The 112,407-nt window shown below is 73.8% G+C and carries 103 protein-coding genes, 1 tRNA gene and 1 pseudogene (2 of these 105 cut by a window edge); 51 read left to right on the top strand and 54 right to left on the bottom strand.

What is annotated here, in order from left to right:
* The 3 genes from ABZW10_RS01230 to ABZW10_RS01220 all read left to right on the top strand — a co-directional run.
* Nucleotides 1-276, top strand: the end of a protein-coding gene (locus ABZW10_RS01230; protein WP_355357958.1) for an HAD-IB family hydrolase. 822 nt of this gene lie to the left of the window's left edge; only the last 276 of its 1,098 coding nucleotides appear in the window; its start codon lies off the left edge, out of view; it ends in the stop codon at nt 274-276.
* Nucleotides 277-898: 622 nt separating this feature from the next.
* Entirely contained in the window at nt 899-1,672 is a 774-nt protein-coding gene (locus tag ABZW10_RS01225) for an ECF subfamily RNA polymerase sigma factor, BldN family (RefSeq protein WP_355358890.1), read from the top strand.
* A gap of 280 nt (nt 1,673-1,952) precedes the next feature.
* Nucleotides 1,953-3,302, top strand: coding sequence for a DUF5667 domain-containing protein (locus tag ABZW10_RS01220; RefSeq protein WP_355357956.1), 1,350 nt, complete (start codon nt 1,953-1,955; stop codon nt 3,300-3,302).
* A 110-nt stretch (nt 3,303-3,412) separates the two neighbouring features.
* On the opposite strand, the gene ABZW10_RS01215 is transcribed toward ABZW10_RS01220, so the two are convergent.
* From ABZW10_RS01215 to proC, 8 genes are all read right to left on the bottom strand, one after another.
* Nucleotides 3,413-4,426: a lysophospholipid acyltransferase family protein gene (locus ABZW10_RS01215; RefSeq protein ID WP_355357953.1), complete on the bottom strand. Its 1,014-nt coding sequence runs from the start codon at nt 4,424-4,426 to the stop codon at nt 3,413-3,415.
* Nucleotides 4,427-4,453: 27 nt separating this feature from the next.
* Complete coding sequence (locus ABZW10_RS01210; RefSeq protein WP_355357950.1) at nt 4,454-5,545, bottom strand: NAD-dependent epimerase/dehydratase family protein; 1,092 nt, start codon at nt 5,543-5,545, stop codon at nt 4,454-4,456.
* 150 nt (nt 5,546-5,695) lie between these two features.
* Nucleotides 5,696-5,794 (bottom strand): AURKAIP1/COX24 domain-containing protein, encoded by a 99-nt coding sequence (locus ABZW10_RS01205; protein ID WP_003948845.1) that lies wholly within the window; start codon nt 5,792-5,794, stop codon nt 5,696-5,698.
* Between the two features lie 189 nt (nt 5,795-5,983).
* Nucleotides 5,984-6,193 (bottom strand): helix-turn-helix domain-containing protein, encoded by a 210-nt coding sequence (locus tag ABZW10_RS01200; RefSeq protein WP_045937940.1) that lies wholly within the window; start codon nt 6,191-6,193, stop codon nt 5,984-5,986.
* 317 nt (nt 6,194-6,510) lie between these two features.
* Nucleotides 6,511-7,707 (bottom strand): acetoin utilization protein AcuC, encoded by a 1,197-nt coding sequence (locus ABZW10_RS01195; protein ID WP_355357947.1) that lies wholly within the window; start codon nt 7,705-7,707, stop codon nt 6,511-6,513.
* Nucleotides 7,708-7,778: 71 nt separating this feature from the next.
* Entirely contained in the window at nt 7,779-9,002 is a 1,224-nt protein-coding gene (locus ABZW10_RS01190; protein WP_355358887.1) for an MFS transporter, read from the bottom strand.
* Nucleotides 9,003-9,167: 165 nt separating this feature from the next.
* Nucleotides 9,168-9,821, bottom strand: a complete 654-nt coding sequence (locus ABZW10_RS01185; protein WP_355357944.1) for an HAD family hydrolase — start codon at nt 9,819-9,821, stop codon at nt 9,168-9,170.
* A 39-nt stretch (nt 9,822-9,860) separates the two neighbouring features.
* Nucleotides 9,861-10,688, bottom strand: a complete 828-nt coding sequence (gene proC, locus ABZW10_RS01180) for a pyrroline-5-carboxylate reductase (protein ID WP_355357941.1) — start codon at nt 10,686-10,688, stop codon at nt 9,861-9,863.
* A gap of 189 nt (nt 10,689-10,877) precedes the next feature.
* Here proC and ABZW10_RS01175 point away from each other — a divergent pair, with 189 nt between their 5' ends.
* A complete protein-coding gene (locus ABZW10_RS01175) occupies nt 10,878-11,312 on the top strand; it encodes a hypothetical protein (protein WP_355357938.1) in 435 nt (144 codons plus the stop codon).
* Between the two features lie 126 nt (nt 11,313-11,438).
* The gene (locus ABZW10_RS01170) at nt 11,439-12,836 is read left to right on the top strand and encodes a hypothetical protein (protein ID WP_355357935.1); all 1,398 of its coding nucleotides are present in this window, start codon (nt 11,439-11,441) and stop codon (nt 12,834-12,836) included.
* 6 nt (nt 12,837-12,842) lie between these two features.
* Here the strand turns inward: ABZW10_RS01170 and ABZW10_RS01165 are convergent, their stop codons facing one another.
* The 7 genes from ABZW10_RS01165 to ABZW10_RS01135 all read right to left on the bottom strand — a co-directional run bounded on the left by ABZW10_RS01165 (nt 12,843) and on the right by ABZW10_RS01135 (nt 20,919).
* The gene (locus tag ABZW10_RS01165; RefSeq protein WP_355357932.1) at nt 12,843-13,370 is read right to left on the bottom strand and encodes a hypothetical protein; all 528 of its coding nucleotides are present in this window, start codon (nt 13,368-13,370) and stop codon (nt 12,843-12,845) included.
* Nucleotides 13,371-13,461: 91 nt separating this feature from the next.
* Nucleotides 13,462-15,306: a dihydroxy-acid dehydratase gene (ilvD, locus tag ABZW10_RS01160; protein ID WP_355357929.1), complete on the bottom strand. Its 1,845-nt coding sequence runs from the start codon at nt 15,304-15,306 to the stop codon at nt 13,462-13,464.
* Between the two features lie 118 nt (nt 15,307-15,424).
* Nucleotides 15,425-16,195 (bottom strand): methyltransferase domain-containing protein, encoded by a 771-nt coding sequence (locus ABZW10_RS01155; protein WP_355357926.1) that lies wholly within the window; start codon nt 16,193-16,195, stop codon nt 15,425-15,427.
* A gap of 51 nt (nt 16,196-16,246) precedes the next feature.
* Nucleotides 16,247-17,041, bottom strand: coding sequence for a class I SAM-dependent methyltransferase (locus ABZW10_RS01150; RefSeq protein ID WP_355357923.1), 795 nt, complete (start codon nt 17,039-17,041; stop codon nt 16,247-16,249).
* A gap of 32 nt (nt 17,042-17,073) precedes the next feature.
* Entirely contained in the window at nt 17,074-17,877 is an 804-nt protein-coding gene (locus tag ABZW10_RS01145; protein WP_355358885.1) for a sugar phosphate isomerase/epimerase, read from the bottom strand.
* Between the two features lie 543 nt (nt 17,878-18,420).
* Complete coding sequence (locus ABZW10_RS01140) at nt 18,421-19,383, bottom strand: Ppx/GppA phosphatase family protein (RefSeq protein WP_355357920.1); 963 nt, start codon at nt 19,381-19,383, stop codon at nt 18,421-18,423.
* A gap of 237 nt (nt 19,384-19,620) precedes the next feature.
* Entirely contained in the window at nt 19,621-20,919 is a 1,299-nt protein-coding gene (locus ABZW10_RS01135; RefSeq protein WP_355357917.1) for an SUKH-4 family immunity protein, read from the bottom strand.
* Nucleotides 20,920-21,176: 257 nt separating this feature from the next.
* Here ABZW10_RS01135 and ABZW10_RS01130 point away from each other — a divergent pair, with 257 nt between their 5' ends.
* Nucleotides 21,177-21,692, top strand: a complete 516-nt coding sequence (locus ABZW10_RS01130; protein WP_355357914.1) for a GNAT family N-acetyltransferase — start codon at nt 21,177-21,179, stop codon at nt 21,690-21,692.
* 48 nt (nt 21,693-21,740) lie between these two features.
* On the opposite strand, the gene alaS is transcribed toward ABZW10_RS01130, so the two are convergent.
* A complete protein-coding gene (gene alaS / locus ABZW10_RS01125; RefSeq protein WP_355357911.1) occupies nt 21,741-24,401 on the bottom strand; it encodes an alanine--tRNA ligase in 2,661 nt (886 codons plus the stop codon).
* A gap of 162 nt (nt 24,402-24,563) precedes the next feature.
* Between alaS and ABZW10_RS01120 the strand changes: the two genes are divergently transcribed.
* Nucleotides 24,564-24,731, top strand: a complete 168-nt coding sequence (locus ABZW10_RS01120) for a GNAT family protein (protein WP_355357908.1) — start codon at nt 24,564-24,566, stop codon at nt 24,729-24,731.
* Between the two features lie 72 nt (nt 24,732-24,803).
* Here ABZW10_RS01120 and ABZW10_RS01115 read toward each other — a convergent pair whose 3' ends face one another.
* Nucleotides 24,804-27,731, bottom strand: a complete 2,928-nt coding sequence (locus ABZW10_RS01115) for a toxin glutamine deamidase domain-containing protein (RefSeq protein WP_355357905.1) — start codon at nt 27,729-27,731, stop codon at nt 24,804-24,806.
* A 105-nt stretch (nt 27,732-27,836) separates the two neighbouring features.
* Nucleotides 27,837-28,193 (bottom strand): hypothetical protein, encoded by a 357-nt coding sequence (locus ABZW10_RS01110; protein ID WP_355357902.1) that lies wholly within the window; start codon nt 28,191-28,193, stop codon nt 27,837-27,839.
* Nucleotides 28,194-28,507: 314 nt separating this feature from the next.
* Between ABZW10_RS01110 and ABZW10_RS01105 the strand changes: the two genes are divergently transcribed.
* Entirely contained in the window at nt 28,508-29,335 is an 828-nt protein-coding gene (locus ABZW10_RS01105) for a hypothetical protein (protein ID WP_355358882.1), read from the top strand.
* Nucleotides 29,336-29,381: 46 nt separating this feature from the next.
* Here the strand turns inward: ABZW10_RS01105 and ABZW10_RS01100 are convergent, their stop codons facing one another.
* Nucleotides 29,382-30,551, bottom strand: a complete 1,170-nt coding sequence (locus tag ABZW10_RS01100) for an NADH-quinone oxidoreductase subunit D (protein ID WP_355357899.1) — start codon at nt 30,549-30,551, stop codon at nt 29,382-29,384.
* Complete coding sequence (locus ABZW10_RS01095) at nt 30,548-31,603, bottom strand: SAM-dependent methyltransferase (RefSeq protein WP_355357896.1); 1,056 nt, start codon at nt 31,601-31,603, stop codon at nt 30,548-30,550. The genes ABZW10_RS01100 and ABZW10_RS01095 overlap by 4 nt, the downstream gene beginning before the upstream one ends.
* A gap of 139 nt (nt 31,604-31,742) precedes the next feature.
* Here ABZW10_RS01095 and ABZW10_RS01090 point away from each other — a divergent pair, with 139 nt between their 5' ends.
* The 24 genes and pseudogenes from ABZW10_RS01090 (at nt 31,743) to ABZW10_RS00975 (ending at nt 58,011) form a co-directional block, all read left to right on the top strand.
* On the top strand, nt 31,743-32,975 hold the full coding sequence (locus tag ABZW10_RS01090; protein ID WP_355357893.1) for a sensor histidine kinase: 1,233 nt from the start codon (nt 31,743-31,745) through the stop codon (nt 32,973-32,975).
* A 59-nt stretch (nt 32,976-33,034) separates the two neighbouring features.
* The gene (locus ABZW10_RS01085) at nt 33,035-33,727 is read left to right on the top strand and encodes a response regulator transcription factor (protein ID WP_355357890.1); all 693 of its coding nucleotides are present in this window, start codon (nt 33,035-33,037) and stop codon (nt 33,725-33,727) included.
* 96 nt (nt 33,728-33,823) lie between these two features.
* Nucleotides 33,824-34,780 carry a DUF2520 domain-containing protein gene (locus ABZW10_RS01080; RefSeq protein WP_355357887.1) on the top strand — a complete coding sequence of 319 codons (957 nt, stop codon included), beginning with the start codon at nt 33,824-33,826 and terminating at the stop codon, nt 34,778-34,780.
* Nucleotides 34,780-35,685, top strand: coding sequence for a pantoate--beta-alanine ligase (gene panC / locus ABZW10_RS01075; protein ID WP_355357884.1), 906 nt, complete (start codon nt 34,780-34,782; stop codon nt 35,683-35,685). The genes ABZW10_RS01080 and panC overlap by 1 nt, the downstream gene beginning before the upstream one ends.
* Nucleotides 35,686-35,742: 57 nt before the next feature.
* A complete protein-coding gene (gene panD, locus ABZW10_RS01070) occupies nt 35,743-36,192 on the top strand; it encodes an aspartate 1-decarboxylase (RefSeq protein WP_355357881.1) in 450 nt (149 codons plus the stop codon).
* A gap of 15 nt (nt 36,193-36,207) precedes the next feature.
* Nucleotides 36,208-37,884 carry an L-aspartate oxidase gene (locus tag ABZW10_RS01065; protein WP_355357878.1) on the top strand — a complete coding sequence of 559 codons (1,677 nt, stop codon included), beginning with the start codon at nt 36,208-36,210 and terminating at the stop codon, nt 37,882-37,884.
* A 4-nt stretch (nt 37,885-37,888) separates the two neighbouring features.
* Nucleotides 37,889-38,881, top strand: coding sequence for a carboxylating nicotinate-nucleotide diphosphorylase (gene nadC / locus ABZW10_RS01060; protein WP_355357875.1), 993 nt, complete (start codon nt 37,889-37,891; stop codon nt 38,879-38,881).
* Nucleotides 38,882-38,962: 81 nt separating this feature from the next.
* Nucleotides 38,963-39,757 (top strand): type III pantothenate kinase, encoded by a 795-nt coding sequence (locus ABZW10_RS01055; protein ID WP_355357872.1) that lies wholly within the window; start codon nt 38,963-38,965, stop codon nt 39,755-39,757.
* Nucleotides 39,758-39,936: 179 nt separating this feature from the next.
* On the top strand, nt 39,937-40,218 hold the full coding sequence (locus tag ABZW10_RS01050) for a LuxR C-terminal-related transcriptional regulator (RefSeq protein WP_355357869.1): 282 nt from the start codon (nt 39,937-39,939) through the stop codon (nt 40,216-40,218).
* Between the two features lie 145 nt (nt 40,219-40,363).
* Nucleotides 40,364-40,786, top strand: a complete 423-nt coding sequence (locus ABZW10_RS01045) for a hypothetical protein (protein WP_355357866.1) — start codon at nt 40,364-40,366, stop codon at nt 40,784-40,786.
* Between the two features lie 84 nt (nt 40,787-40,870).
* A complete protein-coding gene (locus ABZW10_RS01040) occupies nt 40,871-41,845 on the top strand; it encodes a hypothetical protein (protein ID WP_355357863.1) in 975 nt (324 codons plus the stop codon).
* Nucleotides 41,846-41,954: 109 nt separating this feature from the next.
* Nucleotides 41,955-42,902 (top strand): hypothetical protein, encoded by a 948-nt coding sequence (locus ABZW10_RS01035; RefSeq protein WP_355357860.1) that lies wholly within the window; start codon nt 41,955-41,957, stop codon nt 42,900-42,902.
* 90 nt (nt 42,903-42,992) lie between these two features.
* Nucleotides 42,993-44,636 (top strand): peptidoglycan-binding protein, encoded by a 1,644-nt coding sequence (locus ABZW10_RS01030; RefSeq protein WP_355357857.1) that lies wholly within the window; start codon nt 42,993-42,995, stop codon nt 44,634-44,636.
* A gap of 32 nt (nt 44,637-44,668) precedes the next feature.
* The gene (locus tag ABZW10_RS01025) at nt 44,669-45,385 is read left to right on the top strand and encodes an ABC transporter ATP-binding protein (protein ID WP_355358879.1); all 717 of its coding nucleotides are present in this window, start codon (nt 44,669-44,671) and stop codon (nt 45,383-45,385) included.
* Nucleotides 45,382-46,617, top strand: coding sequence for an ABC transporter permease (locus tag ABZW10_RS01020; RefSeq protein WP_355357854.1), 1,236 nt, complete (start codon nt 45,382-45,384; stop codon nt 46,615-46,617). The genes ABZW10_RS01025 and ABZW10_RS01020 overlap by 4 nt, the downstream gene beginning before the upstream one ends.
* Nucleotides 46,618-46,703: 86 nt before the next feature.
* Nucleotides 46,704-47,456, top strand: coding sequence for a hypothetical protein (locus ABZW10_RS01015; RefSeq protein WP_355357851.1), 753 nt, complete (start codon nt 46,704-46,706; stop codon nt 47,454-47,456).
* A 210-nt stretch (nt 47,457-47,666) separates the two neighbouring features.
* Nucleotides 47,667-49,193, top strand: a pseudogene (lysX, locus tag ABZW10_RS01010) (bifunctional lysylphosphatidylglycerol synthetase/lysine--tRNA ligase LysX); the annotation flags it as partial.
* Nucleotides 49,194-49,197: 4 nt separating this feature from the next.
* Nucleotides 49,198-49,320 carry a hypothetical protein gene (locus ABZW10_RS01005; protein ID WP_355357848.1) on the top strand — a complete coding sequence of 41 codons (123 nt, stop codon included), beginning with the start codon at nt 49,198-49,200 and terminating at the stop codon, nt 49,318-49,320.
* A 118-nt stretch (nt 49,321-49,438) separates the two neighbouring features.
* Complete coding sequence (locus ABZW10_RS01000; RefSeq protein WP_355357845.1) at nt 49,439-49,900, top strand: BlaI/MecI/CopY family transcriptional regulator; 462 nt, start codon at nt 49,439-49,441, stop codon at nt 49,898-49,900.
* Nucleotides 49,901-49,909: 9 nt separating this feature from the next.
* Entirely contained in the window at nt 49,910-50,446 is a 537-nt protein-coding gene (locus ABZW10_RS00995; protein WP_355357842.1) for an amino-acid N-acetyltransferase, read from the top strand.
* 91 nt (nt 50,447-50,537) lie between these two features.
* On the top strand, nt 50,538-50,888 hold the full coding sequence (locus tag ABZW10_RS00990) for an Lsr2 family protein (protein ID WP_355357839.1): 351 nt from the start codon (nt 50,538-50,540) through the stop codon (nt 50,886-50,888).
* 591 nt (nt 50,889-51,479) lie between these two features.
* On the top strand, nt 51,480-53,999 hold the full coding sequence (locus ABZW10_RS00985) for an ATP-dependent Clp protease ATP-binding subunit (RefSeq protein WP_355357836.1): 2,520 nt from the start codon (nt 51,480-51,482) through the stop codon (nt 53,997-53,999).
* A 351-nt stretch (nt 54,000-54,350) separates the two neighbouring features.
* Nucleotides 54,351-56,699, top strand: coding sequence for an immune inhibitor A domain-containing protein (locus tag ABZW10_RS00980; RefSeq protein ID WP_355358876.1), 2,349 nt, complete (start codon nt 54,351-54,353; stop codon nt 56,697-56,699).
* Nucleotides 56,700-57,135: 436 nt separating this feature from the next.
* Entirely contained in the window at nt 57,136-58,011 is an 876-nt protein-coding gene (locus ABZW10_RS00975) for a M23 family metallopeptidase (RefSeq protein ID WP_355357833.1), read from the top strand.
* A gap of 17 nt (nt 58,012-58,028) precedes the next feature.
* Here ABZW10_RS00975 and ABZW10_RS00970 read toward each other — a convergent pair whose 3' ends face one another.
* Nucleotides 58,029-58,655, bottom strand: coding sequence for a helix-turn-helix domain-containing protein (locus ABZW10_RS00970; protein ID WP_355357830.1), 627 nt, complete (start codon nt 58,653-58,655; stop codon nt 58,029-58,031).
* A 254-nt stretch (nt 58,656-58,909) separates the two neighbouring features.
* Between ABZW10_RS00970 and ABZW10_RS00965 the strand changes: the two genes are divergently transcribed.
* The gene (locus tag ABZW10_RS00965; RefSeq protein ID WP_355357827.1) at nt 58,910-60,538 is read left to right on the top strand and encodes an MDR family MFS transporter; all 1,629 of its coding nucleotides are present in this window, start codon (nt 58,910-58,912) and stop codon (nt 60,536-60,538) included.
* 89 nt (nt 60,539-60,627) lie between these two features.
* Here the strand turns inward: ABZW10_RS00965 and ABZW10_RS00960 are convergent, their stop codons facing one another.
* Complete coding sequence (locus ABZW10_RS00960) at nt 60,628-61,581, bottom strand: A/G-specific adenine glycosylase (protein WP_355357824.1); 954 nt, start codon at nt 61,579-61,581, stop codon at nt 60,628-60,630.
* 182 nt (nt 61,582-61,763) lie between these two features.
* Here ABZW10_RS00960 and ABZW10_RS00955 point away from each other — a divergent pair, with 182 nt between their 5' ends.
* The gene (locus ABZW10_RS00955; protein WP_355357821.1) at nt 61,764-62,642 is read left to right on the top strand and encodes a hypothetical protein; all 879 of its coding nucleotides are present in this window, start codon (nt 61,764-61,766) and stop codon (nt 62,640-62,642) included.
* A 138-nt stretch (nt 62,643-62,780) separates the two neighbouring features.
* Here the strand turns inward: ABZW10_RS00955 and disA are convergent, their stop codons facing one another.
* A complete protein-coding gene (gene disA / locus ABZW10_RS00950) occupies nt 62,781-63,887 on the bottom strand; it encodes a DNA integrity scanning diadenylate cyclase DisA (protein WP_355357818.1) in 1,107 nt (368 codons plus the stop codon).
* Nucleotides 63,888-64,027: 140 nt separating this feature from the next.
* Nucleotides 64,028-65,527 (bottom strand): DNA repair protein RadA, encoded by a 1,500-nt coding sequence (radA, locus tag ABZW10_RS00945; RefSeq protein WP_355357815.1) that lies wholly within the window; start codon nt 65,525-65,527, stop codon nt 64,028-64,030.
* Between the two features lie 159 nt (nt 65,528-65,686).
* On the opposite strand from radA, the gene ABZW10_RS00940 reads away from it, so the two are divergent.
* A complete protein-coding gene (locus tag ABZW10_RS00940; RefSeq protein ID WP_355357812.1) occupies nt 65,687-67,525 on the top strand; it encodes a hypothetical protein in 1,839 nt (612 codons plus the stop codon).
* A gap of 154 nt (nt 67,526-67,679) precedes the next feature.
* Here the strand turns inward: ABZW10_RS00940 and ABZW10_RS00935 are convergent, their stop codons facing one another.
* The 3 genes from ABZW10_RS00935 to ABZW10_RS00925 form a co-directional block, all read right to left on the bottom strand.
* Entirely contained in the window at nt 67,680-68,351 is a 672-nt protein-coding gene (locus ABZW10_RS00935; RefSeq protein WP_355357809.1) for a GAP family protein, read from the bottom strand.
* Between the two features lie 56 nt (nt 68,352-68,407).
* Nucleotides 68,408-69,748 carry a DUF1254 domain-containing protein gene (locus ABZW10_RS00930; protein WP_355357806.1) on the bottom strand — a complete coding sequence of 447 codons (1,341 nt, stop codon included), beginning with the start codon at nt 69,746-69,748 and terminating at the stop codon, nt 68,408-68,410.
* A 70-nt stretch (nt 69,749-69,818) separates the two neighbouring features.
* On the bottom strand, nt 69,819-71,153 hold the full coding sequence (locus tag ABZW10_RS00925; RefSeq protein ID WP_355357803.1) for a DUF1254 domain-containing protein: 1,335 nt from the start codon (nt 71,151-71,153) through the stop codon (nt 69,819-69,821).
* A gap of 219 nt (nt 71,154-71,372) precedes the next feature.
* Here ABZW10_RS00925 and ABZW10_RS00920 point away from each other — a divergent pair, with 219 nt between their 5' ends.
* Complete coding sequence (locus tag ABZW10_RS00920) at nt 71,373-72,413, top strand: NAD-dependent epimerase/dehydratase family protein (RefSeq protein WP_355357800.1); 1,041 nt, start codon at nt 71,373-71,375, stop codon at nt 72,411-72,413.
* A gap of 106 nt (nt 72,414-72,519) precedes the next feature.
* Here ABZW10_RS00920 and ABZW10_RS00915 read toward each other — a convergent pair whose 3' ends face one another.
* Together ABZW10_RS00915 and ABZW10_RS00910 are read right to left on the bottom strand one after the other, a co-directional pair.
* The gene (locus ABZW10_RS00915) at nt 72,520-73,569 is read right to left on the bottom strand and encodes a family 2 encapsulin nanocompartment cargo protein polyprenyl transferase (RefSeq protein WP_355357797.1); all 1,050 of its coding nucleotides are present in this window, start codon (nt 73,567-73,569) and stop codon (nt 72,520-72,522) included.
* 65 nt (nt 73,570-73,634) lie between these two features.
* Nucleotides 73,635-75,056: a family 2B encapsulin nanocompartment shell protein gene (locus ABZW10_RS00910; RefSeq protein ID WP_355357794.1), complete on the bottom strand. Its 1,422-nt coding sequence runs from the start codon at nt 75,054-75,056 to the stop codon at nt 73,635-73,637.
* A 349-nt stretch (nt 75,057-75,405) separates the two neighbouring features.
* Here ABZW10_RS00910 and ABZW10_RS00905 point away from each other — a divergent pair, with 349 nt between their 5' ends.
* On the top strand, nt 75,406-76,536 hold the full coding sequence (locus ABZW10_RS00905; RefSeq protein WP_355357791.1) for an ATP-grasp domain-containing protein: 1,131 nt from the start codon (nt 75,406-75,408) through the stop codon (nt 76,534-76,536).
* Between the two features lie 19 nt (nt 76,537-76,555).
* Here the strand turns inward: ABZW10_RS00905 and ABZW10_RS00900 are convergent, their stop codons facing one another.
* The 3 genes from ABZW10_RS00900 to ABZW10_RS00890 form a co-directional block, all read right to left on the bottom strand.
* Nucleotides 76,556-77,107 (bottom strand): methylated-DNA--[protein]-cysteine S-methyltransferase, encoded by a 552-nt coding sequence (locus tag ABZW10_RS00900; RefSeq protein ID WP_355357788.1) that lies wholly within the window; start codon nt 77,105-77,107, stop codon nt 76,556-76,558.
* 100 nt (nt 77,108-77,207) lie between these two features.
* Nucleotides 77,208-77,441 carry a hypothetical protein gene (locus ABZW10_RS00895; RefSeq protein ID WP_355357785.1) on the bottom strand — a complete coding sequence of 78 codons (234 nt, stop codon included), beginning with the start codon at nt 77,439-77,441 and terminating at the stop codon, nt 77,208-77,210.
* A gap of 52 nt (nt 77,442-77,493) precedes the next feature.
* Nucleotides 77,494-78,816 carry an MFS transporter gene (locus ABZW10_RS00890; protein ID WP_355357782.1) on the bottom strand — a complete coding sequence of 441 codons (1,323 nt, stop codon included), beginning with the start codon at nt 78,814-78,816 and terminating at the stop codon, nt 77,494-77,496.
* 204 nt (nt 78,817-79,020) lie between these two features.
* Between ABZW10_RS00890 and ABZW10_RS00885 the strand changes: the two genes are divergently transcribed.
* Nucleotides 79,021-79,821 (top strand): hypothetical protein, encoded by an 801-nt coding sequence (locus tag ABZW10_RS00885; protein WP_355357779.1) that lies wholly within the window; start codon nt 79,021-79,023, stop codon nt 79,819-79,821.
* Between the two features lie 54 nt (nt 79,822-79,875).
* Here the strand turns inward: ABZW10_RS00885 and ABZW10_RS00880 are convergent.
* Nucleotides 79,876-79,952 (bottom strand) — tRNA-Thr (locus tag ABZW10_RS00880).
* Between the two features lie 288 nt (nt 79,953-80,240).
* On the opposite strand from ABZW10_RS00880, the gene ugpC reads away from it, so the two are divergent.
* The 3 genes from ugpC (at nt 80,241) to ABZW10_RS00865 (ending at nt 82,884) form a co-directional block, all read left to right on the top strand.
* Nucleotides 80,241-81,332, top strand: coding sequence for a sn-glycerol-3-phosphate ABC transporter ATP-binding protein UgpC (gene ugpC, locus ABZW10_RS00875; RefSeq protein ID WP_355357776.1), 1,092 nt, complete (start codon nt 80,241-80,243; stop codon nt 81,330-81,332).
* A gap of 184 nt (nt 81,333-81,516) precedes the next feature.
* Nucleotides 81,517-81,960, top strand: coding sequence for a hypothetical protein (locus tag ABZW10_RS00870; RefSeq protein ID WP_355357773.1), 444 nt, complete (start codon nt 81,517-81,519; stop codon nt 81,958-81,960).
* Nucleotides 81,961-82,080: 120 nt separating this feature from the next.
* The gene (locus ABZW10_RS00865) at nt 82,081-82,884 is read left to right on the top strand and encodes a nucleotidyltransferase family protein (protein WP_355357770.1); all 804 of its coding nucleotides are present in this window, start codon (nt 82,081-82,083) and stop codon (nt 82,882-82,884) included.
* A 100-nt stretch (nt 82,885-82,984) separates the two neighbouring features.
* Here the strand turns inward: ABZW10_RS00865 and ABZW10_RS00860 are convergent, their stop codons facing one another.
* The 7 genes from ABZW10_RS00860 to ABZW10_RS00830 all read right to left on the bottom strand — a co-directional run bounded on the left by ABZW10_RS00860 (nt 82,985) and on the right by ABZW10_RS00830 (nt 90,269).
* Entirely contained in the window at nt 82,985-84,781 is a 1,797-nt protein-coding gene (locus ABZW10_RS00860; protein WP_355357767.1) for a DoxX family membrane protein, read from the bottom strand.
* Nucleotides 84,782-85,040: 259 nt separating this feature from the next.
* Nucleotides 85,041-86,036, bottom strand: coding sequence for a 23S rRNA (guanosine(2251)-2'-O)-methyltransferase RlmB (gene rlmB / locus ABZW10_RS00855; RefSeq protein WP_355357764.1), 996 nt, complete (start codon nt 86,034-86,036; stop codon nt 85,041-85,043).
* A gap of 138 nt (nt 86,037-86,174) precedes the next feature.
* A complete protein-coding gene (cysS, locus tag ABZW10_RS00850) occupies nt 86,175-87,569 on the bottom strand; it encodes a cysteine--tRNA ligase (RefSeq protein ID WP_355357761.1) in 1,395 nt (464 codons plus the stop codon).
* Between the two features lie 117 nt (nt 87,570-87,686).
* Nucleotides 87,687-88,082, bottom strand: a complete 396-nt coding sequence (locus ABZW10_RS00845) for a PPOX class F420-dependent oxidoreductase (RefSeq protein ID WP_355357758.1) — start codon at nt 88,080-88,082, stop codon at nt 87,687-87,689.
* A 146-nt stretch (nt 88,083-88,228) separates the two neighbouring features.
* Nucleotides 88,229-88,744: a 2-C-methyl-D-erythritol 2,4-cyclodiphosphate synthase gene (gene ispF, locus ABZW10_RS00840; protein WP_355358873.1), complete on the bottom strand. Its 516-nt coding sequence runs from the start codon at nt 88,742-88,744 to the stop codon at nt 88,229-88,231.
* 16 nt (nt 88,745-88,760) lie between these two features.
* The gene (ispD, locus tag ABZW10_RS00835) at nt 88,761-89,528 is read right to left on the bottom strand and encodes a 2-C-methyl-D-erythritol 4-phosphate cytidylyltransferase (RefSeq protein WP_355358870.1); all 768 of its coding nucleotides are present in this window, start codon (nt 89,526-89,528) and stop codon (nt 88,761-88,763) included.
* Nucleotides 89,529-89,786: 258 nt separating this feature from the next.
* A complete protein-coding gene (locus ABZW10_RS00830) occupies nt 89,787-90,269 on the bottom strand; it encodes a CarD family transcriptional regulator (RefSeq protein ID WP_030244332.1) in 483 nt (160 codons plus the stop codon).
* 416 nt (nt 90,270-90,685) lie between these two features.
* Between ABZW10_RS00830 and ABZW10_RS00825 the strand changes: the two genes are divergently transcribed.
* Nucleotides 90,686-91,354 carry a hypothetical protein gene (locus ABZW10_RS00825; RefSeq protein ID WP_355357755.1) on the top strand — a complete coding sequence of 223 codons (669 nt, stop codon included), beginning with the start codon at nt 90,686-90,688 and terminating at the stop codon, nt 91,352-91,354.
* Nucleotides 91,355-91,444: 90 nt separating this feature from the next.
* Here ABZW10_RS00825 and ABZW10_RS00820 read toward each other — a convergent pair whose 3' ends face one another.
* On the bottom strand, nt 91,445-92,137 hold the full coding sequence (locus ABZW10_RS00820) for a response regulator transcription factor (RefSeq protein ID WP_030305055.1): 693 nt from the start codon (nt 92,135-92,137) through the stop codon (nt 91,445-91,447).
* 2 nt (nt 92,138-92,139) lie between these two features.
* Complete coding sequence (locus tag ABZW10_RS00815; protein ID WP_355357751.1) at nt 92,140-93,423, bottom strand: ATP-binding protein; 1,284 nt, start codon at nt 93,421-93,423, stop codon at nt 92,140-92,142.
* A gap of 307 nt (nt 93,424-93,730) precedes the next feature.
* On the opposite strand from ABZW10_RS00815, the gene phoU reads away from it, so the two are divergent.
* On the top strand, nt 93,731-94,414 hold the full coding sequence (phoU, locus tag ABZW10_RS00810) for a phosphate signaling complex protein PhoU (protein WP_355357748.1): 684 nt from the start codon (nt 93,731-93,733) through the stop codon (nt 94,412-94,414).
* Between the two features lie 191 nt (nt 94,415-94,605).
* Nucleotides 94,606-94,782, top strand: coding sequence for a hypothetical protein (locus ABZW10_RS00805; RefSeq protein ID WP_355357745.1), 177 nt, complete (start codon nt 94,606-94,608; stop codon nt 94,780-94,782).
* Nucleotides 94,783-94,943: 161 nt separating this feature from the next.
* Here ABZW10_RS00805 and ABZW10_RS00800 read toward each other — a convergent pair whose 3' ends face one another.
* Nucleotides 94,944-95,531, bottom strand: a complete 588-nt coding sequence (locus ABZW10_RS00800; RefSeq protein WP_355357742.1) for a lytic polysaccharide monooxygenase — start codon at nt 95,529-95,531, stop codon at nt 94,944-94,946.
* A gap of 233 nt (nt 95,532-95,764) precedes the next feature.
* Nucleotides 95,765-96,523, bottom strand: coding sequence for a phosphoglyceromutase (locus tag ABZW10_RS00795; protein WP_355357739.1), 759 nt, complete (start codon nt 96,521-96,523; stop codon nt 95,765-95,767).
* A gap of 149 nt (nt 96,524-96,672) precedes the next feature.
* Here ABZW10_RS00795 and ABZW10_RS00790 point away from each other — a divergent pair, with 149 nt between their 5' ends.
* On the top strand, nt 96,673-98,007 hold the full coding sequence (locus ABZW10_RS00790; protein ID WP_355357736.1) for an MFS transporter: 1,335 nt from the start codon (nt 96,673-96,675) through the stop codon (nt 98,005-98,007).
* Between the two features lie 13 nt (nt 98,008-98,020).
* Here ABZW10_RS00790 and ABZW10_RS00785 read toward each other — a convergent pair whose 3' ends face one another.
* Nucleotides 98,021-98,593 carry a YbjN domain-containing protein gene (locus tag ABZW10_RS00785; protein ID WP_355357733.1) on the bottom strand — a complete coding sequence of 191 codons (573 nt, stop codon included), beginning with the start codon at nt 98,591-98,593 and terminating at the stop codon, nt 98,021-98,023.
* Between the two features lie 85 nt (nt 98,594-98,678).
* Nucleotides 98,679-100,064: a D-inositol-3-phosphate glycosyltransferase gene (gene mshA / locus ABZW10_RS00780; protein ID WP_355357731.1), complete on the bottom strand. Its 1,386-nt coding sequence runs from the start codon at nt 100,062-100,064 to the stop codon at nt 98,679-98,681.
* 201 nt (nt 100,065-100,265) lie between these two features.
* Here mshA and ABZW10_RS00775 point away from each other — a divergent pair, with 201 nt between their 5' ends.
* Entirely contained in the window at nt 100,266-101,099 is an 834-nt protein-coding gene (locus tag ABZW10_RS00775; RefSeq protein WP_355357728.1) for a class I SAM-dependent methyltransferase, read from the top strand.
* Nucleotides 101,100-101,217: 118 nt separating this feature from the next.
* Here the strand turns inward: ABZW10_RS00775 and ABZW10_RS00770 are convergent, their stop codons facing one another.
* Nucleotides 101,218-101,769: an O-acetyl-ADP-ribose deacetylase gene (locus ABZW10_RS00770; protein WP_355358867.1), complete on the bottom strand. Its 552-nt coding sequence runs from the start codon at nt 101,767-101,769 to the stop codon at nt 101,218-101,220.
* A 240-nt stretch (nt 101,770-102,009) separates the two neighbouring features.
* Here ABZW10_RS00770 and ABZW10_RS00765 point away from each other — a divergent pair, with 240 nt between their 5' ends.
* Complete coding sequence (locus tag ABZW10_RS00765) at nt 102,010-103,515, top strand: fused response regulator/phosphatase (RefSeq protein WP_355357725.1); 1,506 nt, start codon at nt 102,010-102,012, stop codon at nt 103,513-103,515.
* A gap of 100 nt (nt 103,516-103,615) precedes the next feature.
* On the opposite strand, the gene ABZW10_RS00760 is transcribed toward ABZW10_RS00765, so the two are convergent.
* The 4 genes from ABZW10_RS00760 to ABZW10_RS00745 all read right to left on the bottom strand — a co-directional run bounded on the left by ABZW10_RS00760 (nt 103,616) and on the right by ABZW10_RS00745 (nt 106,242).
* The gene (locus tag ABZW10_RS00760; protein WP_355358864.1) at nt 103,616-103,969 is read right to left on the bottom strand and encodes a DUF2516 family protein; all 354 of its coding nucleotides are present in this window, start codon (nt 103,967-103,969) and stop codon (nt 103,616-103,618) included.
* A 113-nt stretch (nt 103,970-104,082) separates the two neighbouring features.
* Complete coding sequence (locus ABZW10_RS00755) at nt 104,083-104,619, bottom strand: hypothetical protein (RefSeq protein ID WP_355357722.1); 537 nt, start codon at nt 104,617-104,619, stop codon at nt 104,083-104,085.
* 20 nt (nt 104,620-104,639) lie between these two features.
* Nucleotides 104,640-105,053, bottom strand: a complete 414-nt coding sequence (locus tag ABZW10_RS00750) for a helix-turn-helix transcriptional regulator (protein WP_355357719.1) — start codon at nt 105,051-105,053, stop codon at nt 104,640-104,642.
* An 88-nt stretch (nt 105,054-105,141) separates the two neighbouring features.
* Nucleotides 105,142-106,242 (bottom strand): MerR family transcriptional regulator, encoded by a 1,101-nt coding sequence (locus tag ABZW10_RS00745; protein WP_355357716.1) that lies wholly within the window; start codon nt 106,240-106,242, stop codon nt 105,142-105,144.
* A 171-nt stretch (nt 106,243-106,413) separates the two neighbouring features.
* Between ABZW10_RS00745 and ABZW10_RS00740 the strand changes: the two genes are divergently transcribed.
* A complete protein-coding gene (locus ABZW10_RS00740; protein WP_355357713.1) occupies nt 106,414-107,028 on the top strand; it encodes a YceI family protein in 615 nt (204 codons plus the stop codon).
* A 268-nt stretch (nt 107,029-107,296) separates the two neighbouring features.
* Here ABZW10_RS00740 and ABZW10_RS00735 read toward each other — a convergent pair whose 3' ends face one another.
* Nucleotides 107,297-108,262: a LysR family transcriptional regulator gene (locus tag ABZW10_RS00735; protein ID WP_355357710.1), complete on the bottom strand. Its 966-nt coding sequence runs from the start codon at nt 108,260-108,262 to the stop codon at nt 107,297-107,299.
* Between the two features lie 160 nt (nt 108,263-108,422).
* Between ABZW10_RS00735 and ABZW10_RS00730 the strand changes: the two genes are divergently transcribed.
* Together ABZW10_RS00730 and ABZW10_RS00725 are read left to right on the top strand one after the other, a co-directional pair.
* Nucleotides 108,423-109,655, top strand: a complete 1,233-nt coding sequence (locus tag ABZW10_RS00730) for an MFS transporter (RefSeq protein ID WP_355357707.1) — start codon at nt 108,423-108,425, stop codon at nt 109,653-109,655.
* Nucleotides 109,656-109,665: 10 nt separating this feature from the next.
* The gene (locus ABZW10_RS00725; protein WP_355357704.1) at nt 109,666-110,154 is read left to right on the top strand and encodes a macro domain-containing protein; all 489 of its coding nucleotides are present in this window, start codon (nt 109,666-109,668) and stop codon (nt 110,152-110,154) included.
* Here ABZW10_RS00725 and ABZW10_RS00720 read toward each other — a convergent pair.
* Nucleotides 110,139-110,681, bottom strand: coding sequence for a GNAT family N-acetyltransferase (locus tag ABZW10_RS00720; RefSeq protein ID WP_355357701.1), 543 nt, complete (start codon nt 110,679-110,681; stop codon nt 110,139-110,141). The two genes, ABZW10_RS00725 and ABZW10_RS00720, sit on opposite strands and share 16 nt — an antisense overlap.
* 180 nt (nt 110,682-110,861) lie before the next feature.
* On the opposite strand from ABZW10_RS00720, the gene ABZW10_RS00715 reads away from it, so the two are divergent.
* Complete coding sequence (locus ABZW10_RS00715) at nt 110,862-111,659, top strand: TetR family transcriptional regulator (protein WP_355357698.1); 798 nt, start codon at nt 110,862-110,864, stop codon at nt 111,657-111,659.
* A 61-nt stretch (nt 111,660-111,720) separates the two neighbouring features.
* Here ABZW10_RS00715 and ABZW10_RS00710 read toward each other — a convergent pair whose 3' ends face one another.
* Nucleotides 111,721-112,407, bottom strand: the 3' portion of a protein-coding gene (locus tag ABZW10_RS00710) for a GNAT family N-acetyltransferase (RefSeq protein ID WP_355357696.1). 642 nt of this gene lie beyond the right edge of the window; only the last 687 of its 1,329 coding nucleotides appear in the window; its start codon lies beyond the right edge, outside the window — the gene reads right to left on this strand; the stop codon is at nt 111,721-111,723.

The following is a 112,407-nucleotide window of genomic DNA, read 5'->3' as shown; positions in this document are numbered from 1 at the left end:
TCGCTGGCCCGGCGCGAGCGGCTGGACCTCGACCGCTGCGCCGCCTACAGCGACTCGGCCAACGACATCCCGATGCTCTCGCTGGTCGGCCATCCGTACGTGGTGAACCCGGACGGCGCGCTGCGGCGGCACGCCCGGGCGCAGGGCTGGCGGGTGCGGGACTTCCGGACCGGGCGGAAGGCGGCCCGGGTGGGCCTGCCGGCCGCCGCCGCGCTCGGCGTGGCGGCCGGCGCCGCCGCGGCCGGCGTCGCGCTGCACCGTCGCCGCCGGGCCTGAGCCGCCGCCCCCGGCGCCCGGTCCGGCGCGGGTCGCGGGCCCGCTCCGCGCCCCCCGTCCGGGCGCCCCTCGCCGGGGTGAGCGCGGTCAATCCGCACGCCGACCAGGCCGCTCGTACGGGCGAACTCCCGCGCGCCGCAGGGCCGTCCGACCCTGCCGACCGAACCCGCCACCCGGTGACCGGATCTGATCGTTCGCCACCTTGCGAAAGTCGGGGATTATCTGACCTCCAGGCCGGGAAACCGCCCGCCACGCCGCCGAATCTGTCACCCGACGCACTCGTTCTGTCACGTTGAGCCAGCCGATCGCCGAGGCGTTCGGTCAGTATCGGCCGGATTTGCACCCCGCGCGGATCCCAAACGACCACTTCGACCACACGGTGTAGCTGTCATTGCACAAAGCGTTATTCTCTCCTGGATGCACGTCACCCACCCGCCCCAAGCAGGACCGGGCGGGACGGGCGTGCTCTCCGCGCAGGCGGAGGTGATCCGTCCACAGTTCTGCCTCTGGGAGTCCCGTGTACCCACCCGTCCGGAACGACGCGCCTGCACCCTCCCGCCCGTCGTCCGCGCCCCTGCGCTCCCGCACCGGCCTCCGCGTCCGCCCCGTCCCGCCCCGGCAGATCTCCACCGGCCTGGAGCTGCTGCGCAGCCTGCTCCGCAGCCAGCTCGCCGCCGTTCCCCAACCGGCGCCCGCCGGAGCCCCGTTCGGCCCCGGACCCGCCCTCGGCGGCCCGCTGCTGCGCACCACCGCCGCCGGATCGGCCGGCACCGGCGCGCGCGGCCGCACCGGCACCACCGGCGGCCGCAGCCGCGCCCGCACCACCACCGGCCCCGGTTACGAGACCGAGCACAACCCGATCATGGAGCTGGTCGAGCGGGCCCAGGCCGGCGAGAGCGACGCCTTCGGCCGGCTCTACGACCACTACGCGGACACCGTCTACCGCTACATCTACTACCGGGTCGGCAGCCGGGCCACCGCCGAGGACCTCACCAGCGAGACGTTCCTGCGCGCACTGCGCAGAATCGGCACCTTCACCTGGCAGGGCCGGGACTTCGGCGCCTGGCTGGTGACCATCGCCCGCAACCTGGTCGCCGACCACTTCAAGTCCAGCCGCTTCCGGCTGGAGGTCACCACCGGCGAGATGCTCGACTCCAACGAGTGCGAGCGCAGCCCCGAGGAGTCGGTGCTGGAGTCGCTCTCCAACGCCGCCCTGCTGGAGGCCGTCCGGCGGCTGAACCCGCAGCAGCAGGAGTGCGTCACCCTCCGCTTCCTGCAGGGGCTCTCGGTCGCCGAGACCGCCCGGATCATGGGCAAGAACGAGGGCGCCATCAAGACCCTGCAGTACCGCGCCGTGCGCACGCTGGCCCGGCTGCTCCCGCCCGACGCGCGATGAGCCGGCGGTGTTCCGGGAAGGGCTCCGGGCAAGCGGCAGGAGAGATAGGAAGCGGGCCGTCACCTTCCGGGGCGGCCCGACACATCCGGGTGAACGGTCGGTCCGATGATCAGCCGTCCGTAACCGACCGCCCGCACCGCTCGTTGGCCAGCGTGCAAGCCTCCACCAGGCGTACGGTCAAGTCGAATTGCGACCTCTCACCCGATGGAGTGGCTTTGGCTTGTCGGAGCAACCGTCCGGCGAGCCGGGGTGTCGACAACGACGAAGGGAGGTGTGGCCCGTGACGGCAAACGTGCTGGAGCACCGGCGGGCGAAGGCCTTCGCCGAGGCGCTGGAGGCCCACCAGGCGGAGCACCGCGCTGCCGACGGCGACGGAACGGCCACCACCACCGGCGGGAACGCCGGTTCGGCCGCGATGACGGAACTCATCGACACGGTCGGCGCGCTCCGCGCGCTGCCGGTCCCGGAACTCGACCAGGAGGTCCGGACCGTCCAACGCGCCCAGCTGATGGCCGCGTTCGAGCAGGCCTTCGCGGGCGGCCCGGGCGCGACCGTGCCACGGCAGCGCCGCCACCGGGCCGTCCGCACCGCGCCGCGCGGACGCTGGAGCCGCCGGTTCGCGATCGGCGGACTGGTCGCCGGCCTCGCCGTCGGCAGCTTCGCCGGCGCCGCGGCCGCCAGCGGCAACGCGCTCCCCGGCGACCCGCTGTACGGCATGAAGCGCGGGCTGGAGGGTCTACGGCTCAACCTCGCGGGCTCCGACAGCGAGCGCGGCGAACTGCTCCTGGACAACGCGGCCACCCGCCTCGGCGAGGCGAAGTCCCTGGTCGGCCGGACCGACCCGGCCGGCGCGCTCAGTCCGGGCACCGTCGAGCAGGTCCGCAAGGCCCTCGACGCCATGCACGCCGACGCCCTCAAGGGGCGCGACCTGCTGCGCGCCGTCTACCGCAACAACGGCTCGCTCGACCCGATGCGCACCCTGGCCGGCTTCGCCCAGGACGAGGACGGCACCTGGTCGGAGATCCAGTCCCGGCTCCCGGTCCAGCTCACCCCGCAGGCCCACCTGGTGGACCAGCTCTTCGACGCCATAAGCCAGGACGTCGCGCCCCTGCGCCTGGTCCAGCCGCCCGCCCCCGGCGGCGCTCCGGCCGGCGGCGGGGCGAGCGGCGCAACGCACGGCCCCGTCGGCGGCGGCGCCGGCACGCCGGCCACCGGGACGGCGCCCGGCGGCAACCCGGCGGCCGGCACCGCACCCGCCCAGGGCGGCGCCACCGGCGGCCCGGCGGGCGGTTCGGCCGGCGACCGGCCCGGCGGCGCCCCGCAGGCCCCGGCCCAGGGCGGCGTCCCCGCCCCGGCGGCGCCCGCCGTACCGGTCCTCCCGCTGCCGAGCGGCCCGGCCAACGTCGTACCGGCCCCGGTCGGCGGACTGGTCGACAACCTCACCAGCGGGCTCACCGGGGCGAAGCCCTCGCCCAGTGCGGACGCGCCCGCCCCGGCGCCGACGCCGGACCAGCCCCCGGCCGCGCCGACCGAGGCGGCGCCCAGTGCGAGCGGCGCGGCCCAGCAGGGCGTCGAGGTGCCCCCGCTGATCCCGGGCCTGCTGCCCGGTCTGCGGATCCTCGGCGGCTGACCGGACAGCACCGGACGGCATCGGCCGGCACCGGCCGGACGGCGGGAGAACGGAGCGGGCCCCGGCGGACACCTCGTCCGCCGGGGCCCGCCCTGTCGGCCCGCCGACCGTCAGAAGAACACCGACCGCCGCTGCACCAGCAGCTGGTAGAGCGTGTGCTGGATGGTCTCCCGCACCTCGTCGGCCAGGTCGAAGACCAGCATCGGATCGTCCGCCGCGTCCGCCGGGTGCCGGTCGGTCGCGATCGGCTCGCCGAACTCGATGATCCACTTGGTCGGCAGCGGCACCGCCCCGAGCGGCCCCAGCCAGGGGAAGGTCGGCGTGATCGGCACGTACGGCAGGCCCAGCAGCCGGGCCAGCGTCCGGAAGTTCCCGATCATCGGATAGGTCTCCTCCGCCCCGACGATCGAGCACGGCACGATCGGCACCCCCGCCCGCAGCGCCGAGGAGACGAACCCGCCCCGGCCGAACCGCTGCAGCTTGTACCGCTCGCCGAACGGCTTGCCGATCCCCTTGAACCCCTCCGGCCAGACGCCGACCAGCTCGCCGCGCTCCAGCAGCGCCTGGGCGTCCTCGTTGCAGGCCAGGGTGTGCCCGGCCTTGCGGGCCAGCTCGTTGACGCCCGGCAGCACGAACACCAGGTCGGCGGCGAGCATCCGCAGGTGCCGGTGGCGCGGGTGGTGGTCGTGTATCACCACCTGGGTCATCAGGGCGTCCAGCGGGACCGTCCCGGAGTGGTTGGCGACGATCAGCGCGCCGCCCTCGGCCGGGATGTTCTCGATCCCGCGCACCTCCACCCGGAAGTACTTCTCCGCCAGCGGCCGCAGCAGCCCGAGCAGCACCTCCTCGGTGAGCTCCCGGTCGAAGCCGAACTCGTCGACCTCGTAGTCGCCGGTGATCCGGCGGCGCAGGAAGGACAGGCCGTCGGCGGCCCGCTCCTCCCAGCCCTTGCCGAACGCCCGGGTCGCGGCGGCGCCGAGCCGCCCGGCCAGCGCGCCGCCGACCGCGTCGGCGACCCGGTCGGCCAGGCCCGGACCGCCGGCCGGCGGCTCGGTCCAGCTGGGGGCGGACTCGATCGGGATGACCTTCGCCTCGCCCGGCGCGTTCTCGGCGGCGGCACTCATGCGGGTTCAGCTCCTGGGTCGGTGCGGTCAGTGCGGTCGGTGCGGCCGGGCGGCGGTGCCGGACCCGGCGAGCAGCGCGGCCAGGCCGTCGGTGACGGCGGTCAGCCGGCCCGGCGGCAGCAGCCCGGGCGACAACGCGGCGGCGAAGTCCGCGAACGCCTCCGGGGTGGTGAACGACGGGCGGTAACCGAACGCCTCGCGCAGCCGCGCGGTGTCCACCACCCGGCCGTGGGTCAGCAGCCGCAGCTGCTCGGGCGAGACGTCGACCAGCCGGGTCTGCCGAGCCAGCCCGGCCATCCAGCTGACGGCGGGCAGCAGCAGCGGCAGGGTCGGCCGGCCCAGCCGGCGGGCGCACTGGGAGAGCAGCAGCACGCCCTCCCCCGCGACGTTGAAGGTGCCGGTGTTCACGGTGCCCGGCTCGGCCGGGAAGGAGGCCCGGCAGAGCACCTCGACCACGTCGTCCTCGTGCGCGAACTGCAACCGGGGGTCGTAGCCGAGCACGGTCGGCAGCACCGGCAGCGCGAAGTACTCGCTCAGCGGGGTGTCGGCGCCCGGGCCGACGATGTTGGCGAACCGCAGCACGGTGACCGCGACGTCCGGGCGGCGCCGGGCGAAGCCGCGGACGTAGCCCTCCACCTCGACGGCGTCCTTGGCGAAGCCGCCGACCGGCAGCACCTTCGGCTGGGTCCGCTCGGTGAACACCGCCGGGTCGCGCGGCGCCGAGCCGTAGACGCCGGTGGTCGACTTCACCACCAGACGCCGCACCCCCGGGGCCTTCTGGCAGGCGCCGAGCAGCTGCATGGTGCCGATCACATTGGACTCCTTCACCGCGGAGCGGTGGGTGGAGCCCAGACCGGTGGCGCTGACCGCGAGGTGCACGACCGTGTCGACGCCGTGCTCGGCGATCACCCGCGCCACGGCGGGGCGGCGCAGGTCGAGCTGGTGGAAGCGGTACGGGGCGGCGGGCCCGTCCGGCTCCGCGAGCGCGCGCAGCGCCGGTCGCGGCGGCTGCACGTCCACCCCGACCACCAGGTCCACCCCGGGGCGGCGGCGCAGCTCAGCGGTGAAGCGGGCCCCGAGGTTGCGGGCCACGCCGGTGACGAGCACGACCGTTCCCACAGCGCTGCACCCCATTCCTCGGCCCGGGAGGCCTGCGTGCACCGTACCGCGCCGCCTCGACGGGCCGGGAAACGACACCGCCCGCCCAGGCCACGAGGGCCGGGGCGGGCGGTGCGAAGCGCTCGGCGCGCGAGGCGCGGCCGGGGGCGCTTACTTCTTGTTGCGACGCTGGACGCGGGTCCTCTTCAGAAGCTTGCGGTGCTTCTTCTTGGCCATACGCTTGCGACGCTTCTTGATGACAGAGCCCACGGAACAACCCTCGCTCACTGAGACTCTCGCCCGTGAGAGACGGAGTCCATACGACTGACGGAGGGCCTAGCCTACATTCCGCACGCCCAGGGCCGTAATCGCGCTCCCCGAGGCGGGCGAACTCAAGGCGAATCCGGGGCGAACGGATACGGGGTCCACCGTGGCGGACCCCGTACCGGACCGGCCTGCCTACGCGCTCTCGAGCCGCACGTAGGACTCCTTGAGGTACTCGTGCACTGCCTGCTGGGGCACCCGGAACGAGCGGCCGACCCGGATGGCGGGCAGCTCACCGCTGTGCACCAACCGGTAGACCGTCATCTTGGAGACCCGCATGACCGCGGCCACCTCGGCCACGGTCAGGAAGACGACGTCCTGCAAGGGGCGTTCGCCGGAACTCATGACCATCACCCGACCCTTACCCGTGTGCAAGGCACCGGCTTCCCCTCCGGTGACTCCACCGGCACACGTGTATCCCCAGAGTAGTTATGGGTGGTACCAGTGGGAAGAGGGAGAAGCGCAGTCCTCGTACGGTGAGGGATAAGCCGGTTGCAGTACGTAGCCGATCGGCGGTCTGCACTAGTCGGCGTGCGCACTCAACGCGACGGGGCACCAGGTCTTCACAAGCGGTGGCACCGGTTCAGCCGTCCGGGGCGCCGTCCGGGGCGGGCAAGGGGCCGGGGAACGGGCCGGGCACGGGCCGGGAAACGGCCGCCCGGTCAGGGCATCAGGCCGTGGTGCGGCAGGACGGCGCGGCGGGTGGCCAGGATCGCCTGATCGAGGCGGTCCGCCGGATCGTAACCCGCGTCGAAGTCGCGCCAGACCGGACGGGCGCCGTCGGTCATCCGCAGCGGGGCCGGGCGGCGGGTGCGCCGGTAGACCTCGGCGCGCCAGGACTCCGGGGTCTCGGTGGCCGGGTCGACGGGGCGGCCGGCCGCGGTGGCGACCAGGTGGGTCCAGGTCCGCGGGACGACGTCGACGACGGCGTAGCCGCCGCCGCCGAGGCCGATCCAGCGACCGCCGGCGTGCTCGTGGGCCAGCTCGTGCAGTTCCTGGGCGATCACCCGCTGGGCGTCCACGGTGACCGCGAGGTGGGCCAGCGGGTCCTCCAGGTGGGTGTCGGCACCGTGCTGGGTGACCAGGACCTGCGGGCGGAAGGCGGTCAGCAGCTCGGGCACCAGGGCGTGGAAGGCGCGCAGCCAGCCGGTGTCGCCGGTGCCGGCGGGCAGCGGGAGGTTGACGGCGGAGCCCTCGGCGCCGGGACCGCCGGTCTCGGTGGCCCAGCCGGTCTGCGGGAAGAGGGTGGCGGGGTGCTCGTGCAGGGAGACGGTGAGCACCCGGGGGTCGTCCCAGAAGGTCTGCTGGACGCCGTCGCCGTGGTGGACGTCGACGTCGATGTAGGCGATCCGCTCGGCGCCGAGTTCGAGCAGCCGGGCGATGGCGAGGGCCGGGTCGTTGTAGACGCAGAAACCGGAGGCGCGGTCGGGCATGGCGTGGTGCAGGCCGCCGGCGAAGTTGACGGCGTGCGGGGTCTCGCCGCGCCAGACGGCCTCGGCGGCGGCGACGGACTGGCCGGCGATCAGCGCGGAGGCGGAGTGGACGGCCGGGAAGGACCAGTTGTCGTCGGTGCCGAGGCCGTGCCGGACGTCCTGCCGCTCGGGGTGCGCGGCCGCGTACTTGACCGCCTCGACGTACTCGGCGGTGTGCACCAGGCGCAGCGTGGACTCACCGGCGGGCGGGGCGGAGCGGAGGGTGACACCCGGTCCGGCGGCCAGGCCGAGGTCCTCCACCAGGCGCATGGTGAGCGCCAGCCGGGTCGGGTCCATCGGGTGGCCTGGGCCGAAGTCGTAGGCGGTGACCGCCTCGTCCCAGAAGAGGTGCAGGCCGCAGGAGGTGTCACGCTCGGCTTCGGGCATGCCGTCCACCGTAGTGGGTGGGGGCGGCCGGGCCCGCCAACGGGTCCTTGAACGCTGGTCGTACGGGCGGGTCAGACCTGGTCCCGGACGACGGCCCGGGCGGGGGCGGGCGCCGCCGGGGCCGGGGCGAAGCGGTCGGCGAGCGGCAGGACGGCCAGCACCAGCAGCATCGGCGCGAGCAGCGCCCAGCGGTACGAGCTCGCGTCCGCCAGCGCGCCGACCAGGGGCGAACCGACGAGGAAGCCCACGTAGTTGAACAGGTTGAGCCGGGCCACCGCGGCGTCCGAGTCCGCCGGGAAGAGCCGCCCGCCGGCCGCGAAGACCTGCGGGATGATCGCGCAGATGCCGAGGCCCAGCACGGTGAACCCGGCGATCCCGGCCCAGGCGCCCGGCGCGGCGGCGGCCACCGCGAAGCCGAGCGCGGCCAGGGCGGCGCCGCCGCGCACCACCGGGACGGCGCCCCAGCGCTGCACGGCGCGGTCGCCGAGCGCCCGGCCGAACAGCATCGCCACCATGTAGCCGAGGTAGGAGAGCTTGGCGATGTCCTCGGGGCTGTCCAGCCCGTCGGTCAGGTACTTGACGCTGTAGTTGGAGACCGAGGCGTCGGCGATGTACGCGAAGGCCATCGCCAGGCAGAGCGGCAGCAGCGGGCGCCAGGGGATCGTCCGGGCGGCGGCCTCGGCGGCCTCCCGGACGGCGTCGCCGAGTTCGGCGGTCCCGGCGTCGGGGGTCCCCCCGGCCGGGGGCCGGGGGAAGCCGCCGGCCAGCAGCACGAGCGGGGCGATCACCGCGGCGGCCGTCCCGAACAGCACCGGCAGGCCGAGGTCGTCGTGCGCACCGAGGCCGGCGACGGCCGCACCGAGGATGCCGCCGAGGCTGAACGCGGCGTGGAAGCCGAGCATCACCGAGCGGCCGTAGCGGTGCTGGAGGCCGACCCCGAGCATGTTCATGCTCGCGTCCAGCGCGCCGACCAGCAGCCCGAAGGCGCCCAGGGCGAGCGCCAGTTGCCAGAGCGTGTCGCCGAGGCCGGTGGCGGCCAGGGTGGCGCAGACCGCCGGCTGGACCACCCGCAGCACGGCCCGCGCGCCGGTCCGGCGGACCAGCCGCTCGGAGGCGATCGACCCCACCCCGGCCAGCACCGGAACGGCGGCCAGGAACAGCGGCAGCAGCGCGTCGCTCAGCCCGTAGCGGTCCTGGATCTCCGGGATGCAGGTGACCAGCAGGGCGAAGGTGACGCCCTGGAGCAGGAAGCTCGCGGCCAGCGCGGCCCGGCCGGCCCGGAGCCCGGGCGTGATCGGGGCCGTGGCCGGGGGCGTGATCGGGAGCCCCCCGGAGCTCTCGGCAGGGTCGGCGTTCTCGGCGTCCTCGGTACGCACATGCACCTCGCTACTGGCCGGTAAGGCGGTCGGTGGCGAGAGCGTAGGGGCAGACAGCCGTTTTCGGGAGGGGGTGCGCGCGCCTCAGCCGAGCAGGGCGGGGACCTCGGACAGGTCGGCGATCAGGCCGGTGGCGCCGGCCGCGGTCAGCTTCGCCGGGTCGGTCAGCGCGGTGTAGCCGTAGACGTCCATGCCGGCCGCGCGGGCGGCGAGCACGCCGTTGGGGCTGTCCTCCAGCACCAGGCAGGCCGCCGGGTCGACGCCCAGGGTGCGGGCCGCGTGCAGGAACAGGTCCGGGGCGGGCTTGCCCACGCCGACGTCCTGGGCGCTGAAGATCCGCTCCTCCGCGATGTGCCCGCGCAGGCCGGTGACGTCCAGGGCGGCGCGGATCCAGCTGTGGTGGGCGGAGGAGGCCAGGCAGTAGGGCACGGCGCGCCGCTGGAGCTCCTTCAGCAGCGCGTCCGCGCCCCGGACGGCGGCGAGCTCGGTGGCGAAGGCGTCGAAGACCCGGCCGTGGAAGGCCTCGTCGAAGCCCTCCGGGAGCCGGGCGCCGTCGTGGCGCTCGGCGATCACGTCGTGCACCCGGTGGGCGGCGGTGCCCATGAAGTCCCGGTAGGAGTCCTCGATCGTGGTCGGGAAGCCGAGTTCGGTCAGGTACTCGGCCAGCAGCCGGTTGGAGAGCGGCTCGCTGTCCACCAGGACACCGTCGTTGTCGAAGATCACCAGTTCATAGGCCATGCGTTCGACCCTATCGGCCCGTCGACCCGGCCCCGGCGGTCACTTGCCGCCGGAGGCCAGCTCCCGGGAGCGGTCCCGGGCCGCCTCCAGGGCGCCCAGCAGGGCCGCCCGCACCCCGTGGTTCTCCAGCTCGCGGATGGCCGCGATGGTGGTGCCGGCCGGCGAGGTGACCGCCTCGCGCAGCTTCACCGGGTGCTCGCCGGAGTCCCGCAGCATGACCGAGGCGCCGATCGCCGACTGCACGATGAGGTCGTGCGCCACCTGCCGGGGCAGGCCGAGCAGGATGCCGGCGTCGGTCATCGCCTCGACCAGGAAGTAGAAGTACGCCGGGCCGGAGCCGGAGAGCGCGGTCGCCGCGTCCTGCTGGGACTCGGGCAGCCGCAGCGCCTTGCCGACCGAGCGGAAGATCTCCTCGGCCCGCTCCAGGTGCGCCTCGGTGGCGTGCGAGCCGCCGGAGATGACGCTCATGCCCTCGTCGACCAGGACGGGCGTGTTGGGCATCACCCGGACCACCGGGGTGCCGGCCGCCAGCCGGGCCTCGAACCAGGCCGTGGGGATGCCGGCCGCCGCCGAGATCACCAGCCGGTCCGGGGCGACGTGCGGCGCCAGCTCGTCCAGCAGGGTGCCCATGTCCTGTGGCTTCACCGCGAGGATCAGGGTGTCGGCGAGCTTGGCGGCCTCGGTGTTGCCGACCACGCCGACGCCGTAACGGGCGGCCAGTTCGGCGGCCCGCTCGGGGCGGCGGGCGGTCACCAGGACGTCCCCCGGGTCCTTGCCCGCCCGCAGCAGACCGGAGAGCAGGGCCTCCCCGATCTTGCCCGTGCCGAGGAAGGCGATCTTCTGTCCGTGCGCCGCGCTGCTGGTCATGGCCGCTCCTTGCCTCCGGTATCGCGTTCCGGTACCGCCGCCATCCTCGCACCGCGCGCCCGCCCCCGGCCGCAGCGTCCACTCTGCGGGCACGGCCGGCGACGTCAGCCCCTAGGGCGAAACTCCGGGTTCTCCCCTATGGCCCGGGGGTGGAGGCGGGAGCACCGTGGAGTCATGGCACACGGAGAGATGTCCCGACGTGAGAACCGGCAGGTCGCCGTCGCCGCGGCGACCCTGGGGCCGTGGCGGACCGCCGCGGGAGTCGGTGCGGTGGTGGGGGCGACGGACCTGGTGATCGATCTGATCGACGGGGACTGGTCGCTGAGCATGCTGGCAGGTCCGGCCGGCTGGGGCCTGTTCTTCTTCTTCCTGGTCGGCACCGTCGGCGCCCGGATGCGCCGGGAGGGCAGCGACCGGCGGCTGCAGCAGTGGGCGAACGAGCACCCGTGGCAGGCGGCGCTCCCGGCGGGCGGCGGGCTGCTGGTGCTGAACATGCTGGCGCAGCTGTTCCTCGGGGACGCGGGCGTGTTCGAGGCGTTCTTCGAGTCGCTGTTCCCGGCCGCCATGCTGGTGACCGTCGCGGGGGTGGTCGGATCGGTGAAGAAGGCCCGCGGCAAGGGCTGACGGGGCGTGGCCGCGCTCCCCCCAGGAGGGGACAAAACGGGATGATCCCCGCACACCGCCGGGGTGTTCACCGACCGGTGTGGCCCCGATCGAACATCCGTCACACCCCGTCGGCATACTGGCGCGATGCCGATCGCCGAAGATCCAGAACCGCGCCCGTCCGAGGGCCGGGAACCGGACGGGACCGCCCCGACCGGACCGGACGGGAAGGACCCGTTCGCCGACCTCGTGCTCGACGAGGAGTTCGTCCGGGGAGCCTCCGTCAAGGAGCAGACGGGCCGCACCCGGATGCTCGCCGCCCAGTGGAAGCACACCCCGCCGGTCGACCCGGGCGGCCGCCGCTCGGTGAACGACGGGCCGGCACCGAAGAAACGGTTCGCCCGCAAGGGCCGGCCGGTCGACGCGTGGGGCAACCCGCGGCCGCGCCGTTCGCTGGAGTGGCGCACGCCGCTGTTCGTGCTGCTGGCCGTCGCCCTGGTGCTCGCCGCGCTCAACGTCGACGGGCTGCGGTCCTGGTACTCGACGCGCTTCGGCGACGGCTCCAACGGCACGCCCGCCGCGTCGGGGCCCGTGCCGACCGTCGCCCCGGAGACCGCCCGGCCGACCGCCGCGCCGTCGGCCGCGGCCGAGCAGCGCCCGACCGTCGACCACCCGTGGGCCGGCTCCCCCGCCGAGGGGTGGCCGACCGACATCGCGGCGTTCGCGCCCAAGGAGACCCCCGGCGCCGTCGGGGTGTTCACCGCCGAGGAGGTCGCCGAGCAGGTCGAGCTGGTCAAGCAGTACCTGGCGGCGGCCAACCTGGACCCGGCGGTGGTGGCCGGCGGGCGTCCGACGGCCGCGCTGGCGATGCTGGACGCCGATGAGCAGAACTCGGCGGTCAAGGCGCTCGCCAAGCCGTCCGCCGAGACCGACCCGACACACTGGTTCAGCCGCTTCGACCCGGCCGAGGCGATCCCGGTCAACAGCACCGTGAAGCTCCAGGGCATGCTCACGGTCGAGGGCGACGGCGAGAAGGGCGTGCTGGTGCACGCCGACTTCACCTACGTGTACGCGCTGCGGCCGGGACCGGACGCCGCCAAGCGGGCCGCCGCGCCCAAGCCGACGCCCACCCCGCGGCCGTCCACCCCGGGCGGCAAGGGCGGCGGCGGTGGGACCGGTGGCACGAACGGTGGCGGTACCGGTGGCGGCACGGCCCGGCCGGTCGGCTGGACGGTGCCGGCCGCCGACGTCGCCGGGGACACCTGGACCACCCGCACCGTGGTCCGCAGGGTGGAGACCTTCCGGTTCTACGACCCGAAGCGCTTCGACGTGATCCCGAAGAAGCTGAACATCAACAGCCGGTCCGAGATCGGCAACAGCGCCTGCGACGTCTACGACGGTTACCTGCACCCGCAGTTCGACCAGTTCGCGGCCTCGTTCGGCGGCCCCGAGCCGGCGCCCAGCGGCACCGCCAGCGACCCGTACGACCGCAGCAAGGACCTGTCGGAGGGCGACGGCGAGTGCGGGACGGTGACCCGCAGCTGAGCCGGGCTAGCGCCGGCGCTTGGCCCGGCCCGGCGCCTTGGTGCCGGGCCGGCCGCTGCGGCCGGCCTGCCGGCGCTCGTACCGGTCGCGCTCCTGCTCGTAGCGGGCGCGCCGGACGGCCTCGCCCGGGGCCTCGCGCAGGCTGCGGACGAAGTAGGCGAGCAGGGCGCCGACCCCGCCGATGATCCAGACCACGCCGAGCGACTTCTCCTCGGCCATCCAGCCGGTCAGGTTCTCCTTGCCCTCGGTGAGCAGCTTCCAGGTGCGCAGCGCCGCGAGCAGCGAGCAGATCGCGACGGCGGCGACCAGCAGGCCGTTGAGGAAACCGCCGTTGTCGGCCACCCGGATGCCGTCGACGGCGAAGCGCAGCACCAGGGCGGCGGCCGCGGCGCAGAGCAGGGCGCCGACGGGGACGAGGACGCGGCGCAGCCGGTAGTCGCCGCCGCGCTCGACCCAGCTGGTGCCGAACCAGCGGATCGGCTCCGGCTCGGGGGCGCCGACGGGCTGGGCGGAGGGGGTGGGTTCCTGGGTCACGGATCCGATTATCCCCGCTGGGCGGGAACGACGGAGGAGCCGTCCCGGTGGCCGGGACGGCTCCTCGTCGGTGTTGCCGCGGAGGGCGGGGTCAGCCGAGCTTGCTGACGTCCCGGACGGCGCCCTTGTCGGCGGAGGTGGCCATCGCGGCGTACGCGCGCAGGGCCTGGCTGACCTGGCGGTCGCGGTTCTTCGGCCGGTAGCCGCCGCCGGCCTCCAGCGCGCGGCGGCGCTCGTCCAGGACCTCGGCGGGCACCTCCAGCGAGATCCGCCGGCCCGGGATGTCGATGGCGATGGTGTCGCCGTCCTCGACCAGCGCGATGGTGCCGCCGGACGCGGCCTCCGGGGAGGCGTGGCCGATGGACAGGCCCGAGGTGCCGCCGGAGAAGCGGCCGTCGGTGACCAGCGCGCAGGCCTTGCCGAGACCGCGGCCCTTGAGGAAGGAGGTCGGGTAGAGCATCTCCTGCATGCCGGGGCCGCCCTTGGGGCCCTCGTAGCGGATGACGACGACGTCGCCCTCCTTGACCCGCTTGGCGAGGATCGCCTCGACCGCGTCCTCCTGGGACTCGACGACGACGGCCGGGCCGCTGAACGTCCAGATCGACTCGTCGACGCCGGCGGTCTTCACGATGCAGCCGTCCTCGGCGAGGTTGCCGTACAGCACGGCGAGGCCGCCCTCGACGGAGTAGGCGTGTTCGACGCTGCGGATGCAGCCCCGGGCGGCGTCGGTGTCCAGCGACTCCCAGCGCTCGGACTGCGAGAAGGCCTCGGCGGAGCGGACGCAGCCGGGGGCGGCGTGCCAGAGCTCGACGGCCTCGTCGGAGGGCGAGCCGCCGCGGACGTCCCAGGTCTTCAGCCACTCGGCGAGCGAGTCGGCGTGCACGGTGTGCACGTCCTCGTTGAGCAGCCCGCCGCGGTACAGCTCGCCGAGGATGGCCGGGATGCCGCCGGCCCGGTGCACGTCCTCCATGTAGTACGCGCCGTTGGGCGCGACCTTGGAGAGGCAGGGCACCTTGCGGGAGATCGCGTCGATGGCCCGCTGGTCGAAGTCCAGCTCGGCCTCCTGGGCGGCGGCGAGCAGGTGGAGGATGGTGTTGGTCGAGCCGCCCATGGCGATGTCCAGGGCCATGGCGTTCTCGAAGGCGGCGCGGGTGGCGATCGCGCGCGGCAGGACGGACTCGTCGTCCTGGCCGTAGTGCCGGTTGGTGATCTCGACGACGGTGCGCCCGGCCCGCTCGTAGAGGGCGCGGCGGGCGGTGTGGGTGGCGAGCACGGAGCCGTTGCCGGGCAGCGAGAGGCCGATCGCCTCGGTGAGGCAGTTCATCGAGTTGGCGGTGAACATGCCCGAGCAGGAGCCGCAGGTCGGGCAGGCGTTCTCCTCGATGATCGCGATGTCCTCGTCGGAGACGTTCTCGTTGACCGCCTGGGAGATCGCGTCGACCAGGTCGAGCTTGCGCACGGTGCCGTCGACCAGGGTGGCCTTGCCGGCCTCCATCGGGCCGCCGGAGACGAAGACCGTCGGGATGTTCAGGCGCAGCGCGGCCATCAGCATGCCGGGGGTGATCTTGTCGCAGTTGGAGATGCAGATCAGCGCGTCGGCGCAGTGCGCGTTGACCATGTACTCGACCGAGTCGGCGATCAGGTCGCGCGAGGGCAGCGAGTAGAGCATGCCGCCGTGGCCCATCGCGATGCCGTCGTCGACGGCGATGGTGTTGAACTCGCGCGGGATGCCGCCCGCCTCCTTGATCGCCTCGGAGACGATCCGGCCGACCGGCTGGAGGTGGGTGTGGCCGGGGACGAACTCGGTGAAGGAGTTGGCGACCGCGATGATCGGCTTGCCGAAGTCCTCGCGGGCTACGCCGGCCGCCCGGAGAAGCGCCCGGGCGCCTGCCATGTTGCGACCGTGGGTGACCGTACGGGACCTCAGCTCGGGCACTGTGCTCCACTCCTTCGGAGGCGGCTGGCGGCCCCGGTCGTTCGGAGGGTGCGGGGCCGCTGTGTCCGTCGAGCCTACGCCCGCCGTCCGGGCGGCGGACGCCGCGTCCGCGATGCGGTCAGCCAGGGACGACCGCGAGGGTGAGCTCCAGCAGGTACGGCTCGGTGACCAGGCCGTCGGGAAAGTCGGCCCGCAGCGCCGCGCGCTCGCCCTCCAGCAGCGCGCGGCGCCGGTCCTCGTCGAGGACGGCGACGTAGGAGCGCGAGCTGAGGTCGGTGAGCAGGTGGTCGACTGTGATCCGGCGCTCCCAGCGGAGCACCGCGGTGACGGACTCCAGACCGAGGCGGCGCCACTGCTCGGCCGCCGTCTCCAGCTCCTCGAACTGCTGGTAGGCCTCGGGCAGCAGCGCACGGAGCCGGGCGTTGGCGGCCCGGACCCAGGGCACGTCCTGGTCGATCACGTTCCACCAGGCGGCGAGGGCCCCGCCGGGGCGCAGCACCCGGACCGCCTCGGGAACGGAGCGCTCCGGATCCGTCCAGTGGAAGGCCTGCGCATAGGTGACGAAGTCCGCCGACCGGTCGTGGAACGGCAGGTCGTCGCCGCTGCCCCGGACCAGCGCCAGCCCCGGCCCGGACGCCAGGAACTGCGCCGCCATCCCCGCGCTCGGCTCCACCCCGACCACATCCGCGCCACGGCCCGCCAGCAGCCGCGTCGAGATCCCGGTGCCCGCACCCACATCCAGCACCCGGGCACCCCGCAGACCCCGCCCGGACAACCGCTCCAGCTCGTCGAACAGCTCCTGCGGATACGACGGCCGCGCCCGGTCGTACTCCGCCGCCACCCCACCGAACGACTCCGCGAGCTTCCGGAATTCCTGTATGTCCGTCATGTCCACTCCCCCGTCCGGCAGTTCACGTCACGCGTCAGCGTACGCGCGCGGTCAGGCCGGGGTGACGGCAACGGTGAGGTCCAGCACGTACGGCTCGATCACCCAGCCGTCCGGGAACTCCGCCAGCAGGGCCTCCCGCTCGACGGCCAGCAGCGGAGCGCGCCGCTCCGGGGTGAGCGCGGCGAGGTAGGAGCGCGAGGTGAGGTCGGTGATCAGGTGGTCGACGGTGATCCGGCGCTCCCAGTGGAGCACGGTGTGCCCGGTCCGCAGGTCGTACGGGGCGAGGTGGGAGGCGAACTCGTCGATGGCGCCGTAGCCGTGGTAGCTCTCGGACAGGGCGGCGGCGAGCCGCTCGCCCATCGCCCGCACCCAGGCGACGCCGGTGTCCTTCACGTTCCACCAGGCTGCGAGGGCCCCGCCGGGGCGCAGGACGCGGATCGCCTCGGGAACGGAGCGCTCCGGATCCGTCCAGTGGAAGGCCTGGGCGTACGTGACGAAGTCCGCCGACCGGTCGTGGAACGGCAGGTCGTCGCCGCTGCCCCGGACCAGCGCCAGCCCCGGCCCGGACGCCAGGAACCGCGCCGCCATCCCCGCGCTCGGCTCCACCCCGACCACATCCGCGCCCCGGCCCGCCAGCAACCGGGTCGAGATCCCCGTCCCCGCACCCACATCCAGCACCCGGGCACCCCGCAGACCCCGCCCGGACAACCGCTCCAACTCGTCGAACAACTCCTGCGGATACGACGGCCGCGCCCGGTCGTACTCCGCCGCCACCCCACCGAACGACTCCGCGAGCTTCCGGAAGTCGCTGCTGGGCCGGTTCACCGCTCCGCTGTGTTCCGCCATGTCTCCCCCGTTGGACGGCAGTTCGTGTGCTGTCAGCGTACGCGCGCGGGCGTGGCCAGGTGCAGGCGCGTGAAGGCCAGCGCCTCGGCGAGATCGGCCTCGCGTTCGGCGGGCGACGCGGCCCGGCGGGTGTTGACCTCCAGCACCACATGGCCGTCGAACCCGGTCCGGGCGAGGTGCTCCAGCAGCTCGGCGCAGGGCTGCTTGCCCCGGCCCGGGATGAGGTGCTCGTCCTTGCCGGAGCCCGAGCCGTCCGCCAGGTGGATGTGGGCGAGCCGGTCCCCCATCCGCTCGACCATCGCGAAGGCGTCCACCCGCGAGGTGGCGGCGTGCGACAGGTCGATGGTGAAGTGCCGGTACTCCTCGTCGGTGACGTCCCAGCCGGGCGCGTAGGCGAGCATCTCGCGGTCCTTGTAGCGCCACGGGTACATGTTCTCGACGGCGAACCGGACGTCCGTCTCCCCCGCCATCCGGTGGATGCCCTCGACGAACTCGCGGGCGTACTGGCGCTGCCAGCGGAACGGCGGGTGGACGACGACCGCGTTCGCGCCGAGCTTCTCGGCCGCCGCCCGGGCGCGGACCAGCTTGGTCCACGGGTCGGTGGTCCACACCCGCTGGGTGATCAGCAGGCACGGCGCGTGCACGGCGAGGATCGGCAGGCCGTGGGCGTCCGAGAGGCGGCGCAGCGCCTCGATGTCCTGGCTGACCGGGTCGTTCCAGACCATCACCTCGACGCCGTCGTAGCCGAGCCTGGCGGCCAGCTCGAAGGCGACCGCGGTGTTGGCCGGGTAGACGGAGGCGGTGGACAGGGCGACCTTGGTGTCCGGGATGTGCAGGGTCGGGTGCGCGGGCAGCACCAGGCGGTCGGTGGTGCGCAGCAGCGGGGGGCGGGCGGCGGCCTGGCGGGCGGCCTTGACGGACTTCACCGACTGGACGGCGGCCTTGGCGGCGCCGGCGGCCCGGGCGGTGCGGGTGCCGCGGGCCGGCTGGGCGGCGGGGGCCTCGGGGGCGGTCCTGGAGGCCTTCCTGGACGCGGCCTCGGCCACGTCCAGGGGTGTGGCCGTGGGCCGGTCCTTGGCGGTGGCCTTGTTCGCCGCTCTGGTGGCGGCCTTCCGGGCCGCCTTCTCGGCGACGCCGCCGGCGGCCTCCCGGGCGGCCTTGCCGAGCTTGCGGGGGCGGGCGTCGCGGCGTGGGGCCTCCGACCGCGGCTGCCCGTCCTCGGGAGCGCGGCCCTCCCGCGTTCCGTCCTCGCCCGCTGGTTGCGCCACGGGAGACAGCGTAAGCGGACGGCGCCCGGAACGGGGAGCGGACGGGTGCCCGCCCGGCCGTCCCGGGCGCCGTCCGTCCGGGGGTGGCCCCAGGGAGTCCTCAGGGACTCCTCAGGGAGTGAGGGCGGGCCGGCGGCGGTCGGCGGCGGTGTCCATGGCGTCCAGCCGGCGCAGGATGATCCCCTCGCGCAGCGCCCAGGGACAGACGTCCAGCTCGTCGAGGCCGAACAGGTCCATCGCGGCGTCGGCGACCAGCGCGCCCGCGAGCAGCTGCTTGGCGCGGCCCTCGGAGACGCCGGGGATCTGCGCCCGTTCGGCGACGGTCATCGCGGAGAGCCGGGGCAGCCAGGCGGCCAGGTTGTTGCGGGTGAGCCGGCGGTCGGCGTACGGGCCGGCGTCGGCCGGGGCGGCGCCGGTCATCCGGGCGAGCTGCTTGAAGGTCTTGGAAGTGGCGACGGCGTGGTCCGGGGCACCGAGGCGGGAGATCTCGCCGACGACGGTGGCGATCTCGGCGCGGATGTGCCGCCGCAGGCCGCGCAGCTGCTCGGGGTCGGCGACGTCGCCGGGCAGCCAGCGGGCGGTCAGCCGGCCGGCGCCGAGCGGCAGCGAGCAGGCCGCGTCCGGCTGCTCGTCCAGGCCGCAGGCGATCTCCAGCGAGCCGCCGCCGATGTCGAGGTTGAGCAGCCGGCCGGAGGACCAGCCGAACCAGCGGCGGACCGCCAGGAAGGTCAGCCGGGCCTCGTCCTGGCCGGAGAGCACCCGCAGTTCGACGCCGGTCTCGTCGGCGACCCGGCGCAGCACCGCCTCGCCGTTGGCGGCCTCGCGCACGGCGGAGGTCGCGAAGGGCAGTATGTCGACCACGCCCTTGTCCTCGGCGACCCGCAGCGAGGAGGAGATCATGGCGATCAGCCTCTCGACGCCGGTCTCACTGATCGCACCCTGCTCGTCGAGGAGTTCGGCGAGCCGAAGCTCGGCCTTGTGGGAGTAGGCGGGCAGGGGGGCGGCGCCCGGATGGGCGTCCACCACGAGGAAGTGGACCGTGTTGGAACCTACGTCGAGCACACCGAGTCGCATAAATCTCCACGCTACGCGATCCGGGGCCGGAGGAGACCGGCCCGTACCGGTGTTCTTGCTGGTCCGGGCGCTGATCGCGGCTCCGGCGGGCGGTCCGCGGCGGGATCGGCGGGGCCGTTCGAACAGTATTCGGACGGTGTTGTTCCGGCGTTCACCCGGACGATGGACGGCGGGTGCGGCGGGTGCGGCGGGGCCGCGCACCGGTCGGCCGGTGCATCGGTGCATCGGTTCATCGGTTCAGAGCAGACCGTCCCAGAGCTGCTCGACGACGACCGCCCACCAGTTCTCCGGGTCGGCGAAGACCTCCGGGTCCACCGCCGCGAGGCCGCGCTGCAGCTCGGCGACGGCTGCCCCGGCGGCCTCCGGATCGAGCCCGCGCAGGCCCGGCAGCCGGCCGGCGAACAGGTCGAGGGAGCGCACGAAGGCGGTGACCGAGGCGTTGCAGTGCCGGGCCGTGGCATCGTCGGGATCGACGGCGCGGACGGCGCCGCAGGCGGTGTCCAGGGTGATCAGCGCCCAGCCGTCCGTGCCGAGCACCACCTGCGGGGCGAGCGCCCGGCGCTCCCGCTCGGCCACCCGGGTGCCGCGGCCCGCCGCCGCCAGGTGGTCGGCCACCGGCGGGAGCACGGTGGCGGGGCGGGCGCCCGGGACGGCGTCCGGGCTCGGGTCGTCCAGGGCGAAGCAGCCGTCGACGGCCACCGGCACGCCGACCGTCAGCAGCAGCCGGGCGTCCGCCGCCGGCAGATCGGCCCGGGCGACGTCCGCCGGTGCGAACCGCCGGACGCCGTCCGGCCCGAACCGCGCCGTCAGCCGCTGCGCGAGCACGTGCTCCGGCTCGGCGGGCGACGGCGGGACGGCGCGCGGGAACGGCACCCGGTTGCGGACCGGCCCGGCGCCCTCCTCCACCGGCAGCGCGCGCACGGCCGCCGCCCGCTGGTCGAACCGCGGCCCGTACGGCAGGTCGAAGTCCAGACGGACGCCGGGGAGTTCGGCCGCCAGCGCGTACGCCCAGTAGCCGCCCGGCAGGGCGCTCGGCCGCAGGTCGGTGCGGACGGCGAGCACCTCCTCGGGCCGGACGCCCTGCTCGCGCAGCCACCACCAGCCGCGCAGTGCCGGGTGTGGCAGGCCCGGCGCCGACCGCAGGGCCAGGACCCGCCGTTCGCCCGCCGGGTCACGGTAGGTCAGCTCGGCGCGGGTACCGCGTCCGGTGGCGGGCGGCCGGGTGGGGTCGTACCCGCCCGCGCCGACGAAGTCCCGGTACAGCCGGACCACCTCGGGCACCGGGACGGACGGCCAGACGGTGAACCGGCCGTCCACCCGGTCCACCACGGCGCAGGCCGCCCCGATCTCCTCGGGCGCCCGCCGCTCCCCGGTCAGCGGGTCGACGTGGACCGGCGGGGGCTCCGCCCAGACCACCCAGCCCAGCTCGAACTCGTGGAGGCGGACCCGCCGGGCGCGCGCCGTCGGCAGGTCGCCGTTGATCCACCGGTGCGCCGCCTCGGTCGCCGCCGCCCTCGTCACCGCCACCGCGGCCACCTCCGACTCCTTGTGCCCAGCCCCACCGCGCCCACCTCATTGTGCCGATCCCCGCCGCCTCTGCACCGTCCGGCCCGGACCGCACAGGCGCGGTCCGGGCCGGACCTCTCGGACTCCGGAGCGGGCTGCCGTGAGTGCTGGGTGGGGTCGGCTCCTGCCCCGACATGCCGGGCGGCGGCGCCCGGCCGACACTGGTCGACGTGGCCTCCCCATCAGCCGGCATCCCCGAACCGCAGGGCCACTGCGCAGGTGTCGTGGTGCGACGCTTCACCACCGGCGATTCCATGGGTGGCCTGACCCGCCTGCTTCATCGTGCTTATACCGAGCACGCCGAGGCAGGTCGGGCCTTCTTCGCCTCGTACCAGTCCGCGCAGGACACGGCTGACCGGGTGATGAAGGGGGAATGCTGGCTCGCCTTCATCGGCGCTGAGCTGGTGGGCTCGGTGACCGTGGCTGCCCCGTACGGGACACCTGAGGGGTATCCGGCCCCGACAGGAGCGGGATCGTTCTGGCAACTGGCAGTGGACCCCAGGCATCGAAAGGTGGGACTGGGACAGCAGTTGCTGGCTTTGGCGGAGGATCGCATTGTTGCGCTCGGGGCCTCGGAAGCGGTCATCGACACCTCGGTCCAAGCCGTTGACCTGGTCGGCTGGTACCGCAGGAGAGGGTATGTGCCGGTCGGGACATGGCGGTGGGACGTGACCAACTACGAGAGCGTGGTCCTGCTGAAGGACCTGCTGGCGCGTTGCCGGGACGGCACGGGCCGGCGGTGACGCCCTGAGGAAGGGAAGTACCGCCGGCCCGGGTCGGCCGGCCTGGCCCTACCGGCTGAGAACCCGGGTCGCGTCCTTGGCGGCGAGGGCGAGCGCTTGGTCGAGTGCTCCGGTGTGGCGCCCGCCGGCACTGGCGACGGGGCCCTTCCCGCCCGCCCCGCCGCCGACTGCGCGGGCGGCGGCGGTGAGGATCTGGCCCGCCTGGGTGCCCACATCGTGAAGGCTTCGGGTGACGGCGGCGGCGAGAAGGGCCTTGCCCTCACGTTCAGTGCCGAGGACGACGACCGTGAGGTCACTGTTGAGGAGATCGGCGGTGGTGGCGGCCAGTGCGCGGAGTTCGTCGGGGCCGACGCCGGTGACCTTCTCGGTGACGATCCGGCCGCCCGGGACGGTACGGGCGGTGGCGGCGAGTTGCTGGGCGCGGGTGCGGAGCTCGGCGTCGCGGAGGCGGGCGAGTTCCTGTTGGGCGGCGGTGAGGGCGTCGAGGCGCTTGCGGAGGGTGTCGGGGGCGTCCTGGGGGCGGGTGCCGAGGAGGGTGGAGAGTTCTTCGAGGAGGCGGCGTTCGGTGTCGTGGTAGGTGAGGGCGTCGCGGCCGGAGAGGGCCTCGATGCGGCGGAGGTTGGAGCCGATGGAGGCTTCACCGAGGATGCGGACGGGGCCGGCGTTGGAGCCGTGGGGGACGTGGGTGCCGCCGCAGAGTTCGCGGGAGAAGTCGCCGATGTCGACGATGCGGACGTGGTCGCCGTACTTCTCGCCGAACAGGGCGGTGGCTCCGGCGGCCTCGGCTTCGGAGCGGGTGGCGTGCCAGATGCGGACTTCGGGGTCGTCGAGGAGGTGGTCGTTGACGAGGGCCTGGATGGCGGCGAGCTGGGCGGGGTCGACGGCGGAGAAGTGGGCGAAGTCGAAGCGCAGGCGGCCGGCGTCGACGAGGGAACCGTGCTGGCGGGCGTGGTCGCCGAGGGTGCGGCGGAGCATGGCGTGCAGGACGTGGGTGGCGGAGTGGGAGCGGGCGACGGCGGCGCGGCGCGGGCCGTCGACGAGGGCTTCGGCCTGCTCGCCGCTGCGGATCTCGCCTTCGCGGATGCGGACGGTGTGGACGTGGAAGCCTTCCAGGCCGAGCCTGGTGTCCAGGACCTCCAGGAGCGCGCCGGAGGACGTGCGGATGGTGCCGGTGTCACCGACCTGACCGCCGGACTCGGCATAGAACGGGCTACGGTCCAGGACCAGTTCGAGCGTGCTGCCCTGGTCGGCGCCGGGCACGACGGCTCCGTCGGAGACGAGGCCGAGGACGGTGGCCTCGGTGTCGAGACGGTCGTAGCCGACGAAGTCGGTCCGCCCGTGGCGGGAGGACAGTTCGCGGTAGGCGTCCTGGCGGCGCAGGGCCTCGGCCGTCTTGGCCTTGCCGCCGGCCTTGGCACGCTTCTGCTGTTCGGCAAGCAGGGCGGTGAAGCGGTCCTCGTCGACGGTCAGCCCGGCATCGCGGGCGGCCTCGATGGTCAGCTCGACGGGGAAGCCGTAGGTGTCGTGCAACTCGAAGGCGGTCTCGCCGGTGAGGGTGGTGGAGCGGCTGCCGCGGCTGCGGGTGATGGCGGCGTTGAGCAGCCGGGTGCCCTGGGTGAGGGTGCGGGTGAAGGACTCCTCCTCGGCGGTGACGACCTGCTCGATGAGGCTTGCCTGGTGGTTGAGTTCGGGCCAGACGTCGCCGAGGTTGGCGATGACGCTGGCGGTGGCCGGAGCGAGGACGGGCTGGTCGATGCCGAGCAGACGGGCGTGGCGGATCGCCCGGCGCATCAGGCGGCGCAGGACGTAGCCGCGGCCGTCCTTGGAGGGCAGCACGCCGTCCGCGATCAGGTAGGCGATGGAGCGGGCGTGCTCGGAGACGACCTGGAAGGAGACCTTCTCCTCGCCACCGGAGCCGCTGCCCGGGTAGTCGCGGCCGGCGAGTTCCTGGACGGTGGTGAGGGTGGGCAGGAGGAGGTCGGTGCTGCAGACGTTCTCGACGTCCTGGAGGATCGCGGCGAGACGGTCGAGGCCGAGGCCGGTGTCGATGCTCTGCTGGGCGAGGTCGCCGAGGATCCGAAAGGTGCCGCTGTCGTCGTCCTCACCGCGCATGGACTGCATGAAGACGAGGTTCCAGATCTCGACGTAGCGCTCGCCGTCGACGGCCGGTCCGCCCTCGCAGCCGAAGGCCGGACCCCGGTCGTAGTTGACCTCGGAGCAGGGGCCGCAAGGGCCGGGGACACCCATGTCCCAGAAGTTGTCCGCGCCGAGGCGCTGGATGCGTTCGGCGGGGACGCCGATCTTGCGCCAGAGCTGTTCGGCCTCGTCGTCGCCCTGGTGGACGGTGATCCAGAGGCGGTCCTTCTCCAGGTTGTAGCCCTGGGTGAGGAGTTCCCAGGCGTAGGCGATGGCGTCGGCCTTGAAGTAGTCGCCGAAGGAGAAGTTGCCCATCATCTCGAAGAACGTGGCGTGCCGGTTGGTGCGTCCGACGTTGTCGATGTCGGAGGTGCGGGCGCACTTCTGGATGGTGGTGGCGCGGGGGTACTCCGGGGTGACCTCGCCCAGGAAGTAGGGCTTGAACTGGTTCATGCCGGCGTTGGCCAGCAGCAGGGTCGGGTCGGAGGGGATGAGCGGGCTGGACGGGACGTGGCGGTGGCCGCGCGAGGTGAAGAAGTCCAGGAAGGTGGAACGGATCTGCGTCGAGCGCATGGCGGTAGGGCCCTCACGGAAGAGTCGCGGAGAGGTGGGGGGGTGATCACACGCCGAGCCGGGCCGAGAACGAGGACTGAGTGGTTCTCAGTTCTCCAGCTCGGCGCAGATAGCTCGCGCCCCCACGGTGTGGACCATGACTCCGGTATCCGTCGCTCTGAGGTGGCGCAGCCGACAACGGACGCGACGGTCCGCTGCGACTGCGCCACCAACAGTAGCGGCTCCGGGGCCACCGAGGACGGCCGGATCCGCGACCATGTCTTCGTCCACGGGGCGTGGCGCGACTCGATCACCTACTCGATCCTGGAACACGAGTGGGCATCTGATTGAGCGACAACCCGGCAGGGCCTCACGGACCTGATGGCGTCGCGCACATGGACCGGTCTACGGACGCCACCGGGGTCACGGGGTGGGGGCGAGCAGGTCGAGGGGGCGGCCTTCGGGGCCGAGCGCGACGGCCCAGAGGCCGTGGTCGGCGGGGTGCAGCGGCGCCGGGTCCCGGCGGCCCGTCTGGTGGTCGAGGTAGGTCACGGTGTCCCGGTGGTTCACCGCGTTCCAGGCGTGCGGGCGGCCGAAGCCGTCCAGGGTGAGCAGCACCGCCTGGGCGCCGTGGCCGGCCCGGCGCAGCGCGCCCGCCAGCCGGACGAAGGCCCGGTCGCCGTCGCCGAGGTCGCGGAACGGTGCGCCGAGTTCGCGCTCGGCGCGGTCGCGGCCGCCGCGCTCGCCCGCGTCGCCCTCGGTGGGGACGCGCGGGGCGGCGCAGGTCGGCCGGCCGGTGAAGGTGTCGACGGCGGAGAGGGCGATCTCCAGGCTGTTGTTGGCCCGTCCCGGTTGGCGGTACCCGCCGTCGTTGACCACCTCGGTCCAGCCCCCGGCCGCCGGGTCGGGGTGGCGGACGGGCAGGCCGTCGGCGTCCCGGGGCGCCCGGCGTTCGATCTCGCGCTGGTGCTCCGGGTCGACCGGGGCGAGCCCGCCGGGCAGGCCGGTCGGGCGGCTGTCGGCGATGGTCCGCAGCCGGACGACGGGCGCGCCCGCGGCGCCCTCCCCGCGCAGCGCGCGCATGGCCAGGTGCAGGGCGGTGGCGTGCGCGGTGGCCACCGGCACCGCGCCCCAGGCGAGCCCGGGTCCGTCGTCGGCGGACGGGCCGTCGGTGCGGCGGCGGTGCGGGTGCTGGCCGTCCGGGTGGTCGTCGGAGCGCCCGGGCGCGGAGCCCGGGCCGGGCACGGGGGCCGGGGCCTGGCCGGGGCCGGGTCCGACCGACGGCGGGACGGTCGGCGGCAGGGGAACGGGCAGCGGCACCGGGGCAGCCACCGGGGCGACGGCCGGGTGGGCGGGCCCGGCGGCGGCGCGCGGGACCGCCGCAGCGGGGGCGCCGGGTACGGGGGCCGGGGCGGGCTGCGCAGGGGCCGCCGGGGCGCCCGCGCCGATCCCGCTGCCGAACGGGGCCGGGCCGTGCGCGCCGGACGTCCCCGGGGCCGCGCCCACGGCCAGCGGTCCCGGGCCGAGCGCCCCGCCCCCGCCGGGAACCGGCGGTGCGGTGAACGGCGGCGGGGTGAACGGCGGCGGGGCGAACGGCGCGGCGTAGGGGCTGGGGTGCGCGGCGACGTGCGGCGCGGCCGTCCAGCCGCCCGCGGCCGGTGCGGGTGACGGGGCCGGGGCCTGCGCCGGGACGTCGTACGCGGGGGCGGACCGGGGCGCGGGCGGCGCGAGCACCGAGTCGGTGCGCACGGTCACCGGGGCGGCGGGGTGCCCGCTTCCGCCGCCGTGGGCCGGGTTCGGTGCGGGTGCGGCGGCGGGCGGCAGCAGGTAGTCGTCGTCGGCCGCGCGGGCGGGCCCGGACGGGCCGGCCGAACCTGACGGCCCCCCGCCCCCGTCGGCGTGGTGGACCGGCGTGAGGACCGGAGCGGGCGCGGGGACGGGACCGGGCGCCGGGCCGGCCGACGTCCGGTCGCCGCCCCCCTGGCCCCCACCACTCGGAGCCTCCGCGAAGCCCGCCGAGGGCCCCGGACGCGGGCCGTGCCCGCCCGGGCCGGGGCCGGGGCCCGACCGCTCGGGCTCGGAGTCGTCCCCGGGCCCACCGGACACCGCCGAGGCTCCCGCCCCGAGCACCGCGTCCGCCCCGGCCGTCACTGCCGTCACTGCCGTCACCGGCCCGTGATCGCGGCCGTGCCCGTGGCCGTCGCCGTCCGCCCCGTCCACACCCGTGCCAGGTCCGGGCCGCCCGTCCGTCCCCGCGACCCCGGCCAGCGGCACCCCGGTGATCTCCCGGCCGTCCTGCCCGGTCAGCACCGGCTGCCCGTCCCTGCCCACCACCGGCCGCCCGTGCTCGTCCAGCTTCACGGCCAGGTTCTCCACCCCGACCACCGGACGGCCGTCCGCGCCCGGGACGACCACCAGCCCGGCGGCATCGGCCACCGGGGTGCCGTCGGCCCGCACGATGACCGGTTCGCCGTGCTCGTCCAGGACCGGCCGCCCGGCCTCGTCGAGCTTCACCGCCAACCCGGGCACGCCCACCACCGGCTTGCCGTCCTGCCCGAGCACCACGGCCAGCCCCGTCCCGCCGGGACCGCCGAGCACCCCCGGCTCGCCGAGGACGGCGGGCAGTCCGGCCGCCACCGGGTCGAAGGCCGCGCCCACGCCGCCCGGGTACCCGGCCGCCCGCACGCCCTCGGCACCGGGCGGCGCCAGGCGCAGCAGCGCGACCACGGCCGGTTCCCGCAGCGCGGCGCCCAGGCCGTCCTTCATCGCCCGGCCGAGTTCGTCCAGCAGGCCGCCGATCTTCAGTCCGGCGGCCTCGGCGGCGGCGGCGGCCACCGCCCGCGCGGCCGTTTCGGCGGCGACCGCAGCGGCGGCCTCGGCGCTCTGCCGCACCGCGTCGAAGAGCCCGCCCGCCTCCGGTGCCGTCGCGGCCGGGGCCGCCTCGGCCGCCGTCCGGGCCTTGGCCTCCTGCTCCTCGGCCTTCTTCAGTTCGGCGGCCAGCTCGTTGAGGGCGGCCACGATGTCGGCCTTGCAGGAGTCGACGGCGCGGGCGGCCGTGTCGAAGGCGCCGGCGACCAGCCCGGCGGCGCCGTGCGCGTCGTCCAGGTGCCCCTTGCCGCCGCCCCGGAACGCCTGCCAGTACGCGGCGAAGGCCTCGACGGCGCGGCCGGAGTTGTCCCCGGTGACCCGCCGCGCCGCGTCGCCCCCGCGCTTGGCGAGCCGGTCCGCCTCGTGGCCGAACTCGCGCCAGAGCCCGGCCGCCCTGCGCAGCCCCTCCTCGTCGGCCAGCGGCCAGCGCCGGCCGGTCCGGGCCAGGACCGGGACGAGTTCCTCGGGCAGTTTCCGCGACACGCGCTTCCCCCTTCGACGGACGGGCCTGCGGAGCGGGGCGGTGCTCCGCCCCCTGGAGGGACGCGCGCCGGGCCCCGAACGGTGCGCGCGCCCGCCCGCGGGTGCTCAGACCGGCCGGACCTCGGCGGTACCGGGCCCGCCCGCCGGGCCGCCGGCGAAGCCGCTCGCCGCCGAGGTGTCGGTGTCGGCGGTCCGCTCGGCCATGCCGTGCAGACCCGCGCCGACCGTCCCCAGCCGCCCGGCCAGCCCGCGCAGCCCGCCGAGCAGCCCGCCGTGCGCCTCCCGGTAGGCGGCAGCGAACCCGCTGCCCGGCTTGTCCCCGCCCCACGGGCTGCCGAGCGCCGCGAGCCCCTGCTCCAGGGCGGTGGCGGCCTTCCCGAAGTCCGCCGAGATCCGCTCGAACTCCCGTCCCTCACCGTGCAGTTCCCAGGGCTTGATGACGAACTCGCCGCCGCCGGCCATCCCCGTACCTCCCCGTGCTGGACCGGCCGCCATCCTAGGGCCCGCCGAGCCCCCGCCCGGCGCCCGCCGACGGCCCCTTCACCCGGCTTCACCCGGCCTTCACGGCGGCCGCGCACCCGCCGTCGCCCCGCCGTCGCCCGGCCGCCGCGCGGTGAACTCGCCGTAAACCCCGTGGCCACGGACGGTTGGCCGGCGCGCGGAGGCTCTACCCTTGCCGAGTGGCAGCAGCAGACACGTCCAAGCACAGCAGCAGCACCTCCAAGGGGAAGAAGGCCAAGCCGAAGGACGGCGGCCCGACCGCCGTCGACCTCGCGATGCCGGTCCTGCGCTCCGAGCTCCGCCCCGAGGTCCCGCTCGACTTCCCGCGCGCCTGGGTCGAGTTCACCGACCCGGACGACGCGGAGCAGGTCTTCCGCTGCGACCTGACCTGGCTGACCTCACGCTGGTCGTGCATCTTCGGCCAGGGCTGCCAGGGCATCCGCGAGGGCCGCGGCGAGTCCGACGGCTGCTGCACGCTGGGCGCGCACTACTCGGACGAGGACGACGAGAAGCGCGTCACCGGTCACGCGGCCCGGCTGACCCCGGAGCTGTGGGAGAACCACCCGCACGGCACCGACGCCAAGGGCCGGATCAAGGCCGACGGCGGCATCACCATGCTCGACGAGGACGGCGACCGCCAGACCCGCCGGGTCAACGGCGCCTGCATCTTCGTGAACAGCCCCGGTTTCGCCGGCGGGGCGGGCTGCGCCCTGCACGCGCTCGCGCTCAAGGAGGGCCGCGAGCCGCTGGAGACCAAGCCGGACGTCTGCTGGCAGCTGCCGGTGCGCCGCACCTACGACTGGATCGACCGTCCCGACGACACCCGCTACCTGCAGGTCACCATCGGCGAGTACGACCGGCGCGGCTGGGGCCCGGGCGGCCACGACCTGCACTGGTGGTGCACCGGCAGCCCGGACGCCCACCAGGGCGCCGACCCGGTCTACGTCAGCTACCGCCCGGAGCTCACCGAGCTGATGGGCCGGGCCGCGTACCGGGTGCTGGCCGAGCTGTGCGAGGAGCGGATCGCCACCAAGGGCGACCGCAAGGTGGCCCCGCACCCGGCCGACCCGGCGAAGAAGCCGAAGGCCGCGAAGAGCAAGTAGCGCCGAAGGGGGCGGGTCCGCCCGCCCCCTCACCCGCCGGCGCGGCTCACTTGTCGATGTCGCCGACGACGAAGTACATCGAGCCGAGGATCGCCACCATGTCGGCGACCAGCGTCCCCGGCAGCAGTTCGGTCAGCGCCTGGATGTTGTTGAACGACGCCGAGCGCAGCTTGAGCCGCCACGGCGTCTTGTCGCCGCGCGACACCAGGTAGTAGCCGTTGACGCCGAGCGGGTTCTCCGTCCAGGCGTAGGTGCTGCCCTCGGGGGCCTTGAGCACCTTGGGCAGCCGCAGGTTGACCGGCCCGGGGGCGAGTCCGGCGATCTTGTCCAGGCAGGCGTCGGCGAGGTCCAGCGCGTTGGCCGTCTGCTCCAGCAGGCACTCGAAGCGGGCCAGGCAGTCGCCCTCCTCGCGGGTGACCACGGTGAGCACCCGCCGCAGTTCCTCGCTGCCGTACGCGAGGTAGGGCTCGTCGCGGCGCAGGTCGAAGTCCAGGCCGCTGGCCCGCGCGATCGGGCCGCTGACGCCGTACGCCTCGGCCTGCGCCCTGGTGAGGACGCCGACCCCGGCGGTGCGGGCGCGGAAGATCTCGTTGCCCAGCACCAGTTCCTCGAAGACCGGCAGCTGGGAGCGGACGACGGCGACGGCGGCGCGGACCCGGCCGAGCCAGCCGGCCGGCAGGTCCTCCTTCAGGCCGCCGACCCGGTTGAACATGTAGTGCATCCGGCCGCCGGAGGCCTCCTCCAGCACGTGCTGGAGGTCCTCGCGGCCGGAGAAGGCGTGGAAGATCGGGGTGATCCCGCCCAGCTCCAGCGGGTAGGAGCCGAGGAACATCAGGTGGTTGAGGACGCGGTTCAGCTCGGCGAGCAGGGTGCGGATCCACACCGCCCGCTCGGGCACCTCCATGCCGAGCATCCGCTCGACGCCGAGCACCACGCCGAGCTCGTTGGAGAAGGCCGAGAGCCAGTCGTGCCGGTTGGCCAGCATGATGATCTGCCGGTAGTCCCGGGCCTCGAAGAGCTTCTCGGCGCCCCGGTGCATGTAGCCGATCACCGGCTCGGCGCTGACGATGCGCTCGCCGTCCAGCACCAGCCGCAGACGCAGCACGCCGTGGGTGGCCGGGTGCTGCGGGCCGATGTTGAGCACCATGTCGGTGGCGCCCGCCTCGCCCGTGAAGTTCTCGGCTCCCGCCCCGATGCCGACCGTGGTCTCCCTCATGGGGTGAGAGTCTGCCATCCCGCCAGTGCCTCCAGGCTCGGCGGTACCGGCATCCGGACGGTCTGCGCGAGCCAGCCGAAGGCGCCGAGACCGGCCCGGTCGGTGAGCTCCGCGCCCTCGCCGGCCCCGCCGAGGGCCCGCAGGTAGCCGGCCGGGTCGGTGGAGGCGAGGGCGAGCGAGGGCCGGGCGCCGCTGACGCCGAGCGCCCGCAGCGCCTCCCGCTGCGTCGTCCACAGGCTGTGGAGACCGGGGACGGCGACAGCGTCCAGCGCGACGTGCGCGGTGACGTCGCAGGAGCCGTCGGGCACCGGGGCCACCTCGCGGCCGGAGCGGAAGCCGGTGCGGGTGGGGAACGGCGGGCGGCCGTCGGCGGTGTGCCCGTAGTCGACGGCGACGGCGAGACCGCGCTCCAGGCCGGCCACCGCGTGCGCCCAGGCGGCGTCCCGGGGGCCGCCGAACTCGGCGAAGTCGCCGAGGCGTTCGGCCGGCCACCAGCGGGCGGCCCAGGCGGCGTCGGCGGCGTCGACCGGGGCGCCGAGCCGCTCCTCGCCGGTCGCGGTGTCCACCTCCAGGTAGCGCAGCCGCCCGTCCTCGCCGACCTCGCCGGTGTCCAGCGGCACGTTGTCCAGCCACTCGTTGGCGAACAGCAGCCCGGTGACGCCGCGCGGCACCTCGTCCGTCCACACCACGGCGTTCCACCGCGACTCCGTCCACAGCCCTGTGGGCGGAGTCGCGGGCGGCAGCGGCGGGCGGTCGGCGAGTTCCACCGCGTACACCCGGAGCCGCTCCCCCAGCGCCCGGGGCAGCTCGGCCAGCACCCCGGCGACCAGTTCCCCCCGCCCGGCCCCGACGTCCACGAACGCCAGCTCCTCCGGACGGCCGAGCGCCGCGTCCACCTCGCGGAGCAGCCGGGCGACCGCGCGGGCGAACAGCGGCGAGGCGTGCACCGAGGTGCGGAAGTGCCCGGCGGGGCCCTCCGGCCTGCGGTAGAAGCCGCCGTCGGGTCCGTAGAGGGCGTGTTCGGTCGCGGGCGCCCACCGCATCCAGGTCATGGGGCGGGACGCTACACACCCGGTGGGCACCCGCCCAATCCGTACGGCATCGGTACCCGGGCCTCTCCGACCTAGGGAGTAGGACGGATCGCTCTCCCGGCGGACCTGGGGACACGCCGCGGTTGCCTACGCTTGACCCGTGCATCGACTCAACGCCTGGCTCCGCCGTCACCCCATGGTGGTCGACTCCGCCTGGGCGGCGTTGGTGCTGGTCTTCGGGCTGCTGCCCGACGAGAGCGGCCGCCCGGAGGGCTGGCGTCTGGTGGCCGACACGGTCATCGCCGTCGTGCTGCCGCTGCTGATGGTGTTCCGTCGGCGCTTCCCCGACCTCACCGTGGCCGCCGCGATCGTGGTCGGCCTCACCCAGGTGGTCCTGAACGTCAACCCGGCGTTCTCCAGCGTCGCCTTCCTGGTGTTCGCCTACACGGGTGCCGCGTTCGGCCGGCCCTGGACGTCCCGGGCGGCCCTGGTCGCCGGGCTGCTGGCCGGCCCGCTGGTGTTCTGGCAGATCCATCCGGAGAAGGCCACCCGACTGCCCGACGGCGACATCAGCTACGTCCAGTACTCCGTTCCCGAGGCGCTGTTCTTCTCCGGGATGATGTCCACCCCGTTCATCCTCTGCTGGGCGTGGGGACGGCTGACCCGGGTCCGCCGGGCCTACCTGGTGGAGCTGGAGGACCGCGCGGCCCGGCTGGAGCGCGAGCGCGACGCCCAGGCCAAGGTGGCGGTCGCCGCCGAGCGGGCCCGGATCGCCCGCGAGCTGCACGACGTGGTCGCGCACAACGTCTCGGTGATGATCGTCCAGGCGGACGGCGCCGCGTACGTGCTGGACAACTCGCCCCAGCAGGCCAAGGAGGCGCTGGGCACCATCGCCTCCACCGGCCGGCAGGCGCTGGTCGAGATGCGCCGGCTGCTCGGCGTGCTGCGCACCGCCGACACCAAGGGCGAGGAGTACGTGCCGCAGCCGGGCGTCGAGGAGCTCCCCGAGCTGCTGGACCAGGTCCGCACGGCCGGCCTCCAGGTGGACTTCGCCACCTCGGGCGATCCGCGCGAACTGCCGCGCGGCGTCGAGCTGACCGTCTACCGGATCGTCCAGGAGGCGCTGACCAACGTCCGCAAGCACGGCGGCCCCGACGTGCACGCCCGGGTCGCGGTCGACTTCGGCGAGCGCGAGCTGGCCGTCCTGGTCGAGGACGACGGCCGCGGCAGCACCGACGAGCAGCTGGCCACCGGCGGAAGCGACGGCCAGGGCCACGGCCTGATCGGCATGCGCGAGCGGGTCGGCATGGTCAGCGGCAGCCTCGACGTCGGGCCGCGCCCCGGCGGCGGCTTCCGGATCCGCGCCGTGCTGCCGCTCAAGGCGGCCCACTGACCCCCGGCCCGGGCGCCCATCGACCCCCGCCGTTCCCCCGAGGAGCTTAGGAGCCCCCCTTGACCATCCGCGTGATGCTGGTCGACGACCAGGAGCTGCTGCGTACCGGATTCCGGATGATCCTGCAGTCGCAGGGCGACATCGAGATCGCCGCCGAGGCCGGGGACGGCGCCCAGGCCCTGGAGAAGCTCCGGCACACCGCGGTCGACGTGATCCTGATGGACGTCCGGATGCCGCGGCTGGACGGCGTGCAGGCCACCCGGCGGATCTGCCTGGCCGAGGACGGCAGCCCGCTGCCGGACGCCCCGCACGTGCTCATCCTCACCACCTTCGACCTCGACGAGTACGCCTTCGCCGCGCTCAAGGCCGGTGCCAGCGGCTTCCTGCTCAAGGACGTGCCGCCGACCGAGCTGGTGGCCGCGATCCGCGCCGTGCACGGCGGGGACGCGGTGGTCGCGCCGACCACCACCCGCCGCATGATCGACCGCTTCGCCGAGGTGCTGCCCACCCCGCAGGGCGGCCCCGGCCGCGCGGACACCCTCGGCCCGCTCACCGAGCGCGAGCGCGAGGTGTTCCTGCTGGTCGCCCAGGGCCTGTCGAACGGGGAGATCGCGGCCCGGCTGGTGCTCTCCGAGGCCACCGTGAAGACCCACGTCGGGCGGATCCTGGCCAAGCTCAGCCTGCGCGACCGCGTCCAGGCGGTGGTGCTGGCCTACGAGGCGGGCCTGGTCCGGGCCGGCGCCACGGACTGAGCCGCCCGGGCCCGTTCCCGCCCCCGTAGAATGGGCCGGTACGTCCGGTACCCCGTCAGGTGGACTGGAACGGAGCCCTTGGACAAAGGTGGACCCGTGAGTCCGTCCGACTTCGCCGACCCCGGCGAGTTCGCCCCGCTCGCCGACGGCCTCGGCGACCCGGCCGACCCCGGCAACCGCCCCGCCCGCCTCGCCGTGGGCGTGGTCGGCACCGGCCGGGTCGGCCCGGCGCTCGGCGCCGCCCTCCAGCTCGCCGGCCACAAGGTGGTCGCCGCCTCCGGGGTGTCCGCCGCCTCCCGCCGCCGCGCCGAGTCGCTGCTGCCGGGCGTGCGGATCGTCACCCCGCCGCAGGTGCTGGCCGCCGCCGACCTGGTGCTGCTCACCGTCCCCGACGACGCGCTGGCCGACCTGGTGGCCGGCCTCGCCGCGACCGGGGCCGTCCGCCCCGGCCAGCTGCTGGTGCACACCTCCGGCGCGCACGGCGTGGCCGTGCTGGAGCCGGCCACCCGGGCCGGCGCGCTGCCGCTGGCACTGCACCCGGCGATGACCTTCACCGGCACCTCGGTGGACCTGGCCCGGCTGGCCGGCTGCCCGTTCGGCGTGACCGCCCCCGAGGAACTGCGCCCGGTCGCCGAGGCGCTGGTGGTGGAGATGGGCGGCGAGCCCGAGTGGGTGCCCGAGGACGTCCGCCCGCGCTACCACACCGCCCTCGCGCACGGCGCCAACCACCTGGTCACCCTGGTCGCGCAGGCGATGGAGCTGCTGAGCGCGGCCGGCGTCGCCGAGCCCGGCCGGATGCTCGGCCCGCTGCTCGGCGCCGCGCTCGACAACTCACTGCGCTCCGGCGACGCGGCCCTCACCGGCCCGGTCGCCCGGGGCGACGCCGGCACCGTGCGACGCCACCTGGCGCAGCTCAGTACGGTGTCCCCGGACATCCCGGCCGCCTACCGGGCGATGGCCCGCGCCACCGCCCAGCGGGCCCTGGCCCACGGGACGATCGACGAAGCGTCGGCGGCGGCGCTGCTGGACGTACTGAACGAGGAGAAGCAGTAATGGCACGCGGCAAGCAGCCGGGCAAGGCCCAGCGCGCCCCGAAGGTCCACCGGGCCGTGGTCACGCACACCGTCGACGACTTCGAGGCGGCGTTCTGGCCGGACGAGCAGCCGGTGGACAACGCCGTCGTGATGACGATGGGCGCCCTGCACGAGGGCCACGCCGCGCTGATCCGCGCCGCCCGCAAGCAGGTCGGCCGGGACGGCCGGGTCGCCGTCACGGTCTTCGTCAACCCGCTGCAGTTCGGCGCCGGCGAGGACCTGGAGCGCTACCCGCGCACCCTGGACGAGGACGTGCGGCTCGCCGAGGCCAACGGCGCCGACGTGGTCTTCGCGCCGTCCGTCGACGAGGTCTACCCGAACGGCGAGCCGCAGGTGCGGTTGGCGGCCGGCCCGATGGGCGAGCGCTACGAGGGCGCCACCCGGCCCGGCCACTTCGACGGCGTGCTGACCGTGGTCGCCAAGCTGCTGCACATCACCGACCCGGACTTCGCCTTCTTCGGCGAGAAGGACGCCCAGCAGCTGGCGATCGTCCGCCGGATGGTGGCCGACCTCGACTTCGACGTCGAGGTGGTCGGCGTACCGACCCTGCGCGAGGAGGACGGGCTGGCGCTCTCCTCCCGCAACCGCTACCTCTCGGCGGAGGAGCGCACCCGCGCCCTCACCCTGTCCGAGGCGCTGTTCGCCGGCCGGGACGCGGCCGCGCGGGGCCCGAAGGCTGCGCGCGAGGCCGCCGCGGCCGTGCTGGACGCCGCCGAGGGCGTCGACCTCGACTACCTCGCCCTGGTCGATCCGCACGACTTCACCGAGGCGCCGGACGACTTCCAGGGCGAGGCGGTGCTGGCCGTCGCCGCGAAGGTCGGCACGACCCGCCTGATCGACAACGTCCGCATCATCGTCCGGTGATCCGGTAGCTCCCCCGCAGTTCCCCTAGGCATGCACTCACAGGAGGCGTGACCCGCAATGCTCCGCACCATGCTCAAGTCCAAGATCCACCGGGCCACCGTGACCCAGGCCGACCTGCACTACGTCGGCTCGGTCACGGTGGACGAGGACCTGCTCGACGCCGCCGACCTGCTCCCCGGCGAGCTGGTCCACATCGTCGACATCAACAACGGCGCCCGGCTGGAGACGTACACCATCGCCGGCCCGCGCGGCTCCGGCGTCATCGGCATCAACGGCGCCGCCGCCCGCCTGGTCCACCCCGGCGACCTCGTCATCCTGATCGCCTACGGGCAGATGGACACCGCCGAGGCCAAGGGCTACCTCCCCAAGGTCGTCTTCGTCGACGAGCACAACCGGATCACCGGCACCGGCGGCGACCCGGCCGAGGCCGGGGAGGGCACCGGACTGCTGCGCGGGGACGCCGCGTACCGTGGCGACAGCGGCGCCGTCGACGCCGCCGCGCGCTAAGGAGCCATCACCGACATGTCCGCCGTCACGCACCGCCTCACCGCCCCCGCACCGGGCTGGACCGCCGACACCGACGTCGTCGTGGTCGGCTCCGGCGTGGCCGGGCTCACCGTCGCGCTCAACGTCCGCAAGGCCGGCCTGCGGGCCATCGTGGTCACCAAGGCGATGCTGGACGACGGCTCCACCCGCTGGGCCCAGGGCGGCGTCGCGGCCGCCCTGGGCGAGGGGGACACCCCCGAGCAGCATCTGGCCGACACCCTGGTGGCCGGCGTCGGGCTGTGCGACGAGGACGCCGTCCGCACCCTCGTCACCGAGGGCCCGGGCGCGGTCCGCCGGCTGATCGAGGCCGGCGCCGCCTTCGACCTGGGCGAGGACGGCGCGGTCCTGCTCACCCGCGAGGGCGGCCACCACCGCAACCGGATCGCGCACGCCGGCGGGGACGCCACCGGCGCCGAGATATCCCGGGCCCTGGTCGACGCCGTCCGGCGCGACCCCGAGGTGGAGCTCATCGAGCACGCCCTCGTGCTCGACCTGCTCACCGACGCCGAGGGGCACGCCGCCGGACTGACCCTGCACGTGATGGGCGAGGGCCAGCGGGACGGCGTCGGCGCCGTCCGGGCCCGCGCGGTGGTGCTCGCCACCGGCGGCATGGGCCAGGTCTTCTCGGCCACCACCAACCCGGTGGTCTCCACCGGCGACGGCGTGGCGCTCGCGCTGCGGGCCGGCGCCGAGGTCACCGACCTGGAGTTCGTCCAGTTCCACCCCACCGTGCTCTGGCTCGGCCCGGAGGCCGAGGGCCAGCAGCCACTGATCTCCGAGGCGGTCCGCGGCGAGGGCGCCCACCTGGTCGACGCGGACGGCGTCCGCTTCATGCTCGGACAGCACGAGCTGGCCGAGCTGGCCCCGCGCGACATCGTCACCAAGGCGATCACCCGCCGGATGCAGCTCCTGGGCACCGACCACATGTACCTGGACGGGCGGCACTTCGGCGCCGAGATGTGGCAGCGGCGCTTCCCGACCATCCTGGCGACCTGCCGCGCGCACGGCATCGACCCGGTCACCGAGCCGATCCCGATCGCCCCGGCCGCCCACTACGCCTCCGGCGGGGTGCGCACCGACCCCATCGGCCGCACCTCCGTGCCCGGCCTGTACGCCTGCGGCGAGGTCGCCTGCACCGGTGTGCACGGCGCCAACCGGCTGGCCTCCAACTCGCTGCTGGAGGGCCTGGTCTTCGCCGAGCGGATCGCCGCCGACCTGACCGCCCGGCACGCGGCCGGCGGCCTGCCCGCGCGCACCGTCGACGCGGCGGCAGCCCGCGCCGCCCGCCCGGTGCCGCTGCCCGCGCCCGAGGCGCGGGCCGAGATCCAGCGGCTGATGTCGCGCGGCGCGGGCGTCCTGCGCTCCGCCGCGTCCATGGCCGCCACGGCGCGCGGGCTGGCGCTGCTTACCGAGCAGGCCCGCTCCGACGCCGCCGAGCAGAAGCCGGCCGACCCCCGGGTGGAGACCTGGGAGGCCGCCAACCTGCTGCTGGTCTCCGACGCGCTGGTCACCGCCGCCGCGCAACGCGAGGAGACCCGCGGCTGCCACTGGCGCGAGGACTTCCCCGACCGGGACGACGCGCACTGGCGGCGCCACCTGATCATCACCCTCACCGCCTCCGGCGGCCCCGTCAGCACCCTCGAGGAGCAGTAACACCATGACCGACGCGACCGACGTGACCCACCTGCACGAGCACGAGCACGAGGAGCTCCCGCTGGCCGGCGGCTGCGGCGACGGCTGCGCCTGCGGCGACGGCGAGGGCTACGAGACCGGCCTGGACCCGCAGCTCGCCGAGCTGCTGGAGGAGGCCGGTCTGGACCCGATCGAGGTCGAGGACATCGCCACCCTGGCGCTGGCCGAGGACCTGGCCGGCGGCGAGGACGTCACCTCGGTGGCGACCGTGCCCGCCGACGCCGTCGCCACCGCCGACTTCACCGCCCGCCAGGCCGGCGTGGTGGCCGGTCTGCGGATCGCCGAGGCGGTCGTCTCGCTGGTCTGCGAGGAGGAGTTCGAGGTCGAGCGGCACGTCCAGGACGGCGACCGGGTCGAGGCCGGCCAGGTGCTGCTCTCGGTCCGCTCCCGCACCCGCGACCTGCTGACCGCCGAGCGCAGCGCGCTCAACCTGCTCTGCCACCTGTCCGGCATCGCCACCGCCACCCGCGCCTGGGCCGACGCCCTGGAGGGCACCGGCGCGGTGGTCCGCGACACCCGCAAGACCACCCCGGGCCTGCGCGCGCTGGAGAAGTTCGCGGTCCGCTGCGGCGGGGGCGCCAACCACCGGATGGCGCTGTCGGACGCGGCCCTGGTCAAGGACAACCACGTGATCGCGGCCGGCGGCGTCGCCGAGGCGTTCCGGGCCGTCCGGGCCGCCTACCCGGAGCTGCCGGTCGAGGTCGAGGTCGACACCCTGGAGCAGATCGCGCCGGTCCTGGAGGCCGGGGCCGATCTGATCCTGCTGGACAACTTCACGGTTCCGCAGCTGGTCGAGGCGGTCGCGCTGGTGGCCGGCCGGGCCAAGCTGGAGGCCTCCGGCGGACTCACCCTGGCCACCGCGCGCGAGGTCGCCCAGACTGGTGTCGACTACCTGGCGGTGGGCGCGCTGACCCACTCCTCGCCGATCCTGGACATCGGCCTGGACCTGCGCGCCTGACCGACCGTCCGCTCCGTCCGGCCGTTCCACCCGTCCGACCGCTCCGTCCGCCCGCTGGCCCTCGACGCAGAAAGCACCCTGATGCTGCTCACCATCGACGTCGGCAACACCCAGACCACCCTCGGCCTGTTCGGCGGCGAAGAGGTCGTCGAGACCTGGCGGATCTCCACGGATCCGCGGCGCACGGCGGACGAACTGGCGGTTCTGCTGAACGGCCTGATGGGCTCGCAGGGATCGCGCACCGCGATCGCCGACGCGAAGGTCGAGGGCCTGGCGATCTGCTCCTCCGTCCCCTCCGTGCTCCACGAGTTCCGCGAGGTGACGCGCCGCTACTACGGCGACGTCCCCGCGGTGATCGTGGAGCCGGGGGTGAAGACGGGGGTGCACGTCCTGATGGACAACCCCAAGGAGGTCGGCGCCGACCGGATCGTCAACGCGCTGGCCGCCAACCACCTCTACGGCGGCCCGTGCATCGTGGTCGACTTCGGCACCGCCACCACCTTCGACGCGGTCAACGCCCGCGGCGACTACGTCGGCGGCGCGATCGCCCCCGGCATCGAGATCTCGGTCGAGGCGCTCGGCAACCGCGGCGCCCTGCTGCGCAAGATCGAACTGACCCGCCCGCGCAACGTGATCGGCAAGAACACCGTCGAGGGCATGCAGTCCGGCATCCTCTACGGCTTCGCCGGCCAGGTCGACGGCCTGGTCGACCGGATGGCCCGCGAGCTGTCCAAGGACCCCGACGACGTCCAGGTGATCGCCACCGGCGGCCTGGCACCGCTGGTCCTCGGCGAGGCCGGCTCGATCGACGTCCACGAGCCCTGGCTGACCCTCATCGGCCTGCGGCTGGTCTACGAGCGCAACCGCCCGAGCTGAGGCCCCGCGGGTGTGACGGACATCACACCCGCGCGAATGGGGACATTCACCCACGGTCCCCCCATCGCGACCGAGCGTGATCATCTCCGCCCTCTCGGCCCCGTGCTAGCGTCGAACGCCGGGGCCCCGTCACCCGCCGCTCCCCATCGAGGAGCGGTAGGCACTGAGGGGGGAAACACATGCACGGAACCATCACGGCCGTCGATGCCACCCTGGACGACCTGCGCACCTCGGCGTCCCGGATCGACAGCCTGAGCGGCCGCCAGGAAGAGGTGCTGCACCTCCTGGCGCTGGACCTCTCCAACCAGGAGGTCGCCGACCGCCTCGGCATCACCGAACGCACCGTCAAGGCCCATGTCGCCGCCCTGATGGACCGCCTCGGCGTCGACTCACGGCTGCGCCTGGCCATGGTCGCGCTGTACGAACGGATGTCCAACTGTCCTTGCGGACAATGGTCTTGATGCGAAGGGCAGCCTAGATTCGGCACTACTCGGGGGTTCGGGTCCAGATCCGCGGCCCCCGGCGTTCCACACGGGGGGAAGTGCCACGCTTCTCTCCTTCGTGTCCCCCGTCCGCTCCACGGGCGGGCCGTCCGAAGGGTCCAACGTGAACGTCAAGCGCATCGCGGCCGTGGCCGCGATCCTCGCCACCGGCCTCGGCACCGCCGTCGTCGGCGCCCCGGCCGCCTCGGCCGCCACCATCGGCAGCTGCGACTACACCTACGCCTGCCTGTTCTACAACTCCTCCGGCGTCGGACTGGGCGCCCAGTTCGCCCACGCCGCTGACGTCCACGACTACGCCGGCTCGTACTTCAGCGCCGGCCCGTACGGCAGCAGCGGCGCCGGTGTGGCGGTCAAGAACCACGCCGCCTCCGTCGCCAACCAGGACGCGCACTTCCAGATCACCATCTTCCAGCGCAGCGGCGACGTCCCGTGGGGCAACCGCCAGGTGATCCCGCCGCTGTCGTTCCGGGACCTCACCACGGTCAAGAACGACAACGCCGCGGGCACCTGGCAGTACGTCGGCTGACGTCACACCCCATCGCCCGGTGGGGGCCCGGCCGGCCGGGCCCCCACCGGGTACCCGCACCGATCCACGGAGAACGCCGAAACGATGGCCACGACCACATCGCCGCAGGTCCGGGCACGGCTGCTCGCCGGGGGCGTCCTGCTGCTCCTGACCGCCGCCTGCAGCTCGACCACCACGCCGCCCGCCAAGTCCGCGGGCGAGGGGCTCAACGTGCCGCCGCCGTCGGTCGCGGCCATCCCGACCCTCGCCAAGGCCGACGACAAGGCGCTGCCGATCGAGGCCTACCTGCTGACCATGGAGCAGCAGAAGCAGCTGATCGCGGCCCGGGACGCGCTGACCACCCGCTGCATGACCGGCTTCGGTTTCACGTATGCCGTCGAACCCGCCCCCGCCGAGCCCGGCACCGTCTCGAAGAACCTGACGCAGTGGCGGTACTTCGTCACGGACGCGGCGGAGGCCGCCCAGTACGGCTACACGGTCAAGGACTACCGGCCGGGACAGAAGCCCTCCCGGGCGCAGCAGCCGCCGACCTACCTGCTCGCGCTCACCGGGAGCCCGACCGGCGCCGCGGTGCTCCCGGGCCAGACGCCGGAGAGCGGCAAGGAGATCAACGGCCGGCAGGTGCCGCCGGGCGGCTGTCTCGGCGAGGCGAACGGCAAGCTGGGTGCCACGGCGGCCAACGGCAACGGCGCGGACGCCCAACTGGTGACCGACATCAAGGACACCGGCTGGAAGCAGGCTCTGACCGACGCCCGGCTGCTCGCCGCCTTCGCCGCCTGGTCCGGCTGCATGAAGGCCAAGGGCTACGACTACCCGACCCCGATCGCGGCCACCGACGACCCGCAGTGGCAGACCCTGGGCGCTTCCTCCGAGAAGGCCCGGCAGACCGCCACCGCCGATGCGACCTGCAAGGCCGAACACAACGTCGTCGGCATCTGGTTCACGGTCGAGTCCGCCTACGAGAGCGCGCTGATCGAGCAGAACGCCGAGGCCCTGCGCGCCGTCAAGCAGGACATCGACAAGCGCGTGAAGCTCGCCGCCCAGGCCCTGGCCTCCTGACCCGCGGCACCCGCATGAAGTCGACACCACCGCACGACAACCCTGACGGACAGTCAATCGGTCTACACGGTCGACAGTTGGATCGACTTTCCGGAACGAGGGTGGGGACGTGGCCGATGACACGCGGTCGGACGACGAGGTGGGCGGCGGCGAGCGGGCGGCCCGGCGGCGCCGGCGGGCGCTGCTGCTGGTCATGGCGGCGGCCGTGACACTGGCCGGATGCTCCTCCGGCGGCTCCGGCGGGGGCTCCTCGACTCCCGCCGCCGCGCCGTCCCAGTCGCAGGCCGGCACCGGACCGGCGTCCCCCGAGGCCGCCGGGGACGCGGGGCTGCCGCTGGAGGCGGCGATACGGGGGGACGCGGAGAGCCAGGCCGTCATCATGAACGCCACGAACAAGATCGCCGTCAAGTGCGCGCGGGACCAGGGGCACCAGGCCACCGAACGCGAGCCGGTGACGGCCGAGCAGATCGTGGCCCGGCTGAAGGCGCAGGGGGGAAGCACGAACCCGTACGTGTGGCCGACCGCCCAGGCCCTGAAGGACTTCGGCTACGCGGGCTCCGCCCACGGCCGGGACCCGAAGCCACCGGAGACGGAGCAGCCCGTCGTCGGCGAGTCGGCGGCGGAGGCCGCGCAGGCCAAGTGCGCCAAGGAGGCGACGATCCGGCTGGCGGCGACCGATGGCGGCAAGGACTCGGCCAAGGGGCGGCTGCGCGAGCTGACGACCCAGGCGGACCAGCAGACCACGGCCGATCCCCGGCTGGTTGCGGCGCTCACCCAGTGGTCGGAGTGCATGAGGCCCAGCGGCTACACGTACGCGAACCCGCAACAGGCGGTGCAGCAGTTCGAGAAGGTCGTCGGCGCCGCCGGTGCCCAGGAGCTGGCGATCGCCCGGGCGGACGCCGACTGCCGGACGGGCAGCCGGCTGGCGGAGATCTGGCTCCAGGTGCGCCTGGAGGTGGAAAAGCGGCTGGTCGAGCAGAACGCCCAGGCACTGAAGGAGGCCGCTGACTCCGAGAAGCGCATGGCGCAGGAGGCGAGCAAGGCCGCGGCCGGGTGATCCCGGAGGCTCGGTGACAACCCTGATGAACCATCAGGCAGTCTGCACAGTAGGATAGTTGGATCGATTCTGCGGAACGAGGGTGGGGGCGTGGCCGAGTTCGAGCGGTCGGACGTGACGCCGGAGGCGGTGGCGGTCGACGTGGTGGCCGACGGCGAGCGGGGGGTCCGGCGGCGTCGCCGGGCACTGGTGCTGGTCATGGCCGCCGCGGTGGCGCTGGCCGGGGGCGGCGTGGCGGCGTCGACGATGATCAAGTCACCCGCGCAGGCGGCCGCGGACAGCGAGCCGCCGGCGCCGGACGTGCTGACCGCCGCGGTGGAGAAGCGGGTGCTGACCGACTCCGTGGTGATCCGCGGCCAGGTGAGCGCCGGGCAGTCGGTGGACGTGGCGCCGGCCGGGGGCGGCGGGGCCGCGGGGGCGAAGCCGGTGGTGACCAAGCTGCCGGTCAAGGTCGGCGACCAGGTACAGGCCGGGCAGTCGGTGCTGGAGGTGGCGGGGCGGCCGGTGCTCGCGCTGCACGGCGACCTGCCGGTGTACCGGGACCTCAAGCCGGGCGCCACCGGCCAGGACGTCAAGCAGCTCCAGCAGGCGCTGATGGAGCTGGGGTTCGAGTCGTCGGCCGACCCGGAGGGGACGTACGGCACCGCCACCAAGGACGCGGTGAAGGCGTTCTACGCGGCACGCGGCTACGACCCGCTGCCCGCCACCCCCGACGGGGACACCCAGGTGACCGCCGCCCAGGACGCGGTCACCGGCGGCGAGCGCGCGCTGGCGGACGCCAAGGACGCGCTGAAGCAGGCGAAGAAGCGCTACGACGACGCGGTGGCGGCCGCCCGGCAGCAGGAGCAGGCCCAGGCCCAGCAGCAGGCGCAGCCGAGCTCCGCGCCGACCACCGGTGCGGGCGGCGGCACGAGCGACAGCGGCCGGCCCGCCACGACCGGCGGCGCCGCCCCGGCCCCGGCCGGGGAGAGCCCGGTGGACGCCGCCCGCACCGCGGTCGACACCGCCCAGAAGCTGGTGAACCGCTCCACCGAGGACCTCACCAAGCTGCGGAAGAAGGTGACGGACGCGAAGGCCGTCGCCGGCCCGATGGTCCCGGCCGCCGAGCTGCTGTTCCTCTCCGGCTTCCCGGCCCGGGTCGACTCGGTGGCCGGCCGGATCGGCGGCGAGGTGTCCGGCAAGGTGCTGACCGTCTCGGCCGGGGCGCTGGTGGTCAAGGGCAGTCTGACCATCTCCGACAAGGGCCTGGTGCACCCCGGGCAGGTGGTGGAGATCCTCTCCGAGGTGACCGGCCTCAAGGCCGCCGCCAAGGTCGCGGCGGTCGCGGACACCCCCGGGGACGGCCAGCCGGCCGGCGCCGCGCCGGGCGGCGGCCAGGGCGGCGGCCAGAACCCGGGCCCCGCGCAGGGCGCCGCGACCGGCTACCAGATGGTGGTCCAACCGGACGCCCCGCTGGACCAGCGGCTGGCCGGCCAGGACGTCCGGCTGACCGTCCAGGCCGCCTCCTCGGCCGGACCGGTGCTGGTCGTCCCGCTGTCGGCGGTCTCCGCGACGGCGGACGGCAAGACGGTGGTGACGGTGTACGAGAGCGGGCAGCGCCGCCGGGTGGAGGTCACCCCGGGCACGGTCGGCGGCGGCAGCGCCGAGGTCCGGCCGCTGGCCGAGGGCGGCCTGAAGGAGGGCGACCAGGTGATCGTCGGTGTCAAGGACGCCACCGGGGCGGGCGCCAAGTGACCGAAGCGACCGACGTGACCGCAGCGGCCGGCGTGCCCGACACGACCGCCCCGGCCGCCCCCGTCATCGAGTTCCGCCAGGTCGGCCTGACCTACCCGGGCCCGCCGCCGGTGGCCGCCCTGAAGCCGTGCGACCTGGCGATCGCCCCCGGCGAGTACGTGACCGTGATCGGCCCGTCCGGCTCCGGCAAGTCCACCTTCCTGAACATCGCCGGCCTGCTGGACGCCCCCACCACCGGCCACTACCTGCTGGACGGCATCGACACCGGCGGGCTCCCGGACGCGGACCGCACCGCGCTGCGCGGGCGCCGAATAGGCTTCGTCTTCCAGTCCTTCCACCTGCTCCCGCACCGCTCGGCGGCCGAGAACGTGGCCCTCGCCATGCTCTACACGGCCACCCGGGGCCGGCGCGCCGCCGCCGAGCGGCGCGAACTGGCCCGGGCGGCGCTGGTCCGGGTGGGCCTCGGCCACCGGCTGGACGCACTGCCGACCCGGCTCTCCGGCGGCGAGCGCCAGCGGGTGGCGATCGCCCGGGCGCTGGTCGGCCGGCCGTCGCTGCTGCTCTGCGACGAGCCGACCGGCAACCTCGACACCGTCACCGCCGAGTCGATCCTGGCCCTGCTGGACGAACTGCACGCCCAGGGCCTGACGGTGCTGCTGATCACCCACGACCCGCAGGTGGCCGCGCGCGGCCGGCGGACGGTGGCGATCAGGGACGGCCTGCTGCGCGAGGAGGTGGCCGTCGCATGAGGCCGACCCGCCGCGACCGGGTGGTCGAGCCCTCCCGCCTCCCGCTGCGCGACCTGTTCGCCGAAGCACTGGCCGGGGTGCTCCAGCGGCCCGCCCGCTCGGCGCTGACCGGTCTGGGCACCGTGCTCGGGGTGGGCACCTTCGTGGCCATCCTGGGACTGACCGCGACCACCTCCTCGCAGATCGACTCCCGGTTCAGCGTCCTGAGCGCGACCGAGGTGAGCGTCGAGGACATCGGCGGCACCCGCCCCGAGCTGGTGCCGCTCGCCTTCCCCGCCGACGCCGACGCCCGGATCCAGCGGCTGAACGGGGTCGAGGCGGCCGGCGTCTACTGGCCGGTGGACCAGGCCTCCGGAACGGTCCGGGCCGCCCCCGTGGGCCGGCAGGGCGGCGGCGAGCAGGTCTCCGTGGTGGCCGCCTCGGCCGGGGTGCTCGCGGCGGCCGAGCCGCACCTGCTGCAGGGCCGGACCTTCGACAGCTGGCACGACTCCACCGGCCGCCAGGTCGCGGTGATCGGCGCGGCGCTGGCCTCCCGGCTGGGCATCACCACGCTGGACACCCAGCCGGCGATCTTCCTGCAGAACAAGCCGTTCACGGTGATCGGGATCGTCGACGACGTGAAGCGCAAGCCGGACCTGCTGCTCTCGGTGACGGTGCCGCGCGGCGCCGCCGCCAGGCTCTGGGGCGAGCCGGAGCGCGACCGGGCCAAGATGATCATCTCGACCCGGATCGGCGCCGCCCGGCAGATCGCCGCCGAGGCCCCGCTCGCCCTGGACCCGGCGCACCCGGAGTACTTCAAGCCCGTCCCGCCGCCGGACCCGCGCACGCTGCGCTCCAACGTCACCTCCGACCTCAACCAGCTGTTCCTGCTGCTGGCCGGCATCTGCCTGGTGATCGGCGCGGTCGGCATCGCCAACACCACCCTGGTCGCCGTCCTGGAGCGGACCGGTGAGATCGGCCTGCGCCGGGCGCTGGGCGCGCGGGGCCGGCACATCACCGGCCAGTTCCTCTCCGAGTCGGCCTCGCTGGGGCTGATCGGCGGCCTGGTGGGCACCTCGCTGGGGGTGCTGACGGTGCTCGGGGTGGCGCTCGCCCGGGACTGGACCCCGGTGGTCGACCCGGCGACGGTGGCGGCGGCGCCGGTGATCGGACTGCTCACCGGACTGCTGGCGGGGGTCTACCCGGCCTGGCGGGCGGCCCGGATCCAGCCGGCGGAGGCACTGCGCCGCTGAGCCGCCCCGGCACGTTCCCGGGCCGGACGCGCGGCGTCGGCGCGACGCTACCGACAAATCGGATATTCCTCACGTAGTGTCAGCCCATGCCTACGCCACACGGATCGCGCGGCGGCATGGCCTTCAGCGCCGACGAAGTCCGCGTGCTGCGCCGCGCCCTCGCCCAAGCCCTGCACCCCGTCGTCCCCGTCCACCTCCAGCTCCCCGGCCTGCCGGCCTCCGCCGACGCGGGCGCCGCGCTGTGGGCCGAGGACGTCCAGGACGCGCTGCGCCTGACCGAGGCGATCGACGAGGCCGTCCAGGAGGGCGGCCGGCTGCGCGCCTTCCTCCTCGCCGACCTCGCCCGCTACCGCACCGCCCTGCCGGGCAGTGCCAGCGGCTACCTGGAACGGCTGGAGGAGGCGGTGGCCGACGGCTACCTCCCCGGGCCGGAGGACCTCACCGCGCTGCGCGGACTGAGCCGCCAGCCCTGCGGCCAGGGCGAGCGCTCCCGCCGCTCCCGGCTCGCCGGGCGCTGCCACGCGCTGGCCGAGGCCGCGGTCCGCGAGCGGCTCGCCCTCACCACCGGCCAGCGCCACCTCGTCGCCGTACCGAGCCCCGCCGCACCGAGCGGCAGTCCCCTCACCCCTGTTGGAGGACGGATCCCGATGAGCAGCACCGAGCCCCCCGTCGAGCAGTCCGCCGACCCCCGCGCGCCCCAGGGCCGCCAGCCCGTCCGGCCGCACCGGATGCCCACCCCCGCGGAGCTGTTCGGCCGCCGCCCCAAGCCGCCGGTCCACCCGGCCGCGCCGGCGGCGGCCGAGGACGCGGACGTGGAACTGGCCACCGGCACCGGCTGAGCCCACCGTACCGACGCCTCCCGGGGAGGCCGCGCCGGATCCGTCCGGCCCGGCCTCCCCGGTTCCGTTCCCGGCTCCCGTTCCCGACGGCCCCGTCGCACCACCGCGGCACCACTGCCGCACCGCACGGCACGGTAATCCTGTGGCAAAGCACCGGTGGCGGCTGGCTACTCTGGTGGGGTGAGCGATCAGAGCCCTATCCCCGCGACCGACGACCTTCCCGAGCAGATGCGCGTCCGGCGCGAGAAGCTGGAGCGGCTCCGGGCCGCCGGCGTCGACCCCTACCCGGTCGGCTTCCCCCGGACGAGCACCATCGCCGACCTCCGGGCCAAGCACCCGGACCTCACCCCGGACACCGCGACCGGCGAGCGGGTCGGCATCACCGGCCGGGTGATCCTCTCCCGCACCGGCGGCAAGCTCTGCTTCGCCACCCTGCGCGACGGCTCCGGCGACCTCCAGGTGATGCTCTCCCTGGACAAGCTGGGCGAGGAGCGGCTGTCGGCCTGGAAGTCCGACATCGACCTCGGTGACCAGGTCGGCGTCGAGGGCGAGGTGATCACCTCCCGGCGCGGCGAGCTGTCGGTGATGGTGGACCGCTGGGAGCTCACCGCCAAGTGCCTGCGCCCGCTGCCGGACAAGCACAAGGGCCTGACCGACCCGGAGGCCCGGGTCCGCCAGCGCTACGTCGACCTGATCGTCAACCCGGAGGCCCGCGAGATCCTCCACCTGCGTTCCAAGGTCGTCCGCTCGATCCGCCGCACCTACGAGGAGCGCGGCTACATCGAGGTCGAGACCCCGATGCTGCAGCCGGTGCACGGCGGCGCCAACGCGCGGCCGTTCAAGACGCACATCAACGCGTACGACATCGACCTCTACATGCGGATCGCCCCCGAGCTGTACCTCAAGCGGCTGGTGGTCGGCGGCGCGGAGAAGGTCTTCGAGATCAACCGCAACTTCCGCAACGAGGGCGCGGACTCCACCCACAACCCCGAGTTCACCTCGCTGGAGTCGTACGAGGCCTACGGCGACTACGACACCCAGGCCGAGCTGATCCGGGCCACCATCATCAACGCCGCCCGGGACGCGCTGGGCACCACGGTGATCAAGGGCCTGGACCCGCACGGCGTGGAGCACGAGATCGACCTGGCCGAGCCCTGGGAGGAGATCGGCGTCTACCCGGGCATCTCGGCCCGGCTGGGCGCCGAGGTCACCCCGGAGACCGGCGTCGAGGAGCTGCGCAAGCTGGCCACCGAGCACGGCATCCCCTTCGAGAAGGAGTGGGGCCACGGCCAGATCGTGCTGGAGATGGTCGAGCGCCTGCTGGAGGAGAACGCCGTCCGGCCGACCTTCATCAAGGACTACCCGACCGAGGTCTCCCCGCTGACCCGCCAGCACCGCTCGATCCCGGGCGTGGCCGAGAAGTGGGACCTGGTGATCTTCGGCACCGAGATCGGCACCGCCTACTCCGAGCTGGTCGACCCGGTCGAGCAGCGCGCCCGGCTGAACGCGCAGTCCCTGCTCGCGGCCGGCGGCGACGTCGAGGCGATGCAGGTCGACGAGGACTTCCTGCGGGCCCTGGAGTACGCGATGCCGCCCACCGGTGGCCTCGGTCTCGGGGTGGACCGCCTGATCATGCTGCTGACCGGCAAGAACATCCGGGAGACGGTGCTCTTCCCGCTGGTGAAGCCGGAGCCCAAGGCGTCCGCCGGTGCGGCGGAGAAGACCGAGGAGGAGTGACCTGATGGACTACGTCAGCGCGATCGTCCCGCCGCTGGTCATGGCGATCGGTTTCGGCTTCCTGGTGCGGGCCATCATCCGCAGCCAGGGCGGGGCCCAGAAGACCAAGGAGGACCTGGTCGACTGACCCCGTCGGTCGTCCGCGATCACCCCGCGCCGCCATTCCCGGATTCCGGGGGTGGCGGCGCGCCGGTTTGCGGCACTTCACAAGATTTGCCCCATTCACTCCCTATCCTGGCCGCACTATGGTCCGGCAACTCGGCGAACTTGAGAACGCCATCATGACCCGGGTGTGGCAGTGGAACCGACCGGTCACGGTTCGCGAGGTTCTCCTGGATCTGCGGTCGGAACGCGATATCGCGTACACCACGGTGATGACCGTGCTGGACAAGCTGCACAGAAAGGGCTGGCTCCGCCGGGAGCGCGCGGGCCGGGCCTATCGATATGAACCGGTCTCCTCGCGCGAGGCGTACACGGCGGCCCTGATGAACGACGCGTGGGCCACGAGCGACAATCCCGCCGCGGCCCTGGTGCACTTCTTCGGCCTGATGTCGCCCGAGCAGCGGGAGGCGCTGCGGGACGCCTTGCGGGTGGCCGCTCTGTCCCCGTCCGATCCGGCCGCCGCGGATTCCCGCCGGAGCGGGCCGGAGAGCGGATCGGAGAGCGGACCGGATACCGGCGGGACCGGGTCGGGGCCGGCACGATAACGTCCCGCCATGGAGGTCACCATCCGCCGGGCGCGGACCACGGACGTGCGGGCCGTACGCGGGCTCATCGACGCCTACGCACGCGACGGCATTCTGCTCGACAAGCCCACCGTCACACTGTTCGAATCGGTGCAGGAGTTCTGGGTCGCGGAACGCGACGACAACGGCACCGTGGTCGCCTGCGGCGCGCTGCACGTGATGTGGGAGGACCTCGCCGAGGTCCGCACCCTCGCCGTCGACCCGTCCTGCCGCGGCCACGGGGTCGGTCACCTGCTGCTGGAGAAGCTGCTGCAGACCGCCCGCTGGCTCGGCGTCCGTCGGATTTTCTGCTTGACGTTCGAGGTCGCCTTCTTCGCGAAACACGGTTTCACCGAGATCGGGGAGCTCCAGGAAACCGATGATGGTACGACAGACCCGGCGGCGATCGCTACGGATGTCTATGAAGAACTTCTCCGCTCGTACGATGAAGGTGTCGCCGAGTTCCTCGACCTGGAGCGGGTGAAGCCCAACACACTGGGCAACTCGCGCATGCTGCTGCACCTGTGAGCCGCCCCCGGACGGCCAGGGGTTTGTGTTTTCCGGAGAAAGGCGCTTTCCTTTCCTTAGGCAATGGGTCGTTTAGCGGAAAGGGAAGCCCGTGGCACAGAGGGTGCAGGTCATTCTTGAAGACGATCTCGACGGCGGGTCGGCGGACGAAACGGTGACGTTCGCGCTCGACGGCGTTGCCTACGAGATCGACCTGAAGAGCGCCAACGCGGACAAGCTCCGCGGCCTGCTGGCGCCGTACGTGGAGAAGGGCCGCAAGCAGAGCGGCCGGCTCGCCGGTGCCCGCCGCCCCGGCCGCGGCTCGGCCCCGCGTCCGTCCGGCAGCGTCCCGGACACCGCCAAGATCCGCGCGTGGGCCAAGGAGCAGGGCCTGGAGGTCAACGACCGCGGCCGCGTCCCCAGCAACGTGCGCGAGGCCTACGAGAAGGCCAACGCGTCCTGAACCGGGTGACGCCCGGCAGTCCGGACGGGTGCGGGGTTCCGGGCGCCGCGTGAGGCGTCCACGGCAGACGTGCGGGGCGCGGAGGGGTCCCCTCCGCGCCCCGCGGCGCACCGCGTCACGGCCTGTGCAAGGCTGTAAGGGCGAAGCGGCGACGCGGACGCCACCGGGCGGCGCACACCGGCCGCCCCGGCCGCGGCTGATCCACCGTCAGCGGCGGCCCGACTTCTCGCCAGGCGAACACCGCCACCGCGGAAACTGCGCGAGAACCGCCCCGATACCGGGTATGAATGCAGGGGGACGGGGTCCGCGACTCCGCCCGGGGCAGGACGCGTGACCGGTCGGACACCCACCGGCAGCGCCACGGCGGAGGTTGTTCGCCGATGGCGTAGCGGTATCCGGTGCATCCGGCCCGCGTGCGGGAACACCGTCTCCCAGCATCGGGTTGGGATTGGTGTCGGCTGGTCGCGCTGTATGTCGCTCCCCTTCAAGGGGGCGAATCCGTGGGCCGCGCCGCTGAGCGGGACTAGCATGCGGAAGGACAGGGCGGGGACGGACCCCGAACTGCCCGACCGCTCTGAGGAGCGATAAACGATGTTCGAGAGGTTCACCGACCGCGCGCGGCGGGTTGTCGTCCTGGCTCAGGAAGAAGCCCGGATGCTCAACCACAACTACATCGGCACCGAGCACATCCTCCTGGGTCTGATCCACGAGGGTGAGGGTGTCGCCGCTAAGGCCCTGGAGAGCCTCGGGATTTCTCTTGAGGCCGTTCGCCAGCAGGTCGAGGAGATCATCGGCCAGGGCCAGCAGGCCCCGTCCGGTCACATTCCCTTCACCCCCCGGGCGAAGAAGGTCCTGGAGCTGTCGCTCCGGGAGGCCCTGCAGCTCGGCCACAACTACATCGGCACCGAGCACATCCTGCTCGGCCTGATCCGCGAGGGCGAGGGCGTCGCCGCCCAGGTCCTGGTGAAGCTGGGCGCCGACCTCAACCGGGTCCGCCAGCAGGTCATCCAGCTGCTCTCCGGCTACCAGACCCCCGGCGGCAAGGAGTCGGCCACGGCCGGCGGGCCGGCCGAGGGCACCCCGTCGACCTCGCTGGTCCTGGACCAGTTCGGCCGCAACCTCACCCAGGCCGCCCGCGAGGCCAAGCTCGACCCGGTCATCGGGCGCGAGAAGGAGATCGAGCGGGTCATGCAGGTGCTGTCCCGCCGCACCAAGAACAACCCGGTGCTGATCGGTGAGCCCGGCGTCGGCAAGACCGCCGTCGTCGAGGGCCTGGCCCAGGCGATCGTCAAGGGCGAGGTCCCGGAGACGCTCAAGGACAAGCAGCTCTACACGCTGGACCTGGGCGCCCTGGTGGCCGGCTCCCGCTACCGCGGTGACTTCGAGGAGCGCCTGAAGAAGGTCCTCAAGGAGATCCGCACCCGCGGCGACATCATCCTGTTCATCGACGAGCTGCACACCCTGGTCGGCGCGGGCGCCGCCGAGGGCGCCATCGACGCCGCCTCGATCCTCAAGCCGATGCTGGCCCGCGGCGAGCTGCAGACCATCGGTGCCACCACGCTCGACGAGTACCGCAAGCACCTGGAGAAGGACGCCGCGCTGGAGCGCCGCTTCCAGCCGATCCAGGTCGCCGAGCCGTCGCTGCCGCACACCATCGAGATCCTCAAGGGCCTGCGTGACCGCTACGAGGCCCACCACCGGGTCTCCATCACGGACGCCGCCCTGGTCGCCGCCGCCACCCTGGCCGACCGGTACATCTCGGACCGCTTCCTGCCGGACAAGGCCATCGACCTCATCGACGAGGCCGGTTCCCGGATGCGCATCCGCCGGATGACCGCGCCGCCGGACCTGCGCGAGTTCGACGAGAAGATCGCCGACGTGCGCCGCGAGAAGGAGAGCGCGATCGACGCGCAGGACTTCGAGAAGGCCGCGTCCCTGCGCGACGACGAGAAGCAGCTCCTGCAGGCCAAGGCCAAGCGCGAGAAGGAGTGGAAGGCCGGCGACATGGACGTCGTCGCGGAGGTGGACGAGGAGCTCATCGCCGAGGTCCTGGCCACCGCCACCGGCATCCCGGTCTTCAAGCTGACCGAGGAGGAGACCTCCCGGCTGCTGCGCATGGAGGACGAGCTGCACAAGCGCGTCATCGGCCAGAAGGACGCCATCAAGGCGCTCTCCCAGGCCATCCGGCGCACCCGTGCGGGCCTCAAGGACCCGAAGCGCCCCGGTGGCTCGTTCATCTTCGCCGGCCCGTCCGGTGTCGGTAAGACCGAGCTGTCCAAGACGCTCGCCGAGTTCCTCTTCGGCGACGAGGACGCGCTGATCGCCCTCGACATGTCGGAGTTCTCGGAGAAGCACACCGTCTCCCGGCTCTTCGGCTCGCCCCCCGGCTACGTCGGCTACGAGGAGGGCGGCCAGCTCACCGAGAAGGTGCGCCGCAAGCCGTTCTCCGTCGTCCTCTTCGACGAGGTGGAGAAGGCCCACCCGGACATCTTCAACTCGCTGCTGCAGATCCTGGAGGACGGTCGCCTGACCGACTCCCAGGGCCGCGTGGTCGACTTCAAGAACACCGTCATCATCATGACGACCAACCTCGGCACCCGGGACATCTCCAAGGGCTTCAACCTGGGCTTCGCGGCCCAGGGCGACAGCCAGACCGGCTACGAGCGGATGAAGGCGAAGGTCGGCGAGGAGCTCAAGCAGCACTTCCGCCCCGAGTTCCTGAACCGTGTCGACGACATCGTGGTCTTCCACCAGCTGTCCGAGGACGACATCATCCAGATCGTCGACCTCATGATCGCCAAGGTGGACGAGCGGCTCAAGGACAAGGACATGGGCCTGGAGCTCAGCGTCGAGGCCAAGAAGCTGCTGGCCAAGCGCGGCTACGACCCGATCCTGGGCGCCCGGCCGCTGCGCCGGACCATCCAGCGCGAGATCGAGGACCACCTCTCCGAGAAGATCCTCTTCGGCGAGCTGCGGGCCGGCCACATCGTGGTCGTCGGTGTCGAGGGCGAGGGCAAGGACGCGAAGTTCACCTTCCGCGGCGAGGAGAAGACCGCGATCGCGGACACCCCGGCCGCCGTCGCCTCCTCGGGCCCCGACCTGACGAAGTAGCAACATTTAACAGATAACAGCAAACGGTTTGGGCCCCCGGCGTTCGCGCCGGGGGCCCAAACCGTTTTCCGTACCGCCGCCGAAGTCGTGACCCGGACCACGAAGGACCAGGCCGGGGGCCGGATGGAGGGCCGGTGCGGGTGCGACCAAAGCTGTGACCATCTTTAATGGCAATGCTATTGACAGGCCGTCAGTTGATAGGGGGTCGCGGAGCATAGCGCTGTAGCCATGTCACGGTCAAGGTCTATCTTTTCCGTCCACGCTTGGATCAAATGACGTCCACCTGTCTTTCATTGGTTTACCGGAAGGCCAAGAGCCGGACGGTTTGGGGAGGACGTCACAACGTTGAAGATCACCAGGAAAGTCGCTGCGGTCGCCTCGTCCGCGGCGGTCATAGCCGCGCTCGGCGCGGGGCTGCTCCCGAGCACGGCCGTTGCCGCCGGCTCCGCCCCCGTTCCGCAGGACCCGGCCGACGCCGTTCAGACCAGCACCGAGCACAACCTGCCCGGCCCGCTGACCGAGAAGGTCGAGGCCGAGCAGAAGGCCGCCACGCAGCAGCTGCTCGACGGCACCGCGAAGGTCGAGCAGCACGGCGGCGGCTCCAGCATCAAGCTGGGCAAGGACAAGTACGTCGAGCTCGCCCGTGAGCGCACGGACAAGATCTTCACCATCCTGGTGGAGTTCGGTGACGAGGTCGACAACACCACCAAGACCGCGGACGGCCGGATCAAGTACGGCGGCACCCCCGGTCCGCAGCGCAACCAGATCGAGAAGCCGGACGCTGCCACCAACAACTCCACCCTCTGGCAGGCCGACTACAACCAGCAGCACTACCAGGACCTGTACTTCAACAAGTCCGGTGACTCGCTGAAGACCTACTACGAGAAGCAGTCCTCGGGCCGCTACACGGTGGACGGTCAGGTCACCGACTGGGTGAAGGTCAAGTGGAACGAGGCCCGCTACGGCTCGGACTACTGCGGCCAGCACGTCTGCGCCAACGCGCAGGACCTGATCCGCGACGCGATCGACACCTGGGTCGCCGACCAGAAGGCCAAGGGCCAGACGGACGAGCAGATCAAGGCCACCATCGCGCAGTACGACCAGTGGGACCGGTACGACTACAACCACAACGGCAACTTCAACGAGCCGGACGGTTACATCGACCACTTCCAGATCGTGCACGCCGGTGAGGACCAGTCGGCGGGCGGCGGCAAGCAGGGCACTGACGCCCTGTGGGCCCACCGCTCGTACGTCTACGGCACCGGCGCCGGCAGCACCGGTCCGGCCAGCAACCTGCTGGGCGGCACCCCGGTCGGCAACACCGGTGTCTGGGTCGGCGACTACACCATGCAGCCCGAGAACGGCGGCCTCGGTGTCTTCGCCCACGAGTACGGCCACGACCTCGGCCTGCCGGACCTCTACGACACCTCCGGCAGCGGCATCGACAACTCGGTCGGCTTCTGGTCCCTGATGTCCTCCGGTTCCTGGCTGGGCGAGGGCAAGAACTCGATCGGCGACATGCCGAACGACCTCGACGCCTGGAGCAAGCTCCAGCTCGGCTGGCTGAAGTTCGACAAGGCCAAGGCCGGCACCGAGTCGACCCACCACATCGGCCCGGCGGAGTACAACAGCAAGCTCCCGCAGGCGCTGGTCGTCGACCTGCCGAAGAAGTCCGTCACCACCACCATCAACAAGCCCTACGCGGGCGCCAACGAGTGGTGGAGCGGCAGCGCGGACGACCTGAACGTCTCGCTGACCCGTGACCTCGACCTGACCGGCAAGACCAAGGCCACCCTGTCGGCCAAGGCCTGGTACGACATCGAGCAGGACTTCGACTACGGCTACGCCGAGGTCTCCACCGACGGCGGCACCAGCTGGAAGGCCCTCGACGGCGCCTACAACGGCACCGCGCTGCCGAAGGACCCCTCGGGCAACGCCTCGCTGACCGGCAACTCGGGCGGCAACTGGGGCGACCTGGTCCTCCCGCTGGACGCCTACGCCGGCAAGGCCGTCAAGGTCCGCTTCCGCTACGTCACCGACGGCGGCCTGCACCTCAAGGGCCTGGCGCTGGACGACATCGCGGTGACCGCCGACGGCGCCACCGTCTTCACCGACGGCGCCGAGAACGGCGACAACGGCTGGACCGCCAAGGGCTTCTCCCGCACCACCGGCTCGTTCACCAACGACTACAACCAGTACTACATCGCGGAGAACCGCCAGTACGTCTCGTACGACCGCACCCTGAAGGTCGGCCCGTACAACTTCGGCTTCGCCGACAAGCCGCTCTGGGTCGAGCACTTCCCCTACCAGCCCGGTCTGCTGATCTGGTACTGGGACGAGTCGCAGAGTGACAACAACGTCACCAACCACCCGGGCCAGGGCCTGATCCTGCCGGTCGACTCGCACCCGACCCCGCTGAAGTGGAAGGACGGCACGCTGATGCGCCCGCGCATCAACGGCTACGACTCGACCTTCGGCTCGCGCAAGACCGACGGCCTGACCCTGCACCGGGCCGGCGTCGAGACGGTCGTCCCGAAGGCCAAGGGCGTCGACGAGTTCTCCGACCTGAAGTCCTACTGGTCGAAGGACAACCCGTACAGCAGCGTCATCGTCCCGAAGACGGGCACCAGCATCGAGGTCGAGAACGAGTCCTCGAACTACCTGGAGACCTGGATCCGCGTCCGCCCGGTCGACAACTGATCGACCGAGCTCTGACGCCCGGTCCCTGACCAGGCACCGCTGAGCCGATCCGGCCCGCTCCCGCACCTGCGGGGGCGGGCCGGATTCTTTGCGTCCGGGCGCGTCCCGGGCCCGTCCCGGGCGCGTTCCGGGGATTCCGCGGGCGCCTCAAACCCGGCCCGCGGGTGGTGCTGCTCACAACCCGCCGGGCCGGTACGAGCGGGGGTAGTAGTGCGGCCGGACGCCGCCCTCCGGACGCCGACCCATGACCCGACGATCCGACCGCATGATCGTCGTTCCGCCGATGCGGTTTCCGGCCGCGCTGATGACTACACGCCGTAGTACGTCACACGGTTTGGGACTCCGCTCGGTGACGGTTACACCTGAGTGGTCCCTCGCTCAGCCCGCCCGAACGGGCTCAGCGTGCTGCCCCCGTACGTTCGTGAGGTCGAGCTCCATGCCTTCCGTCCCGCCTCTGGGGCCGGCCCTGTGCCGGCTCGCCGACTCGTTCCTCCGGCAGACCGGCCGCAGCAACCACTCCACCACCGCCGCCGCGGCCGGTGCGGCCGTGCTGACCGGCGCGCTGCTGCTCGCCGCCACGGGCAGCGCCTCGGCGCAGACGGTCGACCCGACCACCCCCGGCAGCTCGGCGTTCACCGTGCCGCAGGGGGCGACGCCCGCCTCGGCACTGGTCCAGGTGGCGGGTCCGAGTTCGTACACGCTGCCGTCCGAGCGGGCCTCGGCCCAGCAGTACGTGGCGGTCGCGGCCAACCTGGTGCCCGAACAGGCCGCCGCCGAGCAGGCGCCCGCGGCCGAGCCGCAGCCCGCTCCGCAGGAGGCACCCGCCGCGCCCGCCCCGGAACCGGCCCCCGCGCCCGCTCCCGCTCCCGCTCCCGCGCCTGCCCCCGCTCCTGCCCCCGCCCCGCAGTGGTCGGCGCCGGTCCCGGGCGCGCCCACCAGCAACCCGTACGGCGTGCGCAACGTCCACTACGCGGCCGGCTACCACACCGGCGTGGACTTCGCGGTCTCCCCCGGCACCCCGCTGCTCGCGGTCGGCAACGCCACCGTGGTGTCGGCCGGCTGGGACGGCGCGTACGGCAAGGAGGTCGTGCTGCGACTCGCGGACGGCCGGTACGCCCAGTACGCCCACATGTCCTCGATCTCGGTCTCGGCGGGCCAGCGCGTCGCCGCCGGGCAGCAGATCGGCCGCTCCGGCAACACCGGCAACTCGACCGGGCCGCACCTGCACTTCGAGATCCGCTCGGCCAACAAGTACGGCGCGGTGATCAACCCGATCGCCTACCTGTCCGCGCACGGGGTGTCCGACTTCTGATCCCCCGCTCGGGCCGCTCAGTCCGTCGGCGCGGGCCTGCCGATCAGTCGGCAGATCTCCAGCGCGACGTGCTGGGCGGCCACGATCGCCTCCTCGCGGGTGGCCTCCGCCACCGGCGCCTCACCGGCCCCGCGCTCGGCCCCCGGCCGCTCGTCCTGCTGGAGCAGGAAGAGCGCCGAGTTGATGGTGAACAGGGACATCGCCGCCCGCAGCCGGTCCTCGAAGCTCGCCGCCGGGCCGTGCATCAGCCGGACCAGCGCGATCATGGTGGCCCGGAACTCCCGCCCGGCCGGCAGGTCGCGCAGGGCGGGCTGGTTCTCCTGGAAGAAGCGGAGCAACGGCGCCCGCTCGGACATCCCGGCCGCGAACCGGCGGATCAGCTCGTCCCGCACCTCGGGCGTCCAGGTCTGCTCGCGCCCCCAGGCGATCAGCTCGTTGATCGGGGCGGCGGTGGCTGCCACGATCCCCTGGACGATGTCCTCCTTGGTCTTGAAGTGGTAGTAGAGCGCGGCCTTGGTGACACCGAGGCGGTCCGCGATCTCCCGCAGCGAGGTGCGCTCGTAGCCGTGCTCGGAGAAGAGCTCCAGGGCGACCGCGACGATGCGCGCCCGGGTGTCGCTACGGGGGCCGTGCGTCGTGCCCATCGCCTGCCTCTGACTGCGTGAGTGATCCGGTCCCCGCAGCGGCCGACGGCCGCCGCGGCGCAGCGGCGGACACCTCTGCGGCGACCGCTCCTGCGTTCATTCTTCCTGCCCAGGGCGCCTGTCGAAAAACTGGCTTGACGACCGGCTAGTGCACAACCTACCGTGCCGACGGTCCACAAACTAGCCGGGCGACAAGTAAGGACCGTCGCAGGCCGCGCCGGTCGCCCGACATCCTGTCCGGGAGACACCCACCCATGTCACACCCCAAGGCCGACACCGGCGCCCCCGAGAAGAAACCGGCCGAGGAGGAGCAGCCCCGCTCGGCCCGCGAGATCCGCCTGGTCATGATCGGCCTGGTGGTCACCATGCTGCTCGCGATGCTCGACGGCCTGATCGTCGGCACCGCGATGCCGACCATCGTCGGCGAGCTCGGCGGCGCCGAGCACCTGTCGTGGGTGGTCACCTCGTACACCCTGGCCACCGCCGCCTCCACCCCGATCTGGGGCAAGCTCGGCGACATGTACGGCCGCAAGGGCACCTTCCTCACCTCGATCGTGATCTTCCTGGCGGGTTCGGCGCTCTCCGGCCTCTCCCAGGACATGAACGAGCTCATCGGCTTCCGCGCCCTGCAGGGCCTGGGCGCCGGCGGTCTGATGGTCGGCGTCATGTCGATCATGGGTGCGCTCGTCCCGCCGCGCGACCGCGGCAAGTACCAGGGCATGTTCGCCGCGGTGATGGCCCTCGCCACCATCGGCGGTCCGCTGGTCGGCGGCTTCATCACCGACCACCTGAACTGGCGCTGGACCTTCTACATCAACCTGCCGCTCGGCGCCGTCGCGCTCGCCGTCGTGGTCGTCACGCTGAAGCTGCCGAAGGTCCGCAGCAAGGCCAGGATCGACTACCTCGGCGCGGTGCTGCTCACCACCGGCATCACCTCGCTCACCCTGATCACCACCTGGGGCGGGCAGGAGTACGCCTGGGGCTCGAAGCAGATCCTCGGCCTGACCGCGCTGGCCGCGGCCACCCTGATCGGCTTCTGCTACGTCGAGCAGCGGGTCCAGGAGCCGATGCTGCCGCTGTCGCTGTTCCGGAACCTCAACTTCACCCTGGTCTCGATCATCGGCTTCGTGGTCGGCTTCGTGATGTTCGGCTCGACCGTCTTCCTGCCGCTCTACCAGCAGACCGTGCAGGGCGCCTCGGCAACCAACTCCGGCCTGCTGCTGATGCCGATGATGTTCGGCATGCTGGTGATCTCGCTGGTGGTCGGCCAGGCGGTGACCAAGACCGGCAAGTACCGGATCTACCCGATCATCGGCACCATCGTGATGACCGCCGGCATGCTGCTGCTCTCCACCCTCGGCACCGGGACCTCGGGCTTCGTCTCCGCCTGCTGGATGGTGGTGCTCGGCGCCGGCATGGGCTTCCTGATGCAGATCACCATGCTGGTCGCGCAGAACAGCGTCGAGATCAAGGACATGGGCGTGGCCAGCTCCACCGCCACCCTGTTCCGCACCATCGGCGGCTCGTTCGGTGTGGCGCTGTTCGGCGCACTGTTCAACAACCGGGTCACCGAGACCATGAACGAGCGGCTCGGTTCGGCCGCCGGGGCGGGCGGCTCGCAGGGCGGCGACCCGGCGCAGCTGAGCCCGGCCGCGCTCAAGGCGCTGCCGGCCCCGGTCCAGGACGCCTACCACCACGCGGTGGCCAACGGCATGCACACCGTCTTCCTGTGGGGCGCCGCCGTCGCGGTGATCGCGGTCGCCGCCGCGGTCTTCATGCGCGAGGTGCCGCTGCGCGGGGCCGGCGGGCCGGCGGAGGACGCCGAGGGCGGCGAGGGCAAGAAGGGCGCCGCGACCGACAACATCGAGGCCGTCGCGATCTGACGGTCACGGTCCGACACCGGAACGCACCGAGGGCCCCCGTCCGCCGAACCGGCGGACGGGGGCCCTCGTGCGCGTGGCCACGCGTGCGGCTAGCGGGGCAGTCGGTAGACGCCCTGCTCGACCGGTTCGACCAGGCCGTCGGCGACCAGTCCGTCCAGCGCCCGGGCCCGCTGCACGGCGTCCGGCCAGACCGCGTCCAGCCGGGCCTGCGGCACCTCGCCGTGGGTCTCGCGGAGCACCGCGAGCAGCTTGCCGCGGACCTGCCGGTCGGTGCCCTCGTAGGACTGGCCGCGCCGGGCCGGGCCCTCGTACGGCGGGCGGCCGGCCCGCTGCCAGGCGCAGGCGGTGAACAGCGGGCACTCCCCGCACTCCGGGCCGCGGGCCGTGCAGACCAGGGCGCCCAGTTCCATCACGGCCACCGCCCAGGTGGCGGCCGTCCCTGCGGCCTCGGGCAGCAGGGCGGTCGCCGTCCGCCGCTCGGCCGCCGTGGTGGCCTGCGCCGGGTACTCCACGCCGGTCACCGCGCGGGCGAACACCCGGCGGACATTGGTGTCCAGCACCACGTGCCGCTGGCGGAAGGCGAAGGAGGCCACCGCCGCCGCGGTGTACTCGCCGACGCCGGGCAGCGAGAGCAGTGTCGCGTGGTCGTCCGGGACCTCGCCGTCGTGCTCCTCGGTGATCGCCACGGCGGCCGCGTGCAGGCGCAGCGCCCGGCGCGGGTAGCCGAGCCGGCCCCACATCCGGACGGCCTCGCCGGGCGCCTCGGCGGCCAGCTCGGCCGGGGTCGGCCAGCGCTCCATCCAGGCCTCCCAGGCGGGCAGGACGCGCTTGACCGGGGTCTGCTGGAGCATGAACTCGCTGACCATCACGGCCCAGGGCGAGGCGTCCGGGGTGCGCCAGGGGAGGTCGCGGGCGTTGGCCGCGTACCAGTCGAGGACGGTCTCGTGCAGGACGGGCAGCGGCAGCCCGAGCCTCGGCGCCTCGGCGGGCGTCGCGGGGGCGGGGACGGCGGGGGTGACGGGGGTGATGGTGTTGGCAGCCATGGCCCTTCGATCCTCCCACGCCCGGGTCGGCAGCCGAAGCGGATCATGGGATTCCTCATGTTGGCGCAAAACACCCCATTCAGCCTCCCTCGAACGGCGCAAATGGCGGATCATGTGAAGGAAGGGGTGACTGTGCGGTGTTGGTGCGTCAAGGGGCACACACTGTCTCGTAGAGTTTGGGCGTGCCCTCTCTGCGTCAACCCGTAGGACCGCTGCCGGCCTCGATCTACTGGCGTCGGCGCATCGTCGTGCTCGTCGCCGTCGTCGCGGTCGCCGCCCTCGTCATCTGGCTGATGTCCGATCAGGGCGGAGGTGGCGACGGCAAGGACAAGGCCGCGCAGGCCGTACCGACCCAGTCGCAGAGCCAGTCACCCGCCCAGGCGATCACGCCGGGCGCCTCGCCGACCGGGCCGGTCAACAACTCCCGCCCCGGCAGCGGCAGCAGCGGCGGCTCCTCCGGCGGCGCGGTGGGCGGCTCCGGCGGCGGCGACGTCAGTCTGAGCACCGGCGGCACGACCGGCGGCACGGCACCCGCGACCGGCGGTGCGGCGGCGGGCGGCGCGGCGGCCGGTGGGGGCAGCGCCGGCGGGGGTACCGGCGGTGCCGGCACCGGCGGCCCGCCCCCGGTGAACACCGCCGAGATCATGGCCCTGCCGGTCTGCGCCTCCTCGCAGGTGACGCTCAATCTGGCCGGCGCCCAGAACGCCTACCAGCCCAAGGACAAGCCCAAGCTGGCACTGACCATCAACAACTCCTCCGGCACCACCTGCCGGCTGGACCTGGGCCGGGCCGCCTCGGCGATCACCGTCACCGCGAGCAACGGCGAGCGCATCTGGTCCTCGGGCGACTGCCCGGCCGACCGGAACAGCAGCTGGGTCCAGCTCCCGGCCAACGGCGGGCTGACCGAGACCTTCACCTGGGACCGGGTCCACAGCAAGCCGCAGTGCGCCACCGCCGACGCGTCGACCGCACCGGCCGGCACCTACCTGGTGGTCGCCGACCTCACCGGCCTCTCCGGCGGACAGGCCTCGGCCCGCTCCTCGATCCGCCTGGAGAACTGACCGGCCCTCACCACCGCCCCGGGGCACGACAGCAGGAAGCCCGGACCGCTCAGGCGGTCCGGGCTTCGGTCTGTCCGGGGCCGGTTCGGCGCGGGGCCGGTCCGAGCCGGGTCGGGTCGGCGCCGGCTCGGAGCCGGGTCAGACGTAGCGTTCCAGGATGGACGACTCGGCGAGCCGGGACAGGCCCTCGCGGACCGAACGGGCCCGGGTCTCGCCGACGCCCTCGACCGTCTGCAGGTCGTCGATGCTCGCGGCCAGCAGCTTCTGCAAGCCGCCAAAGTGCTCCACCAGGCGCTCTATCACCGTGTTGGGCAGACGCGGGATCTTGGCCAGCAGCCGGTAGCCGCGCGGCGAGACCGCCGAGTCCAGCGACTCCGGCGAGCCCGAGTAGCCGAGCGCCTTGGCCACCGTCTGCAGGTCGAGCAGCTCGGCGTGGGTGAGGTCCTCCAGGTCGGCCAGCACCTCGGCGACGGTCCGGCCCTTCTTGGCGGCGCGCTCCGGGAAGTAGTCCCGGGCGACCAGTTCGCGCTCCGGCTCCACGCCCGCGATCAGCTCGTCCAGCTGCAGCGAGAGCAGCCGGCCGTCGATGCCGAGCTCCAGCACGTAGCCCGCGATCTCGGTGGCGATCAGCCGGACCATCTCCAGCCGCTGCGCGACGGCGGTGACGTCCCGGACCGTCACCAGGTCCTCGATCTCCAGCGCGGAGAGCGTGCCGGCCACCTCGTCCAGGCGCAGCTTGTAGCGCTCCAGGGTGGCCAGCGCCTGGTTGGCGCGAGACAGCACGGTGGTGGAGTCCTCCAGCACCCGGCGGGTGCCGTTGACGTACATGGCGATCAGCCGCATCGAGTGCGAGACCGCGACCACCGGGAAACCGGTCTGCCGGTTGACCCGCTCAGCGGTGCGGTGCCGGGTGCCGGTCTCGTCGGTCGGGATGGTGGAGTCGGGCATCAGGTGGACGCCGGCCCGGACGATCTTGGTGATGTCCTTGTCCAGCACCACGGCGCCGTCGAGCTTGCACAGCTCGCGCAGCCGGGTCGCGGTGAACTCGACGTCGAGCACGAAGCCGCCGGTACAGAGCGACTCGACGGTCTTGTCGAAGCCGAGCACGATCAGGCCGCCGGTGTTGGCCCGCAGCACCCGCTCCAGGCCGTCGCGCAGCGCGGTGCCGGGGGCGATGGCGGTGAGGGAGGCCCGCAGCAGGGCCTCCTCGCGGGAGGACTTGTCCGCCCGGTCGCTGGCTGCCACGTGACTCCTCCGGTCGACCCCGTACCGCGCCCCCTCGTGCGGGCGCCGGCCTAGGGTCTGTTGCTCTGTCGCTTAGTACTGCCTTATCACCAATGAGACAGGGGAAAGTCTAACTGCGTGCGGCAACGGCAGGGCTTGGGTCAGCGCAGTTCGTCGGAGTCCAGCGGCTCCCACCCGTCCATGAGCTCCTCCGGGTGGGCCGCCGGGCGCGGCGCGCGGGGTGCCGGCGGCGCCGACGGTGCCTCATTCCTCGGCTTGGCGGCGGCCCGGCGGCGGCCCGGGATGGCCCGCAGCGCCTCGCCGATGTCCGCCACCTCGACCACCTTCATACCCGGCGGGACCTTGCCCGGGTCCGGCGGGACGAGCGCGTGGGTGAAGCCCAGCCGGTGCGCCTCGGCCAGCCGCCGCTGCACACCCGTCACCCGCCGCACCTCACCGGCCAGGCCGACCTCGCCGATCGCGACCAGGTTGCTGGGCAGCGGCGTGTCGGAGGAGGAGCTGGCCACCGCGAGCGCCACCGCGAGGTCCGCCGAGGGCTCGGAGAGCTTCACCCCGCCGACGGTGGCGGTGTAGATGTCCTGTTTGCCCAGCTTCACCCCGCCGTGACGCTCGACCACGGCCAGGATCATCGCGATCCGGGGCGACTCCAGGCCGGAGGTCGTCCGGCGCGGCGAGGGGATCTGCGAATCCACCATCAGCGCCTGCACCTCGGCCACCAGCGGCCGCTTGCCCTCCAGGGTCACGGTCAGGCAGGTGCCCGGCACCGGCTTGTCACGCCTGGTCAGGAAGAGGCCGGACGGATCGGCCAGGCCCGCGATGCCCTCGTCGTGCAGCTCGAAGCAGCCGACCTCGTCGGTCGCGCCGTACCGGTTCTTGACCCCGCGGATGATCCGCAGCCGGGCGTGCCGGTCCCCCTCGAAGCTCAGCACCACGTCCACCAGGTGCTCCAGCAGGCGGGGGCCGGCGATCTGCCCGTCCTTGGTGACGTGGCCGACCAGCAGGGTGGCCATGCCGCGTTCCTTGGAGGCCCGGATCAGCGCGTTGGCCACCTCGCGGACCTGGGCCGGGCCGCCCGGCGCGCCGTCCAGCTCGGCGGAGGCGATGGTCTGCACCGAGTCCAGGATCAGCAGGCCGGGCCCGACCGCCTCGACATGGCCGAGCACCGCGCCGAGGTCGGACTCGGCGGCCAGGTAGAGGTGCTCGGAGAGCGCGTTGATCCGGTCGGCGCGCAGCCGGACCTGGCCGGCCGACTCCTCGCCGGTGACGTAGAGGGTGCGGTGCTGCGCGGAGGACGCCTTGGCGGCGACGTCCAGCAGCAGGGTGGACTTGCCGACGCCCGGCTCGCCCGCCAGCAGCACCACGGCGCCCGGGACCAGGCCGCCGCCGAGCACCCGGTCCAGCTCGGACACGCCGGTGGAGCGTGCCGTCGCCACCTGGCCGTCCACCTGGGCGATCGGGCGGGCGGGCGCGCTGACCGGGCCGGCGGCGGTGGTCCGGATCGGCACCGCGCCGTACTCCTCGACCGTGCCCCAGGCGTTGCACTCCGGGCAGCGGCCGACCCACTTGGGCAGCTGGTTGCCGCACTCGGTGCAGCGGTAGGCCGGGCGCGGCTTGGCGGTGGTCTTGGTACGGGCAGCCATGCGGTCACCGTAGCGCCTGGGTACGACAGCGCGGGGGTGACCGGGGCGGCGAGGGGGTGGCCGGGGTGGGTCCACGAATGGGCGATGTTGTTACCCGAAAGAAGTACAACCGGGCGGAATCACTCGGACAGGGCTGGTGCGCTCTCTACCGTCGGACGGGTGACGACGAGTACGGAAGGGCCGCGCGACGCCGTCCTCGCGGCGTACGAGCGACAGGTGGACGGCCTCTTCACCTACTGCCTCTCGGTGCTGTGCGAGCACGAGGCCGCCGCGGCCGCCCTGCGGGAGGTGCGCGAGCTGGCGGTCCGGTACGGCGACCGGCTCGCCGAGCCCGGGCTGGTCCGGGCCTGGCTGTACTCGCTGGCGCGGTACTGCTGCCTGCGGCGGCTGGCGGGCGGAGGTGGGAGCGGGCCCGGCGGGGGCGGCAGGGGTCTCGGGGGCGACGGGGACGGCGGGGCGGAGGCGGTCCGGCGGCGGCGTGAACTGGCTTCGCTGGCGTGGCCCGAGGCGGCCGGCACCGCCCCCGAGCAGCGCGAGGCCCTGGAGCTGTCGGTCCGGCACCGGCTCAGCCCGATCGAGGTGGCGGCCGTCCTCGGGCAGCCGTTCGAGAACGTGCGGACGCTGCTCGTCTCCGCACGGGCCGAGGTCGACCGGACCAGGGCCGCCCTGCTGGTGCTCGGCGTCGGCAGCTGCCCCGAGCTGGACCGGCTCGGCGGCGCGGGCGCGGAGAGCTGGCGGGACTGGGTGCTCGGCCCCGCGCTCCGCCGGGAGCTGGTGCGGCACGTGGTCGACTGCCCGACCTGCCGGGGTACGGCGGAGCGGGTGGCCGGCGAGGTGCCGGAGGACGGCACGGCCGGGCTGTCCGGGCTGCCGGTGCTCACCGCTCCGGGCGGGGACGCCGGGGCGGCGGGGACGCTGGCGGTGGCGGTGTCGGTCCGGGCGCGGGCGCAGGTGCCGGCGCGGGTTTCGGTGCCGACCGAGGCCGGGCTCCGCTTCGACCAGGGCGGCTTCCCCCGACACCGCGCGCCGGACGGCGGACGGGGCCCGGCGGTGCGGCGGCGGGTGGTGACCACCGGGGTGCTGGCCGCCGTCCTGGCCGCGCCGGTCGTCGCCCTGTGGGCCGGGCACCGGGGCGGAACCGGGGCCGGAGAGGCGGCGTCGGTCTCCTCGGTCCGGGTCGAGGGGGACCGTTCGGCGGGTGGTGCTGCGGCGGGTGGTTCAGCGCCGGGCGGCTCGGCGGGTGGCGCGACGGATCCGGGCGGGGCTGCGGGGGCTGTCGGGGCCGCCAAGGCGGTCGGGGCGGTGATCGGGGCGGTCGGCGGGGTCTACCGCGGGTCCGGTCCGGCGGTGGCCGGGATGGAGCTGGCGGGGGCAGCACCGCGCCCTGCAGAAACGTTGCTGCCTGGGACCCAGGGGTCGCCGGTTCCGGTCCCGACCCCCGGTCCCACTGCTGCCGCCTCCGGTGCGCCGACCCCCGTCGGCGCAGGGGAGGCGGCGTCGGCGGGCGCGCCGGCATCTGCGCCGTCCGGCCTGTTGACCGTCGAGGCGGGCGAGTACGGCAGCCGGACAGTGCTCACCCTCACCAACTCCGGCGGCACCGAGATCCGCTGGCACGCCGTCGTGGACGCGCCCTGGCTCCGGCTCAGCCGCGACGCGGGCACGCTCGCGCCCGGGCAGCGGATCACCGTGATCGTCAGCGTCGACGAGGACCTCGCCCCCGCGACCCACTGGACCGCCCGGATCGCACTGCCGCCGTCCCAGGCCGTGGTCACCATCGAGGGCGGCCCGCAGCACCGCGGCGGCGCCACCCCGGCCCCGACCCCGACCACCGACCCGGGCCCCGCCGAACCCACCACCACCCCGAGCCCGACCGCCACACCCACCGCGACCGCCACACCCACCCCGACACCGGCGCCGACCACCGAACCGACGTCCGCGACGTCCCCGAGCCCCTCCCCGTCCGGCACCACCACCCCGACAAGCCCCGCACCGCACTGAACCGGGGCCGACGGGGGCCGGTCCAGGGCCGGCCGCCAGGCCTGCGGCGCCGTGGCGGCGATGCCCCGGCGGTGCCGACACGGCGGGCGCCTCGGCCTGTGGCCAGGTGGCCAGGTCGGCGAGGACCGCACCCGCACAGGAGGCGCCGAGGACGTCAGGCGGTCAGGCCCGAGAGCGCCGCGCCCACGTGGGAGGTGCCGAGGACGAGGAGGAGGGTCAGTCGGACCGCCGTGTTGTGGGTGGCCGCCCAGGCTCGCCACTCGTCGAGCCGGCGGGCGGCGCGGTCGCCGTCTCGGAGGTGGACGGCGAGGGGCAGCAGGGTGGCGAGGGAGCCGATCAGCACCAGCAGCGCGGCGGCGCCCGCCTTGCCGGAGGCCGGGGCGCCGCCGGTGCCGATCACGACCGCGGCGGCGAGGGCGAGCAGGGGGTTCTTCGGATCGGTCGCCAGCAGGGTCGCCCCCAGTGCGGCGGACCGGGCGGGGGTGGAGCGGTCGACCGTCCGCATCCACTCCGGCGGGCCGTGCACCCGGCCCTCGCGCGGGCGGTCCCACCACTGGCGCGCGCCGAGCAGCAGGAGCAGCCCGCCCACCGCCAGCTCGAACCACCACGACCAGTCCGGGGCCACCGTGCCCGCGGCGAGCCGTGATCCGAGCGGCACCACGACGGCCGGCACCGCCGCCAGCGCGGCCGTCCAGCCGGCGGCGAACGCCGCCCCGTCGGCCCGGCCCCGGGGCGTCGCGAGCAGCAGGACGGTCGCGATCAGCGCCATCGGGCTGATCGCGATGCCCACGGCCGGGGCCAGCATCCGGCCGACGGCGTCGCCCATCGCACTTCCTTCCTGCTCGGACGGACGCGCCTGGGAAGGCCGGCCCACCGGACGCCCTACACCCGGCGCAGGGGCGGGAGCCGGTAGGTGCCGTCCAGGGCCGCGGGGCCCGGACGGTAGAGGCGCATCACCGGGCGGAACGGCCCGGCGGGGGTGGGGAGCCAGTTCGCCGCCCCGGACGGGTCGGCGGGGGGTTCGTGGCTCAGGTGGAGCGTGAGGCCGCCGTCCGGGTCGGGCCGCAGACCGGGGGTGCGGCTGCCGATCGAGTAGCGGGCGGCCGGGTTGGCGACCAGGCGCTGGTCCGGGAGGCCGTACACGGTGAGGGACCAGAACTCCTCGGCGGGCGGCAGTCCGTCCGGCGGGAAACGGAGGGTGTGCGGGTGGGTGCCGTCGAGCGGGCGGCCGTCGGCGTCGTCGCCGGTGGTGGCGTGCAGGGCCTCGTAGGCGTGGCAGCCCCAGAGGCCGGCCCGGGCGGCGGCGGCGCGGCTGAGGTAGGCGGCACGGCGGTCGGGGATCCGCCACTCGGGGTCGTCGAGGGTGCCCGGACCGAGGAAGGCGGTGTTGTGGTCGACCAGGTGGAGGGCGGCGCGCCACTCGCCGGGCGGGTGCTCCTCGGGCGGCCGGGTGGCGTCCTCGACGCGTTCGCGGCCGGCGGCGAGACCGGTCGCCAGGGCGAGCGTCCAGTCGGGGGCGGCCGCCCGGTACGGCGAGGGACCGGGGTCGAGGAGGCCGAGCGGGGCGAACCGCTGCTGGTAGGCCCGGTCGGCCTCGGCGGGCGGGTAGGCGGCCATCCAGACCCGGAGCCGCTCGAAGAAGGCGAGCCGCTCGGGCACGTCCGGGTCCGGCTCGGGGAGTCCGGCGGCGACCCCGCCCGGCTCCAGCGGTTCGAGGACGAGCCCGTCCTGGAGGGCGCGGACCCGCGGGAGGTCGTCCGGCCCGGCGCAGGCGAAGCGGCCGACGATGGTGGCGACGGCGGTCGGTGCGGTGATCACCCGGTCGGGGTCGGCCGGGGTGCCGTGCCGGCCGGGCGGCACGACCAGCCAGGTCCGGGCCGCGCTGCCGGTGGCGCGGCTGCCGAGGTAGGCGAAGTTGTCGGTCCACGCGTCGACGAACTGCAGCACGTGGTAGCCGCCGGCGGTGTCGGGCACGTGCAGACGCTGCGGGCCCTCGGAGAGGTCGAGCTGGGCGACCGAGTAGAGGACGTCGTTGTTGACGGAGACGAAGTCGTCGTCCGGGCCGGCCAGCCGCGGGGCGTGGGCGAAGCGGTTGAACGGGGTGGGTGGCAGGACGCCCAGGCCGCCGTGCACGAAGCGGTCGACCGTGGTGAGGCCGGCGACGAGCGGATAGCCGTAGACGTAGGCGTCGGCGGCCAGGGCCTCCAGCTCGGGTTGGTTCATGGGGCGTCCTTCCCGGGTGCCGGGGGTCGGGGGCACGGGGCGAGAGGGTGGAAGGGGGGCGGCGCGGGGGTCAGCGCGGGGTGAGCGTCGGCGGTGTCCAGCGGCCGTCGAGCACCGAGGCGTCCGGCCCGTACAGGCGGATGACGACGGTGAACGGGCCGTCCGGGGCGGGCAGCCAGTTGGCGGACTGGTCGGCGTCGGCGGGCCGCTTGTGCTGGACGTAGACGCTGAGTCCGCCGTCCGGGTCGCGGACCAGGCCGGGGGTGCGGTCGCCGACGGAGTAGCGGTCCAGGGTGTTGTCGACCAGGTGGAGCCCGGGCAGCGCATACAGGGTCACCGACCAGAAGTGGCGGGCGGGCGGCAGCGCGTCCGGCGGGAACCGCAGCAGGTAGTCGCGTTCGCTGGCGTCGGGCGGGCGGTGGCCGGTGCTGTCGGCCTGCCAGCCGCCGTACCAGGCCTCCTCGACGGGCAGCCCGTACAGGCCGGTGAGCGCGCCGACCGCGCGGTCGAGGTACCGGGTGCCGAGCTGTCCGCGGGTGCCGAAGAGCCCGACGGACGATTCGGTGCGAACGGCGGCGCGGGCCAGTTCGGCCTTGCCGTCGGCGATGCCGCGCTCGATCTCGGTGCGGACCGCGAGCGGCAGCGCGGCCGGTTCGAACTCGCCGCGGCCGTCGATGCCGAGGTCGGCCAGCCGGCCGCGCAGCTCGGCCTCGGCGGGCGGGGCGGCCTCGGCGGGCAGGAAGCCGAGCAGGAAGTCGAGGAAGACGAAGAACTCGACGGTGTCGAGCACCTCGTCGCGCCAGACCGGCCAGACGGGCTGCGGGGCGGGCTCCGGCTCCGGTGTGCCGGCGTAGGCGTGCAGCGGGCGCAGGCGGTACTGCCGCTGGAGCGCGGCGAGTTCCGCGACCGCCTCGGGAGACGTGCCGACGAGGTGGGTGCGGCCGAGGATGCCGGCCAGCCGGGTCGTGGTGCGGATGACGCCGCGGATGCCGGGCGGCGGTTCGCCGTGCCAGTCGGGGCCGGCCACCAGGTGGTCGCCGGCCTCCTGGCCGGTGGTCCGGGAGCCGACGAACCCGGCGTAGACGGTGTCGAGTTCGTGCACCGGCAGCACGTAGTAGCGGTCGGTGGCGGGGACGGAGAGCACCCACGGTTCGGTCCGCAGGTCGAGCCAGGCCCAGGAGTACGGGGTGTCGTTGTTGGGCGTGATGACGTCGGTGTCGGCCGGGGTGGCGGGGCGCGGGTAGTGCCGGAAGACGCCGAAGCCGCCGACGTGGCGCGGGTCCGCGTCGTCCAGCGCCTGGGTGTAGAGGGTGCGGTAGTTCTGCAGGATCGGGTAACCGCGGACCCACGCCTCGGCGGCGGTCGCGCGGATGGTGTCCGGGTCCACGAGTGCCGGGTTGACCATGGTGCCGCTCTTCCCTGCGCCGGTCCCCGGTACCGGGGCGCGACGGCTGCATGACGGACGTATCGGATGGACATATCGGTATGAATCGGATGCTATGCGGGCCCCCGGGGGTCGGCATCTCGGCCGCCGCGGGCAGCTCGGACGGGCCGGGAGGGCACCGGTCTGCGCCCACGGCGAACGGCGGTATGCGGGGCGAGGGGCCGGGACAGCCTTGCCGTTATGAAGATCCTTCTGCTCGGCGGCTCGTCCTTCCTGGGACGGGCGTTCGCCTCCGAGGCCCTCGCCCGCGGCCACGAGGTCACCACCTTCAACCGCGGCCGCACGGCCGCCGACCTGCCCGGCGTGGAGGCGGTGCGCGGCGACCGCGACTCGGCCGACGACCTGGCGCGGACGGCCGAGGGGCGGCAGTGGGACGCCGTGGTCGACACCTCGGCCCAGCAGCCCGCCCAGGCTGCCCACTCCGCCCGGCTGCTGCGCGACCGCGCCGGCCACTACGCGCTGATCTCCTCCGTGCACGCCTTCGCCGACTGGCCGGCCCGGGTGGTCGACGAGGCCTCCCCGCTGCACGAGTGCCCGGCCGACACCCCGCCGGGGCAGGAGTTCAGCGCCGCGCTCAAGGCGGGCTGCGAGCGCGCCGTCCTGGAGCACTTCGGCGCCGGGCGCACGTCGGTCCTCAACAGCGGGCTGCTGATCGGCCCCCACGAGCAGGGCGGCCGGCTGCCGTGGTGGCTGGAGCGGATGGCCCGCGGCGGGCGGGTGCTGGCGCCCGGGGAGCCGGGGCGGCCGATGCAGCTGATCGACGTCCGGGACTTCGCGGTGTTCGGGCTGGACCTGCTGACGGCGGGCACGGCCGGCCGGTTCATCACCACGGCGCCGCCCGGCCGGCTCACCTACGGGGAGTTCCTCGCGGGCTGTGCCGAGGCGGCCGGCGGCGGGGGCGCCGAACTGGTCTGGGTCCCGGACGGCCGACTGACGGCCGAGGGGCCGGACCGCGTCCAGCCGTGGAGCGAGCTGCCGCTCTGGATGCCCGACGGGCCGGAGGCCGCGGGCATCTGGCGGGCCGACACCGGACGGGCCGAGGCGGCCGGGCTGCGCTGCCGGCCCTTCGCCGAGACCGCCCGGGACACCTGGGAGTGGCTGCGGCAGCGAGGGCCGGCAAACGACACGGAGCCCGACGGACGCAAGCGCGGCCGAGTCCTTCACGGCATCGAGCCGGGGAAGGAAAGGCGGTTGCTGGACGCGCCGGCCCCGCTCGGCTGACGTGTACGGGAGCCGTCCGTCCGGGGGCCGTCCATGCGGGCCCCGGCGCGGCGGTGGGAAGGGCGACGGGGAGAGCGGGGTGTCCGCTCCCCCGTTGGAGGTCGGATCAGTGGGTGCGGCGGGTGACCAGCTCGGCGAGCGCGAGCAGTTCGTCGGCGGCCGACGGCTCGGGCACCGCGAGGGCCAGCTGGGTCATCGCCGCCGCCATCCGGTCGCAGGACTCGCCCTGTGCCCAGGCCCGCCCGCCGGCGCCCTCGACCGCGGCCGCGCAGCTCGCCAGCTCCTCGCCGGTGAGCGGCCGGTCCAGTGCGTACAGCTCGGCCAGCCGGGCCCCGTCAGGTGTCCCCGAGCCCAGCGCCGCGACCACCGGCAGCGACTTCTTGCGGACCAGGAGGTCCGCACCGACCGGCTTGCCGGTGACGGTCGGATCGCCCCAGATGCCGATCAGGTCGTCGATCAGCTGGAAGGCCAGGCCGATCTCCCGGCCGAAGCCGTCCATCGCCTGGGCGGCCGTTTCCGAGCCACCCGCGTACTGGGCGCCCATGGCACAGGCGGCGCCGAGCAGTGCGCCGGTCTTGGCCTCGGCCATCGCCAGGCACTCGGTCAGCGAGACGTCGCTGCGCTGCTCGAAGGCGCAGTCGATCTGCTGGCCCTCGCAGAGTTCCACCACGCAGTCGGCCAGCCGGCGCACCGCGGCGCCCGCGGCCGGGTGGCCGTCCTCGGCGAGCAGGCGCAGCGCCAGCGAGTGCACGGCGTCGCCGGCCAGGATGGCCTCGGTGGTGCCGAACACCAGCCAGGCGGTGGGGCGGTGCCGGCGGGTCTCGTCCCGGTCGATGATGTCGTCGTGCAGCAGCGTGAAGTTGTGCACCAGCTCGACGGCGGCCGCGGCGGCGGTGGCCTTGGCGGGGTCGCCGCCGAGCGCCTGGGTGGCGGCGAGCACCAGGGCGGGCCGGATGGCCTTCCCGGAGGACGCGGTCGACGGCGAGCCGTCCGCCTCCCACCAGCCGAAGTGGTAGCCGGCGACCCGGCGCATGGTGCCGGGCAGCGAGTCCACGGCGGCCCGGAGCACCGGGTCGACCAGGGCGCGGGCGCGCGCGAGGACGTCCTGCGCCTCGTGTCCCTCGCGATGGTCGCGCTCCAGCGTGAACATTCCCATGGGTCCTCCCCCTTGGTGGTGCGACGGGCCGGCCCCGGGGCGGGCCGGCCCTGCCGCGGTCAGCCTCAGTGGTGCGCGATGTTGACGTTCTCCAGGACGCCGACGGCGTCCGGCACCAGAATCGCGGCGGAGTAGTAGGCGCTCACCAGATAGGAAATGACGGCCTTCTCGTTGATTCCCATGAACCGCACCGAAAGGCTCGGCTCGACTTCATCGGGAATTCCGGCCTGGTGCAGACCGATGACACCCTGGTTGTCCTCGCCGGTGCGCATGGCGAGGATCGACGTGGTGTTCCCGTTGACGATCGGGAGCTTGTTGCACGGGAAGACCGGCACACCGCGCCAGCCGAACACCCGGCGGCCCTGCACCTCGACGGTGTCCGGGTAGAGGCCGCGCCGGTTGCACTCGCGGCCGAACGCGGCGATGGCCCGCGGGTGGGCCAGGAAGAGCTTGGTGCTGCGGCGGCGGCTCAGCAGCTCGTCCATGTCGTCCGGGGTGGGCGGGCCGGAGTGGGTCTGGATCCGCTGGTCGTAGGCGGCGTTGGCGAGCAGGCCGAACTCCGGGTTGTTGACCAGCTCGTGCTCCTGGCGCTCGCGCAGCGCCTCGATGGTCAGCCGCAGCTGGTGCTCGGTCTGGTTCATCGGCTGGTTGTAGAGGTCGGCGACCCGGGTGTGCACCTTGAGGACCGTCTGGGCGACGCTCAGCTCGTACTCGCGCGGCTTGAGCTCGTAGTCCACGAAGGCGCTGGGGAGCTCGTACTCGCCGTGGTGGCCGGCGGAGAGGTCGATCGCCGCCTCGCCGTGCTTGTTCTGCGGCTGCTGGAACCCGGCCAGGTACTCCATGACCTGCAGCTGGAGCGCCTCGGAGCGCTCGGCGAGCTCCTGGAAGGCGGACCACCGGAGGGACAGCACGGTGGCGGCGGTGTCCGCCCGGACGGTGTACGGCCAGGTGGCGTCCTCCCGCTGGAGCACCTCGTCACCGAGGTGGTCGCCGTCGGCCACCGCGCCGACGACGGCCTCCTCGCCGTACTTGCCCGTTCCGAGCCGACTGAGCTTCCCGTAGGCGATGATGAAGACCTCGTCGATCGGCGACCCGGCCGAGACCAGGACCTCACCCGCGGAGAACTCGCGTTGGACGAAGCGCCCGGCCAGCTCCTCCAGCAGGGCGTCGTCCGGGAAGCCCCGCAGCACCGGCACCTCGCGCAGGGTCGGTGCCAGGATCCGGGCCTCGCTGCCCGTCCGGTCGAAGCTGACCCGGCCGCGGCCGACGGCGTGCCGCAGTCGGCGGTTGACCCGGTAGGTGCCGGCCGAGACCTGGACCCAGGGGAGTGTCCTGAGCAGCCAACGGGGGCTGATCTCCTGCATCTGGGGCGCGGACTTGGTCGTCGTCGCGAGGTTCCGCGCGGCGGCGGTGGCAAGACTCTGCTGGTCCGCGGCCTGCCCTTCACCACCCGGTGCAGGAATACCGACGTTGGTTTCGGTCGACATAGGGAGCCCTTCGCGTACCCGTACCCGATGAAGTGTCGCCTTGCAACTTGCAAGAATCATGGTGGGCCCTTTCGAAGGGCAACCGCAATCACTCTTTCGAGTGGTCGGAATAACCGAAAAAATAGTACGAATAGAATGTCTGATCGATACTTATTCGATCAGGTGATCTAATCTTTTCCGGAACGGGACGGTCCGGTTCGCCTCCCCGGCCCGTGCGCGGCAGGCCACCCCGCGTTCGACCCCGTTCGACGGACCGCTAAGGTGCGACCTCAAAGGGCCACGGGCCACTGGACGAGCGCGGCCACGAGACAGCCCTTCCCCCTCGTTCACCCCTGCCCTGGGAGGCCCCATGAGCGCCCCCGTCACCGTCTGGCTCAACCGCACGTACGCCGAGAACGTGTTCTTCATCGAACAGCTGCGCGCCGCTCCGCGCCCGGTCCGGGTCCACGCGACCCACGTCGACCCCGACTCCCCCGTCCTCGCCGCCGCCGACACCGCCGGCCTGGAACCCGCCGACCTCACCCCCGACGCCTACGTCGCCTTCGCCCTCGACCACTGCGCCCGCCACCGCGTCGACGTCTTCGTGCCCCGGCTGCACCAGCTCGCGATATCCCTGCACCGCCAGGAGTTCGAGGCCGTCGGCACCGCCCTCGCCTGCCCGCCCGCCACCGCGATCGCCGCCTTCGCGAGCAAGGCCGACGGCTACGCGGCGATGGCCGACGCCGGACTGCCCACCCCGCCGTGGTGGCTGGTGCGCACCGCCGGGGACCTGGTCGACGCCGTCGACCGGATCGAGTCGGCCGGCCTCACCGCCTGCCTCAAGCCCGCCTCCGGCGCCGGCGGCGAGGGCTTCCGGGTCCTCACCCGCGAGCCGTTCGGGCTCCACCGGCTGGCCGGCTGGGACAGCCGGGTCCAGGTCGACCAGGTGGCCACCGCGCTCGACCGGGCGGCCCGGGAGAACCCGGACGCCGCCACCGACCTGCTGGTCATGCCCTACCTCGACGGTCCCGAGGTCTCCGTGGACTGCCTCGCCGACCTGGACGGCACGCTGCTCGCCGCCGTCGGCCGCAGCAAGGAGCGACGGCGGCGCAGCTTCACCACCGCGCCCCGGTACCTGGAACCCGCCCGCCGCCTGGTCGAGGCCACCGGGATGGCCTACCTCTCCAATGTGCAGTTCCGGCACCTGCGCGGCGAGCCGGTGGTGATCGACGTCAACACCCGGCCCTCCGGCGGGCTGCACCAGCTGAGCCTGTGCGGTCTCAACCTGCCGTGGAACGCGGTGCAGTTGGCGCTCGGCGAGCGGCCCGACACCGAGTGGGCCGGGGACCCGACGGGCATCGAGTACACCCTCGTCTCCGGGATCCAGCCGGTACTGCCGCGCCAACTCCCGCCGATCCCGCCGATCCCGCCGATCCCGCCGCTCGCCCCGGCCGGCCCCGCCGCCCCGGACAGCCTGGCGGCGGGCCAGCTGGTGCACTGACCCGCCGCCGATCGGCCGGTCAGAGCGGACCGTTCCAGTCCAGCGTCGGCTCCAGCACACCCTCCAGGGTGAGCAGCCAGCGCTTCACGTCGATCCCGACCCGGCCGCCGCCGAAGCCGCCGATCCCGTCCGCCGCCACCACCCGGTGGCAGGGCACCAGCAGCGCGACGGGGTTGGCGGCCATCATCTGCCCGACCGTACGGGCCGCCAGCCCGGGTTCCTCGACCTCGCCGAAGACCCCGCTGCGGGCCGCGAGTTCGCCGTAGGTGATGGTCCGCCCGAACGGCACCTCGTACAGCAGCGTCTGCAGCACCGCCCGGTGCGGGCCGGTGCTCAGGCTCCAGTCGATCGGCAGGTCCAGCTGCCGCCGGCGCCCGGCGAGGTACTCGCCGACCCGGCCGGTGACCGCGGCGATCTTCGACTCGTCGGCACAGCGCGGGAGTTCGCCCTCCCGGCCGAGGTAGCCGACGGCCGCCACGCCCTGCGCGGTCACCGCGACGTGCAACGGGCCGCTCGGCAGCGGGGTGTCCACCGTCAGCCAGGACATCGGCGCCGCCGTACGCTCTGCCACGTCTTCCCCCACGTCCTCCGCGGCGCGTGCGGACCACCCGCCCCGCGCGTCATCGTACGGCGGGGCCGGCGGGTGGCGCGGCGCGGCCACGAGGCAGGCCCTAACGGCGTCCCTTCAGCTCCGCGGCGACCGTCCGCGCCCAGTGCGCCAGTTCGGCCCGGTCGGGCGCCCGACCCTCGCAGAGGGCGGCGAGCTGGGCCTCGTTGACCCGGTTCGGCCCCGGGATCTCCAGCAGGTACGCGAGTTCGTCCAGCACGGTGGCGAGCCGCACGGCGTCCGCGTGGTCCACGGACGCGGCAGCCTCGTGGTGGCTGATGGTGAGAGAACCGGGCATGGCCTACCTCCTCCGTTCGCCCCCGCACCCCTCCACGGTACGACCGTCGGGCTCACCCGGCACCCGCCGCGCTCGGCGCCGGCTCCACGCCCCGCTCCGCCCCCTGTTCCGGCTCCTCCCAGCTCCGACAGCGCACCTCGCGCACCACCAGCACCGCCGCCACGGCGATCAGCTGCCACCCCGCGCCGAAGGCCAGCACGGCCGCCACCCCCACCCGGTCGGCCAGCGGACCGGCCGCCGCCAGGCCCAGCGGCCCCAGCACGAACGCACCCAGCCCGCCGAACGCCGTCACCCGCGCCAGCACCTCCGCCGGCACCCAGCTCTGCAGGGTCGACTCGTACAGCGAGCCGCAGACCGCCGACCCGGCACCCGCCACCAGCGCCGCCGCGGCCACCCAGCCCAGCGGCAGCCCGGCCGCGAGCGCCGCCGAGGGCAGCGCCCAGCCGAGACCCGCCAGCGTCGCCACCGCGAGCGGCCGGCCGGGCCTGCGCCCCAGCATCAGCGACCCGCCCAGCACCGCGCCCACCCCGTACACGCCCATCACCAGGCCCCAGGCCCGCGCCCCGCCCAGCTCGCGCTGCGCGGTCAGCGGCCCCAGCACCAGGAACGGCGCCCAGACCAGCAGGTTGAACAGCGCCATCTGCAACGTGGTCACCCAGAGCCACCGGCGGGAGCGGAACTCGCCCCAGCCGTGCCGCAGATCGGCCAGCATCGAAGCCTCGCCGCCACCCGCGCCCGCGCTCTTCGGCACCGCCGCGGACAACCGGGCCAGGGCGAGCGCGCCCACCCCGTACGTCGCCGCGTCGATCAGCAGCACCGCCCCCGGGCCGAGGCCCGCCGTGATCACGCCGGCGAGCGCGGGACCGGCCACCGTGGACACCGAACGCGCCAGGCCCAACAGGGTGTTGGCGTCCGGAAGCCGCTCCGGCCGGCGCACCAGCGAGGGCACCAGCGCGCCCAGCGCCGGCAGGAACACCCCCTCGCCCAGCCCCCACACGGCGACCAGCACCACCATCGCCGGGACCGACGCGTTCCCGGTGACCAGCAGCGCCGCGAAGACGCCCTGCACCGCACAGCGCAGCACGTCCGACGCCAGCATCACCCGCCGGCTGCCCAGCCGGTCCGCGATCACCCCGCCCGCCACCAGCACCAGCACGATCGGCAGGATCCGGGCGGCCATCACCCAGCCGAGCTGCGACCCGCCGCCCCCGCCGTCCAGCACGGCGAACGCCACCGCGACCGGCGCCATGGAGGAGCCGACCAGCGAGGTCGCGTAGCCGACGAAGAACCACCTGAAATCGCGTTCCCCCAGCACCGCAAGACGGCCGCGCAGCCGTCGACGGCGGGCCGGAGTCCGCTCCGTCTCCCCTGTCATGGTCGTCCAGTCTGCCCACGGACGGAAACCGCCGACAAGGCTTTCCGGCGGAAAACCTGAGCCTTTCCCCATCAATTTTCAGCCAACCCCTCCATGCCGCAGTAAATATCTCCGACAATCGGCATCCACCTGCCATTTACTGCGCGCCGGACTATCCTTTGCCCGGCACTCACCGTCGTCGTTTACTGCGGAAAGCAGGTCCGCATGACCCCTCCTCCCCCGGTCGAGTACGCGGTGGCCGTCGAGCGCTACCTGACCGCCGCCGGGCTCGGCGACGGCTCCCGCCGCGTCTACCGGATCGCCCTGCGCACCTGGGCCTGGGCGCTCGCCGACCGCCCCGCCCCCACCGGACCCGAACGCCGCCAGGCCCGGCCGCCGGTCCTGCCGCTCGCCCTGCTCGACCACCCCGAGGCCCCCGCCCGCCTCCGCACCGCCGTCGACCACCGCTCCCGGGACACCGACCCGCGCACCCTCAACCGCGAGCTCTCCACCCTGCGCGCCGCCCTCGCCTGGTGGCGCGGACAGGGCTGGATCCGCACCGACCCCGCCGACGGCCTGCGCGCCCGCCCCCTCCCCGCCCCCGGCACCGGCCCGGCCCCGCTCACCCCGGACCAGCTACGCGCCCTGTTCGCCCTCCGCGTCCCGCTGCGCGAACAGGTCCTCTGGCGCCTCCTGCACGAGAGCGGCGCCCCCGTCGAAACCGTCCTCGCCCTCGACGCCGACGACCTCGACCTCCCCCACCGCCGCACCCGGCCCCCGGCCCCGCCCCTCACCTGGCAGGCGGGCACCGCCCGACTGCTCCCCCTCCTGCTCGCCGGCCGCACCACCGGCCCGCTCTTCCTCACCACCCGCCGCGCCCCCGCCGGCACCCCCGCCCCCGACCGCTGCCCCCACACCCACCGCGCCCGCCTCTCCTACCGCCGTGCCGCCGAACTCCTCACCGCCCACGCCCCCACCCACACCCTCCGCCAACTCCGCCCCCGCACCCGCCCGGTACGGCCCTGACGGAACGACGAAGGCCCCCCGGCTGCACGCCGGGGGGCCTTCGCGAGGAACCCGTGGAGCCCCCTGTCGGATTCGAACCGACGACCTACGCTTTACAAGAGCGGTGCTCTGGCCAGCTGAGCTAAGGAGGCATGGTGACCGTCCGCGACGAGGTCACGGCGGCACCGGGGGCAGTCTACCGGGCGGGGCGCGGGCGGTGGGGGGATATCCGGGGGGTGGACGGGGGCGGGGCGGGTGTGATGGAACCGATGCCTAATTCGGGTCGGCCGGGGGCTGACAAGCAGCGGACGCGCAGGTAGCGTCGCCGGGAGTCGGTTCGCGCAGTGGTTCAGACCACTACGGGCGGGCCGGCGGAGCGGTACCACCCACCTTTACTCGGATCGTCCGGCACGTTCCTGCCGGTGGAGGAGAGCACAGCCATGGCTTCTGTGACGTACGACAAGGCGAGCCGCGTCTACCCCGGGGCGACCAAGCCCTCGGTCGACGCCCTGGACCTGGACATCGCTGACGGCGAGTTCCTCGTCCTCGTCGGCCCCTCCGGCTGCGGCAAGTCGACCAGCCTCCGCATGCTGGCCGGCCTGGAGGACGTCAACAGCGGCGTCATCCGGATCGGCGACCGCGACGTGACCCACCTGCCGCCGAAGGACCGGGACATCGCGATGGTGTTCCAGAACTACGCGCTGTACCCGCACATGACCGTCGCGGAGAACATGGGCTTCGCGCTCAAGATCGCCGGCGTCAACAAGACCGAGATCCGCACCAAGGTCGAAGAGGCCGCCAAGATCCTCGACCTGACGGAGTACCTGGACCGCAAGCCGAAGGCGCTCTCCGGCGGTCAGCGCCAGCGCGTCGCGATGGGCCGCGCGATCGTCCGCGAGCCGCAGGTCTTCCTGATGGACGAGCCGCTGTCCAACCTGGACGCCAAGCTCCGCGTCTCGACCCGTACCCAGATCGCCGGCCTGCAGCGCCGCCTGGGCATCACCACCGTCTACGTCACCCACGACCAGACCGAGGCGCTCACCATGGGCGACCGGGTCGCGGTGCTCAAGGCCGGTGTGCTGCAGCAGGTCGACACCCCCCGCAACATGTACGACAAGCCCGCCAACCTCTTCGTGGCCGGCTTCATCGGCTCCCCCGCGATGAACCTGGTCGAGGTGCCGCTGGTCGACGGCGGCGTGAAGTTCGGCGGCTCGCTGGTCAACATCTCCCGCGAGGACCTGGCCGGCGCCGGCACCGACAAGACCGTGACCGTCGGCATCCGCCCGGAGCACTTCGAGATCGTCGCCGGCGGCGGCATCGAGGGCGTGGCCGTCACCGTCAACGTGGTCGAGGAGCTCGGCTCGGACGGCTTCGTCTACGGCACCACCAAGATCGGCGGCGAGGACAAGGAGCTGGTCGTCCGCGTGCACGGCCGCCAGATCCCGGCCCGCGGCGAGACCATCCACGTCGTGCCGGTCGCCGGCGAGACCCACGTGTTCTCCACCAGCACCGGCGCCCGCCTCTCCAACTGAGGCGACCGGCCCGCGCCCCGGAGCCCCGTCGGACCGTCCACCGGTCCGATGGGGCTCCCGCCGTTCACGGCCACTCCGACGGGTGACGGGCGTCAACACGGCGCCGGGACGAACCGGGACACCCTGTCACCCGATGGTGTAACGGAGGGCGAGCAGGGCCGCACTCACCGCTACTCTCCTGTGCGTGAAGCAGCTAGTTCGCCGCATCGGCCAGACCATCGCCCTCGCCCTGCCCGTCGTCCTGGTGACCACCGGCACCCTCGCCGTGACCAGGGTGCCGTGGGCCCCGCCGACCTCGCTGGACCAGCAGGTGGTCGCGGCGTCCAGCGGGGACGGTGCCGGGATCGGCCGGACGGCGGGGACCGGACGCACCCCGGACGGGCTCGCCCCGCAGGACGCGCTGCGCGTCACGCTCCTGGACGAGCTGCGCGCCCACAACCCGGGCAGCGCGCTCGACCTGCTGGAGCGCTCGATGCGCGAGCAGCCCGCGCTCACGCCGTACTGCAGCTCGCTCGCCACCGAGCTGGGCAAGGCCGCGGTGCGCAAGTACCAGGGCGACGTGCAGCGGGCCCGGTCCTTCGCCCGCCCGGTCTGCGACGGCTCGTTCGCCGTCGGCGCCGCGAGCTGACCGAACCGGCACCGAACCGGTCGGCACCAGGCCGGTCGGCGCCCAACCGGCGGCGAGCGGCCCGGCCCACCGGGCGGACAGCGGCGCAACGCCCGGGACGGGTGCGCCTATTGTTCAGCCATGAGCGCTGATTCCGGCCCCACGGCCACTCCCGCGAACGCCCACGCCCCCGCCCTCGGCCCGGTGCCGGTTCCGGGCCCGGTGCCGGTCACCCAGGCCGTCATCCTGGCCGGCGGCCAGGGCTCCCGGCTGCGCCCGTACACCGACGACCGCCCCAAGCCGCTGGTCGAGATCCCCGGCACGGGCACCCCGATCCTGGGCCACCAGCTGGCCTGGCTCGCCTCCGAGGGCGTCACCGACGCGGTCGTCTCCTGCGGCCACCTCGCGGACGTGCTGGAGGACTGGCTCGACAAGGCCGACCTGCCGCTGCGGGTCCGCACGGTGGTCGAGGCCGAGCCGCTCGGCCGCGGCGGCGGGCTCAAGTACGCCGCGAAGGCGCTGCCCCGCCCCGACGAGCCCTGGTACGCCACCAACGGCGACATCTGGACCAGGTTCAGCCTGCGCGACATGGCCGCCTTCCACCACGAGCGGGGCGCCGTCGCCACCCTCGCGCTGGCCCGGCCGCGGATCCCGTGGGGCGCCGTGGAGACCGACCAGTTCGGCAACGTGCTGGACTTCATCGAGGCCCCGCCGTCGCCGTTCCTCATCAACGCCGGCCTCTACGTGTTCAGCCCGGAGTTCGCCGAACTGCTGCCGGACGTCGGCGACCACGAGCGGACCACCTTCCCGCAGCTGGCCCGCGGCAAGCGGCTGGCCGGCTACCAGCTGCCGCAGGGCGTCTACTGGCGGGCCATCGACACCGCGAAGGACCTCACCGAGGCCGCCAAGGAACTCGCCTCGGGCGCCGGCCGCGCGCCGCAGTAGTCCGCCGCGCCGCGACAGCGGCGACCACCACGCGATCGGCCGGGTGCTCCCCCACGGAGCACCCGGCCGATCGCCGTCACCGGGCCGTTCGCCCGGCCCGTCAGGTGGCCGTCGCCGCCACCGGGTGGGCGGCCGGAGTGCGGGCGCCGCCGCCGGACAGCTCGGCCAGCGGCGCGCTGCCCAGCACCCCGCCCAGCAGCCCCGAGCCGGAGCCGCCCGCGCCGTTGCCGGAGCCGCTCGGGGCACCGCCCTGGGTGCCGGCCCCGGCGCTCGGTGCGGGCTTCGGCGCCGCCCCGCTGCCGGACGCCGGAGCCGGGGTGCCGCGCTGCGCGGGCGCCGACCCGGCCGGCATCGACGCGGCCGGCGGCGCCGAGGCCCCGGAGGAGGCCGCGCCGGTCTCCGGCCTGGCCGACGAGGGCTTCGCCTTGCCGCTCGGCGTGGCCGTGCCGCTCGGGCTCGCCTTCGACGGGGTCGGGGTGCCGGACGGCGGGGCGGTGGTCGCCGTGGTGCCCGGCGCGGCCGGCCGGGCCGGGGCCGGCGAGGTCGCCGATGCGGCCGGGGCCCGGCCGCCGGGGGTGGCGGACGGTCCGCCGCTCGGCCAGACCGGCGTGCCGTAGTCGGTGGCCGGCCGGGACGGCGCCGGGTGCTGCGGCCGGGCGCCGGTACGGACCGCCGCGCCCAGCATCGAGCCGAGCAGCAGGGTCAGGCCGACGACCACCGAGGTGACCACCGCGCCGCGCCGCAGCACCCGGCGACGCAGCGCCGCCGGGGCGTCCGCGCCGTACCGCCGCCAGGCCTCCAGGCCGAGCCGCCCGTCCAGCGAGGCGAACGGTGCCCCGGCGATCAGCAGCGGGCTCCACGCCGCCAGGAAGATCAGGTCGGGCGTGTCGTACACCGGGACGGCCCGCCAGCTCACCGTGAACAGCAGCACGGCGGACAGCGTCATCGCCGCGCCGGCCGCGACGCGCTGCCAGAGCCCGAGCAAGGTCAGCACGCCGACCACGATCTCGATGAACGACACCACCAGGCCGGAGCCGACCGGGTGCGCCATCGCGAAGGCCAGCAGCGGCTCGGCGACCTTCCAGGGGTGCAGCGAGGAGAGCCAGCGCATCATCGAGCCGCGCTCGCCGCCGTCGAAGTACACCGGGTCGCAGAGTTTGCTGAACCCGGCGTAGACGGAGAGCGAGCCGAGCACGGCACGCAGCGGCAGCAGCACCAGGCCGAGGTCGACCCGGCGGCCGGGGTACCAGGGCTGCCTGCCCTCGGCGCCGGCGGCCGAGACCTCGGGCAGCTCGCCGCTGGGCGTCCAGCCCTGCGGCGCGCCGATCGGGCCGACGCCGGCCTCGGTGGCGGTGCCGTCGCCCTCGCGCGGCTGGCGCGGCACCGCCCGGGCGCCGCCGTACGGCGGGAGCAGCTGGGTGTCGGCGTCCGCCAGGGAGCCCCCGGAGAGTCCGCCGCGCCCGCCGACCCCGGCCGGGACGGCGCCGAGCCGGACGGCCTCCAGCAGCCGGGTGGCCGCGAGGTCGTCCGGGCGCGCCTCGCCGGTCCAGGTGACCGGGGTGACCCGGCCCTTGCGGCGCGGCGGCGCGCCGGCCAGACCGCCGGCGAGCAGGGGCACGGCGCCGGCGGGGACGACCACCTGCGGGGTGACCATCGGGCGGCGGATCAGCCCCTGGGGGCCGTACGGGTCGCCGAACGCCGCACCGGTGGACAGCAGTCCGGCCGGGGCGTCGATCAGCGGCGCCACCGGGGTGGCGAGGTTGAGCCGGAAGCTCGCCTGGGTGCTGCTGAGGCGCGCCGGGTCGGACGGCACCTTGACCGTGTTGAGGCCGGGGCCCGCGTCTATCCCGGTGCTGCCACCGCCCAGGAGCGGGCGCCGAGGTGTTCTGGTGTCCACGCCCGTCTAACCGGGTGACGCCCGGTTAGGACACTCTCCCGGGTGGACATCGGGAGGCTCCTTGAAGTGATCATGAGAAAAGCGATCGGACCCGGGCGGATCCGATCGCTTTCCCCTGACTTGCGGGCGAACGGCGGGCGGTTGCGGAGAACGCCTGCGGTGGGCGGCCCCGTCGTGCTCCTGCCGGAATGCCGCTACCCGGGTGCCGTCATCCGCGCACCGCTACCCGGGTGCCGCCACCCGCGCGCTCCGCCGGGTGTCAGCCGACCTTGGCGCGCAGCCGGGCCGCCTCGTACAGCACGACGCCGGCCGCGACGCCCGCGTTCAGCGACTCGGTGAGCCCGGACATCGGGATCCGCACCCGCAGGTCGCAGGTCTCCGAGACCAGCCGGGACAGGCCCTTGCCCTCGCTGCCCGCGACGATCACCACCGGCCCGGTCAGCGCCTCCAGGTCGCCGATCTCGGCCTCGCCGTCGGCCGCCAGGCCGACCACCATCAGACCGGCCTTCTGGTACGCCTCCAGGGCCCGGGTCAGGTTGGTGGCCCGGGCGACGGGCAGCCGGGCCGCCGCGCCCGAGGAGGTCTTCCAGGCACCGGCGGTCATACCGGCCGCCCGGCGCTCCGGGATGACCACGCCGTGCGCGCCGAAGGCGGCGGCGGAACGGACCACAGCGCCCAGGTTGCGGGAGTCGGTGACGCCGTCCAGGGCCACGATCAGCGCGTCCCGGCCGGACTCCGCGGCCTCCTCGAGCAGGTCCTCGGGGTGCGCGTACTCGTACGGCGGGACCTGCAGCACCAGGCCCTGGTGGTTCATCCCGCCGGTCATCTGGTCCAGCTGCGGCCGCGGGGCCTCCATCAGCGGGATGCCCCGGTCGTTGGCGGCCTGGAAGGCGTCGCGGACCCGGTCGTCGGTGTCGATGAACTGCTGGACGTACAGCGCGTTGGCCGGCACGTCGCCCTGCAGGGCCTCGACCACCGAGTTGCGGCCGAACACCAGCTCCGCGGAGCCCGCGCCGCCGCGGCCGCCCCGGCCGCCGCCACCGGCCCGGCGCATGCCGGCCCGGGCCTTGGCGTCCCGCTCGCGCTTGAGCGCGGCGTTGGCGGCCCGCTGCTTCGGGTGGCCCTTGCGCTCCTCCCCGGGCGGGGTCGGGCCCTTGCCCTGGAGCGCCTTCCGGCTGTGGCCGCCGGTACCGACACTCGCGCCCTTCTTCGACCCGGGGTTGCGGCGGTTCCTGCGCTGGCTGTTGCCGGCCATGGCTGTACTTCCTGTCTGTCTGTCCGGCATGGCCGGCCGCCCCGGAGATGCCGGTGGCGCCCGACGGCATGCGCTCCGTCATGCGGGAGGGCCGCACCGGTCCGGTACGGCCCACCTCACCCCTCGGTCGCCGGGGGGTTACTGGCTGTTGATCGTCCAGCGCGGGCCGGACGGGGTGTCCTCGATCGCCAGCCCGGCCAGGCCGAGCTGGTCGCGGATGGCGTCCGCGGTCGCGAAGTCCTTGCGGGCCCGCGCCGCCTGGCGCTGGTCCAGGACGAGGCGCACCAGCGAGTCGACCACACCGTGCAGGTCCTCGCCGCGCTCCGTCCCGGCCCACTGCGGGTCGAGCGGGTCCAGACCCAGTACTCCGAGCATCGCACGGACCTCGGCCAAGCGCGCCACCGCGCTCTCCTTGTCGTCCGCGGTGAGGGCGCTGTTGCCCTGGCGGACGGCGGTGTGCACGATGGCGAGCGCCTGCGGCACGCCCAGGTCGTCGTCCATCGCCTCGGCGAAGGCCGGCGGCACCTCGGGCGCCGCGTCCACGGCGCCGCAGCGTTCGACGGCACGCTGGACGAAGCCCTCGATCCGGCCGAATCCTGCCTCGGCCTCGCGCAGCGACTCCTCGCTGTACTCGATCATCGAGCGGTAGTGCGGGCCCGCCAGGTAGTAGCGGAGCACGATCGGCCGCCAGTTGCGGACCATCTCGGAGACCAGCACCGAGTTGCCCAGCGACTTGCTCATCTTCTCGCCGGCCATGGTGACCCAGGCGTTGTGCACCCAGAAGTTGGCGAAGTCGTCGCCGTAGGCCTTGGACTGGGCGATCTCGTTCTCGTGGTGCGGGAAGATCAGGTCGAGCCCGCCGCCGTGGATGTCGAAGGCCGGGCCCAGGTACTTGTGGGCCATCGCCGAGCACTCCAGGTGCCAGCCCGGACGGCCGCGGCCCCACGGGGTGTCCCAGCTCGGCTCGCCCGGCTTGGCGGACTTCCACATCGCGAAGTCGCGCGGGTCGCGCTTGCCGGTCTCGCCCTCGCCGGAGGGCTGCAGCAGGTTCTCCAGCTTCTGGTTGGAGAGCGCGAGGTAGTCCGGGTAGGACTTCACATCGAAGTAGACGTTGCCGTCGGCCTCGTAGGCGTGGCCCCGCTCGATGAGCCCGGCCATCATCTCGACCATCTCGGGGATGTGCCCGGTCGCGCGCGGCTCGACGGTCGGCGGGAGGCAGCCGAGGGCGTTGTAGCCGTCGTTGAAGGCGCGCTCGTTCTCGTAGGCGATCTGCCACCACGGGGTGCCGAGCTCGCGCTCCTTGGCGATGATCTTGTCGTCGATGTCGGTGACGTTGCGGGCGAAGGTCACCTGGTAGCCGCGGTACGCGAACCACCGCTGCATGACGTCGAAGTTGAGGTAGGACCGGATGTGCCCGATGTGTGGCGCCGACTGGACGGTAGCGCCGCACAGGTAGATCGAGACACAACCCGGTACAAGCGGGACGAAGTCGCGTACCTGTCGGGTGCTGGTGTCGTACAGTCGAATGCTCACAGCGTCAAGCGTAGTGGGCGGCAGGGGGTGCCCAGCGACATTCCGGAATGTCAAGGCCCCCGGCGGAGCCTTTTCCGCCGGGTGTCGCCCGGGGTCGCCCCCCGCCGCGCCGGTGGCTCAGATCGAGCCGACCACCTTCCGCGGGCTGATCCGGACGACCACCCGCACGTCGTCCGGACCGTCGTAGCCGTAGGTGTCCAGGCCCTGGTACTTCTTCGCCAGCTCGTCGATCAGCTCCCGGCCGCCCTCCCGGGTCAGCGTGACCTCGCCGCGCACCTCCAGGTAGGTGTACGGGTTCTCCGGCGGGTTGACGAGCAGCGAGACCCGCGGGTCCTTCACCAGGTTGAGGTGCTTGCGGCGCCCCTCCACGGTGGAGAACAGGATGTCCTCGCCGTCGCGCTTCACCCAGACCACGGAGGTCTGGGGGCTGCCGTCGGGCTGGATCGTGGAGACCACGGCGAAGCTCTTGGTATCGAGCAGGGCTTTGGCCTGCTCGGAGAGTTGGGCGCTCATCGGAAACCTCATCTCGTCGGCGGCGGGTACGGCCCGAGGGGGGAAGCCCGCGCGGGCCCGGAGCCGAACACTATCGACTCGGGCCCCCGCAATGCCCGGTGAACACCCGTCAGCCGCGGATTGTTCCCCGGGCGCCGCCGCGGACGTCAACGCCGCTCGTACACCAGCGCGGTGGCGATCGCCGCGAGCCCCTCGGCGCGCCCGGTGAGGCCGAGCCCGTCGGTGGTGGTGCCGGAGACCGAGACCGGGGCGCCGACCGCCGCGCCGAGCGCGGCCTGGGCCTCGTCCCGGCGCTTGCCGATCTTCGGCCGGACCCCGATCACCTGGATCGCGACGTTGCCGATCTCGAAGCCCGCCGCGCGCACCAGCCGGGCCGCCTCGCCGAGCAGCCGCACCCCGGACGCGCCGGCCCACTCCGGCCGGTCGGTGCCGAAGTGCGCGCCCAGGTCGCCGATCCCGGCGGCCGAGAACAGCGCGTCGCAGGCGGCGTGCGCGGCCACGTCGGCGTCCGAGTGCCCGGCCAGGCCGGCCTCGGCGTCCGGCCACTCCAGCCCGGCCACCCGGAGCGGGCGGCCCGGCTCGAAGGCGTGCACATCGGTGCCGATGCCGACCCGGGGGAGGACGGGGGTCCGCGGATCGGCGGGCCTCGGCTCGGTGGGCATCGGCTCAGGCATCGGCTCAGTAGGCATCGGCGGCCCTCCGGCGGGCGAGTACGGCCTCGGCGAGGACGAGGTCCAGCGGACGGGTCACCTTGAACGCCTCCTCGTGGCCGGGCACCACGACCACCCGGCCGCCGAACCGCTCGACCAGGCCGGCGTCGTCGGTGACCGGCGGCAGGGCGGTCCCGGCCGCCCCCTCCGCCGTGCTCTCCTCGGCCAGCGCCTTGGCGTGCACCTCGGCCAGCGTGTCCCGGCGGAAGCCCTGCGGGGTCTGGACGGCGCGCAGGGTGGCGCGGTCCGGCGTGTCGAGCACCGGCTCGGGCCCGCCCGGCACCGGTTCGACCCGCTTGACGGTGTCGGCCAGCGGCACCGCCGGCACCACCGCCTCCGCCCCGGCCCGGACGGCGGACGCCACCGCGTCCACCACCTCGACCGGCACGAGCGGACGGGCCGCGTCGTGCACCAGCACGATGCCGACCTCGGCCGGGATGGCGGCGAGGCCCAGCCGGACGGACTCCTGGCGGGTCGACCCGCCGGCCACCACCCGGATGTCCTTGTCCTCGAGTCCGTGGCTGTCGAGCAGGGCGACCACCTCGGCCACCCCGTCGGCGGGGGCGGCGACCACGACCAGGCCGACCGCACGGCTGCGGGTCAGCGCCCGGACGGCGTGCACCAGGAGCGGCACGCCGCCCAGTTCACGCAGGGCCTTGGGGGCGCCCGGACCCAGGCGCTCGCCCCGGCCGGCGGCGGGCACGACTGCTGCTGCGACTGCTGCTGTGGCGTTCAGGTTTCACTCCTTCGGCGAAGTGGGTATGGCCATGGCGTGCACGACGGGCGCGGACCCCTTCCGAAGCACCACCGTCTTCCGCCCGCACAGCAGCAGAAACGGTCATGCGGACCCGAGGCCGGCCAGGCCGCTCGGGTGCGGGGGCGTCGTCCGGACACGCCTCAGCGCCCGAAGTGCCACTGCACCACCCACGGACCTTCGGTCCGGTGGGCGGCGCGCCGGCATCGGGCGCTGTGAGCGTTGTGGAGCGGACGGCCGCTACGAGGCGAGCACCTCGTCGAGCAGCGTCTCCGCCTTGTCCTCGTTGGTGTTCTCCGCCAGCGCGAGCTCGCTGACGAGGATCTGGCGCGCCTTGGCGAGCATGCGCTTCTCCCCGGCGGAGAGGCCGCGCTCGCGCTCGCGACGCCACAGGTCGCGCACGACCTCGGCAACCTTGATAACGTCACCCGAGGCGAGCTTCTCCAGGTTCGCCTTGTAGCGACGGGACCAGTTGGTCGGCTCTTCGGTGTACGGCGCGCGGAGCACCTCGAAGACCCGGTCCAGACCCTCCTGGCCGACCACATCGCGCACGCCGACGAACTCCGCGTTCTCGGCGGGCACGCGGAGCGTCAGGTCTCCCTGCTGCACCTTGAGCACCAGGTAGGTCTTGTCCACACCTTTGATCTGGCGAATTTCGATGGCCTCGATCAGCGCGGCCCCGTGATGGGGGTAGACCACCGTGTCGCCAACCTTGAACGTCATGTGACAGGACCCCTTCCGTGGCTTTCCAGAATAACACGCTTTTCGGCGCACCCGAAGGGCGTTTTCGCAGGTCAGGGCGGGTCTCGGGGCTTGACAAGGACCCCCATGACGTGCTGCGACCGGTGTTCGAGGAGGGCTTCCCGCAGGTCGGAGGCGGTTCCGCCGCCCGCTGAAACCTCTGGCAACACTCCCGAAACCGTGATTTGATCTTGAGCTTTCACCGTTTATCGGGCCGTTTCCGGATCGTGATCCGATCTTGGTCGGCGCTTGACCTGAACACGCGGACGTGCCGCCGTCCGGACGCCCGTCCACTCTCGCGGCGCGACACGAAGGGACCACCCCGTGAGGACGGCATAAGCGAGGTCGATAATCTGAGACCTGACCTTCCGACACGTGACTTAGGAGAAGCCGCCGCCGTGAGCCGCAGCCTTCGACGCGGCAGCATCGCCGCCATCGCCGCCCTGGCCATCGCCTCGCTGTCCTCCTGCGCCGCCGGGAACACCCCGGCCACGCTGCAGATCCAGCCGGACACCGCGTCGGCCACCCTGGGCACCGACGTCCGACTGAACAACATCGTCGTGGTCACCGGGAGCGAGACCGCCGGTGAGCACACCGGCCCCGCCAACCTGACGGTGAACATCAGCAACACCGGGACCGAGGTGCTCGAGCTGCAGTCCATCACCGTCGACGGCGGCACCGCCGCCACCTTCGCCGACGACAAGGGCGCCCCGCTGACCAGCATCTCCGTCCCGCCGCGCGGCGCCGTGCTGCTCGGCGGCCCCGGCAACCCGTCCGCCAAGGTCGCCTCCACCACCGTGACCGTGGGCGGCTACGTGGCGACCTCCTTCGCGTTCAAGAACCACGACAAGCTGGAGACCCAGGCCCAGGTCAACTCGAACACCGGCCTGTACAAGGGCTTCGGCCCGACCGCCCCGGCCGCCGCGCCGAGCAAGGCCGCCACTCCGGCCACCACGCCGGCCGCTCCCGCCGCCGGCGCCACCACCCCGGCCGCTCCCACCACCGGTGCGACCACCCCGGCCGCGACCGGCTCCGCCTCGGTCCCGGCGGTCCCGGCCGCCCACTGAGAGACCGGGCACCGTCCCACCGCGGACACGCGAAACGCCCCTCCGGCCGGTGCCGGAGGGGCGTTTCGCGTTCGGGTGGCCGGGCCGGGTCTACGGCTCGAACTTGTAGCCGAGGCCGCGCACCGTGACCAGGTAGCGCGGGGCGCCCGGGTCCGGCTCGATCTTCGCCCGCAGCCGCTTGACGTGGACGTCCAGCGTCTTGGTGTCGCCGACGTAGTCCGCACCCCAGACCCGGTCGATCAGCTGCATCCGGGTGAGCACCCGGCCGGCGTTGCGCAGCAGCATCTCCAGCAGGTCGAACTCCTTGAGCGGCAGGTCGACCTTGGCGCCGTCCACGGTCACCACGTGCCGGTCGACGTCCATCCGGACCGGGCCGGCCTCCAGCGCACCGGGGCCGCCGCCGTCGCCGGGACCCTCGTTCTCACCGCGGCGGCGCAGCACCGCGCGGATCCGGGCGACCAGCTCACGGGTGGAGTACGGCTTGGTGACGTAGTCGTCCGCGCCTATCTCCAGACCGACCACCTTGTCGATCTCGCTGTCCTTGGCGGTGACCATGATCACCGGCACGTTGGAGCGGACCCGCAGCTGGCGGCAGACCTCGGTACCGGGCAGCCCCGGCAGCATCAGGTCGAGCAGGACGAGGTCGGCGCCGTTGCGTTCGAACTGCTCCAGCGCGTCGGGGCCGGTGGCGGCGATGGCCACCTCGAAGCCCTCCTTGCGGAGCATGTACGAGAGGGCGTCGCTGAACGACTCCTCGTCCTCGACCACCAGTACTCGGGTCACGATCAGGCCTCCGGGGCAAGCTGGGGGGTTGTTTCTGACAGGGGTTCCGCGGAGTCCCCCGCACGGGGCCGGTCCACGGGAGCCTGCCCGGCGGGCAGGCGGAGGGTGAAGGTGGAGCCCTGGCCCTCGACGCTCCACACCGACACGGTGCCGCCGTGCGAGGCGGCCACGTGCTTGACGATGGAGAGGCCGAGGCCGGTGCCGCCCGTCTGCCGGGAGCGTGCGGGGTCGACCCGGTAGAAGCGTTCGAAGACCCGCTCGCGGTCCTTCTCGGAGATGCCGATGCCCTGGTCGGTCACCGAGATCTCGATCAGCTCGCCGTCGGCCTCGCCCAGCGCGGCGGCGCTGGATATCCGGCGGGTGGCGATGGCGACCCTGGTCCGCGGCGGGCTGTAGTTGACGGCGTTCTCGACGAGGTTGCCGAGCGCGGCGGCGAGCTGGCCGCGGTTGCCGTGCAGGTAGAGGCCGGCGATGCCGCCGGCCGCGATGAGGATCTGCTTGGCGGCGGCCTGCTGGCGGCAGCGGTCGATGGCCTCGGCGATCAGCTCGTCCACCGCGACCGGCTCCGGGTCGACCATCAGCCGGTCGTCCTGGACCCGGGAGAGGTCGATGATCTCCTGGACCAGGCTGGCCAGCCTGGTCGCCTCGATCTGCATCCGGCCGGCGAAGCGCTGCACCGCCTCCGGGTCGTCGGCCGCGTCCGCGACCGCCTCGGAGAGCAGCGAGAGCGCGCCGACCGGGGTCTTCAGCTCATGGCTGACGTTGGCGACGAAGTCGCGGCGGACGGCCTCCACCCGGCGGCGCTCGGTCTGGTCCTCGACCAGCACCAGGACCAGCCGGGAGCCCAGCGGGGCGACCCGGGCCGAGACCGCGAGCGGCTCGGCGGCGCGCGCCGCGCCCGGGCGGGGCAGTTCCAGGTCGAGCTGGCGGATCTCGCCGTCCCGGCGGGTGGAGCGGGCCAGCGAGAGCAGCTGGTCGACGGCGACTGCGCCGCCGCGCACCAGGCCCATCGCGTACGCCGCCGAGCTGGCCTTGACCACGTCGTCGCTCTCGCCGAGCACGATCGCGCAGGAGCGCAGCACGGAGAGCACGGTGTCGACCCCCGGGGGCAGCGGGGGTTCCTGCGCGGGGCCCAGGCTCTGGTGCCGGCCCTGATTGCGGTTGGTTCCGCCGTACCTGCCCCTCGCCTGCTCGCGCTCGCTCCAACGGAAGGCGATCGAGGCCGTGAGGCCGACGCCGAGCCCGGCTATGGCGCAGGCAGCGGCGGCGGCCACGTTCACGTCCATAACGCCAGCCTAAGCGCACGATGCGGGCGCTCCCCAAGGCCCCGATCAAGGGATCGGCCACGCGTTGCCGAGAATTCACCTTCAGGTAGCCACCGATTCACCGAACGGGTCGTGCGTGGTCGCCCGGACGGCCCACAGTGGGCGCCGGAGCCCGTGTGGGAGGGGTGGCCCGGCCGGACGGCCGCCCGCCGCCCCGGGTGTGCGCGTACGATGCGCGCCACCAGCAGCGGTCATCCATTCGTCGTTCAGATCGTCGTACCGGATGGCCGGTCGGCACCGCCACCGACACAGCTACTGAGGAGAGAGCATGCGCGACGCGTACCACGAGGAACTCGACTCGATCGGCGACAGCCTGGTCGAGATGGCCCGGCTGGTCGGTTCGGCCCTCGGCCGGGCGACCACGGCGCTCCTCGACGCGGACCTGGCGCTGGCGGAGAGCGTGATCGCCGCCGACCAGAAGATCAACGAGCTGCACCACGACCTGGAGAACCGGGCGATCGACCTGCTGGCCCGTCAGCAGCCGGTCGCCACCGACCTGCGCATCGTGGTCACCTCGCTGCGGATGAGCTCCGACCTGGAGCGCTGCGGCGACCTCGCCCAGCACGTCGCCAAGGTCGCGCGGCTGCGCTACCCCGAGTCGGCCGTCCCCGGCGACCTGCACGCGACGGTCCTGGAGCTCGGGCAGCTCGCCCAGCGGCTGGTCGCCAAGGCCGGTCTGGTGATCGCCACCAAGGACGTCGACAAGGCGCTGGAGCTGGAGCAGGACGACGACGCGATCGACGCGCTGCACCGCGAGCTGTTCGCGCACCTCATCGACGACCGCTGGCACCACGGCATCGAGACCGCGGTGGACGTCACCCTGGTTGGCCGCTACTACGAGCGGTTCGCCGACCACGCGGTCTCGGTGGCCAAGCGCGTGGTGTACCTGGTGACCGGCGAGCACGTGGACGAGTTCGTCGCGGCGACCGAGGCCGCCGCCGAGGTGGAGTGACCCCGGGCGGCCCCTCCCCCCTCGGGCGGCTTCATCCCCGGGGGTGAGTAAACCCCGGGCGGGGGGTGGTGGGGAAGCACGGGCAGCCGGGCTCCCCACCACTGCGCGCCCGTTGACGCTCCCTCCGGTCGGCGGCTTCACTCGATGCCGTAGGCACCGAGGTGTGCCCATCAGAAGGAGGGGTCAGCGCGATGAAGGCAAACCCGACCGGCCCGGCATCGGCTCCCGACACCATCGAACCCGTCGCCCCGAAGCTGCTGCCCGTCCTCGCGGCCGGCTGCGGCTGTGGACCGGGCTGCGGCTGCGGCTGCCAGTCCGGCGCGCCCTGCCAGTGCGGCGGGGCCGACGGCGGCTGCTGCGGCCACTGAGGCCACCCGTCCGACCCTCCCCCGGTGCTGTCGCGGAGCTCCGGGGTGCACGGCTGCCGTGGGAGACGGCCGTGCACCCCGGCCTCCTCACCGCCGGAGCGCCGACGGGGTCCACCGGGTGAGCGCCCGCCGCGCGGTGACCGCGCCGGCCGGGCCGGGCGTCAGAAGCTGACGTCCGTGCAGGAGTAGAAGGCGTTGCCGGTGTCGGCGACGTCCCAGACCGCGACGACCACCTGGTGGCCGGTCCGGCCGGCCGGCAGGGTCGCGGTGTGGCTGAGCGTGCTGGGCACCTGGGTGCCGTTGTAGGGCACGTTCAGGAACGGGGTCAGCTCCAGGTTGGCCCGGGTGACCGGCTGCGTCGCGTCGTAGCCGGGCTTGGTCAGGTAGTACCGGAAGCCCGAGGTGGCGTGCCGGGCGGTGAACCGCCAGGTGAAGGTGAGCCGCTGGCCCGCCGAGACGGCGGTGGTCGGCCAGGCCCCGCCACGCGGGTCGTCCAGCTCGGCGAACCGGCCGTTGCCGCCGGCGCAGATGGTGCCGTCGGCGGGCCCCGCGGCCGGGAAGCCCTTCGGTCCCTCGACGCTCTGCGGCTCCCAGCGGATGTCTCCGCAGTCGGTCACCGTGCCCGCGCCGCAGAGCGCGGCCCGGCTGGGCGGGGTGGTGATGTAGCCGTGCGACTGCGCCGGAAGGGCGACCGCGACCGGCACCGCGAGGGCGGCGGTCACGGCTCCGACGACATGACGTGTGCGCATGGTGCTCCTCCGTGGGGGTGGATGGAGAGTGCGCCGGGCGCGGACACGCGCGCGTGGGGGGCTGGCATGCCTGCGCCGGGTCGGCGCTCACACCGTAGGAGCCGCCACCGGGGCCGTCAATGGTCTGAACCACTTCTGCGACACATCGAACTCACCGCAGCCGCAGGCCAGTTGAACGCGAAGAGCCCCGCTCCCCCGGCGGGGGGAACGGGGCCCTCGACGGCCGGTCCGGGTTACTTCTTGCCCTGGTTCTTGACGGCCTCGATCGCGGCGGCGGCGGCCTCGGCGTCGAGGTAGCGGCCACCCTTGGTGACCGGCTTGAAGTCGGCGTCCAGCTCGTAGACCAGCGGGATGCCGGTCGGGATGTTGAGGCCGGCGATGTCGGCATCCGAGATGCCGTCGAGGTGCTTGACCAGCGCGCGCAGGCTGTTGCCGTGGGCGGTCACCAGGACGGTACGGCTGGCGGCGAGGTCCGGGACGATGGCGTCGTACCAGTACGGGAGCATCCGCTCGACGACGTCCTTCAGGCACTCGGTGCGCGGACGCAGCTCGCTCGGGATCTCGGCGTAGCGGGCGTCACCGGCCTGCGAGTACTCGGCGTCGTCGGCCAGCACCGGCGGCGGGGTGTCGTACGAGCGGCGCCACAGCTGGAACTGCTCCTCACCGAACTCGGCCAGGGTCTGAGCCTTGTCCTTGCCCTGGAGCGCGCCGTAGTGCCGCTCGTTCAGGCGCCAGCTGCGGCTGACCGGGATCCAGTGGCGGTCGGCCTTGTCCAGGGCGATCTGCGAGGTGCGGATGGCACGGCGCAGCAGCGAGGTGTGCAGCACGTCCGGGAGGAAGCCCTCGGCGGCGAGCAGCTCGCCACCGCGCGCGGCCTCCTTCTCGCCCTTCTCGTTGAGGTCGACGTCGACCCAACCGGTGAACAGGTTCTTCTGGTTCCACTCGCTCTCGCCGTGGCGGAGCAGGATGAGTCGGTACGTCGTGTCAGCCATGGCCCCCAGCTTAGTGGAGCCCGGAAAACCGCTGGTCGGGACCCGGACTCGACAGGTAAGGTGTGACCCTCGCCAGAGACTCTTACTCTCCTGCTGAGCGGTCCTGCCCGTGCGGCTCAGCGGACGTCCGCCTGCCCGGGAGCCCCCACATGCCCGATTCTTCCCTGTCCGCTCGCACCTCCAGAGCCGTCGCCGAGGCGGTGAGCGGACTCCCGCGCCAGTTCTGGTGGCTCTGGACCAGCACGCTGATCAACAAGCTCGGCGCGTTCGTGGTCACCTTCCTGGCGCTCTACCTCACGACCGACCGGGGCTACTCGGCCTCGTACGCGGGGCTGGTCGCCTCGCTGTTCGGCCTGGGCTCGGCGATCGCCGCGGTCGTCGCCGGAGTGCTGGCCGACCGGATCGGGCGGCGGCCGACGCTGGTCGCCGCCCAACTCGGCACCGCCCTGTTCACCGCGCTGCTCGGCTTCAGCGACGGACAGGTGACCATCGCGGTGGTCGCCTTCCTGGTCGGCTTCTGCAACAACGCGACCCGGCCGGCGACCTCGGCCATCATCGCGGACATCGTGCCCGCCGAGGACCGGGTCCGGGCCTTCGCGCTGAACTACTGGGCGATCAACATCGGCTTCGGCCTCTCCGCGGCGGTGGCCGGTCTGATCGCCACTCACGGCTACCTCACGCTCTTCCTGCTGGACGCGCTCTCCACGGTGGTCTGCGCGGTCGTCATCTTCGTGCGCATCCCCGAGACCAGGCCCGAGGCGCCCGCCGCGGCCCCGGGCGGCGCGGGGGCCCCGCCGGCGATCGGCCTCGGCGCGGTGTTCCAGGACGGCCGCTTCATGGCGGTGGTGGTGCTCAACCTGCTGCTCGCCCTGGTCGCCCAGCAGGGCTCCACCACGCTGGCCGTGGACATGGGCCGGGCCGGCATCACCTCCACCCAGTACGGCCTGGTGATCGGGCTCAACGGTCTGCTCATCGTGGTGCTGCAGATCCCGCTCACCCGGTGGATGGAGGGGCGGGACCGGACGGCGCTGCTGGTCGCCAGCGCGCTGCTGATCGGCTGGGGCTTCGGGCTGACCGCGCTGGCCGGCTCCTCCGCCTGGTTCTACGCCTCCACCGTGGCGGTCTGGACGCTCGGCGAGATCCTGAACGCGCCGACCATGATGGGCCTGGTCGCCGAACTGTCGCCGGCCGAGGCGCGCGGCCGCTACCAGGGCGTCTACTCGCTCTCCTGGTCGCTCGCCTCGTTCCTCGGCCCGGCGGCGGGCGGGGTGCTGCTGGAACGGGCCGGCAGCGGGGTGATGTGGGGGGCGTGCGCGGTGCTCGGCATGGCCGCCGCCGGCGGGTACGTGCTGCTCGGCCGACGGCCGGGGGCGGCGCTGGCGAAGCCCGTGGACCTGGCGGCGGCCCCGGCCCCGCGCGCGGAGCGGGCCGCGGCGCCGGGTACGGAGCGGGCTGTCGAGCCGGACCGGGCCGCGGCGGGCTGAGCCTCCCGGCGGGCTACTCCGCGGCGGGCCGCTCGGCGGCCGACGGCTCGGCGGCGGGCTGCTCGGCCGCGGGCTGCTCGGCGACCGGGGTGGCGAGGTGGGCGAAGGCGGCCAGGTTGCGGGTGGACTCCCCGCGCTTGGTCCGCCACTCCCACTCCCGCCGGATCGCGGTGGCGAAGCCCAGCTCCAACAGCGTGTTGAACGGCTCGTCGGCGTTCTCCAGCACCGTGCCCAGCAACCGGTCCACGGTGTCCGGGGTCAGCGCCTCCAGCGGCAGCCGGCCCGCCAGGTAGACGTCCCCGAGCCGGTCGATCGCGTACGCCACACCGTGGAGCCGGGTGTTGCGCTCCAGCAGCCAGCGGTAGACCGCCTCGTGGTTCTCGTCCGGGCGGCGGACCACGAAGGCGTTCACCGAGAGGGTGTGGTCGCCGACCCGCAGCGCGCAGGTGGTGCTCAGCTTCCGGGTGCCCGGGAGGGTCGCCACCAGGGTGTACGGGTCGGCGGTGGCCTGCTCCCAGGCCACCCCGGCCTCGTCCAGGGCGGAACGCAGGAGGGTCAGGGCCTCGTCCTTGGTGCGGATTGCCATGGGGGTGACGTTACTCGGCGGTACGCCCGGGCGCAGCAGTACACCGCAGCAGTGCAACCGCGGGACCGGCCCGGCCTCCTCCGGCTCAGGCCCGCCGCTGGCGCGCCCCGGCCAGCCGGCCGACCGAGCGGACCAGGCTGCCGGCGTACACCTCGGCGGTGGTCGCGGCGGCGGTGTCCCAGCCGAACCCGGCCGCGTGCCGGGCCGCCGCGTCGCCCCGCCGGGCCACCAGCTCCGGGTCGGTGACGTACGGCTCCAGCGCGTACGACCAGTCCACCGGGTCGTGGCCGCCCACCAGGGTGCCCGTCTCGCCGTCCCGGACGGCCACCGGCAGGCCGCCCACCGAGGCCGCCACCACCGGCGTGCCGCAGGCCTGTGCCTCCAGCGCGACCAGCCCGAACGACTCGCTGTACGAGGGCATCACCAGCGCCGTCGCGGCCCGGTACCACTCGGCGAGCAGCGCCTGGCCCACCGGCGGGTGGAACCGCACCACGTCGCCGATGCCCAGCTGGGCGGCCAGCTTGTGCAGGCTCTCCGGCCTGGCCAGCCCGGTGCCGGACGGGCCGCCGACCACCGGCACCACCAGCCGCTCGCGCAGCTCCGGGCGCCGCTCCAGCAGGACGGCGACCGCGCGCAGCAGCACGTCGGGGGCCTTCAGCGGCTGGATGCGGCCGGCGAAGAGCAGCACCGCGGCGTCGGCGGGCAGCCCGAGCCGGGCCCGGGCAGCCCGGCGGGCCTGCGCGGTGCCCGGTGCCGCCGGGCGGAAGACGTCCAGGTTGACCCCCGGGTGGACGACGGCCAGCTGGTCCGGGCGCGCGCCGTAGAACCGGGACAGCTCGGCGGCCTCCTCGGTGGTGTTGGCGATCAGCCGGTCGGCCGCCTCCACCACCTGGGTCTCGCCGATCACCCGGGCCGGCGGCTCGGGGGTGTCGCCCTCGGCCAGCGCCGCGTTCTTCACCTTCGCCATGGTGTGCATGGTGTGCACCAGCGGCACGCCCCAGCGCTGCGCGGCCAGCCAGCCGACGTGGCCGGAGAGCCAGTAGTGCGAGTGGACCAGGTCGTAGTGGCCGGGGCGGTGGCCGGCCTCGGTGCGGAGCACCCCGTGGGTGAAGGCGCACAGCTGGGCGGGCAGGTCCTCCTTCAGCAGGCCCTCGTAGGGGCCCGCCGTGACGTGCCGGACCAGCACGCCGGGGGCCAGCTCCACGGTGGGGGCGTCGTCCGAGCAGATCGCCCGGGTGAACACCTCGACCTCGATGTTGAGCTCGGCCAGCCGCTTGGCCAGCTCCACGATGTAGACGTTCATGCCGCCCGCGTCGCCCGTCCCCGGCTGGTGCAGCGGGGAGGTGTGGACGCTGAGCATCGCTATCCGGCGCGGACGGCGCCGACCGCCCTGGACGAGCGACTGGAGCCGGCCTCGCGCGGGCGTGGCCGGCTGGACACGGCGCACCGAACGGACGGGGTGCTGGATCACCTGGCTGAAGCCTCCTCGTGTACTGCCCGCCTGGGCAGCCGCGCTCGCCTGCCGTCAGCTGCCCGGTGTGCGTGCGCTGCCGCCAAGGCACACATCACCAACAGTGTGCCAACCACGCGATCACCGACCGGCATTCCCGGGCCGCCGCATGAGATGGGCCACGCCGCGGGCCGCCGCCGCGGGCCCCGTACCCTGTGGGACATGGCCGCCTCCTTCCCCGACACCACGACCGCGCCCGCCCGCGGACGGGCCGGGCGGCCGGTGGGCACCGTCACCCGCGGCACCACCAACACCAACCGGCTGCGCCGGATGGACCGCTGGATCGCCCATACGCTGGGGCCCGCGCTGCGCGCCGCCGAGCAGCCGCCGGTCGCCGTCGACCTCGGCTACGGCGCCGCGCCGTGGACGGCCGTCGAGCTGTCCGGCCGGCTGCGGGCGGTGCGGCCGGACGTCCGGGTGGTCGGGATCGAGATCGAACCGGCCCGGGTCGCCGCCGCGCTGCCGTACGCGGTGCCGCCGCTGCTGACCTTCCGGCGCGGCGGCTTCGAGGTGCCGCTGGACGGCGGGGCGCCCGCCCGGCTGATCCGGGCCGCCAATGTGCTGCGGCAGTACGACGAGTCGGCGGTCGCCGGGGTCTGGGAGCGGCTGCGCGCCCGGCTCGCCCCGGACGGACTGCTGGTGGAGGGCACCTGCGACGAGATCGGCCGCCGGCACGTCTGGGTGGCGCTCGGTCCCGAGGGGCCGCGGACGGTGACCTTCGCGGCCCGGCTGGGCGGCCTCGGCCAGCCGTCCGACCTGGCCGAACGGCTGCCGAAGGCGCTGATCCACCACAACGTGCCGGGGCGGCCGGTGCACGCCTTCCTGCGCGACTTCGACCGCGCCTGGGCGGCGGCGGCGCCGTACGGGGCGTTCGGTGCCCGGCAGCGCTGGGTGGCGGCCTGCACCTCGCTGGCCGGGGCGTGGCCGCTGGTGGACGCGCGCGGGCGGTGGCGGCAGGGCGAGGTCACCCTGCCCTGGTCGGCGCTGGCCCCGTAACGACGGCGGCGAACCGCCGGGTACCGGTGGCCGGACCCACGGTTTCACTCGAACGAGTTATCGAATATCTCTGGCGCGTTGACGCCTCGTCGCGCCACCATGGGACCCGACCGGAGGCTCACTCCCGTCCCGCCAGCCCCAGCTCCGACCGCACGCCCGCGAACACCTCGTACATCTCCGATCCGAACAAGACGAACCGCACCTCCTCGGGTCCGCTGCCCGGCTCCGCCGTCACCGCCGCGACGGTGCCGAGCGCGATCCTGGCCGCATCCGCCGGCGGCCACCCGAAGATCCCGGCCGACACGGCCGGGAAGGCCACCGTGCGCGCGTCCAGCTCCGCCGCCACCCGGAGCGACGCGCGGTAGCAGGAGGCCAGCAGCTCCGCCCGCTCCTCGTACTCGTCCGCCAGGTAGACCGGCCCCACGGTGTGCACCACCCAGCGGGCCGGCAGGTCGCCGGCCGTGGTCGCCACCGCCTGCCCGGTGGGCAGTCCCCGCCCGTACCGCGAGGCCCGCAGCCCGCGACACTCCTCCAGGATCCGCGCCCCGCCCCGGCGGTGGATCGCCCCGTCCACACCACCACCGCCCAGCAGGGAGGAATTGGCCGCGTTCACGACGACGTCCACCTGCTGAGCCGTGATGTCACCCTCGACCAGGGTGATCCGCGTCATCATCATGCAACCCCTCTCGTCGCCCGCCCCGGCACCCGCCGGAACGGTCCCCTGTTCCTGTCCCGCCAGCCATCCAACACACCGCCACCGGCATGGCGACAGCCCCGACGGTGCCGGTCGGTCAGAGAAATCCCCGGAGATCACGTTATGGTCGCCAGAAGTTCCCCGCCGCGAGCTGCCGAGCGGGCACTGCGGACGGACGCCGGCCGTTACGCATGCGGGGAAAGGGAGGATCAGCCGATGCCCGCAACGGGAGACGGGCGGGCACCTGGTGCCGCGGACCCGCCGGGCGCCCAGCGCGGCGCCCGCTCCGGGCGTGCCCGCGAACGGTCCGGCCCCGACGGCTCCCCCGCACCGGGCCGACCGCCGGCCGGCCCGGCCACCGCGCCGATACCCCACCCGCGGTCGGACACCGCCCCCGCGGGCCCGTCCGGCTCCGCCCCCAGCGCCGCCACCACCGCCACCGCCCCGCTCAAGCTGCTGGTGATCGAGGACGACGCCACCGACGCCCATCTGCTCAGGGCCGCGGTGGCCGACAGCGGCGCCCCGATCGAGATCCACTGGACCCGCGGACTCGACCAGGCCTTCGCGCTGCTCACCCCCACCGCCTCCGGATCCCGGCGCGGCCGCCCGCGCGGCCCCGAGTTCACCCGCGGCGACTTCAGCTGCGTCCTGCTCGACCTCGCCGCCTCCGCCGACCTGCCGCACCCCTCGGACCCCTCGGACGGTCTGGAGGGCCTGCACGAACTGCTCCGCCGGGCCCCGCACACCGCCGTCGTCGTCCTCACCGACGCCGCCGGCGCCGAACTCGGCGCGGCCGCCGTGGCCGCCGGCGCCCAGGACTTCCTGGTCAAGGACGAGACGGACGGCCCGCTGCTGGCCCGCGCCCTGCGCTACGCGGTCGAACGCAAGCGCGCCGACGAGTCGCAGCGCCGGCTCGTCGAGGCCGAACTGCGCGGCCAGGAGAACGCCCGACTGCAGCGCCACCTGCTGCCCACCCCGCTGCTCGACGGAGCCAACCTCTCCTTCACCCGCCGCTACCGCCCCGGCCGCCGCCGCGCCCTGCTCGGCGGCGACTTCTACGACGCGGTGCGCACCGAGGACGGCACCGTCCACGTGGTGATCGGCGACGTCTGCGGCCACGGCCCCGACGAGGCCGCGCTCGGCGTGGCGCTGCGGATAGCGTGGCGGACCCTGGTCTTCGCCGGCCTCACCGGCGAGGCCCTGCTCACCACCCTGCAGCACGTGCTGGAGCACGAGCGGCGCAGCGACGAGATCTTCGCCACGCTCTGCATGGTGAGCATCGAACCGGGCGACGCCACCGCCCCGGCGACCGCCGAACGGGCCCGGCTGCACCTCGCCGGCCACCCGCCGCCGCTGCTGCTCGGCGAGGACCACGCCCCGGTCGGCCTGCCCGCCGACCACGCCGGTCCCGCGCTCGGCCTGCTCCCCTGCGACGACTGCCAGGCCGTCTGGCCGGCCCACCGGTTCGAGCTGCCCCCCGGCTGGCGGCTGCTGCTCTACACCGACGGACTGATCGAGGGACGGATCGGCGCCGGCTCCCGCCGCCTCGGCCAGGACGGCCTGGCCGACCTCATCGGCGACCACCAGGCCGCCGGGCTCACCCGGGGCCGGCTGGTCGACAGCGCGATCGCCGAGGTCGAGGAGCTGAACGGCGGCGCGCTGACGGACGATGTCGCGGTGCTGCTGCTGGAGCGCAACCCGGCGCCGCTGCTCCTGGGATAGCTCCTCCGAGGCACCGGAAACGCCGGTGACACCGGGAAACGCCGAGCCCCGGCGTCCGCGCGGGTGGTCCGCCGGACGCCGGGGCTCGGTGCTCCCGCCGTCACCAGGGCCCGTACGGCCCCATGTTGCGCTGGTCGCCCCGGCCGCCGCCCCGTTGGGTGAGCGCCCGGATCGCCGGGCGGACGTCGACCACGTAGACGATCGCCGCGACCAGGCCGCCCAGGGTGAGGAAGCTGGTCATGAAGTTCGCGCCGAACAGCAGGTCCAGCCCGAACGCGATGCCCAGGAGCGCGAGCCAGAAACCCTTGGTCTTCTTGTCGGCCGCCCGGTAGGCGTCCTCCGGGCGGGTGGCGGCGTCGATCAGCGCGAACAGCTTGTAGCCCAGGATGGCGACGGCCAGCCACCAGAACGGATTCAGGTAGTCCAGGAACAGAATCTGGGCCACTCCGCCCATCACGGCCTCCTCGTCTCGCTGCGGCACCCCGTCCGTCCATCCTGGCACGGCGGGGCGTCCGCCAAGGGGTCAACGGCCCGGTGGCGCCCGATGCGCCCCGGTACCGCGCGGTGCTACTCCGCGCTCTTGCGGGACCGGCCGCGCTTCGGGGCCGCGGCGGGCGCCTCGTCCTCGGCCACCGCCTCCTCGACCAGCTCGCCCTCGACGAGTTCGCCCCCGGCCTCCTCGGCGTCGACCCGCTCGGCGACCGCCTCGTCCGCACCGGCCTCGGCGCCGCGCCCGCGGTCGACCGCGACCTTGCCGCGCTCGGCCAGCCCGTCGTAGGTCTCCTTGGCCTTCACCGCCAGCTCGACGGCGCGGCCGACCTGCTGGAGCGCGAAGGTCTGCGCCTTCTCCTGCAGCGTCCTCAGGTCGGCCGGCAGCGCGGTGACGGTGCCGGTGACCTTGGACTGCGCCTCGACCAGCCGGGCCTGGGCCTCGGCCAGCCGGGCGGTGGCCTTCTCCTGGGTGCCCTTGCGGTCGGCCGCGAGCGCCTCGACCTTGCCGGGCACCTCCCGCAGCTTCTCGTAGGCGAGGTCCCCGGCGCCGGCGAGCGCGTACAGCGGGGTGGGGTCGGTCAGGGTCTTCTTGATGTCGTCCGTGATCGGCACGGCCGGTCCTCCCGTGGTGTCTAGGGTGCCTTGCCCTCGTGCTCGTCCGCGCTCCCGCCCGCACCCTCGTCCGCACCGGGCGGTCGCCCGGCGGCGTTCTCCTTGAGGAAGGCGTCGTAGACCGCGAGCAGCGCCTGCTTCTGCTGCTCGTTGATCAGCGGATCGGCGAGGATCGAGGCCCGCAGTTCCAGGCCCTCACCACGCCGTTCCTCCAGGATCCCGGCCTGGACGTAGAGCGTCTCCGCCGAGATCCGCAGCGCCTTGGCGATCTGCTGCAGGATCTCCGCGCTCGGCTTGCGCAACCCTCGCTCGATCTGGCTGAGGTAGGGGTTGGACACGCCGGCGGCCTCCGCCAACTGCCGCAGCGAGTACTGCGCGTTGCGCCGCTGTTCGCGGATGTACTCGCCCAGCGAGCCGACGTTCAGGGAGGCCATGGGATCACCCTGCCCCACACTGCTTGCTTTTGCAAGCGCACCGCTAGCACCAGCAAACACCTCGGGAGCGCGCCGGTGTCGGGTCCGGTCAGACCGGGAGGCGGACCGGCATGAGCACCGAGAAGGTGCCCGGGTGCTCGGGGGTGCGGATGGCGAGCGGGGCGATGGGCCCGCCGAGTTCGAGGACGAGCTGCCCCGGGGCGCCGGCCGGGAGCGCCTCCAGCAGGAAGTCCCGGTTGACCGCCACCCGCAGGGCGTCCTGGTCGGACGCGTCGGCAGCGGGCGCCGCGACGGTGAGACGGCCGGCCTCGTCGACGGCCAGCACGGCGACCTCGCAGGCGGCACCGTCCGGGCCGGACGGGAGGGTGCGGGTCGGGGCGGACGCGACCGCCTCGCGCAGGTCGGCGGCGGGCAGGCCGACCCGGCGGACGGGGTCCAGCCGGATCAGCGCGCGGTAGTCGGGGTAGTCGTGGCCGAGCGCGACGCCCTCGATCCGGTGGCCGTCCACCGCGACGCCCACCGCCGTACCGTCCAGCACCAGCTCCGCCGTCCCGGCACCGGAGCCGAGCAGCGCGCGGAGGGCGTCGGCCAGGGCGGTCGGCACGATCGCGGCGGCGGAGGCGTCCGCCGCCGGGGCCTCGACCGGGACCTCGGCGAGGGCCATCCGGTAGCGGTCGGTGGCGACCAGCCGCAGCAGACCGCCGTCCAGGTCGAACAGCACGCCGGACAGGACCGGCAGCTCGGGGTCGCTGCCGACGGCGAAGCGGACCGCGTCCAGGGCCTCGGCCAGCGCGCGGGCGGGGACGGTGCAGCGGTACTCGACGGGGGTGGCGGTCATCGGGTTCTCCCTCTGGTCGATCAGTCGACGGATCAAGGAGAGCTCCCGGCGCGCGTCGGCGAGGCCGTGCTCCAGTCGGCGCAGGTGCGCGTCGAGCACCCTCCGGGCGGCGTCGTCGCCGGGGGCCGCGCCGAGCACCGCCCGGATGTCGGCCAGCGGCAGGCCCACCCGGCGCAGCCGGGCGAGCAGCCGGGCGTCGGCGAGTTGCTCGGGCGCGTACCAGCGGTAGCCGGTGCGCGGGTCGACACGGGCGGGGGCCAGTACGTCGGCGCCGTCGTAGAAGCGCAGGGCGCTCACGCTCAGACCGCTGTCGCGGGCCAGCTCTCCGATGCTGCGCAGGTCGCTCTCCATGCCGAGGACTCTGGGGCCTCGACCGGGTCGAGGGTCAAGCCGGACGGCCGACCGGCTCCGACCCTACCGGCGGGCCCCCGACCAGCATGGTTGAACTTTGAACGAAGTGGGGCTACAGTGGAGCCAACAAGTTGAAGCCTAAACAAATGGCTTCGAACCCGAGGAGGAGCCATGGGCCTTTTCAACCGCACCAAGAACACCGCCGCCGCGACCACCACTGCCGTCGCCGTCACCGAGGGCCCGGACCTCGGCCACCTCTCGGGCGACTGGACCATCGACGCCACCCACAGCGAGATCGGCTTCTCCGTCCGCCACGCGATGGTCACCAACGTCAAGGGCCGCTTCACCGAGTACGACGGCAAGCTGCACCTCGACGGCACCACGCCGACCAACTCCAGCGCCGTGCTGGTCATCAAGGTCGGCAGCATCGACACCAACCAGGCCCAGCGCGACGAGCACCTGCGCACCAGCGACTTCTTCGCCGCCGAGACCTTCCCCGAGATGAGCTTCCGCAGCACCTCCGCCGAGCGCCTGCGCGACGACTCCTACCGGATGACCGGCGAGCTGACCATCAAGGACATCACCCGTCCGATCGTCCTGGACCTCGACTTCACCGGCCACGCCGTCGACGCCTACGGCGCGGACCGGGTCGGCTTCGAGGGCAAGGCCGTCCTGGACCGCACCGAGTGGGGCCTCACCTACAACGCGGCCCTGGAGACCGGCGGTGTGCTGATCGGCGAGAAGGTGAAGCTCACCTTCGACATCTCCGCAGTGAAGGCGGCCTGACCCGGCCGACCGCGGCCCCGGGCCCTGTGGGGCCCTCCCCCGACCGCGGGCGCGCCGTCTCGACGCCCCCCTGCGACTGCGCGTCCGCAGCCGACCCCACCCCTGCCGACCCCCGAGCGGCAGGGGTGGGATCGTCTTCGGCTCGAACAACCGTCCGACGCCGGGTGATTCCTGATCCGGCGCAATTTCGCACACCGTCTTCTCCGCGCACCGCCTCCGCCTGGCCTCCGCCTGCGCCGGGGAGCACGCCGCCCGGGCGGCGGACCGCTCAGGGCGCCAGCAGCGCGGCGTCCGCCGCCGGGAGCCAGCTGTCCGCCGGGCGCCGCAACCACCCCTCCCGAGCACCGAGTTCGACGGCCGCGGAGAGCAGCGCGGTCAGCCCGGGATGCCGCAGGTCCGGGCGGTGCACCAGACTCACCAGGCTGAGCGGCACCGGCTCGGCCAGCGGCACGTTCACCGCACCCGGCAGCACCGGACCGCCGGCGGTGGTCAGCATCGGATCGCCGTGCCGGGCGAGGTAGCGGGCCGTCTCGTCCACCCCGACCGGCGGGACGCGCGGCGGCGCGGGCGTCAGGCCGTGCTCGCGCAGCAGCCGCAGGCCGAGGTCGGTCCACTCGGTGGTGGCCGGATTGCCCGCGCAGACGTCCACCGGATGGCCGGCCAGGTCGGCCGGCCGTAGCACCGGCCGCCCGGCGAGCGGATGGCCGGCCGCCATCATCACCGAAATCCGCTCGAACCGGATGGGCCGCTGGGCGAGTTGGGCGCGCACCCCGGAGGCCAGGCCGGCGAAGCGGCCGAACGAGACGTCCAGCCGGTGGGCGAGCAGTTCACCGGCGGCGGCCGCCAGCCCACCGTGGAAGCGGGCCAGGAGCTCGCCCTCCGGCCAAGCGGCGCGGGCCCGGTGGAGCAGCCGGTAGCCGGTGAGGTCCGGTCCGGTGACGTCGCTGTTGAGGTCCAGCAGCAGCGAACGGTGCGCGGCGCCGGCCAGGATCTCGTCGTGCAGCGCCAGCAGCCGGCGCGCCTTGGGCAGCAACCCGCGCCCGGCCGCGGTGAGTTCGACATTGCGCGTGGTGCGGGTGAACAGCGCGTCGCCGAGCAGCCGTTCCAGCGTCCGGACATCCCGGCTGAGCGCCTGCTGGGCCACGTGCAGACGCTCGGCGGCCCGCCCGAAGTGCAGCGTCTCCGCGGTCGCGACGAAACCGCGGAGCAGGCGGGGGTGCAGGTCACGGGGCATGGCGGCAGGCTAACAACGTCCCCGGGGGCGGGCGGGCCGATTTTTTCCGGCCACATTGACACCACGCTGTTGTCAGTGCGGCAGAACAGGTGTTGGACCACGCACGGCCGGCGGCCCGAGGCTGAGGGGCCGTCCCCTCCCCCTCTCCCCGCGGAGTCCCATGTTCTCCCCGTACCGACGCCTGTTCGCCCGGCCCGGCACCACCGCCTTCACCCTGGCCGGGCTGCTCGGCCGGCTGTCGATGTCGATGACCGGGGTCTCGCTGGTGGTGCTGATCGCCGAACGGCGCGGCTCGTACGCGCTGGCGGGCACCGTCGCGGCGACCGGCCTGGTCACCGGGGCGATCGGCATGCCGGTGATCGGCCGGCTGGTCGACCGGTTCGGGCAGGCGCGGGTCACCGTCCCCGCGGTGCTCTACTGCGTGGTGCCGCTCTCCGGACTGCTGCTCTGCGTCCGCACCGGGGCTCCCGACTGGACGCTGTACGTCTGCTGGGCGGCCGGCGCGGCGGCACCGAACCTCGGCGGCATGGCCCGGGCCCGCTGGGCGCACCTGCTCCGGGACGAGCCGGACGAGCGGCACCTCGCCAACTCCTTCGAGCAGGCGCTGGACGAACTCTGCTTCATGGCCGGCCCGGTGCTCGGCATGGTGCTGTGCACCACGATCGCGCCGGAGGCCGGACTGCTCACCGCCGGCGGGCTCGGCGCGGTCGGCGGGCTGCTCTTCGCGGCCCAGCGCCGCACCGAACCGCCGACCGCCGGACACCCGGCCGCCGGACGGCACGGCTCCCCGCTGCGGGTACCGGGGCTGCGGGTGCTCACGGTGACCTTCCTCAGCACCGGCATGATCTTCGGCGCGCTCGACCTGACCACCGTCGCCTACGCCGACGCGCTGGGGCACCGGCCGGTCGCGGGCGGTCTGCTGGCCCTGGTGGCGGCCGGGTCCTGCGTGGCCGGGCTGGTGTTCGGCACGCTGCGGCCGAACGGGCCGGCGGGCGTCCGCTTCCTGCGGGGCCTCGCGGCGATGGCGGGACTGCTGCTGCTGCCGCTGGCGGCCGGACTGGGCGGCGTGGGACTCGTCCTGCTCGGAGTGGCGCTGTTCGCGGCCGGGACGGGGACCGCGCCGACCATGGTCACCGGCATGATGCTGCTCCAGGAGCTGCTGCCGCAGCGGCAGTTGAACGAGGGCATGGCGATCGCGGTGTCCGGCATCGTGGTCGGCATCTCGGCCGGCTCGGCGCTGGCGGGCACGGTCGCCGAGCACGCGGGACCCGGCGCGGGCTACTGGATCCCGGCGGGGGCGGCGGCGCTCGCCCTGCTGATCGGCCTCGCCGGCCACCGCCTGCTGGCCGTGCCGGCGGAAGCTCCCCAAGGCGTTGTCGGTGCCTCGCACTAACCTTCGGGCCATGACGACAGCGAGCACCATCGGCTACGTCCGTGGCGATGCCACGGCACCCCTGGGCAAGGGGGTGAAGGTGATCGCGCATGTCTGCAACGACGTCGGGGGCTGGGGGAAGGGGTTCGTGCTGGCCGTCTCCCGACGCTGGCCGGAGCCGGAGGAGGCGTACCGGCGCTGGCACCGCGAGCGGGCGGGGAACGACTTCGGGCTCGGCGCCGTGCAGTTGGTGCGGGTCGACAGGTACCTCTGGGTGGCCAACATGGTCGGCCAGCGCGGCATCCGCACCGGCCGCTCCTCCGGGCCGCCGGTGCGGTACGAGGCGATCGACACCGCACTGGCGACGCTGGCCGGGCACGCGCTCGACCTGGGGGCGTCCGTGCACATGCCGCGGATCGGGTGCGGGCTGGCGGGCGGGCGCTGGGAGTCGGTGGAGCCCCTGGTGACCGCCCGGCTGACCGGCCGGGGGGTTCCGGTGACGGTCTACGACCACGACTGACGGGCGAGTTCGGAGGCCGGCCAGGTGTACTCGTACTCGGGCAGCGTGTGGCCGCCGGGGAAGACGCCCTCGCGCGCGGCGGTGCGGTGGGCGCCCTCGCGCTCGTAGAAGGCGATCGCGCGGGTGTTGGCCTGCAGCACCTCCAGGTAGAGGTCCGTCCCGGGGTGGCGGTCGGCCATGTGGGCCCGGGCGGCGGCCAGCAGCTCCCGGCCGATGCCGCCGCCGGTCAGCCCGGGGCGGACGTGCAGGTTGTCGAGCAGCACCCGGCCGTCCCAGTGCGGGACGAGGTAGGCGAACCCGACGACGTCACCGTCCCGTTCGGCGATCAGCAGTTCGGGGGTGTTCTCCGGGCCGCCGTAGTCGGCGGCCAGCCGCAGTTCCCAGATCTCGCGCCGCTCGGCGGCCAGTCCGTCGCCGAGCGCTTCGGTGGGGACGATGCCGGCGTACGCGGTGCGCCAGCTGGCGGCGTGCAGTTCGGCGACGGTCTCGGCGTCCCGGGTACCGCCCGGACGGATCACGGTGCTCATTCGACAAGCCTCTCATTCGCGCTTGAACGCGTTCAAGCGATGACCTAGAGTCAGGGCATGCCTTTGAACACGTTCGAAAAATGTGGTGGGGAGGCGTCGTCACCGGACGCGGAGGGGGCGTCCGGTGCCGCGAACGCCGACACCGCCTGGGACTGATCCGATCGGGCTAGGCTCGGGGCCGTGGACGACCTGGCAGCGACGAACGGCACGAACACGGCGAACGGCACCAACGGCGTGGACGGGGGCGCCGGATCCCCCGCGGAGTCCCGCGGCAGCCGCGCGCAGCCGAAGACCGACAAGAGCGAGCAGACCCGGGCCCTGATCCTGGAGACCGCGATGCGGCTCTTCCAGGAGCGCGGCTACGAGAAGACCACCATGCGCGCCATCGCCACCGAGGCGGGCGTCTCGGTCGGCAACGCCTACTACTACTTCTCGGCCAAGGAATTCCTGATCCAGGGGTTCTACGACCGCATGACGTACGAGCACGCGGCGGACGCCAGGAACCGCATGGCGCACACCCGGGACTTCAGCGAGCGCCTGGAGATCGCCCTCGCCTCCTGGCTCGACACGGCCGCCCCGTACCACGAGTTCTCCGCCCAGTTCTTCCGCACCGCCGCCGACCCGAACAGCTCGCTGAGCCCGTTCTCCAACGAGTCCCACCCGGCCCGGGCGACGGCCGTCGAGCTGTTCCGCGAGGTGCTGCAGGGCTCCGAGCTGGCACCGAAGCTGGACGCCGAACTGGTCGACCTGCTGCCCGACGTGCTGTGGCTGTACCTGATGATCGTGGTGCTCTACTGGGTCTTTGACCGGACCCCGGACACCGAGCGCACCCGGGAGTTCGTCCGGCGGTCGGTGCCCATGGCGGCCCGGGTGATCAACCTTTCGCGCTACCGGGTGTTCCGGCCGATCGTCCGTGACGCCAAGGGCCTCATCCAGGACTTCATCCTGCCCACCATCGGGAAGACCGCGGTGAAGTAGCCGCGGAACGGCCACCGCACGGCGGACGCCCCCGGCCGTGCGGACCGGGGGTGACGACCGATCAGAATCCGTCGATGTTCCAGGCCAGCAGTGGCCTGCGCAGCAGCAGGTCCGCGGCGGCCACCGCGCCCGGGCGCAGCTCGGTGACCAGGCCGGCCAGCGCGATCCGGGGCAGCGTCTCGCCGGCCAGGTAGAGCGTGCCGAGCGCCGAGGCGTCCAGCGCCAGGTCGGCCTCGTCGGTCGTCCGGGTGCAGCGGCCGGTGCCGTCCGCGGCGACCTCGATCGCCCAGCGGCCGGCGGCGTAGCCCTCCCGGTCCTCGACCTCCAGCACCACGCGGCCGGGCGCGCCGTACGTCCGGGCGCTGAAGGCGGCCTCGACGTCCAGCACCCGCAGCCACATGAAGTCGGCGTTGTCGACGTGCGGGGTGGCGGCGCGCGGCTCGTTCAGCAGCATCGGCAGCGGGTCGTCCGGTCCGACGTTCTCCACCGAGACCTTGCGCACCCAGTCGACCGAGAAGAGGTAGCTCCACAGCGCGTGGGCCGTCGGCCGGTCCAGCGCGAAGAGGTCCAGGACGGTGAGCGTGCAGTTCGGGTAGGAGCCGTCCCAGGTGTCGTCGATCTTGTAGACGGCCAGGCCGGTGGCGGTTCCCTCGGCGTCCCGGTGGACGACGGCGAAGGGCTCCTTCCAGTCGAAGCCGGGCACCTCGATCTCACCGGTGTGGCGCTGCCAGGTCAGCTCGTCGCGGTC

The sequence above is a fragment of the Kitasatospora sp. NPDC004723 genome (genome assembly GCF_040609255.1).
Classification (GTDB): domain Bacteria; phylum Actinomycetota; class Actinomycetes; order Streptomycetales; family Streptomycetaceae; genus Kitasatospora.
This window is presented reverse-complemented; position numbering and strand designations above follow the sequence as displayed.

What these genes read in the sequence shown, in the direction of transcription:
- ABZW10_RS00930 (WP_355357806.1), bottom strand. Translation starts at nt 69,748, where the DNA reads ATGAACCAACCCGAGCTGGAGGCCCTGGCCGCCGACGCCTACGTCTAC.
- ABZW10_RS01140 (WP_355357920.1), bottom strand. Translation starts at nt 19,383, where the DNA reads ATGCGACTCGGTGTGCTCGACGTAGGTTCCAACACGGTCCACTTCCTC.
- ABZW10_RS01050 (WP_355357869.1), top strand. Translation starts at nt 39,937, where the DNA reads ATGCACGGAACCATCACGGCCGTCGATGCCACCCTGGACGACCTGCGC.
- nadC (WP_355357875.1), top strand. Translation starts at nt 37,889, where the DNA reads ATGACCGACGCGACCGACGTGACCCACCTGCACGAGCACGAGCACGAG.
- proC (WP_355357941.1), bottom strand. Translation starts at nt 10,688, where the DNA reads ATGACCAGCAGCGCGGCGCACGGACAGAAGATCGCCTTCCTCGGCACG.
- ABZW10_RS00740 (WP_355357713.1), top strand. Translation starts at nt 106,414, where the DNA reads ATGGGCCTTTTCAACCGCACCAAGAACACCGCCGCCGCGACCACCACT.
- ABZW10_RS00970 (WP_355357830.1), bottom strand. Translation starts at nt 58,655, where the DNA reads ATGGGCACGACGCACGGCCCCCGTAGCGACACCCGGGCGCGCATCGTC.
- ABZW10_RS00995 (WP_355357842.1), top strand. Translation starts at nt 49,910, where the DNA reads ATGGAGGTCACCATCCGCCGGGCGCGGACCACGGACGTGCGGGCCGTA.
- ABZW10_RS00805 (WP_355357745.1), top strand. Translation starts at nt 94,606, where the DNA reads ATGAAGGCAAACCCGACCGGCCCGGCATCGGCTCCCGACACCATCGAA.
- radA (WP_355357815.1), bottom strand. Translation starts at nt 65,527, where the DNA reads ATGGCTGCCCGTACCAAGACCACCGCCAAGCCGCGCCCGGCCTACCGC.
- ABZW10_RS01055 (WP_355357872.1), top strand. Translation starts at nt 38,963, where the DNA reads ATGCTGCTCACCATCGACGTCGGCAACACCCAGACCACCCTCGGCCTG.
- ABZW10_RS00975 (WP_355357833.1), top strand. Translation starts at nt 57,136, where the DNA reads ATGCCTTCCGTCCCGCCTCTGGGGCCGGCCCTGTGCCGGCTCGCCGAC.
- ABZW10_RS00730 (WP_355357707.1), top strand. Translation starts at nt 108,423, where the DNA reads ATGTTCTCCCCGTACCGACGCCTGTTCGCCCGGCCCGGCACCACCGCC.
- ABZW10_RS00845 (WP_355357758.1), bottom strand. Translation starts at nt 88,082, where the DNA reads ATGAGCGCCCAACTCTCCGAGCAGGCCAAAGCCCTGCTCGATACCAAG.
- ABZW10_RS01000 (WP_355357845.1), top strand. Translation starts at nt 49,439, where the DNA reads ATGGTCCGGCAACTCGGCGAACTTGAGAACGCCATCATGACCCGGGTG.
- ABZW10_RS01040 (WP_355357863.1), top strand. Translation starts at nt 40,871, where the DNA reads ATGGCCACGACCACATCGCCGCAGGTCCGGGCACGGCTGCTCGCCGGG.
- ABZW10_RS00790 (WP_355357736.1), top strand. Translation starts at nt 96,673, where the DNA reads ATGCCCGATTCTTCCCTGTCCGCTCGCACCTCCAGAGCCGTCGCCGAG.
- ABZW10_RS00890 (WP_355357782.1), bottom strand. Translation starts at nt 78,816, where the DNA reads ATGACAGGGGAGACGGAGCGGACTCCGGCCCGCCGTCGACGGCTGCGC.
- ABZW10_RS00775 (WP_355357728.1), top strand. Translation starts at nt 100,266, where the DNA reads ATGGCCGCCTCCTTCCCCGACACCACGACCGCGCCCGCCCGCGGACGG.
- ABZW10_RS00735 (WP_355357710.1), bottom strand. Translation starts at nt 108,262, where the DNA reads ATGCCCCGTGACCTGCACCCCCGCCTGCTCCGCGGTTTCGTCGCGACC.
- ABZW10_RS00745 (WP_355357716.1), bottom strand. Translation starts at nt 106,242, where the DNA reads ATGGAGAGCGACCTGCGCAGCATCGGAGAGCTGGCCCGCGACAGCGGT.
- panC (WP_355357884.1), top strand. Translation starts at nt 34,780, where the DNA reads ATGGCACGCGGCAAGCAGCCGGGCAAGGCCCAGCGCGCCCCGAAGGTC.
- ABZW10_RS01155 (WP_355357926.1), bottom strand. Translation starts at nt 16,195, where the DNA reads ATGACGGACATACAGGAATTCCGGAAGCTCGCGGAGTCGTTCGGTGGG.
- ABZW10_RS01015 (WP_355357851.1), top strand. Translation starts at nt 46,704, where the DNA reads ATGCCTACGCCACACGGATCGCGCGGCGGCATGGCCTTCAGCGCCGAC.
- ABZW10_RS00865 (WP_355357770.1), top strand. Translation starts at nt 82,081, where the DNA reads ATGAGCGCTGATTCCGGCCCCACGGCCACTCCCGCGAACGCCCACGCC.
- ABZW10_RS01020 (WP_355357854.1), top strand. Translation starts at nt 45,382, where the DNA reads ATGAGGCCGACCCGCCGCGACCGGGTGGTCGAGCCCTCCCGCCTCCCG.
- ABZW10_RS01065 (WP_355357878.1), top strand. Translation starts at nt 36,208, where the DNA reads ATGTCCGCCGTCACGCACCGCCTCACCGCCCCCGCACCGGGCTGGACC.
- ABZW10_RS00895 (WP_355357785.1), bottom strand. Translation starts at nt 77,441, where the DNA reads ATGCCCGGTTCTCTCACCATCAGCCACCACGAGGCTGCCGCGTCCGTG.
- ABZW10_RS00905 (WP_355357791.1), top strand. Translation starts at nt 75,406, where the DNA reads ATGAGCGCCCCCGTCACCGTCTGGCTCAACCGCACGTACGCCGAGAAC.
- ABZW10_RS01195 (WP_355357947.1), bottom strand. Translation starts at nt 7,707, where the DNA reads ATGCCCGAAGCCGAGCGTGACACCTCCTGCGGCCTGCACCTCTTCTGG.
- ABZW10_RS01005 (WP_355357848.1), top strand. Translation starts at nt 49,198, where the DNA reads ATGGACTACGTCAGCGCGATCGTCCCGCCGCTGGTCATGGCGATCGGT.
- ABZW10_RS01150 (WP_355357923.1), bottom strand. Translation starts at nt 17,041, where the DNA reads ATGGCGGAACACAGCGGAGCGGTGAACCGGCCCAGCAGCGACTTCCGG.
- ABZW10_RS00910 (WP_355357794.1), bottom strand. Translation starts at nt 75,056, where the DNA reads ATGTCGACCGAAACCAACGTCGGTATTCCTGCACCGGGTGGTGAAGGG.
- ABZW10_RS01100 (WP_355357899.1), bottom strand. Translation starts at nt 30,551, where the DNA reads ATGAGGGAGACCACGGTCGGCATCGGGGCGGGAGCCGAGAACTTCACG.
- ABZW10_RS00960 (WP_355357824.1), bottom strand. Translation starts at nt 61,581, where the DNA reads ATGGCTGCCAACACCATCACCCCCGTCACCCCCGCCGTCCCCGCCCCC.
- ABZW10_RS00770 (WP_355358867.1), bottom strand. Translation starts at nt 101,769, where the DNA reads ATGACGCGGATCACCCTGGTCGAGGGTGACATCACGGCTCAGCAGGTG.
- ABZW10_RS01095 (WP_355357896.1), bottom strand. Translation starts at nt 31,603, where the DNA reads ATGACCTGGATGCGGTGGGCGCCCGCGACCGAACACGCCCTCTACGGA.
- panD (WP_355357881.1), top strand. Translation starts at nt 35,743, where the DNA reads ATGCTCCGCACCATGCTCAAGTCCAAGATCCACCGGGCCACCGTGACC.
- ABZW10_RS00965 (WP_355357827.1), top strand. Translation starts at nt 58,910, where the DNA reads ATGTCACACCCCAAGGCCGACACCGGCGCCCCCGAGAAGAAACCGGCC.
- ABZW10_RS00760 (WP_355358864.1), bottom strand. Translation starts at nt 103,969, where the DNA reads ATGGGCGGAGTGGCCCAGATTCTGTTCCTGGACTACCTGAATCCGTTC.
- ABZW10_RS00800 (WP_355357742.1), bottom strand. Translation starts at nt 95,531, where the DNA reads ATGCGCACACGTCATGTCGTCGGAGCCGTGACCGCCGCCCTCGCGGTG.
- ABZW10_RS01215 (WP_355357953.1), bottom strand. Translation starts at nt 4,426, where the DNA reads ATGAGTGCCGCCGCCGAGAACGCGCCGGGCGAGGCGAAGGTCATCCCG.
- ABZW10_RS00985 (WP_355357836.1), top strand. Translation starts at nt 51,480, where the DNA reads ATGTTCGAGAGGTTCACCGACCGCGCGCGGCGGGTTGTCGTCCTGGCT.
- ugpC (WP_355357776.1), top strand. Translation starts at nt 80,241, where the DNA reads ATGGCTTCTGTGACGTACGACAAGGCGAGCCGCGTCTACCCCGGGGCG.
- ABZW10_RS00785 (WP_355357733.1), bottom strand. Translation starts at nt 98,593, where the DNA reads ATGGCAATCCGCACCAAGGACGAGGCCCTGACCCTCCTGCGTTCCGCC.
- ABZW10_RS00720 (WP_355357701.1), bottom strand. Translation starts at nt 110,681, where the DNA reads ATGAGCACCGTGATCCGTCCGGGCGGTACCCGGGACGCCGAGACCGTC.
- ABZW10_RS00815 (WP_355357751.1), bottom strand. Translation starts at nt 93,423, where the DNA reads ATGGACGTGAACGTGGCCGCCGCCGCTGCCTGCGCCATAGCCGGGCTC.
- ABZW10_RS00765 (WP_355357725.1), top strand. Translation starts at nt 102,010, where the DNA reads ATGCCCGCAACGGGAGACGGGCGGGCACCTGGTGCCGCGGACCCGCCG.
- ABZW10_RS01200 (WP_045937940.1), bottom strand. Translation starts at nt 6,193, where the DNA reads ATGAGTTCCGGCGAACGCCCCTTGCAGGACGTCGTCTTCCTGACCGTG.
- ABZW10_RS01170 (WP_355357935.1), top strand. Translation starts at nt 11,439, where the DNA reads ATGCCGATCGCCGAAGATCCAGAACCGCGCCCGTCCGAGGGCCGGGAA.
- ABZW10_RS00935 (WP_355357809.1), bottom strand. Translation starts at nt 68,351, where the DNA reads ATGGGCGACGCCGTCGGCCGGATGCTGGCCCCGGCCGTGGGCATCGCG.
- ABZW10_RS00915 (WP_355357797.1), bottom strand. Translation starts at nt 73,569, where the DNA reads ATGGGAATGTTCACGCTGGAGCGCGACCATCGCGAGGGACACGAGGCG.
- ABZW10_RS00925 (WP_355357803.1), bottom strand. Translation starts at nt 71,153, where the DNA reads ATGGTCAACCCGGCACTCGTGGACCCGGACACCATCCGCGCGACCGCC.
- ABZW10_RS01175 (WP_355357938.1), top strand. Translation starts at nt 10,878, where the DNA reads ATGTCCCGACGTGAGAACCGGCAGGTCGCCGTCGCCGCGGCGACCCTG.
- rlmB (WP_355357764.1), bottom strand. Translation starts at nt 86,036, where the DNA reads ATGGCCGGCAACAGCCAGCGCAGGAACCGCCGCAACCCCGGGTCGAAG.
- ABZW10_RS00750 (WP_355357719.1), bottom strand. Translation starts at nt 105,053, where the DNA reads ATGGCCTCCCTGAACGTCGGCTCGCTGGGCGAGTACATCCGCGAACAG.
- ABZW10_RS00830 (WP_030244332.1), bottom strand. Translation starts at nt 90,269, where the DNA reads ATGACGTTCAAGGTTGGCGACACGGTGGTCTACCCCCATCACGGGGCC.
- ABZW10_RS01110 (WP_355357902.1), bottom strand. Translation starts at nt 28,193, where the DNA reads ATGGCCGGCGGCGGCGAGTTCGTCATCAAGCCCTGGGAACTGCACGGT.
- phoU (WP_355357748.1), top strand. Translation starts at nt 93,731, where the DNA reads ATGCGCGACGCGTACCACGAGGAACTCGACTCGATCGGCGACAGCCTG.
- ABZW10_RS00885 (WP_355357779.1), top strand. Translation starts at nt 79,021, where the DNA reads ATGACCCCTCCTCCCCCGGTCGAGTACGCGGTGGCCGTCGAGCGCTAC.
- alaS (WP_355357911.1), bottom strand. Translation starts at nt 24,401, where the DNA reads ATGCGCTCGACGCAGATCCGTTCCACCTTCCTGGACTTCTTCACCTCG.
- ispF (WP_355358873.1), bottom strand. Translation starts at nt 88,744, where the DNA reads ATGCCCACCGAGCCGAGGCCCGCCGATCCGCGGACCCCCGTCCTCCCC.
- ABZW10_RS00725 (WP_355357704.1), top strand. Translation starts at nt 109,666, where the DNA reads ATGACGACAGCGAGCACCATCGGCTACGTCCGTGGCGATGCCACGGCA.
- ABZW10_RS00920 (WP_355357800.1), top strand. Translation starts at nt 71,373, where the DNA reads ATGAAGATCCTTCTGCTCGGCGGCTCGTCCTTCCTGGGACGGGCGTTC.
- ABZW10_RS01105 (WP_355358882.1), top strand. Translation starts at nt 28,508, where the DNA reads ATGCCGGTCCTGCGCTCCGAGCTCCGCCCCGAGGTCCCGCTCGACTTC.
- ABZW10_RS01185 (WP_355357944.1), bottom strand. Translation starts at nt 9,821, where the DNA reads ATGGCCTATGAACTGGTGATCTTCGACAACGACGGTGTCCTGGTGGAC.
- ABZW10_RS00795 (WP_355357739.1), bottom strand. Translation starts at nt 96,523, where the DNA reads ATGGCTGACACGACGTACCGACTCATCCTGCTCCGCCACGGCGAGAGC.